The 88082-nt window shown below is 40.0% G+C and carries 69 protein-coding genes; 42 read left to right on the forward strand and 27 right to left on the reverse strand.

Annotated features, from left to right (window positions below; translation table 11 throughout):
- From WJR50_RS24060 to WJR50_RS24070, 3 genes are all read left to right on the forward strand, one after another.
- A partial coding sequence (locus WJR50_RS24060) for a hypothetical protein (RefSeq protein WP_341295854.1) occupies positions 1-433 on the forward strand: 433 nt, incomplete at its 5' end.
- Between the two features lie 108 nt (positions 434-541).
- Complete coding sequence (locus tag WJR50_RS24065) at positions 542-1183, forward strand: hypothetical protein (RefSeq protein ID WP_341295855.1); 642 nt, start codon at positions 542-544, stop codon at positions 1181-1183.
- A 114-nt stretch (positions 1184-1297) separates the two neighbouring features.
- On the forward strand, positions 1298-1441 hold the full coding sequence (locus tag WJR50_RS24070; RefSeq protein WP_341295856.1) for a hypothetical protein: 144 nt from the start codon (positions 1298-1300) through the stop codon (positions 1439-1441).
- Between the two features lie 91 nt (positions 1442-1532).
- Here the strand turns inward: WJR50_RS24070 and WJR50_RS24075 are convergent, their stop codons facing one another.
- Both WJR50_RS24075 and WJR50_RS24080 read right to left on the reverse strand, forming a co-directional pair.
- A complete protein-coding gene (locus WJR50_RS24075) occupies positions 1533-1724 on the reverse strand; it encodes a DUF1059 domain-containing protein (protein ID WP_341295857.1) in 192 nt (63 codons plus the stop codon).
- 61 nt (positions 1725-1785) lie between these two features.
- Positions 1786-4785, reverse strand: a complete 3000-nt coding sequence (locus WJR50_RS24080; RefSeq protein ID WP_341295858.1) for a S8 family peptidase — start codon at positions 4783-4785, stop codon at positions 1786-1788.
- Between the two features lie 663 nt (positions 4786-5448).
- Between WJR50_RS24080 and WJR50_RS24085 the strand changes: the two genes are divergently transcribed.
- The 10 genes from WJR50_RS24085 to WJR50_RS24130 all read left to right on the forward strand — a co-directional run bounded on the left by WJR50_RS24085 (position 5449) and on the right by WJR50_RS24130 (position 13073).
- Entirely contained in the window at positions 5449-6210 is a 762-nt protein-coding gene (locus WJR50_RS24085) for a hypothetical protein (RefSeq protein WP_341295859.1), read from the forward strand.
- Positions 6211-6325: 115 nt separating this feature from the next.
- On the forward strand, positions 6326-6751 hold the full coding sequence (locus WJR50_RS24090; protein ID WP_341295860.1) for a hypothetical protein: 426 nt from the start codon (positions 6326-6328) through the stop codon (positions 6749-6751).
- A gap of 351 nt (positions 6752-7102) precedes the next feature.
- Positions 7103-7999: a tetratricopeptide repeat protein gene (locus tag WJR50_RS24095; RefSeq protein ID WP_341295861.1), complete on the forward strand. Its 897-nt coding sequence runs from the start codon at positions 7103-7105 to the stop codon at positions 7997-7999.
- A gap of 34 nt (positions 8000-8033) precedes the next feature.
- The gene (locus WJR50_RS24100) at positions 8034-8537 is read left to right on the forward strand and encodes a hypothetical protein (RefSeq protein WP_341295862.1); all 504 of its coding nucleotides are present in this window, start codon (positions 8034-8036) and stop codon (positions 8535-8537) included.
- Positions 8538-8624: 87 nt separating this feature from the next.
- On the forward strand, positions 8625-8756 hold the full coding sequence (locus WJR50_RS24105; RefSeq protein WP_341295863.1) for a hypothetical protein: 132 nt from the start codon (positions 8625-8627) through the stop codon (positions 8754-8756).
- Positions 8757-8930: 174 nt separating this feature from the next.
- Positions 8931-9488 carry a sugar O-acetyltransferase gene (locus WJR50_RS24110; RefSeq protein ID WP_341295864.1) on the forward strand — a complete coding sequence of 186 codons (558 nt, stop codon included), beginning with the start codon at positions 8931-8933 and terminating at the stop codon, positions 9486-9488.
- An 86-nt stretch (positions 9489-9574) separates the two neighbouring features.
- Positions 9575-10822, forward strand: a complete 1248-nt coding sequence (locus tag WJR50_RS24115; protein ID WP_341295865.1) for an ADP-ribosylglycohydrolase family protein — start codon at positions 9575-9577, stop codon at positions 10820-10822.
- A gap of 193 nt (positions 10823-11015) precedes the next feature.
- Positions 11016-12221, forward strand: coding sequence for a porin family protein (locus tag WJR50_RS24120; RefSeq protein WP_341295866.1), 1206 nt, complete (start codon positions 11016-11018; stop codon positions 12219-12221).
- A gap of 287 nt (positions 12222-12508) precedes the next feature.
- The gene (locus WJR50_RS24125) at positions 12509-12736 is read left to right on the forward strand and encodes a DUF433 domain-containing protein (protein WP_341295867.1); all 228 of its coding nucleotides are present in this window, start codon (positions 12509-12511) and stop codon (positions 12734-12736) included.
- A 49-nt stretch (positions 12737-12785) separates the two neighbouring features.
- Positions 12786-13073, forward strand: coding sequence for a DUF5615 family PIN-like protein (locus WJR50_RS24130; RefSeq protein WP_341295868.1), 288 nt, complete (start codon positions 12786-12788; stop codon positions 13071-13073).
- 9 nt (positions 13074-13082) lie between these two features.
- On the opposite strand, the gene dnaG is transcribed toward WJR50_RS24130, so the two are convergent.
- Positions 13083-15032 carry a DNA primase gene (dnaG, locus tag WJR50_RS24135; RefSeq protein ID WP_341295869.1) on the reverse strand — a complete coding sequence of 650 codons (1950 nt, stop codon included), beginning with the start codon at positions 15030-15032 and terminating at the stop codon, positions 13083-13085.
- Positions 15033-15185: 153 nt separating this feature from the next.
- On the opposite strand from dnaG, the gene WJR50_RS24140 reads away from it, so the two are divergent.
- The 11 genes from WJR50_RS24140 to WJR50_RS24190 all read left to right on the forward strand — a co-directional run bounded on the left by WJR50_RS24140 (position 15186) and on the right by WJR50_RS24190 (position 30442).
- The gene (locus tag WJR50_RS24140; RefSeq protein WP_341295870.1) at positions 15186-16298 is read left to right on the forward strand and encodes an Mrp/NBP35 family ATP-binding protein; all 1113 of its coding nucleotides are present in this window, start codon (positions 15186-15188) and stop codon (positions 16296-16298) included.
- Positions 16299-16305: 7 nt separating this feature from the next.
- Positions 16306-16593: a NifU family protein gene (locus WJR50_RS24145; protein WP_341295871.1), complete on the forward strand. Its 288-nt coding sequence runs from the start codon at positions 16306-16308 to the stop codon at positions 16591-16593.
- 82 nt (positions 16594-16675) lie between these two features.
- A complete protein-coding gene (locus tag WJR50_RS24150; RefSeq protein WP_341295872.1) occupies positions 16676-19813 on the forward strand; it encodes a T9SS-dependent choice-of-anchor J family protein in 3138 nt (1045 codons plus the stop codon).
- Positions 19814-19996: 183 nt separating this feature from the next.
- Entirely contained in the window at positions 19997-21604 is a 1608-nt protein-coding gene (locus WJR50_RS24155) for a carboxyl transferase domain-containing protein (RefSeq protein WP_341295873.1), read from the forward strand.
- Between the two features lie 18 nt (positions 21605-21622).
- Positions 21623-22435, forward strand: coding sequence for an enoyl-CoA hydratase-related protein (locus tag WJR50_RS24160; protein WP_341295874.1), 813 nt, complete (start codon positions 21623-21625; stop codon positions 22433-22435).
- 33 nt (positions 22436-22468) lie between these two features.
- Positions 22469-24454 carry an ATP-binding protein gene (locus WJR50_RS24165; protein ID WP_341295875.1) on the forward strand — a complete coding sequence of 662 codons (1986 nt, stop codon included), beginning with the start codon at positions 22469-22471 and terminating at the stop codon, positions 24452-24454.
- Between the two features lie 43 nt (positions 24455-24497).
- Entirely contained in the window at positions 24498-25637 is a 1140-nt protein-coding gene (locus WJR50_RS24170) for an acyl-CoA dehydrogenase family protein (protein WP_341295876.1), read from the forward strand.
- Between the two features lie 11 nt (positions 25638-25648).
- Positions 25649-26512: a hydroxymethylglutaryl-CoA lyase gene (locus WJR50_RS24175; RefSeq protein ID WP_341295877.1), complete on the forward strand. Its 864-nt coding sequence runs from the start codon at positions 25649-25651 to the stop codon at positions 26510-26512.
- A gap of 117 nt (positions 26513-26629) precedes the next feature.
- The gene (locus tag WJR50_RS24180; protein ID WP_341295878.1) at positions 26630-27592 is read left to right on the forward strand and encodes a D-alanine--D-alanine ligase; all 963 of its coding nucleotides are present in this window, start codon (positions 26630-26632) and stop codon (positions 27590-27592) included.
- 38 nt (positions 27593-27630) lie between these two features.
- A complete protein-coding gene (locus tag WJR50_RS24185) occupies positions 27631-28494 on the forward strand; it encodes a PASTA domain-containing protein (RefSeq protein ID WP_341295879.1) in 864 nt (287 codons plus the stop codon).
- Between the two features lie 67 nt (positions 28495-28561).
- Positions 28562-30442 carry a T9SS type A sorting domain-containing protein gene (locus WJR50_RS24190; RefSeq protein ID WP_341295880.1) on the forward strand — a complete coding sequence of 627 codons (1881 nt, stop codon included), beginning with the start codon at positions 28562-28564 and terminating at the stop codon, positions 30440-30442.
- Between the two features lie 7 nt (positions 30443-30449).
- Here WJR50_RS24190 and WJR50_RS24195 read toward each other — a convergent pair whose 3' ends face one another.
- Positions 30450-32543 carry a ComEA family DNA-binding protein gene (locus WJR50_RS24195; protein ID WP_341295881.1) on the reverse strand — a complete coding sequence of 698 codons (2094 nt, stop codon included), beginning with the start codon at positions 32541-32543 and terminating at the stop codon, positions 30450-30452.
- Positions 32530-33285, reverse strand: coding sequence for a hypothetical protein (locus WJR50_RS24200; RefSeq protein ID WP_341295882.1), 756 nt, complete (start codon positions 33283-33285; stop codon positions 32530-32532). Before WJR50_RS24200 ends, WJR50_RS24195 begins: the two co-directional genes overlap by 14 nt.
- A gap of 183 nt (positions 33286-33468) precedes the next feature.
- Between WJR50_RS24200 and WJR50_RS24205 the strand changes: the two genes are divergently transcribed.
- Genes WJR50_RS24205 through WJR50_RS24215 form a run of 3 tightly spaced genes read left to right on the forward strand, consistent with a single transcriptional unit; the run spans position 33469 to position 39175 of the window.
- Entirely contained in the window at positions 33469-36816 is a 3348-nt protein-coding gene (locus WJR50_RS24205; RefSeq protein WP_341295883.1) for an Ig-like domain-containing protein, read from the forward strand.
- Between the two features lie 3 nt (positions 36817-36819).
- Complete coding sequence (locus WJR50_RS24210) at positions 36820-38493, forward strand: lamin tail domain-containing protein (protein ID WP_341295884.1); 1674 nt, start codon at positions 36820-36822, stop codon at positions 38491-38493.
- Positions 38494-38533: 40 nt separating this feature from the next.
- Positions 38534-39175: an AlbA family DNA-binding domain-containing protein gene (locus WJR50_RS24215; RefSeq protein WP_341295885.1), complete on the forward strand. Its 642-nt coding sequence runs from the start codon at positions 38534-38536 to the stop codon at positions 39173-39175.
- On the opposite strand, the gene WJR50_RS24220 is transcribed toward WJR50_RS24215, so the two are convergent.
- Complete coding sequence (locus tag WJR50_RS24220; RefSeq protein ID WP_341295886.1) at positions 39163-40014, reverse strand: sensor histidine kinase; 852 nt, start codon at positions 40012-40014, stop codon at positions 39163-39165. The genes WJR50_RS24215 and WJR50_RS24220 overlap by 13 nt on opposite strands.
- A gap of 208 nt (positions 40015-40222) precedes the next feature.
- On the opposite strand from WJR50_RS24220, the gene WJR50_RS24225 reads away from it, so the two are divergent.
- The gene (locus tag WJR50_RS24225) at positions 40223-41539 is read left to right on the forward strand and encodes a Gfo/Idh/MocA family protein (RefSeq protein WP_341295887.1); all 1317 of its coding nucleotides are present in this window, start codon (positions 40223-40225) and stop codon (positions 41537-41539) included.
- Between the two features lie 7 nt (positions 41540-41546).
- Positions 41547-42449, forward strand: coding sequence for a sugar phosphate isomerase/epimerase family protein (locus WJR50_RS24230; protein ID WP_341295888.1), 903 nt, complete (start codon positions 41547-41549; stop codon positions 42447-42449).
- A 50-nt stretch (positions 42450-42499) separates the two neighbouring features.
- Here WJR50_RS24230 and gldG read toward each other — a convergent pair whose 3' ends face one another.
- The 3 genes from gldG to gldA are packed head-to-tail and all read right to left on the reverse strand — an operon-like array spanning position 42500 to position 45916.
- Complete coding sequence (gene gldG, locus WJR50_RS24235; RefSeq protein WP_341295889.1) at positions 42500-44221, reverse strand: gliding motility-associated ABC transporter substrate-binding protein GldG; 1722 nt, start codon at positions 44219-44221, stop codon at positions 42500-42502.
- Between the two features lie 3 nt (positions 44222-44224).
- Positions 44225-44953 carry a gliding motility-associated ABC transporter permease subunit GldF gene (gene gldF, locus WJR50_RS24240; protein ID WP_341295890.1) on the reverse strand — a complete coding sequence of 243 codons (729 nt, stop codon included), beginning with the start codon at positions 44951-44953 and terminating at the stop codon, positions 44225-44227.
- Between the two features lie 9 nt (positions 44954-44962).
- Positions 44963-45916, reverse strand: coding sequence for a gliding motility-associated ABC transporter ATP-binding subunit GldA (gene gldA / locus WJR50_RS24245; protein WP_341295891.1), 954 nt, complete (start codon positions 45914-45916; stop codon positions 44963-44965).
- Positions 45917-46200: 284 nt separating this feature from the next.
- Here gldA and lhgD point away from each other — a divergent pair, with 284 nt between their 5' ends.
- Both lhgD and moeB read left to right on the forward strand, forming a co-directional pair.
- Entirely contained in the window at positions 46201-47403 is a 1203-nt protein-coding gene (gene lhgD, locus WJR50_RS24250) for an L-2-hydroxyglutarate dehydrogenase (protein WP_341295892.1), read from the forward strand.
- 22 nt (positions 47404-47425) lie between these two features.
- On the forward strand, positions 47426-48571 hold the full coding sequence (moeB, locus tag WJR50_RS24255; protein WP_341295893.1) for a molybdopterin-synthase adenylyltransferase MoeB: 1146 nt from the start codon (positions 47426-47428) through the stop codon (positions 48569-48571).
- 305 nt (positions 48572-48876) lie between these two features.
- On the opposite strand, the gene folK is transcribed toward moeB, so the two are convergent.
- Positions 48877-49380, reverse strand: a complete 504-nt coding sequence (gene folK / locus WJR50_RS24260; RefSeq protein ID WP_341295894.1) for a 2-amino-4-hydroxy-6-hydroxymethyldihydropteridine diphosphokinase — start codon at positions 49378-49380, stop codon at positions 48877-48879.
- Positions 49381-49458: 78 nt separating this feature from the next.
- Here folK and sppA point away from each other — a divergent pair, with 78 nt between their 5' ends.
- The gene (sppA, locus tag WJR50_RS24265; protein ID WP_341295895.1) at positions 49459-51237 is read left to right on the forward strand and encodes a signal peptide peptidase SppA; all 1779 of its coding nucleotides are present in this window, start codon (positions 49459-49461) and stop codon (positions 51235-51237) included.
- Positions 51238-51291: 54 nt separating this feature from the next.
- On the opposite strand, the gene WJR50_RS24270 is transcribed toward sppA, so the two are convergent.
- The 10 genes from WJR50_RS24270 to WJR50_RS24315 form a co-directional block, all read right to left on the reverse strand.
- Entirely contained in the window at positions 51292-52152 is an 861-nt protein-coding gene (locus tag WJR50_RS24270) for a nucleoside-diphosphate sugar epimerase/dehydratase (protein WP_341295896.1), read from the reverse strand.
- Between the two features lie 694 nt (positions 52153-52846).
- The gene (rseP, locus tag WJR50_RS24275) at positions 52847-54190 is read right to left on the reverse strand and encodes an RIP metalloprotease RseP (protein ID WP_341295897.1); all 1344 of its coding nucleotides are present in this window, start codon (positions 54188-54190) and stop codon (positions 52847-52849) included.
- Between the two features lie 6 nt (positions 54191-54196).
- Positions 54197-55366, reverse strand: a complete 1170-nt coding sequence (locus tag WJR50_RS24280) for a 1-deoxy-D-xylulose-5-phosphate reductoisomerase (RefSeq protein ID WP_341295898.1) — start codon at positions 55364-55366, stop codon at positions 54197-54199.
- Positions 55367-55375: 9 nt separating this feature from the next.
- Positions 55376-56875, reverse strand: coding sequence for a GH3 auxin-responsive promoter family protein (locus WJR50_RS24285; RefSeq protein WP_341295899.1), 1500 nt, complete (start codon positions 56873-56875; stop codon positions 55376-55378).
- 71 nt (positions 56876-56946) lie between these two features.
- The gene (gene rplT, locus WJR50_RS24290) at positions 56947-57291 is read right to left on the reverse strand and encodes a 50S ribosomal protein L20 (protein ID WP_341295900.1); all 345 of its coding nucleotides are present in this window, start codon (positions 57289-57291) and stop codon (positions 56947-56949) included.
- Between the two features lie 84 nt (positions 57292-57375).
- Complete coding sequence (gene rpmI, locus WJR50_RS24295) at positions 57376-57570, reverse strand: 50S ribosomal protein L35 (protein ID WP_341295901.1); 195 nt, start codon at positions 57568-57570, stop codon at positions 57376-57378.
- A 44-nt stretch (positions 57571-57614) separates the two neighbouring features.
- Complete coding sequence (gene infC, locus WJR50_RS24300; RefSeq protein WP_341295921.1) at positions 57615-58172, reverse strand: translation initiation factor IF-3; 558 nt, start codon at positions 58170-58172, stop codon at positions 57615-57617.
- A gap of 143 nt (positions 58173-58315) precedes the next feature.
- On the reverse strand, positions 58316-60253 hold the full coding sequence (thrS, locus tag WJR50_RS24305; RefSeq protein ID WP_341295902.1) for a threonine--tRNA ligase: 1938 nt from the start codon (positions 60251-60253) through the stop codon (positions 58316-58318).
- 13 nt (positions 60254-60266) lie between these two features.
- Positions 60267-61421 carry a tetratricopeptide repeat protein gene (locus WJR50_RS24310; protein ID WP_341295903.1) on the reverse strand — a complete coding sequence of 385 codons (1155 nt, stop codon included), beginning with the start codon at positions 61419-61421 and terminating at the stop codon, positions 60267-60269.
- 66 nt (positions 61422-61487) lie between these two features.
- Entirely contained in the window at positions 61488-62459 is a 972-nt protein-coding gene (locus WJR50_RS24315) for an isoaspartyl peptidase/L-asparaginase family protein (RefSeq protein ID WP_341295904.1), read from the reverse strand.
- Between the two features lie 141 nt (positions 62460-62600).
- On the opposite strand from WJR50_RS24315, the gene WJR50_RS24320 reads away from it, so the two are divergent.
- Together WJR50_RS24320 and WJR50_RS34240 are read left to right on the forward strand one after the other, a co-directional pair.
- A complete protein-coding gene (locus WJR50_RS24320) occupies positions 62601-64541 on the forward strand; it encodes an OmpA family protein (RefSeq protein ID WP_341295905.1) in 1941 nt (646 codons plus the stop codon).
- 268 nt (positions 64542-64809) lie between these two features.
- Complete coding sequence (locus WJR50_RS34240; protein WP_445223484.1) at positions 64810-65040, forward strand: Uma2 family endonuclease; 231 nt, start codon at positions 64810-64812, stop codon at positions 65038-65040.
- Positions 65041-65191: 151 nt separating this feature from the next.
- Here WJR50_RS34240 and WJR50_RS24325 read toward each other — a convergent pair whose 3' ends face one another.
- The 5 genes from WJR50_RS24325 to WJR50_RS24345 form a co-directional block, all read right to left on the reverse strand.
- A complete protein-coding gene (locus WJR50_RS24325) occupies positions 65192-66547 on the reverse strand; it encodes a sensor histidine kinase (protein WP_341295906.1) in 1356 nt (451 codons plus the stop codon).
- 141 nt (positions 66548-66688) lie between these two features.
- Complete coding sequence (locus tag WJR50_RS24330; protein WP_341295907.1) at positions 66689-67582, reverse strand: endonuclease/exonuclease/phosphatase family protein; 894 nt, start codon at positions 67580-67582, stop codon at positions 66689-66691.
- 222 nt (positions 67583-67804) lie between these two features.
- Positions 67805-68527: a copper homeostasis protein CutC gene (locus WJR50_RS24335; protein ID WP_341295908.1), complete on the reverse strand. Its 723-nt coding sequence runs from the start codon at positions 68525-68527 to the stop codon at positions 67805-67807.
- Positions 68528-68642: 115 nt separating this feature from the next.
- Positions 68643-70154, reverse strand: a complete 1512-nt coding sequence (locus WJR50_RS24340; RefSeq protein ID WP_341295909.1) for a SusD/RagB family nutrient-binding outer membrane lipoprotein — start codon at positions 70152-70154, stop codon at positions 68643-68645.
- A 36-nt stretch (positions 70155-70190) separates the two neighbouring features.
- On the reverse strand, positions 70191-73328 hold the full coding sequence (locus WJR50_RS24345) for a SusC/RagA family TonB-linked outer membrane protein (RefSeq protein WP_341295910.1): 3138 nt from the start codon (positions 73326-73328) through the stop codon (positions 70191-70193).
- Between the two features lie 756 nt (positions 73329-74084).
- Between WJR50_RS24345 and WJR50_RS24350 the strand changes: the two genes are divergently transcribed.
- Complete coding sequence (locus WJR50_RS24350) at positions 74085-75416, forward strand: Gfo/Idh/MocA family protein (protein ID WP_341295911.1); 1332 nt, start codon at positions 74085-74087, stop codon at positions 75414-75416.
- Positions 75417-75437: 21 nt separating this feature from the next.
- Positions 75438-76451 (forward strand): Gfo/Idh/MocA family protein, encoded by a 1014-nt coding sequence (locus WJR50_RS24355; protein WP_341295912.1) that lies wholly within the window; start codon positions 75438-75440, stop codon positions 76449-76451.
- 53 nt (positions 76452-76504) lie between these two features.
- On the opposite strand, the gene lpxB is transcribed toward WJR50_RS24355, so the two are convergent.
- Positions 76505-77650 carry a lipid-A-disaccharide synthase gene (gene lpxB / locus WJR50_RS24360; protein WP_341295913.1) on the reverse strand — a complete coding sequence of 382 codons (1146 nt, stop codon included), beginning with the start codon at positions 77648-77650 and terminating at the stop codon, positions 76505-76507.
- Positions 77650-78129: a 6-pyruvoyl trahydropterin synthase family protein gene (locus WJR50_RS24365; RefSeq protein WP_341295914.1), complete on the reverse strand. Its 480-nt coding sequence runs from the start codon at positions 78127-78129 to the stop codon at positions 77650-77652. The genes lpxB and WJR50_RS24365 overlap by 1 nt, the downstream gene beginning before the upstream one ends.
- A 119-nt stretch (positions 78130-78248) precedes the next feature.
- Here WJR50_RS24365 and rfaD point away from each other — a divergent pair, with 119 nt between their 5' ends.
- From rfaD to WJR50_RS24395, 6 genes are all read left to right on the forward strand, one after another.
- Positions 78249-79214 carry an ADP-glyceromanno-heptose 6-epimerase gene (gene rfaD, locus WJR50_RS24370; protein WP_341295915.1) on the forward strand — a complete coding sequence of 322 codons (966 nt, stop codon included), beginning with the start codon at positions 78249-78251 and terminating at the stop codon, positions 79212-79214.
- Between the two features lie 107 nt (positions 79215-79321).
- Entirely contained in the window at positions 79322-81361 is a 2040-nt protein-coding gene (locus WJR50_RS24375; protein WP_341295916.1) for a S9 family peptidase, read from the forward strand.
- Between the two features lie 77 nt (positions 81362-81438).
- Positions 81439-82344, forward strand: a complete 906-nt coding sequence (locus WJR50_RS24380; RefSeq protein WP_341295917.1) for a CHAD domain-containing protein — start codon at positions 81439-81441, stop codon at positions 82342-82344.
- Between the two features lie 98 nt (positions 82345-82442).
- Positions 82443-85352 carry a leucine--tRNA ligase gene (locus WJR50_RS24385; RefSeq protein ID WP_341295918.1) on the forward strand — a complete coding sequence of 970 codons (2910 nt, stop codon included), beginning with the start codon at positions 82443-82445 and terminating at the stop codon, positions 85350-85352.
- Positions 85353-85606: 254 nt separating this feature from the next.
- Positions 85607-86548: a hypothetical protein gene (locus WJR50_RS24390; protein WP_341295919.1), complete on the forward strand. Its 942-nt coding sequence runs from the start codon at positions 85607-85609 to the stop codon at positions 86546-86548.
- Between the two features lie 170 nt (positions 86549-86718).
- The gene (locus WJR50_RS24395) at positions 86719-88008 is read left to right on the forward strand and encodes a dihydrolipoamide acetyltransferase family protein (RefSeq protein WP_341295920.1); all 1290 of its coding nucleotides are present in this window, start codon (positions 86719-86721) and stop codon (positions 88006-88008) included.
- Positions 88009-88082: the final 74 nt, after the last annotated feature.

Genomic DNA, 88082 nt, shown 5'->3' on the forward strand with positions numbered 1-88082 from the left:
GGGTGCTCTGGCAGAATTGCCAAATTGTAATTCAAAGATTAGCTTGAAACAAAAGCAAATTTTTAAACATGCTCTAAAAATCATAAGTCTGAACAAGAGCCATATTACTGCTTTATTGATTCTCCTGCTCATGACCGCCTGTGCACCATCCATATATTATCTGGGAGACACCTACCCCCCTACTACTATTGTTGAAGTATTTTATGACGAAAAAGACATTGGCAGAGACTACGTCACCATAGGTAAACTGACACACGATAAAATTCTGGATTACTCCGCTGAAGAGATCAAGCAGGAGATGATCATTACTGCCAAACAGAGAGGTGCTGACGCGATTGTCTTTTCAGATTTTGTAACCACGCGGGAGAATGATCAGGATGGAGATCGTTTGACCGTCACTGCAAAGCTCATCCGTTACAATGCTACCAATTGAACTGGAAGCTGGCTAAAAACTTTGTGCAATAAGGATGAGTACAGCTATCGGAATTTATCATTCAACGCTACTCTTTTACAGAAGGAATGCATACTTTAGGTAGTATTTATGAGCGATTCTACGGAACATACTCTAAAACTAGCCAGTAAGACACTGCAAAAGACCGGATTCATCCTTATCCCTCTATCCATGCTCCCTCTTCTGGTGATGGACCCTCCCCTAGATGGCGTGAGTTTTCCTGAACATATCGTCCTGATAGCCAGAATATTGGCTGCCACCTCCCTGGCAGGTGTTATGTTGAGTGCGGTAGTTTACTTGTTTTACCGAAAGCGGAAGAAGGTCTACCTGAGTGAGCAGGGTATTCAATTTCCTAAGTATCCTTTCATTCCCTGGAAGCGCATTCAATGGTACAAAATCCATATCATTTCCAACTATGGGCTGAATGGAATGATGCTCAATACAGATTATGGCAAAGTAGTGATAACGGCTGAGGATGATGAAGCACTCTACCACTTTAAAGAAGATTTCAAAGAAAAGATAAAGCAATACAATCCTGCTGCCCAGGATTTTAGAGAGCTTAGGTCTTCAAAGGTAAAAGCAGTCATCATCTCGGTCATACTCATAGCGATTTACCTGACCGCCTGCATACTTATGGAATTTGAGAAGAGATTTGTATGGATATTTTTACCGGCCTTATTAATCAGTATCGGAGCCGTTTGGATTGAACATATCAAGATAAGCAAGAAGTAAATTTATTTCATGGTATTGTATATTCCTCATCCAGCTCTTACAATTCATAACATTGAAAATTTCCACTTACTATATGGCTCAGAAGAGATGCAGTAAAGGGTAGAAACTTGTAAGATGAAAGGTGCTGACGCAATTGTGTATTCAGATTTTGTAAGCACACGGGAGAATGATCAGGAGGGAGTGCGTTTGGCCGTCACGGCAAAGCTTATTCGGTATAATGCTACCGATTATAAAAAAGGAGCAAGCCAAAAGCTCTAGGCAATTGGTTTGCTCCCTGAGCAGATTTCTGCGTAGCCAGTTTGTTCAGATGATAACTACGCTGCCCACTGCATAAATAAAAACACTAAATTCAAGCCTCTTCCAAAGGCTCATCCCGCATCACGGATTTCACTTTGGCTACTACTTCGGGAGAAATCTCCTGTAAGCCATGTACCTGCTGTGCATGCTGGGCGGCCATAGTAAGGGCTTCTTCTTCGGTTTCTGCCTGTATCACACCTTCACAGTCAAAACCTACATCTTTACAACGAATTACTTTTGCCATAAAGTTAGTGTTAAGTTTACTTACTTAATTTACGCTTAATATTAATATCATAATCGTATTATCAATTTTTTAATATACGGAAGACCTCGGGTGATTTATCCGGAATTTCTACCCTCAGATAGTATAGGCCGGGTGACAAATTCAGGCTTTGTGTATTGATCTGATGGAAGCCCTGGGTACTGGAGTATTGAGTTTGTTCCTGGTACAGCTGATCACCGAATTGATTGAGCAGCTTAAAGGTGACCTCTCCGTCATTCACGCCGGTTTCTTTTGCCCTCACCTGGAGTCCCACATCACGATCATCTAAGGAATTAGGAAATACCGTCCAGGAGCTAATCTGTTGATCGGAAGCCTCTTCAACAGGAAGCATACCATCTTCACTTACTGCAAAGATCAGTGATAATGACCTACCCACTGTCCCCTGTAGGTTTTTTTCACTATAAGGTGTGGCCGTCAGGAGATAAAAGCCTTCTTCAAACGATCCATTACGATAATCACTATTTACATTACCGAAAAGAGCAAAGGGAGGTGTATTTTCAACTACTTCAAGTACCAATTCTGTGGGAACAATATTGATATCTGTCTCTACCAGAGTAAATTGCACACTGCCCACTGCCTGTTCATTACCAGAGTTGGCCCGGATATTCAGGTTGGAGCCCTCTAAACTCAGGTCTATGATTTCAAAATCAAATAGTGTTCTGATCTCCTCATCAGTAGTGGCATTGATCAGGCTGAATGATTGCAGTGGATCTTCCAGCAGAAAAAATGAGAGACTCAGTGTATTTAATATCTCCCCCTGAGCATTGGGTAAGGAATATGCGGTTGCTTCAACTGTATATTCCTCTCCTTCAAAAATACCGAAGTCAAAATTACGTCCTTTAAAGTCATTTCCCTGGTTTCCGAAAGATGCATACGGCTCATTATTTTCTATCACCTCCGACGTTAAGCCGCCGCTAATCTTTATCACAACACTCCCCACTTTCTCGGGCACTGTATTCACTTTAATGGCCAGATTTTTTGTATAGGTTTCGTAATAAGATATAACCGCACCATCGCTTAAAGTCTTTATCGGGTAGTCATATTCAGCATCATATAACTCCAGGCTGGCGATACCAGCACAACCTGTCAGCGCTGATAAGGCTTCAAAGGCCTGGACAAATCCATAACCCGTACCAAAATCAAAGCCTGTATCTTGCCCGGGGGTGAATGGATCATCCATATCAATCGCGGTATTTTGCAGAATTTCCTCAATTTCTGAGGGAGAAAGATCTGCGGAGGCCTGTTTCATCAGAGCAGCAATTCCAGCCACATGAGGTGCCGAGGCAGATGTACCAAAAAAATTAGGAAAACCATCACCTTCTTCATCACTTCCGGGAAAGAAAAAGGTAGTATTGGCACCGTCAGGACCACAAACCTCAGGCTTCTCCCTTACTTCGGGAGCCATGGGATCTCCACAGGGAGAGAGCAATATTGGCGTTCCGCCTGCGGAAGAAAAGAACTCGGGAAAGGGCTCTGGTGATCCGAAGGGAGGAGTATTGAAATAGGGTACCGCTCCCACTGCTATAGCCCCTGAAGCATTGGGGTGCCCAAATACGGTGCTGCTGTTGGTAGCATATTCTTCTTGTAGAGGACCTCCGAAGTACATGTATTTTATCCTCTCGGGATTAGGATTAGGACCTTCAGGCTCTATTCCATTCTCAGGAGTCCCTACCCATTTGCCAATGACGATATAGGCCTCTACATAGAAATCTGTTCCCACACTGAGAAATTCAAAGGGATCATTACCAATATTACCATCAAGGCTTCCAAATATAGCGCTACTGAAATCTCCCGCCTCTGTAAAAATAAAGATATCCATATCGCTCATCGCTCCGGTACTTGTCGGACAAATAGAGGCGTAAGGCTGTGACCATTGGAAAGAAAGGGTGGCTTGAGTGGGTATGATTATCCGCTGAAATACATCTATTTCGGCACCAGGATTAAAGTCGTGCAGTACATAATCTCCTATCGGAAAGCCGTCGCCTTCGGTCAGTTTATAGACTTCCGGTGCCGGACGAAATTCACTCTCATAAGACTGTCGTGCATCATTACCTGCAGAAGAAAAGTAAGTTACTCCTTTTTCTTCTACCATATCTACTGCCTGGGCTATGATACCATCCTGAAAAAAGGGATCATTTAAATATCCAATATCATCTACAATGACGTTGGCACCGGCATCATCAGCGAGACTCAGAATTCCATTGGCAAAACTAGGCTGCCCCAACCATGCGGTATGGAAAGCTAATCCTGCCCCGGGAGCTACATCATGTACAATCTCAGCCATTGCACGTCCTTCATCTATCCCCTGACCCGGAGGAAGGTCCAGGAGGATGTTCACGGGAGTAGTATATCCATTCGGATTTCCTGGTCCGGGCAGATCACCAGTTCCAATACCGTCTGCTTCACCTTGCAGAGCATTATAACTATCTGATAATATTCCTACTATTGTACCATCACCATTTATACCACAGGTATTCCTGGCCACGTCAGAAGTTTGCGCCACATCTCCCTGTGATGTAACAGAACCTATTCTCCTTTGGGGGCGATAGCTTGTGCGTACAAACCGAAGTCCGCTCACGTTCTCAAGTTGATCAATTCTGGAAATAGGAAAAAGTCCGGATACCATTCGCCCAAAAGCTGACGCTTGTTCCATTCCCAGTTTTTCTAATGTGGATTTCAGAAGTTCCCCATCCTGTTCTGCGGTAGCTTCAATTACAACCTTTTCTTCTACCAGGATGAGCGTCTGGTCAAATCCTTGCTGTTCGGTATACTCTTTCCAGGAACCTCCCCGGGAGACTTGCTGATGCGCTTGATGCAAGCCCCACAATACCTGTGATACTCTTGTGTCTTTAGGAGTTAAGCGGGAATTTCGGGCAGCAGGCCCCATAGTTTGTTTTTGTAATTGTGAAGGCATTGCCTGAGGCAAATGATTCTCAATTTTTGAAGGAGTCTGTGCTTTAATTTCTGATGAGAAAAGCATTAACACAACTCCCAAAATCAGATATTGTCTAAGTGACCTCATACTAATTTAGGTTTAGGGGTAAAGGTTAATATTTCTTGGGCATCAAAACTTACCTTCAGAAAAATTGCGCAAGTTCTTGGGTAAGTGTATTGATTCTGCTATATCTACTAATTAGATTTTGCTTTCAGTTAGATAATGATGTAAGCCTTTCAGCAGAGATATCGGGATATATTCTGGAGAGGCAATTAGATAGGAGCTTGATTTTGCTAACTTATATCTTTAGTCAAAAGGCTGTTAAAAAGTAACCTTATGAATGAATTTGCTGAATATGCTGTAACCGAATACTGAGTATAGGTAAATTCTGGCAAGCAGCGTGACCGTTAAATATTAATGAGTGAGCTACCTGCTCTTCCTATCAAGCAAGCATTAATAAAGTTAGCTTACTGCCCAAATACCTATAATAAAAAATTAATATGGACAGTCTTAAATAAGCTTCAACCCCGCACTCTGAGATCGTTTTTCTATCAAATTTGATTCACTAATCAATTTACTCAATCTTGGAAGTCGGTACAATACCCAGAAATAGGTATATACTATTTGATCATTTTTACTGCCCGGGGTATTGATATTTCAACTGTTATGAGAGAAACATCAGATGAGTTGTAAGTAATCAAAAGAAAATAATTATCATGTCTGACACATCCATGACTTAAACCTATTCCCATGAAGAACCTGCTCCCCCTTTGCTTATACTTTATTGTACTACAATCCGTAAATGCCCAAACAGAACAATACTACCGCCTGCTCAATGGCTCAGAAAACTCGCAGCAGAAGCGGATAGAACTGTACTCAGATACAGATACTGCCTGGAATAAGTGGGACCATAGAGGATATAGCTTTGGTTTTGACCCCAGCCTTACGCCCATGTATACCAATGTGCAGGGTATACTGAGTACACCCTATATGATACAGGTAAGAGGCAATGAAAACGAAAAGAATAAGAAACGCTGGGGCTATCATGTATTTGAAGGCTATGCCAGAGATGACAAATCCCGCATCACTCTGCTGGTCAACAAGCATGTAGAAGAAGAAAAGCCAGTAGCCGAAATGTATTACTACGGCACCGTCTACAATCATTCTGCTCCGGCATACAACTGGTTGCGCATTGGCTCCGATGTTCGCCAGCACTCATTTATGTTTAGCCGGGACGAAGCGATCTTTTATGGTTCGCTAAAACTAAGCAATGCCTTTACCCTGGGCAGTGTGGGTAAGGACAACATCCGCGAAACACCCCCTGAAGGAGACGATGAAAGCAACTATAAAGAAAGTGCCAGGCATGTCAACTTCAAAGCGCTCAGGGAAAGTGATGATGGCACTATCTTTTACGACAAGGACCGGCATATGGTGGTCATCAAGATCAATGGAGAGTGGATGCAACTCCATGTGACTCCCCTACCCGACAGTGTGCAGTATGAGTTTGAATAACAAGCACAAAGTTGAGAGCCCCAAGTTTATGAGTGGTAAGCAGAATTAATATATAAAAGTGTTAATTTCTAATGCATTTTTTATATTGAGTATCCACTTATTTTATATCATCATCATGCGTAGTATTACACACTTAGCTTTAGCTGTTATTCTTGGGCTTATTATCCATACATCAGGCTTAGCGCAGGACTTATGTTACTGCGACTTTGATAAACACACTGGTGAGGATAGTTATGCTACAGTCAGTATTTTTTCCACCAATCAGGACACCTATGGCCATATAGGTGACCTGCAATACAAGGTGGTGAATAGAGATGCCTCACAGGAGGACAATACCTATCAGATAGAAGTACGTATAGGCCGGAAAACTTATTCGTATCAGGTGGATCAGCTTCGTTTATACTACGATGGGCTTGATCTGGGCTATATGTCTAACCTCCGGATCGGTCTGATGAAAATAGTATCACAGCGGTTTCAGCAATGCCCTCAGGCAGCTCAGGCAAATTCGGCACAGCTTGAACTACTTTTTAACGCTGATTGATAAGGCAAAGAGGAAGCATTCTTCTCTTCCAAAATTCTTCTAAGTGGGTAGAGAATGATAATAATAGTATTTCCTATTGAAACACCGGGCGGCGCATATATTGGGCAAACATTTTTTAAAGGGTATTCACTTAATTTTTGTCATAAGCATTGAAAATACCTACTTTACATATTATCTTGTAAAGCAAATAAAGCAAGATGATAGAGTGTTAACGCTCAATTTTTATTATTAATGCTTCAGAAACTGATACAAACCTAATGAAAGCAGCGGAAAAGCATGAAATAAAAAGTGCTTGTGCCGGAAAAACAGCTAACGATTACTACAAAACATCAACCTTCAATACTAACCCCTATGCATAAAGCTTTACTATTGCTTACTCTGCTTATATATGCGTGTAACAGTGCAGAAAAGAATCCCCCAGCACAGGAGAAAGTAAGCGATCACCTGGAACTTAAGACCATGTATGAAGAGGATCAGGCTAACCGAATGAGCGGAAATATTGACTGGCAGGTGGTTTCCAGAAGAGACAGCTTAAGAGAAGCCCGAGTGTATACCTTACTGGATTCTAATCTGGTTCGCACCTCAGCAGATCATTATTATGCGACCATGATTTTTCAGCACGGCGGAGATACTGTTGCTTCGGGTATGGCCGTAAAAATGATGAGAAAAGCGGTAGCGCTAGACGCTGGCATCAACAAGTGGCTTCTGGCCGCAGCTATTGACCGAGATCTGATGCGTAAGGGACAACCTCAAATCTACGGTACCCAGTTCACAAAAAGCAGTATGGAAGCTCCCTGGGAATTGTACCAGTTGGATAGCACTCAGGTGAGTGATGAAGAGAGAAAAGAATATGGTGTGGAAACCCTGGCTGAGCAGAAAGAAAAGCTTAAGATGATGAATAAGAAAAAGCTTTCCGAACTACTAGCATCGGGACGAGATGTAGATGAGATTGTAGCCTTTACAAAGCAGGAAGATAAAGAGTATTCAGTCTATGACCTTTCAGAAGCTGGTATTAATCAATTTGGCTACCAACTCATGGTTCAGAATAAGCATGAAGAGGCTCTGAAGATCTTTTCCTTCAATACACAATTGTATCCGGAGGGTTTTAATACTTATGATAGCTATGGTGAGTGTTTACGTGTACTTGGCAAAACAGAGGAAGCTGTAGCAGCTTACAAAAGATCTCTGGCTTTAAATCCAGAAAATACCAATGCTGAGCGTGTACTGGCAGAAATGCAGGCTGAATAACATAAATCAGATTTTAGATTCTTTTTAAAATCAAATGAAAAGGCTTTTTTTTATTCTTTCAACACTTAGTCTGCTGTCCTGTCAGGAAAACGAAACCATAGAGAAACGAGTGGATCAAGAGACTGTTCATCCCGACTGGACCAAGCTTGAAATTCCTGGCGGGAGACAAGCCCTCGCAATAGCGGGTAGTATTGACGATACTTTGCTCGTCACTACCTGGACAAAAGCTTATTATACTACTGATCAGGGAGAAACCTGGCAGGAGTCTAAAAACTTTCATGGTCCTATTCCGGGATTGTATATCCATCAGGACACTATTTTGTCCCTGGAGGCTTATCTCTATGAAGATGCGGAATCACCACCCAAGGCAGCTTTGAATCAGTATTACACTATAGATTTCGGGAAAAGCTGGCATTATTATCCAGGGGACACCCATGCTTATAAGCAGTTGATAGGCGTAGTAGCATCCTCTTCAGGCACTACGTATCAAATAAAACATAGACGAACACCGATTTCCGAAGGAGCCAGTAATTTTTGAATTAATCCCTCTGATATTACTGTAGCTTATGGCTACGGAGAAGAATTGATTGACTTTCCTTTTCAAAGAGAACTAATCAATCTCTACATGGATTCCCAGGACAGATTATATGTAGCGGCTTCTGGTGGGGTGCATATTGAGGAAGACAACACTATCTTTTGCTGTACCAACGATACACCTGCTATTGTGTATATTTCTCGTTATCCATTACCACAATAGCAAATAATCATCTAATCAGCTTCAATTCATTCTATACCGCTATTTATACAATGGCACACCTCAATGAAGGATATGAATAGCTATGCAGTAGCTGTGAAATTGAAGACTTCTTCTTACCTTACATAAGTTCAATCATACTACTAATACAATCCATACTTAACCCTCAATCGCTGTATGAAAACAGAAAAAGAAAAAATGCTTGCCGGAGAACTATACGACCCTCTGGACCCACAGTTGGTGGAAGAAAGATTGCGCACCCGCTTACTGATCAAAGAACTTAATGACAGTAGGGAAGATGAAGTGGAAGAACGAAGCCGAATACTTAAAGCGCTTATTCCTCATGCCGGAGATGGTTTATGGCTTCAGCCACCCTTTTACTGCGACTATGGCAGCAATATGATTGTAGGGGAAAGGGTATTTTTTAATTTTAATTGTGTGGTGCTGGATGTGATGGAAGTAAAGATTGGTAGCAGAACACTTTTTGGCCCTAATGTGCAGGTATATTCGGCTACCCATCCTACTGACTATAAGGAAAGAAGCTCAGGAGTAGAGTTTGCTAAACCCATCAGCATAGGAGAAGATGTATGGGTGGGCGGCAGCGCTATCATCTGTCCCGGCGTAAGCATCGGAGATCGTTCCATAATTGGTGCGGGAAGTGTAGTCACCCGAGACATTCCCACAGACGTGTTTGCTGCCGGTAACCCCTGTAAAGTGATCAGGGAGCTATCATAGTATACACTGCAATTTGTAGCTCGTTTACCTTCACTGCCACCTTTGTTACCATGCTAGATAAACTGCTATACAAACAACCTAAATTCATGTCCAAAACTACGCTTTGCTTTCTATTCTTATTGTTGGGTATCACATCTCAAATCAGGTCACAACATATTCAGGAGATTTCTGAGGATGAGTTGAGAGACAAAATCAAAGGATACTGGATAGGGCAGCTTGTAGGAAACTATCTTGGCTTTCCTTTTGAAAACCTGTACACTGATGTACCCATTCCCATATTAGTGGACCGATATTATGATTTCCGTGCACTTGATACCATTGAGCTCAAGATGAACGCTGATGACCGCCGGGCATTTGTTCCCATTATGGCAGGTGCCATGGGAGGAGCCTGGTCCGACGATGATACTGATATAGAGTTCGTTACGCTACATGCGGTAGAGAAGTATGGGCTGGACCTGACTTATGAAGAGATTACCCTGATGTGGAAGAAACACATCAACCGCTTTATCTGGTCGGCCAACCGCAAGGCTCGCGACCTCATGGAAGAGGGAATGCTACCTCCCGCTACCGGAAGTAAGCAGTACAATCCTTATTGGTACAGAATTACTTCCCAATTAGTCAATGAAATATGGAGCGCCTTCTACCCTGGTATGACAAAGATAGCTGCACAACGTGCCGAATGGGGAGCACATATTATGTGCGATGATTGGGCTACGCATGCTACCCGGGCGTACGGAGTTATGTACAGCGCCGCTTTCTTTGAAAAGGATGTAAATGAGCTGGTAACATTAGCCATAAATGACCTTCCTGAAGACAGCCCTTATCGCAAAGGATTAGAAAATCTTGTTTTGTGGCATCAGGAAAATAAAGACTGGAGAGATACCCGCCAATTGATACATGCTCATTATTATCATACTGTGGATGGCTTTGACATTGAATTTCCAGTTGCAGGATCGGTGGTCAACGGTTTGAGTGGAGTAATGGCACTTATGTACGGAGAAGGAGATTTCACCAAGACTGTAGCTATCGCCACAAGCGCCGGATATGATTGCGACAATCAGGCAGCTACCCTTGGGGGTCTGGTGGGCGTTATGCAAGGAGCCTCATCTATCCCTGATTATTTCACCCTAAAGCTTAATCCTGAGTTGGGCTGGACAACACCTTTCAACAATCAGTATATCAACTACTCCCGGGATGGACTACCCAATTATAATACTATCGATGATATTATAGACCGAATCATGAAGATCAGCGAAGAGGCTATCTTGAGCCAGGGAGGTGAGGTGACAATACGAGAGGGTGAGAAGTATTACATGGTTCCTGTAGATTTTTAGACTACAAGTAAGAAAAAAATTATCTGTCAAAAATGCAATCCTCCTTTTGCTGAATGTTTTATTATAATCTTTTTTCTGGTAATTATATCACTTTTTCTATTTTTGCTGAAACACTATTATCATGCCTGACAAAAAGAAATAGTAATATACTAATTCAATTATTGTAGCCCGAATAAAACTTTAGACTATTTAAATGAAAAAACTTTTCAATCTTTTCATCATTACCCTAACTCTACTTACATTCCATAATGCATATTCCCAAACTGAAGCATCTGAAGCTTCAATCATTACCCAAGATGCAGACACTTTAAAAGGCTATGTATACTTTTCCCGCGAGAGTCAATTTATGTTTGCTGACAAGATGGATCAGGAGGGTAAAGCACTTTCTCCCGATCAAGTCAAGACTATCATTCTCAACCAGAACGAAGTATTTGAATCTAAAGAGATTGAAGTAAATGATGAAGTACATTCAAGATTTTTGCAGCTACTTGCCGAAGGAGATGTGAATCTTTATAAACTTCATGATAATAGAGAGTTCGCTTATTGGGCAGAAGACAGTGACGGAAACATATATGCCCTTTCTAATGTGAAGCTGGAATCAAAAAGAGATGGTAAAAGCTACATTCGTTATACCAATACTTACAAAGGTGTTTTAAAAAATATATTCAGTAATCAGCCAGCTCTGTATGCCAGCATTGACCGGCTCAAATACGCTGATGAAGCGCTTATTAATTTATTTCAGAAGTACCACCAGCAATCGGCTCTGCCTTTTGAGGTATACTATTCTAAAGAAAAAGACATAACATTTGAATTAGGCGTATTGGCAGGTATGCAATTTACTTCCATTGGTTTTTCTGGCACGGAAGTGATGACTGACCTACTATCACCTGATTTTACAAATAGTGGTAACTTTGGCTTTGGACTTTTTTCTGACATCAAACCTTCTTTTCTGGGTAAAAGATCATCATTCAGAATTGAGATGCGTTATCATCACTCATCCAACACCAATGGTGAAATGACGCTCAGTATGAACAACCTAAAAGTTCCGTTTGCATACCAGTATCAAATCCTTCCACATGCTAAGTTAATCCCTTACCTAAGCTTTGGCCCAGCCCTAAACTTTATGCTTTCACTCAATGATCAAAGTAATATTGATAGACTGGATAACAATTGGTTACGATCCGGTAATGTTCAATATGGCTTAGAAGCCTCTGCAGGTACGGCTTGGGCAATTAACGAAAACAGTCATCTTTTTTTGGAAGTCAAATTCGGTCTTTTCAATGGTAACCATTTGACCGTAACCGAAATCTACGAAGCAGGTGTTGGTTATGTACCCGCACAAGACTCTTATGTTTCTATATCTAAGTCTTTAGGCATATTTGCAGGCTTTAGATTTTAGGTAGTGCTAGAAAATCACAATCCCATACTTCTCAGGAATTTGACTGTTTGCTGTAGAAAAATAAGTATGATCGTAGTAAAAACTCTGAGATAGAAAGTGTTCAAATTGTATGTGATATCAGTATGCTTTTGGGGTGTCAGCTATACTAGGAGCATGCTTTTTTCTCTGAGAGTTATTTGGATTACTTAGTAGTTTGGTATATCCAATAAGTTTATCTTAGTAAGATAGGGTAATTCATAATTTACTGTTCTGAAGACTTTTATTCATCAAAAGTATCATTGATCGCCATGAAAGAATTCATTCAATATATCAGCATAAATCCAGACATCCGCTTTGGTAAACCTTATATTAAGGGAACAAGAATAGCGCTAGTAGATATCTTACAGTGGTTAGCATCAGGTATGACGCATGAAGAAATACTTGAAGATTTTCCTGATATCAAAAAAGAGCATATACAAGCTGCCCTAATGTATGCTGCGCATCGGGAAAAGATTATCAAAATGATTGCCGCTTAAATCATGAAGTTGTTATTGAATGCCAATCTCTCCTAGATTGTGTAAACTATTGGAAAATGAATTTACTGTAATACAGCACGTTGATAAAATTGGTTTGGAGCATCCTCCAAAAAATTCTGCGATTTGGAACTGGGCATTAAAAAATCACTTCATAATAGTCACAAATGATGAGAACTTTCTAAATTTGACGACTACTAAAGGATTTCCTCCCAAAATTATCCTGCTAAGAACTGGTAATATGAGTACCCAACAAGTAGCGCACCTCCTGATTAAGCATAAAGAAGATATACAAGAGCTAGAAAAAACAAAGGAGTACGGAGTTTTGCAATTGTATTAATAATCAGCATTAAGAAATCACAATCCCATACTTCTCAGCGATTTGTCTTTTCACAGCAATTAAGTGCTGTATTTCAGTCATAAGGATGATGAGATCGTTTTCATCTGATGTTTGCTTTAGCTCCTGCCGCTTTTGCTCAATCAGATCTTTGATGACATCAAACTTAAGCTGATCAATGCTACGGGTGATGACATTCTGTATTTTTTCATCTTTTTTAGGAACATAGACCTGACGTTCTTCCCAGTTCGGACTGGGCATGTAATGATCTACGATAAGGTCAATCACCTGCTTTGAAATTTGCTGATCAGTTTGCTCAATCATGAATTTCTCCATGAGGCTTTTCTGAGTCTCTATATGCTTAAAGTAGGTATCATAAATCTGCTGATGCGTTTCATTTTTTAGCTGTATGTCATCCAGTTCATCTTTGATGTAATGGCATACCATATAGTTTTCCTTTACCGGGTGATGACCATACATCACCAGCACCCGCATAAGTTCCTGCTCTTTTCTCAGAATCCCTTCTTCCAGACCCACAGTAGCGGGTTCTTCAAGTGATGGTTCGTCAGGATGCACAAAATCCACATCAGCCACTTGTTGTTCCTTCTCTTCAAAAAACTGCTGTCGGGAAGCTGAGCGCTGCTGTTTGAGGTAAATTTTGTTCAGCTCAGCAAACAGGGTACTCTCATCCATCTCTAATTTCACGCTGGTCTCCTTGATATACACCTGCCGTTGAATAGGATCGGGAATCTTAGAGATACTTTGCACAATCTCCCGTATCACTTCAGCCCTGCGGATCGGATCTCGCTCGGTCTCTCCCTGAAAGACTGCCGTTTTGAAAGAAATGAAATCCTGCTGCTTTTCCCCTAAAAACTCACGGAACTGACTACCCCCTAACTTACGCACATAGCTGTCAGGGTCTTCTCCTTCCGGCAATACCACTGCTTTTACGTTCAGACCACCTTCCAGAATCATGTCAATTCCACGGAAAGAAGCTTTGAGACCGGCAGGGTCACCATCAAAAAGTACTGTTACGTTTTTGGTATAGCGGGCAATCAGGCGAATCTGTTCCTGGGTTAGGGAGGTACCTGATGAAGCCACCACATTCTTTATCCCAGCCTGATAAAGTGAAATCACATCGGTATAGCCTTCTACCAGATAGCAGTTATCGTCCTGACGTATCTGCTGCTTGGCCTGGTAAATACCATATAGCACATCACTTTTATGGTAAATGGGCGTTTCTGGTGAATTGAGGTATTTAGGTTGCTCTACCTCAGGATTGATTTTCAGCAGGCGTGCTCCAAAAGCAATTACTCTTCCGCTAATGTTGTGGATAGGAAACATTACCCGGCCACGAAAACGATCGTAGTGTCTGGTTCCCTCTTTTCTTTCTTTGCTGATGATCAAGCCTGCTTTTTCCAGCATTTCCTGTTTGTGGCCTACTTTGGTTGCAGTCTTAAGCAGACCATCCCATTCATCCAGGCTGTAACCCAGATCAAAAGTCTTGATGGTTTCTTCGGAGAAGCCTCTTTCTTTAAAGTAGGTAAGCCCGATAGCTTTGCCTTCATCATTTTTCCACAGTTGCTCCTGAAAATATTCAGAAGCGTATTTCATGACAATGTAAAGACTGTCCTTTTCACTTTGGGCTTCCAGTTCTTCGTCTGTCAGGTTTTCTTCTTCTACCTCAATGCCGTAGCGTTTGCCCAGTTGCTTCAGCGCTTCCACATAGCTCATTCCCTCGGATTCCATCAAAAAAGAGATAGCATCCCCGGCTTTTCCCGAGCTAAAGTCTTTGTAAAAACCCTTGGATGGGACTACATAAAAGGAAGGAGTCTTTTCCTGATTAAATGGACTATAGCCACGAAAGTTACTTCCCTGCTTTTTGAGGTTTACATAATCCCCAATTACATCCAGGATATCTACCCTTGCCTTAATTTCATCTATGATTTCCTTCCTGATCATCTGTCAACTATGAATCCTTTTATTCGTAAACCTGAGTGAGTATGTTTGCAGTCATTAATGCAGAAAGCGCACTAACTAATGTCCAAATTTGTAGTTAGAATGTAAATGTCCGCATTATAATTAATTTTGCAAGAACTAGAATCATATAAACCTATGCCTGTCACCAAAGACGATATTATAAAAGCCCTGAGTACAGTAGATGACCCTGACCTCAAACAAGATCTGGTAAGCCTGAACATGATCAAAGATCTGGAAGTGGAAGGAAATCATGTACGCTTCACTGTAGAATTGACCACTCCGGCTTGTCCGCTCAAAGAAATGATCCGCAACGCCTGCCTTGATGCTATTTATGATAAAGTATCTTCCGAACTTCAGGTGCAGGTGGATATGAGCTCCAGTGTTACTTCTGCTCGGAAGAATGCCGTGATGCTGCCCGGTGTGAAAAATATCATAGCGGTGGCTTCCGGTAAAGGAGGCGTGGGAAAATCTACTATAGCTGCCAACTTAGCGGTTTCACTATCCAAAATAGGAGCTAAAGTAGGGCTGGTAGATGCTGATATCTTTGGTCCGTCTATTCCTACTATGTTCAACTGTGAGTTTGAGCAGCCTCAGGTCAAGAATATCAACGGAAAGAATGTCATTGAGCCACTTGTACAGTACGGAGTAAAGCTTATTTCCATAGGTTTCCTTATGTCACAGGATGATGCGGTAGTATGGCGTGGCCCGATGGCCAGCAAAGCACTGCAGCAGTTTTTAGGTGATTCTGACTGGGGAGAACTGGATTATCTGATCATAGATCTTCCTCCCGGAACCAGCGATATTCACCTTACATTAGTACAATCAGTGCCGGTGACTGGAGCAGTAATCGTTACAACTCCTCAGAAAGTTGCTCTTGCCGATGCCCGCAAAGGATTGTCCATGTTCAGACAAAAACAAATCAATGTGCCTATACTGGGTATTGTAGAGAATATGGCGTATTTTACCCCGGAAGAGCTACCTGATAACAAGTATTATATATTTGGAAAAGGTGGGGGCAGAGAGCTGGCCAATAAAATGCAAGTTCCCTTTTTAGGAGAAATCCCGCTGGTGCAAAGTATTCGTGAAAGTGGAGACCGTGGTTATCCGGCAGTTTTAAACACAGAAGGAGAAGAGCCTAAACCTGAACAACTGGCATTTGATAAGCTCGCCCAGGAATTTGCCCGCCAGGTAGCAATAAGAAATGCGAATGAAGCAAAAACAAAAAAAGTAGATATCAACGTACAATAAGCCCGAAATGGAGAATCAAGAAATTGTTACAAGAGTAGAAAAAGCCCTGAACGACATTAGACCTTATCTGGAAACCGACGGAGGAAATGTTAAAGTATTGGGCGTTGATGATAATATGGTGGTGAAGCTGGAACTTCTTGGCGCCTGCGGTTCCTGTCCTATGTCCGTAATGACCATGAAAGCTGGCATTGAAGAAACCATCAAACGACAGGTCCCTGAGGTAACCGATGTACAGGCGGTAAATATTACAAGTCCTGATGATCCTCGTGCCAAACTTCCCGGCAATATGGCCTGATCCTTGACGTTATCAGCCGTAAAACTAATTTTTACTTAAAGTTGAGTCAATCGTCTCTCAGCTGACAGGCTATTTCTTTGATATGAATCAAACCACATTTTCCGTACCTCTACCCCGTACGCTTTACTGTTTATGTGTATTTTTCTTTTATATCATACATGCTAATGCACAAATAGCTGATGAGAGGTGTGGTACCGTTCCCTTTAATGATCAGTTACAGTTAAAATCTGGCATACAGCCTGAAGAGAAAAAAAGCAGATTTGAGCGCTGGATTAATGCTCGCAAAGACGAAGGAATAAAAGAAGCGCTCAGAACGCTGGGAATGCAACAGGATGTGGAAGTTCTTCAGATCCCAGTGGTTGTGCATGTTATTCATCGTGGAGAAGCAGTGGGTGAGGGTACTAATATTCCATTTGAACAAATAGAAGACCAGATCAGGATACTCAACGAAGACTTCAGAAGGCAAAATGCGGACACTGTTGCCACACTTCCTATCTTTGAACCGGTAGCCGCCGACGTAATGATTGAATTTGTACTGGCACGTCAGTCGCCCGATGGATTTGTTACCGACGGGGTTACCCGTACTGAAGGAAATCAGATATCATATGGAATTAATAGTTCCGGTACATTAAGCGACTTAAGTTACTGGCCTGCGGAAGATTATTTCAATATCTGGGTAGTACCATTAAGAAATGGTTTTCTGGGTTATGCCCAATTTCCAATTTCTGATCTTGAGGGTTTGGAGGAGGCTTCTAATAACAGGGAAACTGATGGTATTGTAATAGATTATCGTTATTTCGGTAGCACAGGAAATGCTGTAAGTGGAAGTTTGGGGAGAACTACCACGCATGAGGTCGGGCATTTTCTCGGATTAAGACATATCTGGGGAGATGGAGATTGTAGTGCAGACGACTTTGTGGAAGACACTCCCTTACAATCATCTGAGTCTGATGGATGTCCGATTGACCCGGTAAGCTGCGGTAGTCCGGATATGTACCAGAATTACATGGATTATACCGATGATGTGTGTATGAATCTTTTCACACAGAATCAAAAAGAGCGCATGCGTATTGTATTACTCAACAGCCCACGTCGTGCTTCCTTGCTTACCTCGTATGCACTTACACCTCCGCAAATGGCAGATAATGATGCAGGTATTGATCAGATCATTTCTCCTCGTCAGAGTGTGTGCTCAGGGCAACTTACTCCTTCGCTTGAAGTTTTCAATGCCGGTACCAACACTATCAACAGTATAAACGTGTTGCTTTATTTGCAGGGTAATTTTGTAACTGAATTACAAGCAAATACTACTCTCAATACTGGCGAATCTACAATATTAGAATTTTCTCCTCTGGAACTTGGTCCGAGTGTAAATCCTTATGAAATCAGCTTCCAGATCTCCGGGGTAAATAATATGGAAGATGAAAACTCACTCAATGATATACGAAGTGTAAATTTTGTGGTGCCTCAATCCGCATCTCTACCATTGCATGAAGATTTTGAGGAAATTAACGAGAACTCTATCCTCAATACTGGAATAATAAGAAATGATGATGAACTGACTACCTGGTCTCTTACTGAAGCTCCCGGTTTTGACGGACCAAACAATCAGGCACTTTATTTAAATTATTATGATTATGACGCTGGAATTGGAGAAAGTGATTACCTGTATACTCCGGTCTATGACCTCAGTGGATTAAGAGAAGCCCAGCTTAGCTTTCGTTATGCCTATGCTCCCTATGAGGAAGATAATGAGGTCAAAGAAGATGGTCTGCTGGTCGGCATATCCATTGATTGCGGGGCTACAATAGAAGAGGTGCTGTTTGAAGCTAACGGACTTGAATTAGCCACAGTATCCTCAACCAGTTCTCCATTCATACCGGATAGCCGTGCTGAGTGGAGAAATCTAAGCTTTTCATTAGATGAATATCTGGGACAAAGTAATGTACAACTGGTATTTATCGGTACTAATGACTACGGAAATAACCTTTATCTGGATGATATTCATCTCACCATTGCTGAAGCCAATAGTTTAGACATTGCAATTTCAGAAATATCCTCCCCTGCTCTCTTGTCTTGCAATACTTCTCCCATTCCAACAATTGAAGTTCTTAATCAAGGTACATCTACCATAAACAGTTTTGAGGTAAGCTACCAGATTGATGAGCAGGCTCCCACCAGCTTCGTATATAATGCTTTCACCCTGAACCCCGGAGAAAGTGAACAGTTTACCTTTGAGCAACCGGGTCTTAATGTCGGATTGCATACGCTTTCTGTAAATATTTCTAATCCCAACCTTGCTAGTGATGAACAGCCATCCAATAACCAAATCAACTACGATTTTTATGTGGATGATAAAACAGATATTGTGCCCCTGGTGCAGGAATTTGATAACACCAACAGCTTGGCTGATGTCTTGGTTGGCGAATCTTCTAATGACGAGAATGCCTGGCAGGTAGTAAATCCAGATGGTGAGCGTAGCTGGAATCTGACAAACACAGAAGGCTTAGGCATCAATAATGTTTCTGCATTCATCAATCTGTATGAGTACCAAAATATAGGAACCCAGGATTTACTGGTAAGCCCTACACTTGATCTTTCATCAGTAAATGAGCTAAGTGTATTTTTTAAGATTTCATATGCTTTGCTGAGTGAATCATATGCTGATACACTCCGGCTGTTAGTATCTACTGATTGTGGGCAATCCTATCAAACCGTTTACGAGAGAGCTGGTGCTGACCTGGCGATTACTACCTCTACCGAAGCATGGGTTCCCCAACAGGAAGCTGACTGGCGACAGGAATTTGTTAACCTCTCTGATTTTGCAGGAATGACAGATGTGAGAGTAGCCTTTGAAGTAGTAAATGCCTACGGTAACAATCTTTATCTGGACGATATTGAGTTCTACATTTCTGATGACGACCAGCCGGTTGCCCGTAAGCTGAATGAAAATTCTTATCGGGTATTTCCCAACCCATACAATTCAGTCAGTAGTGTGGAGAATGATGGTTTATTGAAAGTAGCATTTAACCTCAGAGAGAGAGATGATGTAACGATACTTTTGATGGACAGTCAGGGCAAATTATTGAGTGACCGTCTTTTTCCCTTTACTTTGAATCAGACCTACGAATTTGACCTAAGCATGCTTCCCACCGGCATGTACATAGTTAAAGTTTTGAGTAACAGCATTAATACCACAAGTAAGGTACTTAAACTGTAAGCTTTAAGCATATTTACTTAGACTTTGACTGCAAATATTTTAGTATTTTTCGTAAAAATTTGTTAAAATATTACTGATAATTCAATTATTACATTTATTAGCTATTTCAGATTAACTAATTATCAATTTACACGTTCTCACTTGTGGAATATGTAAATGTAATTAACCACTAATTCTTAGGATTTGTACCGTTTAGAAAGTAAGATCAATACTTCGTCTGAGGAATTTAAAAATCATCAGGAATCTTATCGTGAACTAATATCTGAATATCGGACTATTCTCCGATCCACCAGTCAGGGAGGCAGTGAAAGTGCCAGAGCCAAACATAAAAAACGAGGCAAACTACTGGCACGTGAACGCATCAATCTGCTGCTTGACCCAAACACTCCTTTTCTGGAACTTTCTCCAATGGCTGCCTATGGTCTTTATGATAATGAATTTCCTTCAGCAGGTGTAGTAGCCGGTATAGGAATCATTCATGGTAGAGAAGCTATCATCTCAGCAAACGATGCTACTGTAAAGGGCGGCACCTACATTCAGGAATCTATCAAAAAACACATACGTGCGCAGGAGATCGCCATGGAAAACCATCTCCCCTGCGTATATCTGGTAGATTCCGGCGGAGTCTTCTTGCCTGATCAGGCCAATGTATTTCCCGACCGCTTTGATTTTGGCCGTTTCTTCTACAATCAGGCAAGACTCTCAGCAGCGGGATTACCGCAAATTGCTGTAGTAATGGGTTCCAGTACAGCCGGAGGTGCCTACGTGCCTGCTATGTGCGATGAAGTCATTATTGTCAGAAATCAGGGGCATATTTTTCTCGGAGGACCACCTTTGGTAAAAGCTGCTACTGGTGAAGAAGTAAGTCCTGAAGAACTGGGAGGTGCCGAGGTGCACACCAGCATGTCAGGAGTAGCTGATCATATGGCTGAAAATGATGTGCATGCGATACAAATCTGCCGGAACATTTTTGAGACACTGCCCAAAGGCTATCGCCAGATCATTGAGAAACTGCCAAGTGAAGATCCTTACTACGACCCTCAAGAGCTGTACGGCATTGCGCCACTAAATTTCAAAAAGCCGGTGGATGCCAGAGAAATTATCATGAGGATTGTTGATGGCAGTCGCTTTCATGAATTCAAAGCTAAATATGGCACTACCCTGGTTACAGGGTTTGCCCATGTACATGGTTATCCGGTGGGTATTATTGCCAATAATGGAATTTTATTCTCCGACAGTTCACTGAAGGGGGCTCATTTTGTAGAGCTATGCTGCCACCGCAATATTCCACTGGTCTTTTTGCAAAATATTACTGGTTTTATGGTGGGTAAAGAGTATGAAAGGAACGGCATTGCCCGAGATGGTGCTAAAATGGTACATGCTGTAGCCAATGCTAATGTACCCAAGTATACCATCGTGTTTGGTGGTTCGTTTGGTGCGGGAAATTATGCGATGGCCGGAAGAGCCTATGATCCCCGGCTTTTGATGATGTGGCCCAATGCACGTATTTCAGTGATGGGCGGTGAGCAGGCCGCCAATGTACTGGTTACGGTAAAAGAAGCGCAGTACAAGTCCAAAGGAAAAGAGTTTCCTGAAAAAGAATCCACTCAGCTCAGAGAAGAAATCATGGAGAAATATGAGCGTGAGGGTTCACCTTACTTCAGCACTGCCCGCCTTTGGGATGATGGAATTATTGACCCACTGGACACCAGAAAAGTGCTGGCGATGGGCATTGCTGCTTCGCTCAACAAAAAATATGAAGACACCAAGTTCGGCGTTTTCCGCATGTAGATAAATCAAATCATTAAAATGAATAAATACGATAACATAGAATTTGAAGTAAAAGATGGAATAGGAACTCTATGGCTCAATCGGCCGGAGGTGAGAAACGCATTTAACAATCACATGATTGCTGATATCATAGACTGTCTTGAATCAGTGGAACATGATCCTGAAATATTAGCCTTAGTGATCAGAGGTAGAGGTAAGGTATTTTGTGCAGGCGCAGATATTCACTGGATGAAAAGCTTCTCTAAACTTTCTTATGAGGAAGATTATCAGGAGAACATGCATCTGGCCCGCTGTTTTTATATGATTTATACTTTTAGCAAACCTACTATTGCCGTTGCCCACGGTGCTTCATTTGGTGGTGGCAATGGATTACTGGCAGCCTGTGATATTGCCTATTGTGCTGCCAATACTACTTTTTCTTTTAGCGAAGTTAAAATCGGGATCATTCCCGCAACTATTTCTCCTTATGTGATCAAACGAACCGGAGAATTTAACGCACGAGAGCTGATGCTGAGTGGAAAACGCTTTACCTGTCGGGAGGCTTTTGATAAAGGTCTGGTCAACCATATTTATCCCGAAGAAGACATAGAAGAAGCATTGCAAATACTATTCAATGAATTTAGAGCTAATTCCCCCCAGGCAATGGCCAGTACCAAAGAACTGATTTTTAACATTTGTAAGAGCAGTAACTTTAACGAAACCATAGACTACACTGCCAGAATGATTGCCGATGCTCGTGCTTCTGAAGAGGGGCAGGAAGGTATGGCTGCTTTTTTAGAAAAACGGAAACCTTCCTGGATCAGGAAAAGGGAGAATGTCATCAGCAAATAATTTTCAGTTTGACAAATAAATTACTGTAGCATAATGTTCAATAAAATTCTCATAGCCAATCGTGGGGAAATCGCGGTTCGTATTTGTCGCTCTGCCCATGCTTTGGGTATCCAGACCCTTGGAATCTATGCTGAAGATGACAAAGACTCTATGCATGCCAGACTGGCTACTGAAGCGGTTTCGTTGGGAGAGGGCAAGCTCAGCGATACCTACCTGAATATTGATAAAATTATTGACATTGCTCAGCAGTACACTTGTGATGCTATTCATCCCGGTTATGGCTTTCTGTCAGAAAATCCAGTTTTTGTAAAAGCCTGTGAAGATGCAGGTATCGTTTTTATTGGTCCTTCATCTGAAGCGATTAATCTGATGGGAAATAAAATTGCCGCCCGCAAATTTGCCAAAGATGCTAGTGTACCCATCACCGAGGGCTTTACAGGAAGTACTGACGAAATACTAGAGAAAGCCTCCTCCCTACCCTTTCCTCTGCTCATCAAAGCGGCAGCAGGTGGCGGAGGCAAAGGCATGCGCATAGTGCAGGAACCCTCTCTGTTGAAACAGGCAATTGAATCCACAAGTAGGGAAGCCAAGTCTTATTTTGGTGATGAATCAGTGTATGTAGAGCAATTCTTAGATGAACCTCGCCACATAGAAGTACAGATTCTGGGTGATCAGAAGGGCAATCTGGTGCATCTGTTTGAAAGAGAATGTTCACTACAGAGACGTTATCAAAAGATTATTGAAGAAGCCCCCTCTCCCAGTTTGGATGCACAAACTAGAAAAGCCATTTGTGAATCGGCTGTTCAGCTTGCCAAAGCCATACCTTACACCAATGCAGGAACTATTGAGTTTTTGCTGGACAAAAATCAGCAGTTTTACTTTCTGGAGATGAATACCCGCATACAGGTAGAGCATCCCATTACCGAGATGACTACCGGTGTAGATCTGGTGGCTGAACAAATCAGGATTGCTGCCGGACAAGCTTTGAGCTTTGCACAGGAAGATATTCAACAAAAAGGGCATGCCATAGAATGTAGAATTTACGCGGAAAGCCCGGAAAATAACTTTCTACCTTCCCCCGGTGATATTACTTACTTCTCTCCACCACATGCTGCTCAATATCGCCTGGACACTTTTCTGCAAGGTCCGGCCCGAATTCAGAGTAGCTATGACCCCATGATCGCTAAACTTGTAGTTTATGGCAAAGACCGTGAGCAGGCAAGAAAAGGCAGTATGTCGGCACTAAAGAATTTTGCCATTCACGGTATTGATACCAACATCCACTATTTGTTGCACCTTTTGCAATCAGAAGACTTTCAACAGAATCAGATTTCTACCAAGTATTGCGATCAGGAAACACCCATGCTACTGAATGAAATGCAGACTCAGAAAAAGGATTTTCCACTTTTGCCCGTCATCGCTGCCGGTTTAGCTTTTGACCTAAATGCTCAAAATGAAACTAATCTTAAAGCATATAGCCTCTGGCATGAAATAGGGTATTGGCGACATTTACCTGCAATTCATTTGACTATTGAAGATGAAGAAAAGGATGTAGAATTATGGAAAATCAGAGGTGGAGAATATGAGCTTTTGTATAATAATAAATCTGAAGCACTTCAAATTTTGCACAAAGAAGACGGAAAAATTGTTTATCAATTGAATGAAACTCAGCATACCGCCTATGTTTCTTTAAAAGAAGATCAAAGCTTACAGATTTCGCTGGAAGGTATGCTTTTCCATATGCGACGTTATGATAAATTAGCGAATAGCGAGTTGATTATTGAAGAAGGTGGAATAGACGGTGCTGCGGATAAGCTTTCTTCTCCTATGCCTGGAAAAGTCATTCAAATGAATGTCAAAACCGGTGACAAAGTAAAAAAAGGAGATGTGCTGCTAATCGTTGAAGCCATGAAGATGGAAAACAGCATCATAGCTCCTCACGATGCCACTGTGGAAGAAGTGTATGTAGACCTGGATGCTATGGTGGATCGCAATATGCCACTGCTAAAACTTTCTTAGCAGGATTAAGATTTTAATGAAGTAAAGCAAACAACATAAACCCATGTATATTACAGAGCAACACGAATTGGTGCGAAATTCCGTGAGGGATTTTGCAGAAACGGTGATTAAGCCTGTTGCCCGAGAACTGGATAAACAGGAAAAATTTTCATTAGAGCTTACAAAACAAATGGCCGATATGGGCCTTTGTGGCATGACTATTTCTGAGGAATTTGGTGGACAGGGAATGGATAACCTTTCTTATATCATTGCTGTGGAAGAACTGGCCCGTATTGATGGATCTCAGGCAGCAACTATTGCTGCTCATAATTCATTAGGCGTTGGACCTTTGGATAACTTTGGTACACAGCAGCAAAAAGAAAAGTACTTGCCTGCCCTTTGTAGCGGAGAAGCACTGTGGGCTTTTGGACTTACCGAGCCTGAGGCAGGTTCCGACTCACGAGGCAGTAAAACTACTGCCAAGCTACAGGATGGGAAATGGATCATCAATGGTTCCAAGATATTTATTACCAATGGAGCCACTGAAATCACTGCTGGAGCTACCGTTCAGGCGGTTTCCGGTGAAAAAGACGGAGAAAAAGAATTTTCAACCATTATTGTAGAAAGCGGCACGCCCGGCTTTGAAGCCAGTGAAATGCATGACAAATTTTGCTGGAGAGCTTCCAATACTTCCCAGCTCTTTTTTGACAACTGTGAAGTTCCTGAAGCTAACCTGCTGGGTGAAAGAGGACAAGGCTCTAAAATTATGCTCAAAACTTTGGACAGCGGACGCTTATCCATTGCTGCTATGGGATTAGGACTTGCTCAGGGCGCTTATGAGATGGCGCTGGCTTATGCCAAAGAACGCCAGCAGTTTGGGCAGCCTATCAGTAAATTTCAGGCTATTGCTTTCAAACTTGCTGATATGGCGACTAAAATAGAACTGGCCAGAAACCTGCTTTATAAAGCCTGCTGGCTCAAAGACAATGATAAACCTTTTGGCAAAGAAGCTGCCATGTCTAAACTTTACTGCTCAGAGATTGCCAAAGAAGTCGCGGATGATGCAGTTCAAATTCACGGAGGTTATGGCCTGATGCAAGAATATGACATTGAGCGTTTTTATCGCGATCAGCGTATTCTTCAGATTGGTGAAGGTACTTCGGAAATCCAGCGTATGGTCATTTCCCGGCATATTGGTTGTTAAAATTATTGCGTATGACTCTTCAAAAAGCTGTCAAAATCACAGAATGTCCTAGGGACGCGATGCAGGGCATCAAGACCTTTATACCTACTGAAGACAAAGTGAAGTACATGAATGCTTTGCTGAAAGTAGGTTTTGATACCCTGGATTTTGGCAGTTTTGTTTCTCCCAAGGCAGTACCTCAGATGAGAGACACAGAAGAAGTGTTAAATAAAATTGATCTCAGCACTACAAAAACCAAATTATTAGCCATCGTTGGAAATATGCGGGGAGCAAATGAAGCCTGCAAGCATGAGGCTATTCATTATGTGGGTTTTCCTTTTTCTTTCTCTCCTACCTTCCTGTCAAGAAATATCAATAGCACGGTAGAACAGTCTTTTACAATGACCAAGGAAATGCTGGAGGTTTGTAAGCAAAACAACAAACACTTAAGAGTTTACATTTCCATGGCTTTCGGCAACCCTTATGGAGATGAGTGGAATACTGAATTATTACTTCACTGGATTGATAAGCTGCACTGGTCAGGCATACGTCATTTAGCCCTCGCGGATACCACGGGTATGGGCAACGCTTCCACCATAGCGGATGTTTTTCAAACCATTATTCCCAATTATGCTGAAGTTAATTTTGGCTTACATCTGCACACCACATCTGTTGACTGGTACAAAAAAATAGATGCTGCGTACCAGAACGGATGCTTTTACTTTGACGGAGTGCTCAATGGGTTAGGTGGCTGCCCGATGGCCGGCCCTGAGTTGGTAGGAAATATCAAAACTGCTGACCTGCTTTCTTATTTTGAGGAGCAGCATGCCCAAACTGGGATTGATCATGATGCTTTTCAGCATGCACAGCAGATAGCTGATCAAATTATGTCCTAAAAGCAATCAATATTTTTTAGATTACCTTACATCTATACTCAGAAAAAACTTTGTATAAGAATATGGTAACTTTTTTGCTGTAATTCAAAAGGTGTAAATTGCCGCAAAAACCACAAGATGAAGAAGAATATAGCAATCACTTCCGGGGGTACCTCCCATGAGTACATTGTTTCCATGAAAAGTGCTGCCACCATCATGGAATGTATAGATAGAAGTAAATTTAATCCCTACCAGATTGTCATCAGCAAAGATGGATGGTTTGCCCATGCCAATGGTCAACAATATCCCATCAACAAGGATAACTTTTCCTTCAAACTAGACGGACAAGAAATCACTTTTGACTTCGTTTATAATATAATTCATGGTACACCGGGTGAGGATGGCAAAATTCAGGGCTATCTGGATTTATTAGGAATCCCTTATTCAGGTTGCGATGTGATTACGAGTTCAATTACTTTCAACAAAAATTTGTGTAAGCGCATTGTAGCCAGCTACGGAATCACGACTCCTCAGTCAGTAATGCTTAACCAGCAGATGATTTATGATGTGAAGCAACTGGCTGAAGAAATGAGTTTCCCTTGTTTTGTTAAACCTAACAATGGTGGCTCTAGCTTTGGCGCCAGTAAGGTAGATGAAGCAAGTCAATTAGAAGCCGCTATTAATCTGGCCTTTGAGCATGACAAAGAGGTATTGATTGAAGAATATATCAAAGGCACTGAAATGACTTGTGGGGTATATTTGAACGATGGGCAGGCTAAGGCACTACCGATCACTGAGATCGTCTCCAAAAATGCTTTTTTTGATTACAAAGCCAAGTACGAAGGTGATTCTGAGGAAATTACTCCTGCGAGAATTAGTGATGAACAAACAGCAGAATGTCAGCGTTTGACTGAGCAGATTTATACCCTGCTCAATTGTGGGGGCTTAGTCCGAATTGATTATTTAGTAAAAGAGGGCGTATTTTATTTTATTGAAGCAAATACAACGCCTGGCTTCTCCCGAGAAAGTATCATACCCCAGCAAATAAGAGCAGCTGGTTTAGATATTAATCAGATTGTAAATCAGCAAATAAGCATTTGATTTAGCCGTTATCAAAACTACAAAGTAAAAATCATATCATGAATTTGTTCAAAGTGAACTCATTAAAAGATGTATTGATACATCTTGCCATTGTGATCATATTGGGAGCTACCTTGTTGGTACTGTTTTTTTATGTGTACCTGCCCAATACAACCAATCATGGTGAAACTGTTACCGTACCTGATCTGGAAGGTATTCATCAGGACGACATAGATGAGTTTCTTACCAAAAGGAACCTGAGATATGAAGTCTTGGCAGATTCTGGCTTTACTGCCGAATATGAGCCATTTACTATTCTGAATCAGTATCCTGCACCGGGTTCAAAAGTAAAAGAAAACCGTAAAATTTTTCTTACTCTCAATGCAATCAACCCTCCAAAAGTAAAGATGCCTGATCTGGTGGATGGTTCTGTCAAAAACGCCCAACTGGTGTTGGAGAGCTATGGTTTGGAAAGAGGCAATATCAAATACGTACCTGACCTTGCTCAGAATGCTGTTTTAGAACAAAATTATGAAGGCTCTGCTATTGAGCCAGGAACGTTTATTCCCAAGGGTTCTAAAATAGATTTGGTAGTGGGTGATGGACTGGGCAATACCGTATTGGAAGTTCCTGACGTTAAAGGAATGGATTTGGAAGAAGCCGAATTTATCATTGTTGGCTCTGGTCTAAAAGTAGGTAGTGTTTTATTTCAAGACCCATCACTTTCTGGCCAGAATGCCCGTGAAGTTGTAGAAAATGCTCCTCCCGGCGAACGTTATGTAGTAGCCCGACAAAACCCTACTTCTGAGCAAAAAGTGAGGATAGGTGAAGAAATTGATATCTGGCTTAACCTACTGGGTGATCAGGAGGATAGTATCCTGGACGAAGAAGAAGAGACTACCGATCTAAGTGAAACTGAATAAATTTCAATTGCTGAATAAAAATTTTAGAAGCACCTATTTTTTGATTTCATTGATAGTCATCCTGTTGATGACTATTAGGTCCACTTATGCTCAGAAACAAGCTGATAAAGTCTGGAACTTCATTCCCTTAGGTCAGAAAGTATTTCAAAACGACATCAATGCTCGTTCTCAAATGCTGATGGCCGATACATTGACTCTGCCTTTTTGGGATGATTTTTCTTATGCTAATAGTAATTCTACCCGCATTGAGAGATATGTAGCGGATTCTACCCTCTGGGCAGAAGGAAGTCAGACTGTAAGGATTAACACAGGGCTGGATGTCAATGCGCCAACGGTGGGCATTGCTACCTTTGATGGAGTAGATCAAAATGGAAATCCCTACAGTCAGACACAGACTGAAGAAGGACTGGCTGATTCCTTGGTTTCCCTACCGATTTATCTTTCTTTAGTTCCTTCCAATGAAAGGCAATCTGTTTATTTCAGCTTTTTTTGGCAACAATACGGTAGAGGAGAATTTCCGGATGAGGTGGATTCTATTCGTTTACAATTCAAAAACGCGCAAAACGAATGGATTACCCAATGGTCAATGTCTGGTGGTGATACTCTGGTTACCGATTTTTTTGAGCAAGAAATCATCCAGATAATCAATCCAGGCTTTTTTCATGCAGGGTTTCAGTTCAGGTTTCAGTCCTACAATCGTTTGTCCGGAGCTTTTGACACCTGGAATATTGACTATGTATATCTAAATAGTGGAAGATCAGCAGCCAACACTGCTTATCTGGATCGTGCCTTGGCTAGTTTACCTTCTTCTCCATTCGGTGAACATACTGCTGTGCCGATGAAGCAATTTGTAGCGGAACCAGAAAGATACCTTGGCACTACCTCTGTTGAGTTTTATAATCTGAATGTACAGCTTCAGCCGGTACGTTTCACAGCTTTGCTCAGAGACCAGATGAGTGGAAATATCATTCAGGTGCTAAATGATGATAATGCCATAAGCCCAATCCCTGCCGGACTGGAAAGACGTACCATCACAGCAAATGCCTTGGATGCAAATGATATCCTTACGCTGAATCAGGATTCTTTGTACGTAGAAACTGAATTTCATATTACTTCGGGTGATAATTATCTGATAGAAGACATCGTTCCGGGAGATACCATTTTCAATACGCAGGTTGATTACCGGGTAAATGATACGGTGAGAACGACATATGTGCTGGACGAATACTTTGCTTATGATGATGGTGAGGCAGAATTTGGCGTAGAAATCAATCAAAATGGTGGAAAAGTAGCTTACCAGTTTGAGGCCCCAAAAAATGACCTGCTTACCCACATAGACATCTACTTTCCTCCTATCAGAAGAAATCAGGGTTCAGTACCTTTTAAATTGATGATATGGAAAACTTTAGAAGATAGCCTGGGAGAGGAAGTAGTTTTGAGAAACCAGCAATCACAAACAACCACAGATCAGTTAAATGAATTTATTTCATTTGAATTATCATCACCCGTAGTTGTGGAAGACACTTTTTATATTGGATATGAGCAGCAGGGAGAAACTTTTATTGCGATAGGATTTGATAAGAATACTGATGCCAGTGCAAAAACATTTTACAATGTGACGGGAGCTTGGACTCAGGATAGTACGCTGAACGGCAGCCTGATGATGCGCCCTCGTTTTGACAAGAACAGAGATGTGACTTCCGTTGATGATCCTGTATTGGAGCAGACTGAAGATGTTGTAGTTTTTCCTAACCCCTCTCAGGGAAGCATCAACATAAACAAAGCTTTTGATGAACTCTTCATTTACGATGCTAGCGGAAAATTAGTGGATCATTTTTTTCAGGCTGAAGCCAATGAGGAAATTTTAACGGGCTTACCTCCAGGGGTATACCTTCTAAAAATTATCATAAAAGATACCCAGCTTGGACGGAAACTGATCGTTCATTAGAAGTGGGTTAGAACTTTAAAATGATTTGAGTTCTGAGTTGTGTCCTATGGTTGGCTTGAATTTTTTTTAAAACACTGCCAATCACTTCACGGTCGTCATACACAGTTCTTCCTAAACGTACCCAGCTACTCAGATATCTATTCACTTTGTAGCGTAGCAGCAGATAAGACCTGATACCCCGCCCCGCGTAAGCAGGGACTGAAAAGGCATAGAGCAGATCATTTTCATATAAATACTGCCGATTGTTATAATCGTCGGTATTGATCAAAGCAAAACGGGCATCAGCTTTCCAGCGACCACGAGTATAGCTAATATCCTGGGCTACTACCCAGCCTTTGGTTAGTGAATCTGCTATCGCATAGCTGCTGGAATGAATTCTGGTTTTCAGTCCAATATTTTCATTAATGTCATGGTCCAACATAAAGATCAGGTTTCTTCTTAAACCTTCCTGTACAGATTTAAAAGCCAGAGAATCTACTCCTACATTGATCCCCTTATTTTCTTCTCTGTATTGCAGGTTCAGGAGGGTACTGTGATTTAATTGATATGAAGCTCTCATCAGATACTCATAGCCTCTGGAAGGAGCATCAACCCTATATCTAAGCCAGGGAAACTTGAACATGTCGTAATATGCTCCGAGGGTGAGTTTGGCAATAGGTTCTAATCTTAACCCCCAATACAAACCTTCTTCATTTGCATTACGCGTACTTTCTCCAAATGCATTTCCGTAAGGACTGTAAAATCCGGTGCTATAATTTCGGTACAGCCAGACACTTTCCACATACGAGTTGAGAACTCCGCTAATTCCTGCAATTATGCCATACTGATTGTTAGCTGAATACGCTATTTCGGCAAATGAATACCAGTGTTGATGCTGGTATGTGTAATATATGCTACCAAGCTGATGATGCGTACCTCTAAAGTCATGCGTTTTGTACAAAGATGTGGCTGGTTGTATAGGAATAGAATAGCTGCTATACAATACATTAACTCCAGCCTGGAGATTCTGATAACGGTTCATAAAATGCAGATTTGCTCCGGTACTTTTCGCCTGAACCGTTTTGCGATCCATAATTTCTTTGCTGTTTCTATGCAAGCCACTTAGATCAAAACTCCTGAAGTATACGGTTTGGCCTGAGGTATCATGGTGAAGCTTAGCATGCTGGTAATTTGAAGAATGCAATGCTGTTAGATAGAAGCTTTGTTTTGCTAAAGGTATTTTCCATGTTGCAGAGCTTCCTCTCATGAAGCAGCTTTCTGTACTGGAAGTATAAGGTTTCACACCAAATTGGCTTCTTCCTACCGAACGCACAGTCATCGCACCTTTTCCCAGGCCTAGCCCACCTCCAAAAACCAATTGTTGCCCTGACTGAAAATTGAAATCGCCTATGGTAAGTTGTTCAAAAGGGCCTGCTTTTTCTAACTGAAAATGTGCAGAAACAAAATCAGCCCCATATTTTCGTTTTTTATAATCCCATCTATACTCTTCTCCTGCATCTTTTTCCATCGTTAGGCCCAGGCTGATGCTTCCTGGTTGAGAAATACGTAGCCGGGTATACAATTGATGAGGACTTCCATCATAAAGACTTGGATCATCCACTTCAGAAACAGAATCAGCTTGCAAATACCCTTGTTTCCTTTCCAGTATAGTAGATTGACGGAGGATAAGATAACGATTATTTGCAGTCTGCAACCGTTTATGCAGTAATAGTCGCCGATCTTGCAATGGTCTAATCTGGATGAAAGGTAAGAGCGATGCTATACTCTTCTGATCCATAGCAGGAATTACCGCCAGCTCATATTCGCTCAATAAAGGGCCATAATATTCCCTGTAATGAATGATGTTACTGATTTGCCTCTCTGACAAGAAAAAAAACTTACGGAGGTCATTTGCAGAGGCACTATTTATATTGAGAGGTTCCTGATAAAACTGAATCAGATTTTCATATAACTGCTCTATATCAACTTCTTCATCATATTGGTTGGCAAAGATATTTTCTAGCAATTTTTCCAACTCTTCAGTTGCAGAGTCCTGGGCAAATAATGACTGTACACCTATACACAACAGAATTGTTATCCACCACTTCTTATTCTTTCTCATCTTTCCTGAGTTTGTAAACCACATTGAACTGTTGCGAAATGCCCAGATAAGTGTGCGTTTCCAGGGCATAATCAAAGTCAATCACATTATGCTTCAAGCCTAATCCCAAGAAAAACTTTCCCAGTCTTTCAGTATCTACACCGCTTCTTATGACAAATCTATTTACAGGTTGATAAGCCATTCCGAACTTTAGAAGTGGCCTATTTTCCAGTTCATAGCTTAATTCAATGAGTGTAGTGATCTTTTCATCGGGACGATAGCATAATCCGCTACTGAGCACAGTGGGTACCTTCTCCCCTGTTTCGCGAGATACAAAAGCCTGATTCAGATTGCTTATAGACATTCCGAAACCCATACTGGGTAAGAGCTGCATGATACCCCCTATGTCTACAACCGTAACATATCGGGTATTTGCGCCCTCCATCTGGTACTGATGTTCGTTAAGTCTAATCCCCATGCTAAAATGATCTATCTGATGAGCATAGTTGAGGCTAATGATATGCTGACTGAAGAACTCATTGCCAAATCTGGTAAAACTCAGCGCTGCAGTAGATCGGGAGAAGGGATGAAGATAGGCAGCACTTACTGTAGATAATCCTTCTACAAAGCCATATTTATTGTTATAGGCAGCCAAAATCTCTTTGTTTCTTACGGCTGTCAAACCTGCAGAATTGTCAAAAATCCCTACTCTGCCTTTGTAAGCAGTACTGGCATAAGCCATACCGGCAGATTCAGCACCCATAGGAATATGTTGTGCATTTAGCTGGATGCAGCTAAAAAGCAATAATCCAAAGAAAATCAAAGAAACGTTGATTAAGCCCCTCATATACTTACAAGTAAGTTTTACCTAGTGAAAGTACTCTAATAATTCGTAGGCTTCTTGTAATTTGTTCACAGATTCTGACAAGCGTGGTAAGTAATCAAAATGAAAAAACTATTTGCTTATATATTTTTGTGTATCTGCACTTATGGTAGTATACAAGCACAATTCACTGATGACTTTAGTGATGGTAATTTCAGCTCAAACCCAAGTTGGCAGGGTAATACTGATAAATTTGAAGTGGACGGTTTACAAAAATTACATCTCAATGCTCCGGCAGAAAGCAGTCAGGCTTATCTCAGTACTCGTTCAGAAGCCATAGGCGTGAGTGAATGGAGTTGGTATTGTGAAATCAGTGAGAACCCTTCTTCCACCAATTATCTTAAAGTTTACCTTGTCTCAGATCAACCCCAACTGGATGCTAGTCTGAATGGCTATTTTGTAAAAATAGGAGGCACAAACGATGAAGTAAGCCTCTTTAGGCAAGATGGCTTTAGTGAAACGATGCTGATCAATGGAGCTGATGGCCGGGTCAATACCAAACCTGTTCAGATTCATATCAAAGTAAACCGTGACCTGACTGGAAACTGGACGTTACAAGTGAAATCGCTTGGAGAAAGCTCGTTTATTGAGGAGGGAAGTTTTTTTGACAATACTTACACAACATCAGCGTACTTCGGTGTATACTGTCAGTATACTTCAACTCGCTCTACAGCCTTTTACTTTGATGACTTTTCCGTTAGTGGTTCTCCTATTCCTGATAATACAGCCCCAATTCTCTTGAGTCATGTGGTGAGTTCATCCAAAGAATTACAACTACGTTTTTCCGAGCCTTTGGATGTTTCTACCATCATGCAGAAAAACAATTATGCGCTCAATAGTGAGGAGCCGACAAACATAGTGTATGAAAACGATACTGTAAAGCTTACTTTCTCTGCTGACTTTCCAAATGCGGTCATGCAACAACTTATTATCAAAAGAATAGAAGATGAGCATCATAATATTCTGGCTGATACTTCAGTAGATATTTTTTACTTTGAAAAAATCAAAGCGGGCTGGGGTAGTTTGGTGCTCAATGAAATCTTCCCTGACCCTACTCCTTCTCTATTAAATTTGCCTAATGAAAGCGATGCTGAGTTCATGGAACTCTATAATCCTGGTCCTCATCCTTATAATCTGGAAAACTGGAATATCAATGGAAAATCACTCCCGGAATTTATTCTGCCAGCTAATGAATTTTTAATTTTGTGCAAGCCGGAATACCAGGCAAAATACGAAATATACGGTAATGTGCTGAGTTTGAGTAGCTGGCCCTCATTGTCTAATACCGGAGGAAACTTAATCCTTCAGGATGATGAAAGGAGTGTAATAGACAGTATTTCTTATACTTCTACTGATGTTTCAGAAGGAATTTCGCTGGAAAGAATTTTCATCGTCCAACCTTGTGGAGGGCAACCTAATTTTGCGAATTCAACCCATGAAAACGGAGCTTCACCTGGTGAAATCAATACTGCTTATTCAAATTTAGCTGATGAAAGCGGTCCGAAACTCCTACAAGTTATAGCAATCAGTGAAGACAGTTTGCTGTTAAGCTTTAATGAGAAAGTATATCTCTCAACACAAAATCAGATTACAGTAAATGAAAGCACCCTTCCTCAATCCATTGGCTACACTTCCACTGATTCTTCACAATTTCTGCTTGTATTTGAAAATGAACTTATCTCAAATTTTCACCATCAACTATTAATTGAAGGTGCTTATGATTGCAGTGGTAACAGTAGTAGCCAACTAAGTTCTTCTTTTTATTTAGACCTACAAGCCCCTAAAGTAGAACAGATCATCCTGATAGATACTGCGGAAATACTGTTAACATTTTCCGAAAGTTTATTAAAAGAAGATGCTGAAAAGGAAAGTAATTACTGGATATTGCCCTTGGCTCAATTCCCCAAAAAAGCAGTGTTGGAAAATGATAGTAGCAGCGTCCGTCTGACTTTTTCCTCCACCTTACATATCAATGATTTATTTACGCTCACTATTCAAAATATTGAAGACCTGTATGGAAATAAGATAAGTTCAGAGCTACCCGCATCATTTTCTTTCACCTATACTTCCGAAGTAGCCTATGTAAATATTGTCAATAGCTATCAGTTGGATGTAAAAATTAAGCAAACTCCTGATGAGTCTTCAGCACTTAACCTCCAGAATTATTTTGTTGACCGGGAGATAGGAAATCCCGCCAGAGTCATTATGGATAATGAAGTAGACGGGCTCATACATCTTCTTTTTTCAAGACCACTTAGCCCAAACAAAGCGCATACACTTAGTATAAGCAATCTTTATGCTGAGGATAGTGCCTTAATGCCTACCCCCAAATATTACTTTTTTTACGATACCAAGGGGCCAAAAATTAAAGATATTCAAATAGTTGAGGATAAAACCTTTGCAATATTTTTTGATGAGCCTATTGATAACACAAGTATTAAAGATATAAAAGTATGGATCAATGGAGATATAGTTGCTTATTCTTTAGCCGCATGGAATGATCATTCTATTCAACTTACGCTTGCGCAAGCACTTGGTCAGGAAACTTTTTACGAAATAGGACTTGAAGGTTTAGTTGATCTACAATCCAATTCATCTGATCCTAAGCAGACATTTGAATTTCTTTTAGACCTCTTGCCACCTCAACTGGATACAGCTTTTGTATATGCTCCTAATCAACTCATGCTCATATTTCATGAGGCTGTACTACCAGAAACCTACACTCCGGTAGAATATTTGGAAATGCTACAGCCAAATTACTTACCTCAACAGATCAAATTTCATCAGCTTAGTCCAGAGAAGGTATTATTTACTTTTGATGAAGAATTTAATGAACAGGAAATTGTATTCCGCATCAGCAATTTTGAGGATACAAATTTTAATCAGTTGATGGCGGGAACAGAGTATCAGTTCATTCACTTAACACCCAATATCGGACACCTGACAACTCTTTCCAATCAACACCTTCAGCTACATTTCTCATCTGATATTTCAGCATTAGGACTAACTAAAGATAACTTTTCTTTAAATGGAAATTTAGTCCCGGACTCAGTGGTTTTTGTTTCAGCGTATCAGATTAAGCTTTGGTTTGAGCAAACTTTCAATGAGTTCAGCCAGTACGAATTTAGCTTTAACTACGCAGACCAGCAGCAGAGTATTTCTTTTCTATATCAGGATTTTGTGGAAAGTGTCGCATATGATGGAAAATCCACTATTCAGATAGCTTTCAGTATCCCCTTAAATGCTACTTCTGCTGAAAATATCTATAACTATAGTATCACAACACTTTCCAAACCAGTAGCAGCGGTTTACCTGGAAGAAATAAAAAGTGTGCATTTGCTGTTTGATGAGGTCATTGATGACAAAAACCTGCAAACCCTTACGATAAAAAATCTCAAAGATGTTGATTAGGGCATGCTGCCCGTCTCCCATCACCTTTTTGGAAAAACTACACCAGCTGCTTTTCAGGAAATTCTGATCACCGAAATTATGGCGAAACCTTCAGCTTCTACTTCATTACCCGTGGCAGAATACATTGAGCTATATAATGCGAGTGATCATCCTATACAGCTTCAGGGATTGAAGCTTACAGATGCGCAAAAGAGCGTAGCATTGACAGAAAAATGGCTCGCATCTGGCGAATATCTAATATTGTGTAGTTCCAGTGATGTTGGCGCGCTTTCCACATTTGGTAATTACCTGGGAATCAGCGGGTTCCCAAATCTGAATGATGATACGGATACCTTAAGCATCCTCACTGCCGAAGGAAATATTATTTGCCAGGTAAGCTATCATAAGGATTGGTATAATGATGCTTTTAAAAAACAAGGTGGGTGGTCGCTGGAGATGATAGATACTGCCTGGCCCTGCCAGGAAAAAGAGAACTGGACAGCCTCAATTCATTCAGCAGGAGGAACCCCTGCAAAGGAGAACGCGGTGAAGCAAAGTAACCCAGATCTTCAATCTCCTGAGTTGGTCAGCGCTGTAGCGGAAGATAGTGTTACTATATTACTTTCTTTCAATGAAAAGCTAAGTACAACAGACTACAAGACTGATCATTTTTCTATTGAAGGACGTTCAATAACAAAGCTCAACTTGCTAAAAAACCAACATCAGATAAAAATTGGTTTTGATACTCCTCTGCAAGCTGCTACAGCTTATACCTGCACTATACATTATATTGCTGACTGTTCAGACAATGTCAGAGAAGAATTCTCCGTAGAAGTGGTACTTCCGGCAAAGCATGAGCGAAATGATATTTTAATCAGTGAAATACTCTTTCATCCCCGAAGTGGAGGAGTAGATTTTGTTGAGCTATACAATCGTTCAGAAAAAATCATCAGCCTCAAAAACTGGTCACTGGCTACTTTAGAAGACGGGCAAATCATAGATAAAAGTAAAATCAGCGAGGAGACCATGATGATACCAGCCGGTGATTTTCTGGCTGTGACTGAAGATAAGGAAGTATTACTATCAGATTATCCCAATGCTGAAAAAAGTAAGCTTTGCTCCAGCAAAAATTTTCCATCATTATTGGCTGATGGAGGTACGCTCTTGTTACTGGATGATAAAGACAGTATTATGCAACAAATTGATTTTTCCCCCGATATGCATCACACTTTGATTCAGGAAGTACGTGGGGTTTCGTTGGAAAGAATCAGCTGGAATGATGATGAAAATAATCCCGAATACTGGCAATCTGCAGCCTCAACAGCCGGCTTTGCTACTCCTGGTTTTCAAAATTCCCAATGGTATGAAACTTCTACCATCTCTCAAATTCTGGAAGTTGATCCTCCTATATTCTACCCGGATCAATCAGGCTATCTGGATTATACCACCATTAACTTTAAAGTTGGCTCACCGGGCAATATAGCGAATCTAAGAATATATGATATGCATGGCAGAATGGTGAAACAAATTGCTCAAAATTATAGCTTAGGAGAAAATGGTTTTTTTACATGGGATGGAACGGATGATCATAAAAAAAGAGTAAAAACCGGATACTATATCATCTGGATGGAAGTTTTTAACCCGAAGGGACAAAGCAATGTAATCAAATCAAAGGTAGCGGTCGGAAGCCAACATTAAACTTCTACACTGTATTATAGCTTAAGCACAAATTTCTCAAATGGATAAACTGGAAAGATTAATTTATAAAGGAGAGAATGAAAAAGTTGATTTCAAGCAGACGATTTCTGACCCTTATAAGATAGCCAAAACCATCAGCTCTTTTGCCAATACTAAAGGAGGTAAAATACTGGTTGGCGTTAGAGATGATAAGACCATCATGGGAATTGACCCTGAGGAAGAAAAATACATACTGGAAACTGCCGCTGATTTTTACTGCATCCCACCTATCAAACTTGAATATGAAGAGTTTGAAGATGAAGAGCAAGATAAAATTATTTTAATTGTCAATATTAAAGAAAGCAAGCAGAAACCACATCAGGTAAGAGATGACAACCACCAAAACCTGGTTTATATCAGGCAGAGAGATAAAAGTATTCCTGCCAGTAAGCAGATGATTGCTCTGATGCAGAAAGGTAATCTCCCGGCTTCAACTTCCCCTAAGAGTATTCTAAAAGGTGCTGGATTGAACGAAAAAAAACTTCTGGATTTTCTGCAACGGCATGAGAAAATCACAGAAAAACAATTCATGCAAATTGTGAATATTTCAAAAAGGCGTGCCCATCGGATTCTCACAGACCTTACTTTGAAAGGAGCAATAAGAATGCATGATCATGAGAAAGAAGTTTACTACACGCTCTGAGTTTCCTGGTTAGAAATACTTTGTTTCTCAATTTTCTGTAATGACTTGTGCTGTACAGAAAAAGGAATTTGGATCTCTATTTTTGTAAAACATCCTTCTTCGCTTTCAAGACTGATTGTACCATTAAGTTTTTGTAAAGCCTCGCGGACAATGTATAAGCCTAAACCGCCCCCTTCTGCCTTTGAGTTATCTTTATAAAACAAATTAAAAATTTTGTCAAAAGACTGTTTTCTGATACCTATACCGTTGTCTTCTATTGTAAATCTTAGCTTTCCGGCCTCCTTATGTATGCTTACTTCAACGTAAGATTGATTATTGGTTAAATTGCTATGTTTAATTGCATTCTCAATCAAATTTTCCAATACCAAATACATCAACCTAGGTTTTGAAGATATCCTGATATCGTTTTCGGCATAAATTCTCATGAAAATATTTCTGGAGATAATCTGCTCCTGCAAACTATTAAGAATTTTGTTCAAGATATCATCAATGTTACTTTCAGCCACAGCTTCATTACTGCTGATGACCTCATTGATAGCCTGTAGCTTACTTAGCATACCTTCCATCTGCAGTATTTCCTGATCTGCATTTTGTATTAACATTGCATCATTACCATTATCTTTCACAAGATTGAGTGAATATCGTAGTTGTGCCAATAGCTTTTTAGCTCCTTTTGCCCTGAGATTATGATTTTCAATTGGATTGAAAATATTGATTTTAGTGTTACTATCCTTTTGAATCTTCTTATTATCATTACTCTTTTTTCTTATTCCAGCTTTGAAATTCATCCAAAGCGAAAGCCAGCGAGTACCATGTAATAGCGTAAATCTATGCATCATTAATGTCAACGTTTAAAGACAAGTATAAACATTACTAATTTATACAATAATATTTGTTTATATAATACAATTTATCTCTAAATTCCTTGTTTGTAAGCTTTTTAGATGCATTGAACAATAGCTTAACTGCGAGAATAAGCATAGTTATTAAGGCTAATCCTCATAAATTCGTATATTCAGCACATCTAATAAGCATAACCATAATCTCATGAAAAAGAAGTATAACGACAATCTTCACAGCTCAAGAAGAAAGTTTATCAAATCTACCGGAGCTGCAGCTGTTGGTAGCGGGCTTGCACTCAATTTTATTAGCCCAATGCAAGCCAAAGCCAAAATAAATGCTGATACGCTTAAAATTGGTTTAGTAGGATGTGGTGGAAGAGGTACAGGAGCAGCCAATCAGGCGCTGAAAGCCGATGAAAATGTAATAATCACTGCAATGGCTGATGTCTTTCCCGACAGGATGCAGCAAAGTATGGAAAGTCTAAAGAAGGCGCATGGCAATAAAGTTCAGGTAGATGAAGAACATCAGTTTATTGGCTTTGATGCATACAAAAAACTCATCGCCTCAGATGTGGATGTTGTATTACTCGCGACCCCTCCCGGATTTCGCCCTGAGCATCTTACTGAAGCTGTTAATGCCAAGAAACATGTATTTTGTGAAAAGCCTATGGCAGTAGATGTACCGGGTATCAAAAAAATTATGGATGCCGCAAAAAAGGCAAAAGAACAAAACACTTCATTGATGGGAGGCTTCTGCTGGCGATATCATTATCCCAAAAGAGAGACGTTCAGCAGAATACTGGATGGTGGTGTAGGTGATATCCACACTGTTTATAACACTTATAATACCGGCACACTTTGGTCTAAAGAAAGACAGCCTGATTGGACTGAGATGGAGTATCAGATGCGTAACTGGCTATACTACAACTGGCTATCCGGTGATCATATCGCTGAGCAGGCAGTGCACAGTCTGGATATGATGGCCTGGGCACTGGGAGATGAGAAACCTGTTAGCTGTGTAGGAACTGGTGGAAGACAGGTAAGAACTGACCCAAAATTTGGTCATGTATACGATCACTTTGCCATTGTTTATGAATTTGAAGGCGGGAAAAAAGGGTATCACTTCAGCAGACAACAGTTCAATTGTGCAAATAGCTATGCGGTAGAGGTGATGGGTAACAAGGGTAAAGCCACTGTAGATTGTATCCGCAACGTTCATGAAATCAATGCCGATGAGCGTTGGCGTTACCGGGGCAATGCAAATGACATGTATCAGACTGAACATGATGAGCTTTTTGCTGCGATCAGAAAAAATGAGCCTGTGAATGATGGTAATTATATGGGTCAGAGTACCATGCTGGCTATCATGGGAAGAATGGCTGCTTACACTGGTCAAACCATTACCTGGGAGGATGCCATGAACTCAGGAGAAAAACTTGGTCCTGCATCGGATCAGTATAGCTGGAACCTAGAGTACCCTGTTCCTGAAGTAGCTATGCCAGGTATTACCGAATTTAGTTAATTTACTTATGAACAGAAGAGATTTTGTAAAATACAGTGGTGCTGCTGCTCTCGCCAGCAGCATTCCTTTTTATAGTAAAGTTGTACACGCTGATGCTGTTCCAAAGCTCAAGATTAAGAAAAGCCTTAAGTACAGCATGGTAGACGTGAAAATGCCTATCGTTGACCAGTTTAAAATGCTGCGTGATATTGGCTTTGATGGAGTAGAAATGGATTCTCCCAGTGACTTGAAAGTTGATGATGTTTTAGAAGCCAAACAGCAGTCAGGCCTTGAAATACCCGGCGTTATCAATTCTGTGCACTGGAAATCACCACTTTCAGATCCTGACCCAAAGGTAAGAGCTGAGTGTGTGAAAGCTACAGAAACTGCACTCAGAGACTGTAAAGCTTATGGAGGAACCACAGTATTATTGGTACCAGGGGTTGTAAATCAGCAGATCAGCTACCAAGATGCATACCAACGCTCCCAAGAGGAAATCAAAAAGGTGATTCCTGTGGCTGAAGAAACTGGGGTAAAAATAGCTTTTGAAAATGTTTGGAATAACTTTCTTCTTAGTCCATTAGAAGCAGCTCGCTATGTAGATGAATTTGACAGCGATATGATAGGCTGGTATTTTGATGTGGGAAATATTGTACGTTATGGCTGGCCTGAACACTGGATAGAAGCTTTGGGTGATCGCATTCTGAAGTTGGACATCAAAGAATATAGCCGAGCAAAACAACAGAATGAAGGAATCTGGAAAGGTTTTGATGTGGAACTAATGCAAGGCGATTGTAACTGGCCTGAAGTCAATAAAGCGCTGGAAAAAATTGGATATGAAGGTTGGGCATCTGCTGAAGTAAAAGGGGGAGGCAAGGATAGACTAGCAAGCATTTCCAAACATATGGATGCTATTTTTGGTCTCGCATAAGCTCAAATTTTGTGTATTTATATAAGGCGTTTCGTAATGAAATGCCTTTTTTATTTATAAGAACTATATTTCCTTTTTCTAAGGTAAGCCTTTCCTACACCAAATATGATAATCAGGATGATTGGCCCTATCAGATTCAGAATTTGGTAAAAAAGTGCACTCTCCTCAACTTTCACCTGATCCAATGGCCGTATCTGAATCTCTTTTCTACGGGCATTGATCAGTCCATCCTCATCCGTTAAGTAAGAAAGAGTATTTATCACAAAATCTTTATTCGCATAAGACCTATCCGTGATCGGATCATAGCCCAATGGTAAAGGATTTCCATTGCTGCGATTTATATCATTTCTTACCAGATCTCCATCAGCCACTACTACAAGTTTGGTGGGAGCACTCTCCTCCACAAAACTTCCTGGATCGGCGATATCCGGCAGTATACGATTTTTAAATAATGAAGTAAATGTCCCTTCCAATAGATAAGCCACTGCCTGTGAACCCGCTGTAAAATTTTCAGGCTGGGGTGCCTGCCTCAATTGATTCAAATCCACTATCATAGGAGTTTGCGATACCTTTGAGTACTGGGAGGTGTAAATTAAAGGTATTTTTTTTACTCCTGGCGTAGCTATGGTATCAATTTCACTGGTGAAACGGAGAAAAATAGCGTCCATGTTTTTAACCGTTGGATGATCTCCATATTTATTAACAATAGGAAAAAATGGCCAAGGTAATGATACAATCTGGGGCTGACCACCCATTTCTCCAACCACAAAAGGATATACTCCTGACTTAATATCCTGCACCAGTGTCTTGTTAATACGGAGGCCATAGCGGAATAACTGATCATCAAGATTGAGATCATAAGGAAAAGCGATAGAACCATTTTCGCCTATACTATCCATCTCAATACGTAAGGGATCAATAAAGAACATTACCTTGCCCCCATTCATGATGTACTGATCCAACTTGTACTGATCTTCTTTGCTGAAGTATTCAGAAGGTTTGTTGATCATGACCACATCTACCTCAGGGATAGCAGAAACTTGAGGTAAGTTAATCTCTGACACTTCGTAAAATTCTGTAAGAACATCAAGTAATCCGGCAATATCTATACCTTTTAGCTCACCATTTCCCATAAGCAAACCTACTTTTTTCTTTTCGGTGCTCATAAGCTTACGGATACCATTGGCCAGTTCATATTCCACATTTTCTATAGACTGGTTAAGTGCTTCCTGTGAGCCAGCGGCACGATCTCCTTTGAGCAGCATTACTCCAGTTTGCTGCCCATTATAATTGATGATTGCACCAGGAACAATTAACTTTTGTCTCCTTTGTCCATCTTCTTCATCGTAAACATAAGTGGGTTCAATTCCAAAATCCGCTAGTCTTGTAAAAAAAGCCTGCTGCTCTTCCTTGGCAACAGTGGTCAGGGGATCAACGTAACGAACGCGAAGTTCATCTCCTGCGTAAACTTTGAACTCCTCCAGAGTCTCATCAACACTTCTTTCCAAACGTTGAAAGCCAGCATTTACTTCTCCATCCAGATAAATGATTACTTCCACCTCATTTTCAAGGTCTCTCAGTAAATTTTTGGTTGCCGGGGTAATGCTATAACGTTTCTCCTCAGTAAGGTCAATGCGAAAAAAATATTGCTGCGCTATGGTATTAATGGCAACTAATACGACAAGTCCTATTCCCAGTTTGGATAGATCTTTCCATAAAGCTTTTCTGTCCGGTTCTTGTATCGGTTGCGCCTGTTCTTTAGTCTTATTCATTACTTACCACTTTCTACTTCCCAATAACAATTGCGTTAACAGTATCATCAAGACCATAACTGAAAAAAAATAGATCAGATTTCGTGAGTCTATCAGTCCGCGGCTCATAGCTTCATAATGATAGAGTATCCCTATCTGACTGATCATGTAATTTGTATTACCCCATATGTCCAAAGAAGCAAGAGAGCTGAGACCGCTGAACAAAAGAAAGCAGAAAAATACCGCAAGTATAAATGCGATAACCTGATTTTCTGTAATTGCCGAGGCAAAAATACCAATAGACGTAAAAACCCCTGCCAGCAAAATCAGCCCCACATAAGAGCCAGCAACTCCTGCAGAATCCACATTACCTACCGGACTGCCTAGCTGATAGACTGTAAAGTAATACACTAAGGTTGGAACTAAAGCAAAGATAATAATCAGCCATGAGGCAAATAGCTTCCCTAAAATAAGTTGCAAATCTGATATTGGCTGGGTCAATAACAGTTCCATGGTACCGGACTTCTTCTCTTCTGCGAAACTTCGCATCGTAATTGCCGGAATCAGAAACATAAAAACATAAGGACTGAGCGAAAACAAAGTGTACATATCAGCAAAGCCATACTGCAAAATACTTGTCTCGGGAAATACCCACATTAACAGTCCTATACCAGTAAGAAATACTGCAATGACAATATAAGCTATCAGCGAATTTAAATAAGTGTTGATTTCTTTAACAAACAATTGCCACATGGCCATCACTTAATTTAGCGTTAAATTGCGGAATATTTCTTCCAGCGAACTTCCATACTTACTTACTTCCTCCCGGCCTTCCTGTTTCATCTCCAAAAGAATAAACTTATGATCACAGGCAAATTGAAAAACATAGGGCCGTATATCTTCAAACCCAGGCTTTGCCATAAGCCTAAATTCATTAGTAGCGAGGATCTCTACAGAAGAAACACCTGGAATTTGTTCTAAAAGACTGGCTTCTATGGGTTCAGCAAACTCCAGCGCAACATTTTGTTGCTGAGTTCCTGCTATTTGTTTTCCCGTCTGCAAGTCCTTGATATGGCTATCAATTACAATATTACCCCTGTTAATAATGACCACCCTGTCACAAAGTGCCTGCACTTCCTGCATAATATGGGTAGAAAAAATCACAGTTTTTTGCGCACTGATATCTTTGATCAGCCGTCTGATTTCAGATAGTTGGTTGGGGTCAAGTCCGGTGGTAGGTTCATCCAAAATCAATACCTGCGGATCATGGATTAAAGCCTGAGCAAGGCCTACCCTTTGACGATAACCTTTTGATAGAGAACCAATTAGCTTATTCTGCTCCAATGCCAGGCCACAAAGCTCTATCATTTCTCCTACCCTCTGCCTCAGATTTTTTCCTGATAATTTGTACATGCTACCAATGAACTGAAGATACTCCCAGACGTACATATCAAGGTATAAAGGATTGTGTTCTGGAAGATAGCCTATATGCTTTCTTACAGCCAATGAAGACTCAACCACATCAAGACCACAAACTGATACACTACCACTGCTAGGAGGAAGATAGGCAGTAGCTATTTTCATAGTGGTGGATTTACCCGCACCATTGGGCCCTAAAAAACCAAGGATTTCCCCGGCTTTAGCTTCAAATGAGATAGCATTCACTGCGACCTGCTTACCAAATGTTTTTGTGAGTTGGTTTACCTGCAAAGACATAATCAAAATTAGTAATAAGCCGATCACTTAACGTATGATCAGCCTTAAATATTCCTTCATTTCGGCAGGAATGTATGTTATTGGGTAAAGTTTTATAATCATTAAACGGCTTTGCTTCTGATTCTTATTGCATATGCTAAGTTTGAATTAAAATGACTTGTCATTTACACATTACCATTTATATATCTTTTTAACTCAAGAATCATTGTATTTTCTTTTTTATAACAATATTAATTCAATGATATTAGATTCTTGATGAATGTAATACCTAAATTTCAATAAACTTGAAATACGATATCGTAGTCATAGGTGGGGGAATTGTAGGCTTAGCCACTGCTTTAAAGATCAAAGAACAAAAGCCTGCATTAAAACTTGCACTTATTGATAAAGAGCAAAAACTGGCTGCTCACCAGACAGGACATAATAGTGGTGTCATACATTCTGGCATTTACTACAAACCAGGAAGTTTAAAAGCACAAAACTGTATTCGTGGTTATCAAATGCTGCTTGATTTCTGTGACAAACATGAAATTACTTATGATCTGTGCGGGAAAGTGATAGTTGCCACCTGCCAGCAAGAAATTCCACAGCTGGATAAGATTTTTGAAAGAGGTACTCAAAATGGGCTTCAAAACCTGAAAAGAATTTCCAAATCAGAACTGAAAGAGTACGAACCTCATGTAAATGGTGTGGATGCTATTTTTGTTCCTCAGACTGGTATCATAGATTATAAGGTTGTCGCCAATACTTATGCAAAACTGATTGAAAAACTTGATGGCAGCATTTTTTCCGGACATAAAGTAACCGACATCGTAAGTAAAGGCAGTGAAACGCATGTCATTACTGACAAAAGGACTTTTGAAACTTCTTTAGTGGTTAACTGTGCCGGACTTTATTCTGACAAAATTGCCAGATTAACTTCTGAAAAGCTAAATTTGAAGATTATTCCTTTTAGAGGAGAGTACTATGAAATAAAACCTGAACGCCAGTATCTGGTAAATAATCTAATCTATCCGGTTCCTGATCCTAACTTTCCTTTCCTGGGTGTGCACTTCACTCGGATGATACATGGAGGAGTTGAGGCTGGGCCAAATGCAGTGCTTGCATTCCAGCGAGAGGGTTATACCAAATCTGATATTAATCTGAAAGAGTTAGCCGAAACTCTTAGCTGGCCAGGTTTTCAGAAAGTAGCAATGAAATACTGGAAAACTGGTTTTGGGGAAATGTACAGGTCTTTTTCAAAAAGTGCATTTACTAAAGCTTTACAAAAACTAATTCCCGAAATTAAAGAAGCCGATCTGGAAGTCGCAGAAGCAGGTGTACGTGCACAGGCCTGTGACCGGGAAGGAGGACTCATTGATGATTTTTTAATTTTGGAAGAAAAAGAAGCTATCAATGTTTGTAATGCCCCTTCTCCCGCTGCTACCTCTTCCCTTTCAATTGGTCAAACTGTATCAGAACTTGCTTTAAAAAGATTTAAGCATTGAAAATCTAAATCAATGAAAAGAAATGTTTTCTAAAGAAGAACTTGAACGCTACAGCAGACATTTAATCATTCCTGACTTTAATATTGAGGGACAAAAAAAACTCAAGAAAGCCAAGGTATTAGTAGTTGGATGTGGTGGTCTGGGTGCCCCCTTACTTTCTTACTTAGTTGCCGCAGGCGTAGGAACTATCGGAATAGTTGATGATGATGTTGTTGATCATACCAACCTTCAGCGACAGATCCTTTACTCAGTTAATGATATAGGTAAACCAAAGGTTGACATTGCTGCTCAAAAACTATCTGCACAAAATCCATTTGTAAATATCGTTAAATACCAGCAGCGGCTAACTTCTGAAAATGCTTTAGAAATCATAAATTCATATGATATAGTTGCTGATGGGACAGATAATTTTCCTACCCGTTATCTGGTTAACGATGCTTGTGTTTTATTGAATAAAGTTAATGTTTACGCTTCCATTTATCGTTTTGAAGGTCAGCTTTCAGTTTTCAACTACTCAAGTAAGGAAAGAAAAGTCGGTCCGAACTATCGCGATCTCTTCCCAAAACCGCCACCTCCTGAGGCGGTACCAAGTTGTGCAGAGGGGGGCGTTTTAGGCGTTTTGCCAGGTATTATGGGAAGCCTTCAGGCTAATGAAGTGATCAAGATCATAAGTGGATTAGGAGAACCTCTTTCTGGTAAACTATTTATTCTTGATACTCTGAGCTTTGAAAGTACGACCTTAAAATTTGGTAGAAACCCGGATAATCCACTTAATGGAGAACACCCAACACAAAAAGGACTGATTGATTATGAGGCATTTTGTGGGTCAAACAAAATTCAAACCCAGTATACTAAAGAAATAAGTGTTTTTGATCTACTGCAGATGAGGCAAAACAATGAAGATTTCCAGCTTATTGATGTGCGTGAACCTTATGAGTACGAGATTGCCAATATTGGTGGCAGATTAATTCCTTTAAATCAAATTGATGCAGAAAATCATTTGGTTGACAAAAATAAAAAAGTAATCGTTCATTGTCGTACAGGAAAAAGAAGCAAAGAGGCTATTCGTTTGCTAGAAAATAAGTACGGTTATACCAATCTGTACAATCTAAAGGAGGGAATACTGGCCTGGGCAAAAGAAATTGATGATTCTATGGCGAAATATTAGTTGAATCTAAATTACTATGCAACAGATTCGGATAATGCTGCAAAACTTTATAATAACGTTTTTTTTGAGCATGATACCTAAAATACCCCATGATTAAACCTCCAATACAAAATACCACTATTGTTGAGATAAGCGATGTCCATTCTAGCTGCGAAATTACAAATCTGATTTTAAAAAAGTAGGATAAAACAGATGTGAATACACCCCAAAACAATCCTTCCATAGCGATTATCTTCCACTTATTTCCGGATCTCCATTTTTTTAAGTACTTAATTTCCTTTTGAGATACAGGTCTCATATTGATTTTAAGTTAGTGAGATATTCAATGACCACACTTTAAGCTGATCAGGACAATTGACAAGTAGTTCTCTCTGTGGCTTTTGCAATACCGGATGTATAAAATCGAAATTAAGTTCGCACATGGGTACAAGTGTAAATTTCCTGTTCTGTATTTCAGGATGAGGTAAGGTCAATTCCTCATCATCTATAAGCTCCTGATTATAATAAAGAATGTCTACATCAATCAATCGCTCTCTCCATTTTCCAAGCTTAATCTTACCGATTTTATGCTCAATAAGCTGAAGCGATTTTAATAAGTTATGGGGCGACTGTTCTGTATTTATTTGTAAAACCTGGTTGTAAAACGAAGGCTGGTTACTGATACCCCAGGGTTCAGTTTCGTAAACATTTGACGCCTTTACAATTGATCCTACATTTTTTTCTATCTCCTTTTGCGTATCTGCCAGTACTTGCAATCTATCACCCAGATTACTACCTAATAATAAATATATACCTTTGCTTGAGTTCACGAGAGATTAGGGATAAATCTTATATATTTAAATCTTTAAGATTGGTCATAATCATTTGAAATACAAATTGTATCTAACATGAAATTTTTACGAATAGTTTTCGGTACTGTTGTTGGTCTGTTGCTCTTTTTTGGAATAGTTACATTAGTGATTATCGGTATTGCCAGTAGTGCTACTTCAGAGCAGGAAATTGAAATTGAAGAAAACTCTGTTTTAAAAATTGAACTCAACCAACCTATTGTAGAGAGAGAAACAGAAGACCCGTTCAATGCTTTGTTTTTCCCTGGTAATAATAATGGCAATATTGGTTTGATTGAACTTAATGAAGCGCTGAAAAAAGCAAAAGAGGATGACCGTATCAAAGGAATATACCTGGATGCCGGACTCACCTTGGCTGGATTTGCTTCACTCAGAGAGATCAGAAACTCACTCCTGGACTTTAAGGAATCAGGTAAATTTATCATAGCCTATAGCGAAATTTTGTCAGAAAAAGCATACTATCTCACTTCTGTAGCAGATTATATCTATCTGCATCCCCAGGGCAATATTGAATTTAATGGTTTTGTGGTAGAGGTGACTTTTATCAAAAATACACTTGATAAACTCGGCGTTGAACCACAAGTATTTCGTGTTGGCGACTTTAAAAGTGCTGTAGAGCCTTTGTTAAGAACCAGTATGAGTGATTCCAGCCGTTTGCAGTCTCAGGCTTACCTCAATAATCTTTATCATGTGTTTCTTGAAGAAATAGCCAGTGCAAGAAATATTTCCATACCTGAGTTGAGGCAAATTGCTGATTCAATGAAAGTAAGTTCTCCTATTGAAGCAAAAGAATACGAGTTAATCACTGACACAGCCTATTATGACATGGTTATACAAAAAATTGGTGAAAAACTAGGCATAGAGCCCGAGGAAGAGGATGAAGATTTTGATATCAATGACATTAATTTTATTTCTCTCAAAAGTTATGAAAAATCAATTGCCCAACAACCTGATGATTATTCCAGAAACCGAATTGCTGTTATTGTTGCTACCGGTACTATTGTCAATGGTGAGGGCGAAAACAATGTAATCGGCGGTGAAACTTTCGCGAAAGAAATCAGACAGGCTCGTCTAGATGATAATATCAAAGCCATAATTCTTAGAATTAATTCTGGTGGAGGAAGTGCACTGGCGTCTGATGTAATGTGGAGAGAAATTCAATTGGCCAAGCAGGTTAAACCTGTTATCGCTTCAATGTCTGATGTCGCTGCGTCTGGTGGATACTACATGGCTATGGGATGCGATACCATTGTTGCTCAACCTAATACAATCACTGGTTCTATTGGCATATTTGGAGTGATACCTAATGCCAAAGAGCTACTGAACAAAATTGGCGTTACAACTGACTATGTGCAAACCAGTGAGTTTGCTAATATTTTCAGTCTTACTCACCCCTTATCAGCTGCCGAAAAGCAAATTATTCAAAACCAGGTTGAAAATGGTTATGAAGACTTTACCAAAAAAGCTGCAATGGGTAGAGACATGTCTCTATCCCAACTAAAGTCTGTTGCTTCTGGTAGAGTATGGAGTGGCGTTGAAGCTATGGAAAAGGATCTTATAGATGTATTTGGTGGGCTGGATGAAGCGATCATGATCGCTAAAAACAAAGCTAACCTTGATCAAGATTATCAGGTAAAATACTATCCCAAGAAAAGAACTTTTTTAGAGTTATTAATGAGTGAATTTGATCAGGAAATTTCAACTTATAAGTTGAAAAGAGAACTGGGGATAACTTATCCGATAATTCAACAACTCAAGGAGATTCAAAATTTGCAGGGCACGCAGGCCAGACTACCTTTTGAAATTGAGATCAAATAAAAAAAGGAACGGTCTTCAGGGCCGTTCCTTCTTCTTACCTCAATCTACTACTAATCAGAGGTTTAAAGATCTTAGCACACTGATGGCTTTTAAATAGCCGGATTTTAAATTTTCTTTCCCTTCAGATTCTGTTTTTATTGACAAAACGGGCAAATTATTACCATAAATGTCGGAATGTAAAGATTTCACTTTTACACCTCCAATATCTTGAAGTATTCCAAAACGAATAAAATTCTCATCAGCAAAACCGGATATCTCCTGAATTAATTTATCATCATACGGAAGGGCATAAAATATCTCATTGATATTTTCACGAATACAGTAATTTTTCAATTGTGTTAATTTGCCTACTACCAGGGGACTACTAACGTTATTATCAAAAAAACCAGCAAAGTGATACCCTGAGGATTTACCTTCAGTAAAATACTTATGCAAATTAATACCAGCAGGTGTATAGCCAATTATTACAACTCTCTGTTTGTTCTTCTCCAAATTACATATATACCTGTATACTAATAGAGTAGCGCTTTTGATTCCGATTGAGAACGTGATAAAAAAGAGATATAAATCAGCAAGAAAAGTAAAGGATAACTGATTTAATCCCATGATAAAAGCAATAGTAGCTGAAAGAGGGAGATGGATAAGTGCCAGTTTAAAGGTATAAGCAAATATCTTTCTTATCCTCCTGTGGTTTTCTACAGTATAAGCATTTGCAAAAAGGCTAACAATGATCCATAGAAGTAACCATGCTAAAGTAAATGATTTATACTCAGGTTGGGAATAATCTAACACTTCTTGCCAAAACCAAAAGGTAAATTGATAAGAAAAAACAACAGCTAATATTTCTACTATAACCAGCAGTACTATAAGAGTCTTAGAATATTGATTTGGTCTTAGTTTACTGATCATGTTCATTGAAAAAAAGGGTTAATATTATTAGTTAAAAAAATATGCAATCATCAGTCAAAAAATATGTCAACTTTTTATTAAATAAATAATATATAAAAAGGCAGCATTATTTAATTTTTAATTCAACAATATTCATTAATGCATTCATTTAAGACAAAAATAAAAAAAAAGAAGAATATTACATCATGATTTGTAAAAAATTTTAAGAAAAATATTATAATTATACAATAAAGCACATCTTATCAGCTTTCTAGACATATTTTTAAAAACATCATTTATCATTATTATTGAATTGAACAGAACGCCTTAAAAAACAAATTTTATTGAAAAAAATTCAACCAAAAAGTAATTGTAGTATATTGAATTAAATAAAATCTTATTAAAACCATTTTATTTTTAAACTAACATCTCTTAAAACTTCCATCTAGTCACAGATTTGACTATTTCTGTTTGAAAGCTTAGTTTAAAGTGAAAAAGTCTACTCTCTAATTGCTATTTTTATTACCAAAAAAAATAAGAGTAATTCAAATCACTTATTACATATGTTAATTTGTACACATATCATGCAAAAGGTAACTTACTTTTATAAAATTTAATTTTTCTCATTCAACCCACTATTCATCCCTCCTTCTTTGATAAATAAAAAAGCCGGACAAGCCGGCTCTATTTGATATTATGTTGTTGTAAATTTAGTAATTGATTAGAAGATGACTTTAAAAATATCGTTAAAGATGGCAAAAGTCATTAGAGACAGTAAAAGTACCATTCCAACCTTTTGAGCTCCTTCTAGAAACTTATCAGAAGGTTTTCTTCCGGAAATAATTTCATAGGTAAGAAATGTAACGTGCCCTCCATCCAATGCTGGTATGGGCAGGAAGTTCATAAACGCAAGTACCATTGATAATAGGCCAGTAATACGCCAGAAACGGTACCAATCCCATGTACCTCCAAATATTTGGGCTATACCTATTGGGCCACTCAGCGATTTAGAAGCGGATACTTCTCCGCTGAAAATCTTCCCTAATGCCTTGATATTGATCCATACGACTTCAAATGCTTCCGTTGTACCTTTGGGAATTGCCTGGGCTAAGGTATAATCAGTTAAAGCCAAATCAACGAGACGCTCGGTATAAAAGCCTAAAGTACCATCTTCAGTTACCTCTGCATTCAATGTTACTGGATAATTGGCAGACTGTTCAGTATTTACATCGTCACCTCTTAAGACCTTTAAAGTTACTTCCTTACCGGCATTCTGAAGAAGTGCACTTTGCAATTCGTCAAAATAAGTAATTGCCTGATCGTTTACGCCTACAATCTGATCACCTGCCTGAAGACCTGCCTCATCTGCATTACTTCCTTTTTCAACTTTCGTTACCTTATAAGGAAACCTGTAGTCAATAAAATTGGAAGCAGACTCTTTATCCGACAATTTATCAATGAACCCACTTGGTATATGAACTTCAAGTATCTGTCCATTTCTTTCCACAGTATAGTAGCTACTATCCCCCAAAAATACATCTGCACCTACCAGATCCGGGAATCCTCTGTAATCTTGGCCATTCACTTTTACGATTTTATCTCCTGTTTCAAGACCAATTTCTTTACCCAAATCATAAGCTACGATGCCATGCTCTAAAATCTCTTCTTTAGGCACGTAAGACTCACCATATTGATAGGTTATTAAAATAAAGATGATAATACCAGTAATAACATTTACAATGATACCGCCCATCATTACGATAAGTCTCTGCCAGGCAGGTTTTGCCCTGAATTCCCACTCTTGTGGCTCTTCACTTAGTTTTTCAGTATCCAAAGACTCATCTACCATTCCTGAGATTTTTACAAAACCTCCAAGCGGAATCGCTCCTAAATTATATTCTGTCTCTCCGTACCTAAAACCAAAGATTTTAGGAGGGAAACCAATGTAGTATTGCTCCACACGCATACCAAAGACTTTGGCAGCTACCAAGTGGCCTAATTCATGCAATCCTACTAATATTGACAAGCCCAGTAAGAGTTGGGCGGCCATCACTAATGCTTCCATTAAATATTATTTGATTAATTCTTGAGCTCTAATTCTAGTTAATTTATCTGTCTCCACATAGTCGTTATATTCAGGTTGCGCAATATAAGGAACTTGCTCCATACAATGAGCAACTATGTCAGACATGTCTAGAAAACCAATATTATCTCTTAAAAATTCAGCCACCGCTATTTCATTAGCAGCGTTGAGAATACAGGGCATATTTCCTTTTTTTTCCAACGCTTCATATGCCAGGGCAAGATTACTAAAAGTATCGGTATCGGCCTTTTCAAAAGTTAAGGAAGGATAATCCATAAAATTGAATCGTGGAAAGTCAGCAAAAAGCCTCTCCGGATAGCTTAAAGCAAACTGAATAGGCACCCTCATATCAGGCAGTCCCATCTGTGCCTTTATGGACGAATCCTGGAACTGTACTAACGAATGAATAATTGATTGTGGGTGAACCACTACTTCTATCTGTTCTGTTCTCAATCCAAATAGCCATTTGGCTTCTATTACCTCTAGCCCTTTATTCATAAGAGAAGCAGAATCAATGGTTACTTTAGCGCCCATATCCCAGTTAGGGTGTTTCAGCGCTTCCTTTTTTGTTACTGTTTTAAGAAAATCTCTGCTTTTTCCACGGAATGGACCACCGGATGCGGTAAGGATAATTTTTTCTATAGGATTGTGAAACTCGCCTAATAAACATTGAAATATTGCAGAGTGCTCAGAATCAACCGGATAAATGTTTATACCTTTTTGTGCAGCAAGTTGTGTAATCAACTCTCCTGCTACTACCAGCGTCTCTTTATTGGCCAGGGCAATATTTTTACCTGCTTTTATCGCGTTGATAGTTGGCAACAAACCTGCATAGCCGACGGTAGCAGTAAGCACCAGATCAATACGCTGCATTTCAACAACCTGAGATAAGGCCTTCATACCAGCATATACTTTTATAGGCTGTGTACTTAATGCTTCACGAACATATGTATATAAAGACTCGTCTACTATGACTATGGCATTTGGCTGATATTGAATGCTTTGCTGTATTAGCAGATCAGCATTTGTATTAGCAGTGAGTACCTCAACAGAAAATTTTTCTGGATGAGCCTCTATTACTTCTAAAGCCTGAGTTCCTATAGATCCGGTTGACCCTAAAATAGCTACATGCCGCTTCTCCTCTTCATCTCTGATCATTTACAAGGCTTATTTTTTTGTAAAATCTATCAATAAATCAGCAATCTTTCGGTCGTTTGCCAAACGAGGCACCTTATTTTGACCACCCAATTTTCCCTGGCTTTTCATATATTCTCTAAATGCATTAGGCTGCAAAGGTATAATTTTCAAATTTCTTAAAATATTTCCTGATATTAGGTCATCGTAATAAGAATTCAACTTTTGCAGGTGTAAATTTAGTTCTTTTTCAAAGCCTTCCAAATCATGAGGGGGATGAGAAAACTCTACAAACCATTCATGTAAAGGTAATCCGCTTTCTGGATTGACTTGTGGAGCAACTGTAAATTCCACTATCTCTGTTTCAGTATACTTCTGACAAGCAAGATTCATAGCTTTTTCCACTTCTTCTCCTATAACATGCTCTCCGAAAGCAGATATAAAATGTTTGATTCTGCCGCTTACAACCAAACGGTGAGGATACTTGGAAACAAATTTAACAGTGTCCCCTATTGAATATCCCCATAGCCCAGCATTACTATTGATGACCAAAGCATAATTTACACCAATTTCAACTTCATGAATGCTGATTCTCTTTGGATTATCCTGATGAACCTGGTCTACAGGTATAAATTCATAAAATATTCCAGTATCAAGCAGTAAGAGTAAGCCTTCTTCCTGTTGAGAATCCTGATATGCAATAAAACCCTCTGAAGCGGGATAGGTCTCAATTGAATCTATTGGTCTACCTATTGATTCAAATATTTTTTTGCGATATGGAGCAAAATTTACTCCCCCGTACACAAAGACAGAAAAATTAGGGAACACCTCTCCTACTGGCTTACCGGTTCGCTCTATTATCCACTCAAAATACATTTGTACCCAGGGAGGAATACCCGAAATCAACGTCATGTCTTGAGTGATAGTCTCATCCACAATCTTGTCTAGCTTATCTTCCCAATCTTCTATGCAATTAGTGGCATAAGAGGGTAATTGATTGGTTCTTAAATATCCAGGTACATGATGATTGACTAATCCTGATAAGCGGCCAGTTGGTACTCCAGCCTTCTCATCAAGAGTCGGACTACCTGACAAAAAGATGAGTTTTCCGTCCAAAAAGTCAGATTTACCAGTTTTATGAACATAACTTAGCAATGCATTTCTTGCTGAGTTAATATGATTTGGAATGGATTCTTTAGTGATTGGAATATATTTAGTTCCCGAAGTAGTACCAGAAGTTTTAGCAAAGTAAGCAGGCTTTCCACTCCACAGCACATCCTTTTCACCTTTTAAAATCCTGTTTATATAAGGGGATAAAGCTTCATAATCTCTTACTGGCACAGCTTCCCTAAAATCCTCATATGTTCGGATATCTTTAAAATGATGATCTTTACCAAACTGAGTGTTTTTTCCTTTCTCTACTAAGTATCTCAGTATTTTTTCCTGTGACCTTTCAGGCTGCTGACTCCACTGTTTTTGTTGCTTTGCTATATACGCAGCAAAAGGCCTGCTTAAACTTGATCTAATTCCCATAAATAAAATAACACATAAAAAAAGCCCTAAACTAGCTAGGGCTTATTATAACTGAAAGTAAATATAATATGTTACTTCACTTTATCAACGATTGCCTTAAAAGCATCCGGATGATTCATGGCAAGATCTGCAAGAACTTTGCGATTTAAATCTATCCCCTGAGTTTTAAGTGCTCCCATAAACTGAGAATAAGATATCCCATACGCTCTTACTCCGGCATTAATTCTTTGAATCCAAAGCTGACGTATTTCTCTTTTCTTAGCTTTGCGATCACGGTAGGCATACTGCTGACCTTTCTCAACGGCATTTTTAGCTACTGTCCAAACATTACTTCTGCGTCCCCAATAGCCTTTGGCCTGTTTTAGGACTTTCTTTCTTCTCGCTCTTGAAGCGACATTATTGACTGATCTTGGCATTTCTTAGTTAAACGTTTTTGAGATATGGTGGCTTTTCAGCACTTATTACCAAACCTCTGGTGAACAAAAAAACCTGATGGTTCATTAAATGTTAAGCATATCTTTGATACGAGACTCATCTGACTTGTGCACGAGGGCAGCATGTGTTAAATTACGCTTCCGCTTGGTGGACTTCTTAGTCAAAATGTGACTCTTAAAAGCATGCTTACGCTTGATCTTTCCGGTCCCAGTCAGTTTAAATCGCTTTTTTGCGCCTGACTTGGTTTTCACTTTCGGCATCTTTACTTATTTATATGATTAATTATAATAAAAGACTAGAGATATTAACTTTTAGCTTTTTGAGGTTTGGGTGCCATCATTACCGTCATACGCTTTCCTACCAATTTTGGCATTTCTTCAACCTTACCCAAGTCTTCCAATTCCTGGGCGAACTTAAGTAATAACATTTCTCCCCTTTCTTTAAAGACGATAGTACGTCCTACAAAGTGAACATATGCTTTTACCTTCGCTCCATCTTTAAGGAAACCTTTGGCGTGATTAAGCTTGAACTGAAAGTCATGATCATCGGTATTAGGCCCAAAACGAATTTCTTTGACAACAGTTTTTTGAGATTTCTGCTTAATTTCCTTTTGCTTCTTCTTCTGCTCGTATTTGAACTTTGAATAGTCAATAATCTTGCAGACAGGTGGGTCTGCCTTGGGAGAAATCTCTACCAGATCCAGATTCTGATTCTGCGCCATTTTAACCGCAGTATCTATATCGTGAATCTCGTTGTCAGCATTATCGCCAACTACACGGACGAATTGTGCTCTGATTTTTTCGTTTATCTTGTAAGGCTCTTCAGTCCTTCTGACAAATCCTCTTTTCTTAAATTTGCTAATTTTCTACCTCCTTTGGTTTGTTAAAAATATATTTTGCAAATATCAAGTAATATTTACTATTATCAAAAAGCAATAACTATAAAATAATACAAAATAAGGCAAATAAAGTTTCACCATTACCTGATTTTAAAGATAATTAGAACCTAATTTTTTTGTGTTTGGCTCTGAAAGTAGCTTACAAACTCATCAAAACCAAAGCTTCCCACATCACCTTCGCCATGTTTACGTACAGACAATCCTTGCTCCTCCTGCTCTTTTTCGCCTACTATCAGCATGTAAGGAATTTTATTGACTTCTGCGTCTCTAATCTTTCTTCCAATCTTCTCATCCCTATGATCAATGATTCCTCTGATATCATGCTCGGCCATTTTCTGATGTATCTGTTCAGCATATTCAGCATATTTTTCAGAGATAGGCAATATTGTAACCTGCTCAGGTGCTAACCAAAGGGGAAGATTTCCACCCGTATGCTCCAACAAAATAGCAACAAAACGTTCCATTGAGCCAAATGGTGCACGGTGAATCATCACTGGACGATGTTTTTGGTTATCTGCTCCGGTGTAAGTCAGTTCAAACCTTTCAGGCAAGTTGTAGTCAACTTGGATAGTACCCAACTGCCACTGACGACCGAGGGCATCTTTGACCATAAAATCTAATTTTGGCCCATAAAAAGCAGCTTCACCATATTCTGTGACTGTATTTAAGTTCTTTTCTTCTGCCGCTTCTACAATTGCCTGTTCAGATATCTCCCAGTTTTGATCGCTTCCAATATACTTAGAATGATCCTCCTGATCCCGTAATGAAATCTGTGCAGTAAAGTTTTCAAAACCTAAGGAGTTAAACACATACATTACTAAGTCAATGACTTTCTTAAACTCATCTTTAACCTGATCCGGGCGGCAAAAAATATGCGCATCATCTTGTGTAAACCCTCTTACGCGAGTTAGACCATGTAATTCGCCGCTTTGCTCATAGCGGTAGACTGTACCAAACTCAGCAAAACGTATGGGTAATTCTTTATAGGAATGCGGCTTGCTCTTATAGATTTCACAGTGGTGTGGACAGTTCATGGGTTTGAGTAAAAACTCTTCATCCTCATTTGGAGTTTTAATTGGACGAAAAGAATCCTGCCCATACTTTTCATAATGGCCGGAAGTGACATAAAGCTGCTTCTGACCGATATGAGGAGAAATAACCTGCTCGTAGCCTGCCTTACGCTGAGCTTTTTTCAGGAAGTTTTCCAATCTTTCCCGCAGCAGTACTCCCTTAGGCAACCAGAGTGGTAACCCTGCACCTACTTTTTCAGAAAAAGTAAATAACTCCAGTTCCTTACCCAGTTTGCGGTGGTCACGCTTTTTGGCCTCTTCCAGCATTTCCAGATACTCTTTCAGTTCTTTCTGCTTTGGAAAAGTAATGCCGTAAATCCGAGTAAGCTGCTTGTTATTTTCGTCTCCACGCCAGTAAGCACCGGCTACATTCAGTAGTTTTACTGCCTTGATAAAGCCAGTATTAGGAATATGTGGTCCACGGCAAAGGTCAGTAAAATTCCCTTGTTTATAGAAAGTGATACTACCATCCTCTAATCTATCCAGCAGATCAAGCTTGTATTCGTCACCTTTTTCTTTATAATACTTAACAGCAGAAGCTTTGGTCATAGGAATGCGCTCATACTCATTCTTTTCTCTGGCAAGCTCCAGCATTTTTTGCTCAATCTTCTCAAGCTCATCGGAGCTGAATTCTCTGTCACCGAAGTCTACATCATAATAATAGCCGTTTTCAATAGGTGGTCCTATGCCCAATTTGATTCCGGGATACAGTGCTTCCAGTGCTTCAGCCATCAGGTGTGCTGAAGAATGCCAAAAGGTAGATTTTCCTTCGGTATCTTTCCAGGTCAATAACTGAACTTCTGAATCTTGCTCAATTGCACGGGTAGCATCCCAAACTTCACCATTTACTTTGGCAGCCAACACATTACGCGCCAGCCCTTCGCTAATACTTTGTGCTATTTCTAATCCACTAATTCCTTGGGGGTATTCTCTTTGTGATCCGTCAGGTAGTGTAATCTTGATTTCTTTACTCATATAAAATTTACTCTTACTGATTCTCAGGTTCGTCAGGCGTAATTGGCTGCAAGGGAGCCAATCCTTTTTTCATTTTTTCAAACTGTTCTTCCTGCTGCTTCTGCCACAAATATGCAACTTTTCTACGGAGATAGTCTAGTTCATCTACAGCTATTTTGTAAAGCTCCTGCTGTTGTAAGGAATCTTTTTCCAAAATCTCCTCATACTTTGTAATTGCCTGCTGATAATTTCTTCGGTTATCATAAATTCTGGCCTGAATAATAAGCGCTTCTTTGTCATTAGGACGAGAGCCGAGCATTTGATTGGCATAATAATCAGCTGAATCGTACCAGTTTTTTTGATAATACAACTGCATCAACTCTTTGTTGAGTAAAAACTGATCTATTTTTCCACTATCTTTTATTTTGTAGAAAATAGCGCTCGCACTATCTGTATTCCCTACCCTCTGTAAAATCTGAGCCTGCTGAAACAACAAACGATCACTTATATTCCCCTGCTGAGAGGCAAGGTTTTTATCCATATACATACGAGCCTTCTGATAACTCTGAGTATTCATATACATATCCACCAGTGCCTCATATACATCAGCTTTCGCTGCTCCAAATTCTAAGCTTTTGAGCAGCTGCGTCTCAGCCGATGCTGTATCTTTTCTGGAAGCTAATGCTTTACCCTTCATCAAATAGTTGTATGGATTTTTTGGCGCTAAAGCCAAGGCACTATCACTATATAAAAGTGCATCAGTATAATAATTACTGTTGAGGCTGGCCTGGGCTAATATTTCGTACAACTCTACTGAAGCGCCTCCAAAACGAAGTGCAGCCTTAGCATCATTGAAGGCCTCACGGTTTTGTCCTTTTTGCAAATGCACCTTAGCACTGGTCAGATGATACAGTGGGTCCTCGTCGTTCAGTTCTAAAGCCTTCCTTATACTCGCTAACGCATTGTTGGACTTATTCTGCTTCAGTAATAACTCAGCCCTGCGGTAATATGCTTCTGCATTATCCGGCTCTTCATCAATAATTTCGTTGACAACTGTTAATCCATAATCGTAATAAGAAGGATCAAAGTCAGGTAGCTCAGGAATTTGATGTTGCTCTGATTGAGCGCAGGAGCCTATCAGGCTACTGACTATAATGACCAATACGTATTTTGCGGGTAATTGCTTCAAGAAAAAATTCATTTGATAATTTGTTTCACACTTTATAACACAATTATCGTAGAAAACATTGGAAATTTAACGGTAAAAACTGCCTACATCTGTCATGGTATTCTTGTCTTCCGCATACATAGCATAATCAAAACCTTTGTGCAATGCATAAGATCCTACTTCCCCATTTTTACCGAGCGCCAGGAATCCGATCTGAATATCTTTGGCATTTTTCTGCTTGGAGATGCGCTTGATCGCTACCTCGCAGGCTTCTTGGGGGGAATAGCCCTGACGCATCAACTCTACAATAAGGTGAGCACCACATATTTTGATTATGGCTTCTCCCATACCGGTGGCAGTGGCTGCACCAATTTCATTATCAACGTACAACCCAGCTCCAATAATTGGAGAATCTCCTACCCTGCCATGCATTTTGTATGCCAATCCACTGGTAGTACAAGCTCCTGATAAATTTCCTGCTTCGTCCAGGGCAAGCATGCCTATCGTATCGTGATTTTCTATATTGATGATTGGTTTATATTCCGCTTCTTTCAGCCATTCCTTCCAGGCTTTTTCGGCCCTTTCGGTAAGCAAATTTTGTTTCTTAAAGCCCTGATCCAGCGCAAATTGTTGTGCGCCTTCACCCACCAACATCACATGAGGTGTTTTTTCCATTACCATTCTGGCCACCGACACTGGGTGTAAAATTTCTTCCAGGCAGGCCACTGCTCCACACTCGCCATTTTCATCCATGATACAGGCATCCAGGGTGACACGACCGTCACGATCGGGCAATCCGCCATAACCAACACTCAGATTGTCTTCTGCCTCTGTAACCCTTACACCAGCCTCCACGGCATCCAATGCACTGCCTCCCTGAGAAAGGATCTTCCACGCGCCTTCATTGGCCGCTAATCCATGACGCCAGGTAGAAACCACAACTGGTTTCCTGGCTTTATAAATTACTCTGTTACCAAATGTTGACCTGAAAGAGGTAAGTGGACCTATTCCAAAAGTAGCAGCAGAAATTTTCTTTAAAAACGATCTTCTTTGTGTCATGACAGGTTATAGCGTTAAATAAGTTGTGATTGTGTCTTTGTTAATCAAAGTTGCAGAAGCTTTAAAATTAGTGAATTCTCAGTGCTTTGGCACTGTTTGAACTTCAAAATCGTTGAATCCTCAAGCAATAAATGCCCAATTATGAAGAAAGGCCAAATTTTATTGATTCTTATTTTTATAGTTACGGCCCAGCTGTCATTTGCACAGAGGACTCAGGAATACACCACCAACTCTAAAAAAGCAATTAAATATTATGTTGAGTCAACAAACTATTTTATTCGCAGACAATACGGCCCCGCTCTTGAATTACTTAGTGCTGCAGTAAGAAAAGATGGCAACTTTGCTGAAGCACATCTGAGAATGAGCAAAATTTTTAAAGCCATGGGGGATGAAGCTAACATGCAGCATCATCTGCAGAAAGTAGTCAAATCGGAATACAACAACCCGAAATTTTCTGAAGCACATGTACTGCTGTCTGAAAAATACTTTGAGCAGGGTGATTATGATGAAGCCCGAAAACTCGCTGAACATATCGTCAATATGAAAGGGGCTCATAAATTGATGCAGGACGACGCACGATATCTATTGGCCAATATTGAGTTTACTGAAAAAAATATTGATCAACCGGTAGATTTTAAGCCTCAGGCAGTACAAGGTGGAGTCAATCAGTTGGGCTTACAATATTTTCCCGTGCTTACGGTAGATCAAGAAAGCATGATTTTTACCGGAAGAAGAGGTAGTTTGCCACAATACGACGAAGACATTTATATCAGTAAAAAACAGGCAGATGGATTGTGGTCTAAACCTGAAATTCTGTCCGAAAATATCAATACCAGGGCCAATGAAGGTACCTGCACCATTTCAGCGGACGGACGGACGCTTATATTTACTGCCTGCCAGGATAGAAGTGGCTTTGGAAGTTGTGACCTGTATATCAGTTACAAAATCGGAGATGAATGGACAGTACCCAAGAATCTTGGTAATAAGGTTAACGGCTCTTCCTGGGAGTCACAACCTTCTCTTTCGGCTGACGGCAATACATTATATTTTGTGTCCGACAGAAAAGGTGGGCATGGACGTAGAGATATCTACGTTACTTACCGTAATGATCAGGATGAATGGTGTGCTGCGGAGAATTTAGGTAAAGCTATTAATACTCCCAGAGATGAAGTATCTCCATTTATCCATGTCAATGGGCAAACGCTGTACTTTGCCTCCGATGGTTTACCCGGCTTTGGTAAATTTGACCTTTATGTTGCTGAGAAGCATGAAAGTAGCTGGACCAAACCTACAAATCTGGGCTACCCTATCAATACCAAGGATGACCAGGCATCTCTTTTTATCACAGCAGATGGCAAAGATGCTTATTACTCAAATGAAGAAAGGCAGGGTGACAGATACGTCAGCAGCATGATCTATACTTTTGTAATTCCTCAGGAGATCAGAGTTACCAATAGAAGCAGTTATGTGGAAGGTGTGGTGTATGACGCAGTGACCCAAAAGCCAATCGGAGCAACTGTTGAACTAATGGATCTGAATAAACAGATAAAGATTTCTGATGTAAATTCTGATCCCAAAAACGGTGAATATCTGATGGTATTGACTGAAGGGTCAGAATACGCACTGTATGTAGATAAAGAAGGCTATCTTTTTCAAAGTCTGGCTTTCAACTATGCTGAAAAAGGAGACATAAACATTCAGGAACCTAAGCATATTGATATCTACTTACAACCCATCACCAAGGGCAAAGAAACAGTGCTGAATAATATTTTCTTTGATGTAGACAAGTATAAGATCAAAGAAATCTCTAAACCCGAACTTAACAAAGTAGTCAACTTTCTTCAGGAAAATCCTGAGATAAGCATTACTATTAATGGGCATACCGATAATCAGGGAAGTGCTGAATATAACCTGGATCTTTCTTCTAAAAGGGCAAAAGCCGTATACGATTATATTGTTCAAGCCGGAATCTCTGAAGAAAGGCTACAATACAGAGGTTACGGTCAATCTAAACCAGTTACCACTAATGATACTGAAGAGGACAGGCAAAAAAACAGAAGAATTGCTTTTGAAATAATATAAGCTGATTTCTTTTTTTTGTTAGATTAAATAAAGAATAGAACTACTATGGAAACTATCATTGCCCATTCAGAAGAACTCATAACTGCCGAGCAATATCTAAAATAAGAAAGAGCCGGAATACGGGAAAAAGATGGTAAGTATGAGTTTCATCAGGCTAAAAAAATCTTTATGGGAGGTGCTACCAAAGAACATAATGCTATCTCTACCAATTTGACAGGTCTTATCTGGTCATTTAGCAGAAATAAAGATTATCAGTTGTACCATTCTGATATGCGCACCTTTACTCCTTAAAAACCAACAGTTACTTTTTCCTGATCTTGTTATGGTTAAAGGTGAGCCTCCGTTTCAGGAGGATACTTTTGACAATCTCCTTAATCCTTATCTGATCATTGAAATTCTGTTTAAGTCCACTTCCGGTTTTGATAAGGGTGATAAGTTTTCAGCTTACCGAAGTATTGATTCTTTGGAAACTACATCACGGTTTCCTCTACCTCTCTGATGATAGATCACTATCGTAAAGTAAAAGAGAATGAATGGAACATATTGATCTATTCTGTGAAAGATGAACAAATTACGCTGTTTGATAGGGGCCTATCTTTATCTTTGACTGATATTTATAGAAATGTCCGCTTTACTACTAAAAGCTGATATCAAAAACTTAAAGTAAAAACTGTTCCTTCTCCTTTCGCAGATTGCACACTAATATTCCCTTTGTGTAGCCGCATGATCTGTCTGGAAAGGCTTAGTCCTATTCCGGAACCGTTTTCTTTGGTAGTAAAGAACGGAATGAAGATCTGATCTATGAGTTCCTGCTCTATCCCTTTACCATTATCCATGACCTGAATCACTCTTTGGTTTTTATCATTTATAAAGGCATGGATACTGATATTCGGATCTTCTACCATTTGCAGTGCATCCATAGAATTGTTTACCAAGTTGATCAATATTTGCTCTATCAACTCAAAATCCGCTTTTATCTGAAGATTTTCAGGATCAACCCTTTCTTGCCAAACAATACCCTTTTCTTTCAATTTCGTTTTCAAAAGTGCATGCAATCTTTTGAAAAGCGCTTGTACGTCTACGGCTCGAAATTGTGGCTGAGCAATCTGCGTGAGGCTTTTATAGGCTTTCACAAAATTGATCAGCCCGTTTGTTCTTTCTTCAATCGTTATGAGACTTCCATATAGATCCTCTATTTCATCTTCATCAAGATCGTTCATCTTCAGTTTATCTCCTTCATCCGTCTGGATCAGCATCTGATTAACCATTCCTGTTAGGTTAGAAATAGGTATTACTGAGTTCATGATTTCATGGGTAAGTACCCTGATCAATTTCTGCCAGGAAGCCACTTCCTGCTCTTCAAGTTCGGTACGAAAATCCTGCATAGAAAGCAGCTTAAAGTCTTTCCCCTGCATTCTAAATTCTGTAGCCTGTACCGATAGTTGTAATAACTGATGGTGAACGATCACCTTTATCTGTGTTTTCTCTCCTGCATTAAGCTGCTTCAGTGCATGGTAAAATTCACGGTCAATGTCCTGCAAATCATCCAAGTTTCTAAGTTTAGGCTTTTGTAAAAGTTCTTTAGCTGCCTGGTTTACCAATTGAACTTTACCTTCCACATCCACACAAATCAGTGCTACTGAGACCTGCTCTACTATGTTCTGCAGATACTGATGATTGCTTTCTTTCTCCTGTCTCAACTTTTGAAACGTTCCGACAAGCTGGTTGAAAACTTCACTCAGCATATGGCCTTTCATGGCCGGGCGTTGGTAATAGGTATTGGAAAACTCCCCCTGACGTATGGCAATTACCAGGTTTTCCATTTCCAGATGGGTACGTTCAATATAACGTATCAACTCTACGAACAGTACAATGAGCAATAAGCCTAACCATAAGGATACCAGCCAGAAATTTGTTTCGGTCAGTATGTACAAGATACTAAAGCCAACAGCCACGATAAATATCAGGCGTATAAATATCTGCGTTCTGAAGATGGTATATCTCATGGAAGAGTTCTTAGGTTATGGTATTGTAGCCATCGCGGAGTGGTTTTATGGTGTAATAGGTTTGTATAAAATGGTTTCAAAGTTAAAAGATATAGCTGTAATAGCTTGTAATAAAGCACCATACCTCAATAAAGCATCATCCTACTTAAGATTTACTTTCGCAATTACGGGTAAATGGTCGGAAGGATAGGAATTATCGCGCGAATCCGTAAGTATTGCATGCTTCAGCACTTCAACATTGGGGCTTACGAATACATAATCAATCCGACGGTTTTCCTGCAGGGGTTCGTTGACCAAAAAACCACTGAAAGAGCTGCTGGGACCGTGATGCGGGAGTACTGTCAATTCATAAGCATCATCCATATCTTCTCCTTCGGTCATGGCAGCATAAGGGGCAGAATCAGGGGTTGCATTAAAATCACCGGTAACCACCACTGGTGCATCTCCGGCAATATCAGTAATCTTCTGCCTGATCAGACGGGCACTTTCTTCCCGTGCCTGCTCACCTCTGTGGTCAAAGTGTGTATTGAAATAGTAGACCGTATCTCCGCTAGATTTTTGTACTAGCTGCGTCCAGGTAGCGATGCGGGGTAAAGCGGCATCCCAGCCCACACTGATATCATCGGGTGTTTCTGACAACCAGAAGGTTCCCCAGTCTGTAAGTTCAAACTTGTCTCTATTGTAGAAAACCGGAGAGAATTCGCCCTGTGATTTACCATTGTCACGGCCTACTCCCACCCAATCCATTTCGGCAAGCGCACTATCCAGATACTTTACCTGGTGTTCAAGGGCTTCCTGCAAGCCTAATAGATCCGCTTCGTGAAATTTGATTGTACTGGCTACCATCTCTTTGCGATAAGGCCAGGCATGGGCACTATCTCCGGGATTGTCATAGCGAATATTGAATGACATCACATTAAAAGTTTCAGGTGACTGGGCTGACATATTTTCGGGATTAGATCCAGGCTGGGAAGACTCACAGGCAGTAGTGATGCCTACCGTTGCAACTAAAAAATAGAGAATTGTTCTAAGCATTGGGTAGTTGTTTAATGGGTTTATTCATCTGATATGCTCAACTAAAGGTAGCGTTAATTAATTTGAAATAAATGGCAGCATTTATGACAGTTTGCACTGAAAATAAATATTTGCCTGCCGCGAAAGTTCCGGTTTGTGTGCCACAAACCGGGGTGTAGGTTGAAACATATGGTTTGAAACACGTGCCAGGTACTGGTGCAATAGCGCCAGGATACTGCTTCTTTATTTTGTCATTTTATTAATTCGCTCACTATCCGCTACCAAAATTTCATATTCCGGCATATTCAGGCTACCACCCATAAACACCCGGTGATTCTGAAATTGCATGCCGCTGCTTTCAGCTTTGCGGGCAGAGATATGGCATTCTTCAACCCCACAGGCTTTCATTTGGTCAATGTTATACTCGTCTATACCTGCACCGGGCATGATGATGATACGTCCAGATGCCTTTTTGTGTAGTTCGGCAATCAGTTCTTTACCTTCAATTGCAGATTTTTGCTGACCAGAAGTAAGAATACGGTCGCAGCCCAGCTCAATGATATCTTCCAGTGCTTCGTAGGGATCAACCGTCATGTCAAAAGCCCGGTGAAAGGTAACATTCATGGGGTGGGCAACAGCTATCAGCTCTGCACAGCGTGCTTTATCTACTTTACCTTGGGGAGTCAGTATACCAATTACTACGCCATCGGCACCAAGCTCTTTGGCAGTCTGCACATCATGTTTCATGATCTCCATTTCAATATCAGAATAAAGAAAGTCTCCACCTCTGGGGCGAATGATGACCTGCAGACCAATACTGATATTTTTTCTTGCTAAAGCGATAGTACCTGCACTGGGAGTGGTGCCTCCTTCAAAGAGGTTATCACAGAGTTCTACGCGTATTGCCCCTCCCTTTTCGGAGTTGATCGCTGACTGTACCGAATCAATACAAACTTCTATTTTCAATGTTAGGTATGGATTTAGGGTTTTAGATTCTATTTGAATATACATCTTGCTACCCCAAAACTAAAAAAGTGGAGCATGAACTCCACTTTTTTTATATCATTTAATTATTAAGGACTTATTCTGCATCCCACCACATACGGGTAGTAAACTCGTCAGGTCCCTGTCTGCTGGTAGCATTCTGTAGTTGCTCACCATTATTACCGTACTCACCTTCAAAATATCTAAGTCGTCTGGGAATCTGACCATTGGTAATATTTCCAGGGTAAGTAACCGGATCAAGTACAGGGAAGCCTGTTCTTCTCCAGTTTGCCCAAGACTCATAATCATTCAGGTAGGTAGCGACCCAGTACTGTTCTCCAATCATTTCCAATCCTTCAGCAGCGTTGTAAGGATTTTCTGCCAGATATTGATCAATAGCATCTTCAGGAATCACCAACGACTCATCATAAACTGTAAAATGCTCCATATCAGCTCTAACACCATTCTCATAATGCGTTTCAGGATCTCCACTATGCCAACCGCGTATAGCTGCTTCAGCTAATAAATATTCAACTTCAGCATAGGTCTGGAAGAACATAGGAGCATCAAGCGTCACCAAGGCAGGATTAGTAGTTGAGTAAAGGTCATTGGGTACCGCTTCTTCTCCTGTGCCTTCGTATACTTTGATGGTATTCACATCATAACCATTGGGTAATCCATTGTAAATACCATCCTGATTGGTAGTAGCAATTACCTCCAAGCGAGGATCATTCCGCTCAGCCATAAAATCAATAAACGTTTTGCTCATTCTTTGAGTCTGATCAGCCAGGTACACCTGACCAATACCATTTTGATTAATTCCTACCGGACCATCAGTATGCTGTATGTAAGCATTATCAGCATTGCTTTCCATCACGCCACCGGCAATAGCTTTGGTTACATACTCTTCAGCCATGGCAGGATCAACCTTAGTAAGACGCATACCCAGACGTAGCATTAAGGAATTAGCAAATTTTTCCCACTTTTCAAGATCTCCCTGATACATAATATCCTGTACACCATTTGCACCAAGATCAGTCAAAGATGCATCAAATGTGCTGGGTGCTTCTTCTAATTGCATCAGCATATCCGCATAGATCTCTGACTGTGGATCATATTGAGGTGAATAAGTATTATCATAAAATCCACGTCCAGCTTCTGAATAAGGAATATCTCCGTACATATCAGTTAAGCGAGACATACCTAAAACCCAAAGGATTCTGGCAATCCCATACACATTACCCTGGCTTGGATCATCTTTAGTCTGCTCCATTACAGAAGCCAGAAGCTTTACATAGTTAGGATAAGCAGCTTCAAACAAAGCACCGGAATACTGAGCGTTGTATAAGTACTTATCTCCAGACCAGTAAGTTTGAAGATTAGCCATATGCTGAATCATGGTAGAAGAATAAATCATTACTCCTCTCCAGCTTTCATAGCGGTCGCCAGAAATTCTCAACATAGAATTGGCGAGCATATACGAAGGATTAATCTCAGATGCTGCATTTGGGTTTTCGTTCAGCTCTATCAAATCATCAGTATCGCATGAGGATACCATGAGAAGCCCGGCCAGCATCAGACCAAATATTTTATATGATATTGTTTTCATACTTTTCAATTATTTCTTTCCCTTCAAGAGAATTTTTTAGAACCTGATATTTACATTAAATCCGTATGAACGGTATTGAGGAACCCCTAACCACTCAAGCCCTTGACTATTGTTGGTGGTACTGTAGGTAGACTCAGGATCTATATTATCCACATTGCTCCATAACAACAGTAAATTACGACCTACAAATGAAACAGTAGCCGCTGAAAAGGGTGTAGCCTCAAGCAAAGAACTAGGAAGATTGTACCCCAGCTGTAACGAACGTAATTTTGCAAATGATGCATCATAGATAAACTCTTCAGTAATATCAGAAGCCAGTCTAGAGTAATAATCCTGAACGTTTTCAGCAGCTATCTCAAACGTAGCAGCTTCACCATTCTGGTCTACACCTGAGTAGGATAATCCACTCTCTCTACCCTCAAGAGTATTTTGATGTAGTCCTAACGAATAAGCATTCAGGTTAGTGCCTGAGAAAAGATCAGCCCCGGTTTTGATGTCAATCAAGGCACTGAAAGTAAAGTTCTTATAACGCAAGGAATTGGTGATACCTGCTGTCAAATCATGAACACCTGATCCTAATAACTCAATATCATCTGATCTAACTGGAAGACCATCAGCATCATAGACTTTCTGACCGTCAATGGTTTTGTGTCTGCGGCCCCATATTGAAGCATAAGGGTAACCAACTGCATGACGAACGAACACATTTTGTGAACGAGCCTGATCACCAGATAAGAAGTCAACACCTTCAGCTAGCTCAAGTACTTCGTTGTTGTTCTGAGCCATATTAAACATCACCTCCCAGGTAAAGTTATTAGTCACTACAGGTTGACCGGTAACCAATAGTTCAATACCTGAGTTACGCATTTCACCTACGTTTACTACCACGCCAGTATAGCCGGATGTCCTGGAAATACTTGCGCTAACAATATCATTTTCAGTTAGACGATCATAGTAAGCGAAATCAATGCCCAGGCGATCATTAAAGAAACGAACGTCAAATCCTACTTCAGTTTCCGTTACAGTAAGTGGTTGAAGAAAGGCGTTAGGAATATTTCCCTGAGAGATTGTAGCAAGTGCTGCTCCCTGATGGCCTTGACCGGTTAATTCGTATGTCAGATTAATGTTATAAGGATCAGTATCACCACCCACTTGTGCCCATGCTGCTCTTACTTTACCAAATGAAACCCAGTCAGGCATTGCAAACGCTTCAGAGAATACAAAGCTGGTACCTACAGATGGATAGAAGATTGAATTTCTATCGGGTGCAAGCGTAGAGAACCAGTCATTTCTACCTGTAACAGTCAGATACAAAAATTCATTGTAATTCACTTCAACAGACCCAAAGAGAGAGTTTATACCTTTTTCGCTATAACTGAGAGAAGGACTCTGGTTAGCAGCATTGCTTACTGCATGGAAAAAAGGAATATTGAAATTCTGTCCATTAATAGACATGTTCTCATCAAATCTTCTCATCTGGTTTCCTCCCACAAAAGCATTCAGACCAATCGTTCCAAACTGTTTATCAGCACCGAGTAAGAAATCTGCATTTACCTCTTGTACAGTCCTTTTGTTTTCGTTGATTCCACCTAATACTTTATAAGCAGTTCCGTAAGGCTCTAAATTAGTGCCACGCACAGTGTAATTGTCAATACCAACACGTCCCTGCAAATACAACCAGTCCGTAAATTCATAACGTACTAAAGCCGAACCGATGAGACGATTACGTTCATCACTATTGACAAACTGGTAAGCTCCCCAATAGGGATTGGTCAAAAATACATTGTTACTGAATGGTAATTCAACGCCAGCTTCATTAGCACCCAGTTTATCTGTATCACCTTTCAAGTCAGTCACATTAATGTTAGCTGGTAGTGTTGCAACAGCAAAGTTTGCATTACCAGGAGAGTCAGATAAGCGAGGGCGGTTGTCCGTATCTTCTATGCTGTATTGAGCTTTGGCCGAAAAAGAAAGCCTTTCAGCAAACTTACCATTCACATTCATGGTAAAGTTCTTACGGTTGTACCCTGCATTAGGCATTACTGCATCATTATCAAGGTTGGAAGCTGAAAAGCGATAATTAGCTGTTTCATTTCCACCGTATAATGATAATGTATTGGTAAAAGTAAGACCTGTATTGTAAAACGCATCGTACGGATCTCCAGTGTATGAATACGGACGGCTTACTCCATCAAATTGAACTACACTGCTGCCATCCAGGCGATCTCCCCAGGAAGCATTACCAAATGAGAGTGCTTCATCCTGACTTGTAGGTTTAGCACCTCTATTTCCCTGTCCATACTGACGCTGCCAGTCAAAATTGTTGATGATATTTTCAAACACAAGGTTTGAATTTATTTCAACGCCTATTCCTTTTCTGGCACTACCTTTTTTGGTAGTAATAAGTATTACCCCATTAGAAGCTCTTGAGCCATAAAGTGCAGCAGCAGTATTACCTTTGAGCACACTGATTTCTGCGATATCATCAGGGTTAAGGCTTGATAGACCATCTCCGGAGTCAGTACCACCCCACATACCAGCTGATCCCAGTTGAGAGTTGTCTATCGGCACCCCATCAATCACATAAAGAGGCTGGTTATTTCCTCCAAGAGAGCTATTACCACGGATTACAACACGAGATGATCCTGCAGGACCAGTGGCAGTGCTACTTACGTTAACTCCAGCTACTCTTCCTGATAATGCATTTCCAAGATTAATCTCGCGAGCTTGTACTAATGCCTCACCTTCCACTTCACTTACAGAATAACCAAGAGATTTCTTTTCTTTTTCTACACCGAGTGCAGTCACTACCACTTCACTCAGTTGGGTTAGATCAGGTAAAAGATTCACATCAATAGTGGATCTGTTTCCTACTTCCACAGAGGCTGACTCATAGCCTACAGAAGTAAATACAAGGGTAGGGTTTTCACTATTTACTGAGATTTTGTAGTTACCTTCAATATCCGTAACAGTACCTACAGTAGTGCCCTGAACTAATACGTTTACTCCAGGAAGCCCCTCATCATTTTCATCAGTTACTTTACCTGATACAGTTCGGCTTTGTGCCAACACAATACTGGAAGTAGTAAGCAGAATTACTACTATTCCAGCCACACGATACAATGTTAGTTTGGACTTATATCCAAGTAACATTCCGAGTAGAATTTTTCTCATAAAGATTTCGGAATAATGAATAAAAATTTGACATATGGCCAGTTTAGAATTACCGGCAAGTAGCAATATGATAAGAAAGGATATTCTAATCAAAATAGAAGCCTCATATATCATATTTAAAGCAGCTTTTTATATTAATAAATAAATTTATTATATATATATTTATATTTTTTAGCTACGATTTTGTAAGCATTCACATATTTGATACTCCGAATCTTGAATATTTAAAGTTTGATCAAAAGTCAACTTTTTAAAGTAATAAGTTGTATTTTTCTGAGAAAATGAATCAGCAATGATAAATAATTAGTAATTTTTTAATCAATAAATTTAAGAAATATTATTTGCATAGAGCTTTAATTAGCTACTATTAATATTGGATATACATCGTTTTTCAATATTTTTCAATACAACTGCTTTAATAAACTATTCTCCCTTTTTAAATTTTAGGTAGATTTACTTTTGTATGTCCTCAGCAGTATCTGTGCTAACGTTGTGTGTATATATAAGTACAGTTATTAAAAATTAAACTTTATACTTAAGTATTAATTGTTACGTCAAATTAAGATGGTTAAAATCTAAAATCTCTGCACTATACCTCTTCAAAATTCCATAATTCGTTCCGAAAAAATTTCATGCTGGTAAACTGATAACTTCTAACAGTTCCAGACTCCTCTGCCCACTTCTTTTTCTTCAGTTTGCAGATTTATATTTATATTGTCGCCAACCAAAAGTATTATCACAACCCGTAAACTACCCATGAAAAGCAGTCTGAACAGAAGAGACTTTCTCAAAAACACAAGTATCGGTGGAATAGGATTAAGCCTAGGCCCATCCCCCTTTACCTATCTGAAAACATCGGCAAATGAAGTGATAAATGTGGGCATTATGGGTACCAATAGCAGAGGTTCTGCATTAGCCCGAGGCTTTGCACAAAACCCGGATTGCAGAGTAGCCTATATATGTGATGTAGATGATAATGCTATCACCAAAGGCATCAACGCTACAAAAGAAGGAGGGCAGGAAGAAGCGCCGCAGGGCGTGAAAGACTTCAGAAAGGCATTAGAAGATAAGCAATTGGATGCGCTGGTGATTGCTGCTCCTGATCATTGGCATGCTCCGGCAGCTATGATGGCTCTTCAGGCAGGGAAAAATGTGTACGTAGAAAAACCTTGTAGCCATAATCTGGCGGAGGGAGAAATGCTTGTTTCCTGTGCCAAAAAACATGGCAAGGTGATCATGATGGGTAATCAACGCAGGTCATGGCCTAATATTATTGATGCTATGAATGAATTGCATAATGGTATAATAGGTAATGTGTACCTGGCTAAAGGTTGGTACGCCAATACCAGAGGTTCTATCGGACATGGCAAACAGGTGCCTGTACCCAGTAATCTGGACTTTGACCTGTGGCAAGGCCCTGCTCCCCGTCGTCCTTACCTGGATAACTTGGTGCATTATGAATGGCATTGGCGCTGGCATTGGGGAACTGGTGAACTCTTGAACAATGGGACCCACTTTATTGATCTCTGCCGATGGGGACTGGGAGTAGATTATCCCGAAAAAGTTGATTCCTGCGGCGGTCGCTACCATTTTCATGATGATTGGGAAACCCCTGACACCCAAAATGTGACGTATCAGTTTCCTTATGGTAAATCAATTTTCTGGGAAAGCCGAAGCAGCAATGGGCGTAGTATTAACGGTTCTAATGTTGGCGCTTCTTTTCATGGAGAAAACGGTACTTTGGAAATATATGGAGGGAATGGCTACAAAGTTTTTGACCATAAAAATAAACTGGTAACGGAAGTAAGTGAATCCACATCAGATGCACTGGATACTTCAGGGCCTGGCTTTGATTTAGATAAAGCACACATCATCAATTTTGTAGATGCCATACGGCATGGTATTCAACCCAGAACGCATATTGAAGACGCTAACAAAAGTGTACATATCTGCCACCTGGGTAATGTAGCGCAACGTGTCGGCAGGAGCTTAGTCATCAATTCGGCGAATGGCAATATTATCAATGATCCTGAAGCGATGAAATACTGGGGTCGTGAATACGAAGAGGGATGGACACCTACTGTTTAATCAAATAACCTAATACTATCAATGAACACCAGAAGAGATTTTATGAAAAAGGCCGGTGTAGCTGGACTCTCCATAAGTTTACCTAACTTTAATATTCACCAAAAATCCTCTGCTCCCGCTGGAAAAAGGATTGGCATTATTGGCCTGGATACTTCTCATAGCCCCGCTTTTACCAAAATGTTTAATGCAAAGGAGCAGGAGGCTAAGCTAAAAGGGTATCAGGTAGTGGCTGCATATCCGTATGGAAGTAAAGATATTCCCAGCAGCGTTGAGCGTATCCCTAAGTATACTGAAGAGGTGAAAGCCCTGGGGGTTGAAATTGTTGATTCTATAGACAAACTACTTGAAAAAGTTGATTTTGTGCTTCTGGAAACCAATGATGGCAGACCCCATTTGGAACAGGGTTTACAAGTACTCAAAGCCGGAAAAACCATGTTTGTGGATAAACCGGTTACTGCCTCTCTTCATGATGCGATTGCCTTATATGAAGCGGCCGAAGAATATAATACGCCTATTTTCTCATCTTCTTCCCTAAGATATCTGCAAAAAGCTCAGGATGTGCGCCATAAAAATATAGCGGGAGATGTTACAGGGGCGATGTCATTTAGTCCCGCGAGTTTGGAAGAGCATCATCCGGATTTGTTCTGGTACGGCATACACGGGGTAGAAATCTTATTTACCGTTATGGGTACGGGTTGCCGCAGAGTGCAGCGCATCGCTACTCCCGATACTGATATCGTAGTGGGTACATGGCAGGATGGACGTCTGGGAACTTTCAGAGGTAGCAGAACCGGTAAACATGATTATGGAGGAATTGCTTTCGGAACAAAAGAAAATATCAACCTGGGACCTTATGGTGGCTATCAAAATCTGGTTGCTAAAATTGCTGAGTTTTTTGAAAGCGGCAAGCCTCCAGTATCGCCACAGGAAACACTGGAAATTTATGCTTTTATGGAAGCGGCTGATGAAAGCAAACGACAGGATGGTTCGGAAGTAAGTCTGAATTATGTGATGAATAAAGCCAGAAATTCCTGAATAAAGTTAAAGTGCTTCATTTAACAAAGAACGGCTGCATGGGTCGTTCTTTTTTACTTAACAGCAGTAGCTTCTCTTTCTTTCAGGCTTTTCACCATGAGTCTGGCAGCTTTCTCAGAAGCTCTTTCATTACCCAATATTTTTTTGATTCTCTGATAAGCATTCAGCTGGGCCTTACGTTCAGGTGTATCAGCCACAATTTTCCTTAATTCTCTTTGCAAACGATTTGTGTTAAAATCAGACTGAATTAATTCCGGCACTATTTCTTCATCCGCGATAAGATTCACCAATCCTATATAGGGCACTTTGATCAGTGATTTAGCAATCTGGTAAGAAATTAAGCTGGTTTTGTAGCAAATTAGTTGAGGCACTTCAAAAAGTGCAGTCTCCAGAGTAGCTGTACCTGAGGTTACCACCGCCGCATGCGCCTGATGGAGAATATCATAGGTTTTTCCTTCAATAACCTGCACATTTTCCCGCTGCATTGCTACATCGTACATTGCGTCTGGAAGGTTATTGACCGCGGCCACAGCAAACTGATACGCAGGAAATAGCGGAGATAATGCTAACATAGTTTTGAGCATATTGCTCACTTCCTGTTTGCGACTGCCGGGAAGCACTGCGATCACTGGCCTCTCATCCAAACCATATTGCTGACGGAAATCTTTTTGCGGCTGGAAATCCCTGATAGCATCTAAAAGTGGATTTCCTACATATTCTACTTTATAATCAAACTTACGATAGAAGTCCTTCTCAAAAGGTAGAATGACAAACATCTTGTCTACATTGGCTTTTATTTTTTTTGCTCTACCCTGGTTCCAGGCCCAAAGTTTTGGTGAGATATAATAATAGGTAAGTATATTATGCTTCTTAGCGAAGCGTGCCATTCGCATATTGAAGCCTGCATAATCAATCAGAATAAGCACATCCGGTTGAAATTCCAGTATGTCTTTTTCGCACTGTTTGATGAATTTTCTGATCGTTGAAAGGTTGGTAAAAACCTCCCAAAAACCCATAAAAGCCATCTCGCGGTAATGTACCACCAGTTCGCCCCCAGCCTTTTGCATTTCGTCACCGCCCCAGCAGCGTACATTTATTTGAGTATCACCAGTAGTCTCTGCTTCCTTTTTTAATGCTTTGATTAAGTTAGCGCCATGAAGGTCACCCGAGCGTTCTCCTGCAATAATATAGTATTTCATTAAAGCGTGGCGTGCGCCATATTGGGTTCCTTATTCGCAAGATGATCCTGAGGCTCAATGCCTTCTCCAAAAAAGTCAACAAAATTGTTGGGCGTTTCATACAGGCGAATGGAATGCAAAACTCCCCGGTTGGTAATATCTTTAAGGGCCGGTGCCAGTATTTTCCAGATCTCTTCAATCAGAATTTCACAACTCGCCATTTTACCCTGCATAAAATCCACATCCAGATTCAGATTTTTATGATCAACTTTCTCAATTACTCTTTCTCGTATCAGCGTACTAAGCTTCTTCAGATCAACCACAAAACCTGTTTCCGGATCAGGCTTACCTTTTACAGTTACGATCATCTCAAAATTATGCCCATGCCAGTTGTCATTGGCGCAAGGACCAAACACTTCTTCATTTTTTTCTCTGGTCCAGTTTGGATTATATAGTTTGTGAGCAGCGTTAAAATGCTCTCTTCTGCTTACATAAATCATAGACTCTGCTTATTTTGCCGCAAATATAATTAATAGCACGCGAAAAATCAGTCTGATAACAAGAAGAGAAGATGAATCCTTCCTTAACTTAAGTAACTAAACTAAAAAAAGCCAAAAATATGATCATTGTCACAGGAGCCGCCGGCTTTATCGGTAGCTGTTTAATCGCCAGACTCAATGAAGAAAATTTTAACTACATCATCGCTGTAGACCAGTTTAAAGACGCAGAAAAACTGAAAAACCTTGAAGGAAAAAAAATCCAGGAAAAAGTAGAGCGAGATGAGTTTTTCTCCTGGTTGGACGAAAACTATGAGGAAGTTGAATTTATCTTTCACATCGGTGCCCGTACGGATACCACAGAGTTTGATACCGCCGTTTTTGATAAACTTAACCTCAATTATAGCAAAGAGATATGGAATCGCTGCGTAAGTTATCAGATTCCTTTAGTCTATGCTTCTTCAGCTGCCACTTACGGTGCAGGTGAGTTAGGCTATAAAGATGATGAAAGCCTCATTCCAAAATTAAAACCACTTAACCCATACGGTATTTCCAAAAATGAATTTGATAAATGGGCTTTAGCTCAGGAAAAAAAGCCTTTTTTCTGGGCCGGACTTAAGTTCTTCAACGTTTACGGCCCCAATGAGTATCACAAAGGAAGGATGGCATCTGTGATCTGGCATGCCTACGGTCAAATCATGCAGAAAGGTGAAATGAAGTTATTTCGTTCTCATAATCCAAATTACAAAGATGGGGAACAGATGCGTGATTTCGTGTATGTAAAAGATGTGGTAAATGTTTGTTACTTTCTGATGAGGCATAGAAAAGACTCGGGCATTTATAACCTGGGAAGTGGAAAAGCCCGCACCTTTCTGGGCCTCACCAAAGCTGTTTTTAAAGCGATAGATAAAGAACAAAATATCTCTTTCGTGGATACGCCCGCAGATATCCGTGAAAAATATCAGTATTTTACTGAAGCTGATATGCGCAAACTCAAATCTATTGGTTACAGTACACCTTTTCATAGTCTGGAAGAAGGAATCAATGAATATGTGCAGCAATATTTAGCTCCACACAGGTATTATTAGAATTCAATTATCTACTCAAGTTTGCCCTGGCTAAAAAAATAAGCAGATGTTATTCAAATAGGATGCATGCTAACGATTGTTTAATTTAGCTTCAAAGCCAATTTTTTATGAAGCAATTTCCCATTGCCCCTCAAAAGGCAAGTGTAAAAAAAATCCATGACATACCTCTCATTGATAATTATGCGTGGCTACAGGAAAAAGATAATCCTAAAGTAGTGGACTACCTCAATGCTGAAAATGCATATGCCAGGGAAGTCATGAAAGATCAGGAAGAAACAGAAAAACAGCTTTACAATGAAATGAAGTCGCGTATTGTTCCTGATGACCAAAGTGCTCCTGTTCTCATTGATGATTATTACTATTACTCCCGTACCGAAGCACATAAGGATTATCGTATTTACTGCCGAAAGTTTCGTTCGCTAAATGCCAGGGAAGAAATTTTATTAGACTGTAACCGTCTGGCTGAAGGTCATGATTATTTCCATCTGGGAATATTTGAGATAAGCCCTGACCATAAAACTTTAGCTTATGCAATAGACACTGATGGCTCTGAACAGTATCGCATGTTTTTTAAAAACCTGCATGATCATACCCTCATGGTTGATCAGCTCAATAATATTTCAGATTCTGCGGCCTGGGCCATGGATTTTCAAACGCTATTTTATGTAGTTTTAGATAGTACTATGCGTCCTTATCAGGTGAAGAGACATAGCTTAGGAACTCGCCCTGAAGATGATATTGTAGTTTTTGAAGAGCCCGACGAGCGATTTTTTGTATCCGTAAGTCTTTCAAAAAATCAAAAATATTTACTGATTGACGTTGGAAGCAAAATAACTTCTGAAGTCAGATTTCTTCCAGCACAGGAGCCTAAAGGCGAATTCAAAGTATTCAGTCCCAGAGAGCAACATCATGAATATGAAATTTACCCGCATGATGATTTCTTTTATATAAGAACAAACTGGCAAGCTACGAATTTTAGGTTGATGAAAACCTCCCTTGACACTCCCGAAAAAAGCCAGTGGGTAGAAGTAATCCCTCATGACCCAGAAGTAAAAATTGAGGGAGTAGATGAATTTGCCGATCATCTGGCAATCTACGAAAGAGTAGAAGGCTTAACTCAGATCAAAGTGCTTGACCTGGTTGATTCCCAAAATAACCACCTGATCTCTTATGATGAGCCTGCATTTTATGTTTTTGGAGGAAATAATCCCACTTATCAAACTAAGACGCTTCGTTTCCATTATACCTCATTGCTGAAACCTAATACAGTTTACGATTACGAAATGCAGCAACGTGAAAAAAAGGTGGTTAAGCAAAGCGAAGTGGCCGGAGGCTATGACGAACATCAATACACCTCGGAAAGAATATTTGCCCAATCTCAAGACGGGACAGCAATCCCGATCTCTCTGGTATATAAAAAAAATATCCATCCTAAAGCTGTCAACCCTTTACTTCTTTATGGCTACGGATCATATGGTATCAATTCAGAGCCTTACTTCAATGCCAACCGCATAAGCCTACTGGACAGAGGGTTTATCTTCGCTATTGCACATATCAGAGGAGGAGCAGATATGGGAGAGGAGTGGTATAAATCAGGCAAACTTTTACACAAGAAAAATAGCTTTGATGACTTTATCTCATGTGCTAAACATTTGATAAAAGAGGGGTACACAGACGATAAACACCTATGTGCTTTGGGGGGAAGTGCCGGCGGCTTGTTGATGGGTGCGGTGATTAACTCAAAGCCCGATCTTTTTAAGGCAATCGTAGCTAAGGTACCCTTTGTGGATGTTTTGAATACGATGCTTGACCCAAACCTTCCCTTAACGGTGACTGAGTATGAAGAATGGGGAAATCCTCAGGATAAAAAATATTTTGAATACATCCGCTCCTATTCTCCCTATGACAATGTCAGTCAGAAAGCATACCCTAATATGCTCATAACCGCAGGGCTGAATGACCCCAGAGTAAGTTATTGGGAACCAGCCAAATGGGCTGCAAAATTAAGAGCGCTGAAAACTGATGACAACTTACTGCTTCTTAAAACTAATATGGATGCAGGGCACGGTGGTTCCTCCGGGCGGTATGAATACCTTAAAGAGATAGCTTTTGAATATGCTTTTTTATTAAAAGTATTAAGACTTTAGCCTTACCAACTCAATTATTATTTTTCTGTTTATTATATTTCATTAGCCTATTTTCTATCTAAAATACACATCCTACTATGAGCTTAAGAATTGACCTTAAAGAGACAGTCCCTTCAAATGCAGAACGCATCCTCCAAAGTTTTCTTGATGAATGTAGAAGCGCTTTGCAGCAGGAAGATCCACACAAGGCAATTCACGAAGCGAGGAAAACCATGAAAAAAATGCGGGCTTTTAGCCGTTTATTCCGTGGTGAAATAGGAAAAAAAAGGTATAAGAAAACTAATATTTACTATCGTGACATAGCGCGTAAAATTTCAGATGAGAGAGATGTTACTGCCATGCTGGAGACAGTCAACCAACTGAACGAAGCAGTTGATCAGGCACTTTGCGGACAAACCCTACAGGATCTCAAAAACCACCTTACTTCACGCAAATCAGCCATCAGCAGGATTCAAATCAATCAGCAGAAACTGTTAGAAAATCTATTGGAAGACCTGAAAAAAGGTGAAACTATTCATGCGAAATGGAAAATTAAAAATGATGACTTTTCTGCGTTTTCCAAAGGTATATCTCTCACGTATGGCAAATGTCAGGAGGCTATGAAAAAAGCTTACAAAAAGCCATCCACAGCGAACTTTCATGAGTGGAGAAAGCGAAGTAAATATCTGCGTTATGAAGTTGATTTTCTAAGAGATATCTGGAAAAAGCCCCTGAAAGCGCTGGAGAAAGAACTACACCAGCTCACTGATTATCTGGGTGATGATCATGATTTGGCGGTACTGAAAACTTATGTTGAAGACATGAACTTAGAAAACACTGAGGCTCAGGCAGCACTTTTTTCTGTGATGGACGAGAAACGAAAAGAGCTTCAAACACTGGCTAAACCACTGGGCAAAAAAATTCTATCGGAAACTCCTGAACAGTTTGTAGCTCGGCTTTCGGATTACTGGAAACAAAAGCACAAAGAAAATGCTATTGATTAACATGAGTAAATTGTTTGTTTTTTTGAGTGAGGATGTACATTCTTTGCGAATTATTCTAATTTTGTCTGACTTATCATTTAAAGAAAATAACCATAGTAATGGCTGAATACGACTTTCGTGAGATTGAAAAAAAGTGGCAGAAATACTGGAAAGAAAAAGAAATTTATAAAGTTGATGTAGATACCAGCAAGCCTAAATTTTATATACTGGATATGTTCCCCTACCCTTCCGGTGCAGGTTTACACGTTGGTCATCCCCTCGGTTACATTGCTTCTGATATTGTCTCCCGATATAAGCGAATGAAAGGTTACAATGTGCTTCATCCCATGGGATTTGATGCTTTTGGCCTACCTGCCGAACAGTATGCCATCCAAACAGGTCAGCACCCTGCCATTACTACTGAAAATAATATCAAACGCTACAAAGAGCAGCTTGATAATATAGGCTTCTCCTTTGATTGGGATAAAGAAGTGCAAACCTGTGACCCTGATTATTATCAATGGACTCAGTGGATATTCCTCCAACTATTTCATAGCTGGTATAACCAGGAAACTGATAAGGCTGAACCCATTGAAAAGCTCATCGGCAGCTTTGAAAAGGACGGTAACCAGAAGATTAGCGCAGCCTGTGATGAAGATACCCCTGCTTTTTCTGCCGAAGAATGGCAGCAGATGGATGAGCAGCAACAGCAACTGATTTTGCTAAACTATCGCCTCACTTATGTCTCGGATACTGTAGTAAACTGGTGTCCGGAACTGGGTACAGTGTTAGCCAATGATGAGGTAAAAGACGGATTTTCAGAAAGAGGAGGTTATCCGGTGGAGCGTCGTAAGATGCGACAGTGGATGATGCGCATCACTGCCTATGCAGACCGCTTGCTTTCTGGTTTGGATACCATTGATTGGTCAGATTCGCTTAAAGAGATGCAACGCAACTGGATTGGTAAATCCTTTGGATGCGAACTGGACTTCAAAGTAAAAGATAGTGATATCGTCCTTACTGCTTTTACAACTCGCTCAGATACCATTTACGGCGTTACTTATGTTACGCTTGCTCCTGAGCATGAACTGATTGCCCAACTCACTACCCATGACCGGAAAGCTGAAGTAGAAGCCTATGTGGAAATTGCCAAAAACAGATCCGAAAGAGATCGTATGGCAGATGTCAAAACCGTATCCGGAGTATTTACCGGAAGTTACGTGATCAACCCCATCAATGGAGAAGAGATACCGCTTTGGGTTGCCGATTATGTATTAGCTGGCTATGGTACTGGAGTTGTTATGGCAGTACCCTCTTCTGATGATCGTGATTTTCGCTTCGCCAATCATTTTGACCTTCCTATTATTCCGGTCATTGAAGGTACTGAAGAGATGGGTGATCCGACCGAAAAGAAGCACGGAAAGATGATCAATTCTGATTTTCTGAATGGTATGGAATCAACAGAAGCGATCAAAGCGGTTAATGAAAAAGCTGAGAAAGAAGGAGTTGGAAAACCCAAGGTCAATTACAGAATGCGTGATGCCGTGTTTAGCCGCCAGCGCTATTGGGGAGAACCGGTACCCATGTATTTCAAAAATGGTGTCCCCCACCCTATGTCTAAGGATGAACTTCCTTTAACTCTCCCGTCAGTGGACGAATATAAACCTACCGCTACCGGAGAGCCTCCATTGGGAAGAGCAGTGGATTGGAAATATGATGATCAGTACGAATATGAACTGACGACCATGCCAGGCTGGGCAGGTTCCAGTTGGTACCATTTCCGGTATATGGATCCTCACAACAAAGAAGAAATGGTGAGCAAGACCAAGCAGAGTTACTGGGAAAATGTGGATTTATATATTGGGGGCACAGAACATGCCACCGGCCACCTGCTCTACTCTCGTTTCTGGACAAAATTCCTTTACGACCGAGGCTATGTCACTGTGGACGAACCCTACAAAAAGCTGGTGAATCAGGGGATGATACAGGGGGTAACTCAATACAGTTATAGATTAATCCCTGATATTTCCATGATAGAAGGAACCAGTTTCTCGCTAGCAGATATGCCTTATATTGAAATTTCCAAAAATAAAGCTAAAGCTTTAATGGATGGAAATAACAATATTAAAATAGAGTTAGGTTTGAAACTGAGTGAAAACAGTTTAAACCCATCGCAACTACACAAAATTGATTTTAAGAGTCGCTTACAAATGTGGCCGACCGATATTAGATTTGTTAAAGACGACGAACTTGATATAGAGAAATTTGTAAAAAGTGATCCACAAAAAAATAATTACATTTTTTTAAAAGAGGATAATAAATTTATATGTGAAAGTGTAGTTGAAAAGATGTCTAAACGTCTTTTGAATGTTGTCAATCCAGATGAGGTAGTTGAGCAGTACGGAGCAGATACTCTGAGAATGTATGAAATGTTCCTGGGGCCATTGGAGCAATCCAAACCCTGGAATACCAATGGTATAGACGGCGTATTTAAGTTTCTTCGTAAACTCTGGCGTTTATTTTATGATGATGCCAATAATCTATTAGTCAATGAAGAAAAGGCTACAGAAGCAGAACTAAAGATACTGCACAAAACCATTAAAAAGGTTCAGGATGATATAGAAGCCCTTTCTTTCAACACTTCAGTAAGTAGCTTCATGATCTGTGTGAACGAACTTACTAGCTTAAAGTGTCATAAAAGAGAAGTACTTGAAAAGTTAGTGCTGATCATTTCTCCTTTCGCACCTCACATCGCAGAGGAACTATGGAATAGCCTGGGTCATGAAACCAGCGTTATCAACGAAAGTTTTCCACAGTTTGAAGAAAAATATCTTATTGAGGCCTCTCATGAATATCCAATCTCAGTAAATGGTAAAGTCCGTGCGAAGATGCAGTTTGCTTTGGATATGCCAAAGGAAGATATAGAAAAAGAGGTACTTGCAGCAGAACAAATACAAAAATGGACACAAGGGAAGCCTCCCAAAAGGGTGATCATTGTGCCTAAAAAGATTGTAAATATTGTTGTGTAGGATCTAATCTTCTAAACAGCGGGAGAGTTAATATAATTATTTTTGGTCAGTCTAAATCCTAATTTAGATGTGAGCTGCTAATCATATAATTTCAAGAATGTAATTTTTTCACTTTGCTAATAAGGTAATATGCTTTGTAGAATAGGCAGTTCAGAATAAAAATGGATAACAGTCTTTCAAATAGTTGAACTTATTATTTTACTCTCCCATTTATTTAGTTAGTTTTAATATCAATTTTATTGATACTCAGTATTATGAAACCTTTAGTATTTTTAATATTCTTAGCGATTTCTTCAACGTTAATATTTTTTGCATTTACTCAAAAGGATGCCGTAGAGAATGAAGCCCAGATTCAGATAGTTAACTTAAGTAAAGGCGATACCAGTGGATTTGATGCTCTACGTTCCTCCTTTAAAAAAAGAAATCCTGGTTATGACCTTGATTTCTTCTTTCAACAAAAATCCCTTCCATCAAAAGATGCTTACCGCCTGGTTTTTATTCAAACTGGTGAAGGTGAAGTGAGTATCAAAGAAAAGTCTTCAGAATTCTCTGTTGGTGATATTATTTATCTGGATAAAGGTGAGTCTCTGGAAAGTGATAGTAAATTAGATGCTTTGGTATTTGATGTTCCTGACCCTCTACCTTCTGAGGTACCTCAATTTATCCGTCCTGACTGGGATCCAAACATTACTGATGTGCCGGGAGGTTGTGCTACAGAAAGAAACGCTTATCGCAGAATTTTACTTACCTGGAAAGACGAAGTGGGTGAATATCTTTATCATGCACTGAATGCTCATAGAGTGAGAATTATGGATTCATTTACACACTATCATCCTATTGATGGGGGATTTGATGAGTTTTATTTAGTTCAGATGGTTCTTCCTGGAGCTCGCCTGATTACGTCTACAAATGTTGATTTGATTGAACAACCCCATAAGCTTGAGCAAGCTGATGCTCATAATCTACTTCAGTCTACAGATCTTGAAGTAGGTGACTTAGTATATATTCCCAGAGGTATCGCGCATCGTGGACTTGGTGGCGTGCTAACCCAAGTTATCACCGTTCCCGGATTTATCCCAGGTTCAGAAATTGGAATTGACCATCATCTGAGAGCCATAAACGAAAGCCTTTCTCTTGAAGGTGAGGATGCCATACCCTATAATAAGGATGCTTCTGAACAGGCTGTTATTAAATAACACCTCCAAAATTAAGTATTTACAACTTCAAATTATCTCCACTTTCAAACATTTCAATAGAAACCTCTCTCTGAGTTTTCAACTTTTACTATGGAATAGTTTTTTATAGAGTACTTGAAAAGGAAAAGTAAAGAGCTAAATTTGAATCCGATAGCAAAGAGGTTAATACTATGGCAACATTTGAAATGGTTATGCCCCGTATGGGTGAAAGTATCATGGAGGGAACTATCCTGAAATGGTTAAAAGAAGAAGGAGACTTTATTGAGCAGGATGAATCAGTGCTTGAAGTAGCTACTGATAAAGTAGATACAGAAGTACCTGCCACACAAAGTGGTGTTCTCAAAAAAATACTGATACAAGAAGGAGAAATTGCCAAAGTTGGGAACCCTATTGCTATAATAGAGAATGATGCTACTAATAATGGTAGTGATACAAACCATGCAGAAGTCTCAGCTCCTGAAGTTGATTCACTAAAAAGTGATGCCCGTCGTCAGGACGAACCAATAAAACCACCAACGACAACATCTACAGCAGAAGTTGGCAAGAGAGGAGGCAGTCCATTTTATTCACCTTTGGTTAAAAATATTGCCAAAGAAGAAAACATTGGAGAAGAGGAACTTCAGCAAATTGATGGCACTGGAAAAGATGGTAGAGTTACCAAAAAAGATATTATTCAATACTTAGAAAACAGAAAGAATAAAGAGGTAAAGAATAACACTAAAACTCTTTCCGTAGCTGTAAAGGCCGGCCCGAATGATGAGATAATAGAAATGGATCGCATGCGAAAAATGATTGCAAATCGTATGTTAGAATCCAAAGACATATCTGCTCACGTTTCGTCTTTTGTTGAAACTGATGTCTCAAATATTGTTGCCTGGAGAAACAAATATAAAAATGTAGTTAAAGAAAGAGATGGTGAAGCATTAACTTTTACTCCTATATTCATTGAGGCTATCGCTCAGGCTATCAAAGACTACCCTATGATTAATGTTTCTGTTGATGGTGACAAAATTATCAAAAGAAAAGACATCAATATTGGAATGGCAGTAGCTTTAGAAAATGGTAATCTTATTGTACCTGTCATTAAAAATGCTGACCAACTTAGCTTACTTGGGCTTACAAAAAAGGTAAATGAACTTGCCCACAAAGCACGGAAGAATCAGTTAAGTGCTGATGACTTATCAGAAGGCACATATACTGTGTCTAATATCGGATCTTTTGGTAATTTGATGGGTACGCCAATTATCATGCAGCCTCAGGTAGCAATACTAGCTTTAGGTACAATAGTAAAAAAGCCCAGTGTGATTGAAACTCCAGCTGGTGATGCAATTGGCATCCGGCATAAAATGTTTCTTTCTCATTCTTATGATCACAGGGTAGTTGATGGAGCTTTGGGAGGGATGTTTGTAAAAAGGGTGGCTGATTTACTTGAAGGTTTTGACACAAACAGGATTATGTAATAACTGAAGTTACGCAACTAAGCTGATACCTAATCCTTGCTTTATATCATTCAAATAGGCAAAGGCAGTTTTAA

The organism is Catalinimonas locisalis (genome assembly GCF_038039535.1).
In the GTDB taxonomy this organism is placed as follows: Bacteria; Bacteroidota; Bacteroidia; order Cytophagales; family Cyclobacteriaceae; genus Catalinimonas.

What these genes read in the sequence shown, in the direction of transcription:
- WJR50_RS24115 (WP_341295865.1), top strand. Translation starts at nt 9,575, where the DNA reads ATGTCCAAAACTACGCTTTGCTTTCTATTCTTATTGTTGGGTATCACA.
- WJR50_RS24085 (WP_341295859.1), top strand. Translation starts at nt 5,449, where the DNA reads ATGAAGAACCTGCTCCCCCTTTGCTTATACTTTATTGTACTACAATCC.
- dnaG (WP_341295869.1), bottom strand. Translation starts at nt 15,032, where the DNA reads ATGATCAGGAAGGAAATCATAGATGAAATTAAGGCAAGGGTAGATATC.
- WJR50_RS24120 (WP_341295866.1), top strand. Translation starts at nt 11,016, where the DNA reads ATGAAAAAACTTTTCAATCTTTTCATCATTACCCTAACTCTACTTACA.
- WJR50_RS24180 (WP_341295878.1), top strand. Translation starts at nt 26,630, where the DNA reads ATGAAGAAGAATATAGCAATCACTTCCGGGGGTACCTCCCATGAGTAC.
- WJR50_RS24315 (WP_341295904.1), bottom strand. Translation starts at nt 62,459, where the DNA reads ATGACACAAAGAAGATCGTTTTTAAAGAAAATTTCTGCTGCTACTTTT.
- WJR50_RS24125 (WP_341295867.1), top strand. Translation starts at nt 12,509, where the DNA reads ATGAAAGAATTCATTCAATATATCAGCATAAATCCAGACATCCGCTTT.
- rseP (WP_341295897.1), bottom strand. Translation starts at nt 54,190, where the DNA reads ATGGAAGCATTAGTGATGGCCGCCCAACTCTTACTGGGCTTGTCAATA.
- lpxB (WP_341295913.1), bottom strand. Translation starts at nt 77,650, where the DNA reads ATGAAATACTATATTATTGCAGGAGAACGCTCGGGTGACCTTCATGGC.
- WJR50_RS24200 (WP_341295882.1), bottom strand. Translation starts at nt 33,285, where the DNA reads ATGGGTGCTGAATCTGCCGGTATGGCTTATGCCAGTACTGCTTACAAA.
- WJR50_RS24080 (WP_341295858.1), bottom strand. Translation starts at nt 4,785, where the DNA reads ATGAGGTCACTTAGACAATATCTGATTTTGGGAGTTGTGTTAATGCTT.
- WJR50_RS24355 (WP_341295912.1), top strand. Translation starts at nt 75,438, where the DNA reads ATGAACACCAGAAGAGATTTTATGAAAAAGGCCGGTGTAGCTGGACTC.
- WJR50_RS24330 (WP_341295907.1), bottom strand. Translation starts at nt 67,582, where the DNA reads ATGCTTAGAACAATTCTCTATTTTTTAGTTGCAACGGTAGGCATCACT.
- gldF (WP_341295890.1), bottom strand. Translation starts at nt 44,953, where the DNA reads ATGTGGCAATTGTTTGTTAAAGAAATCAACACTTATTTAAATTCGCTG.
- rplT (WP_341295900.1), bottom strand. Translation starts at nt 57,291, where the DNA reads ATGCCAAGATCAGTCAATAATGTCGCTTCAAGAGCGAGAAGAAAGAAA.
- WJR50_RS24100 (WP_341295862.1), top strand. Translation starts at nt 8,034, where the DNA reads ATGAAAAGGCTTTTTTTTATTCTTTCAACACTTAGTCTGCTGTCCTGT.
- WJR50_RS24365 (WP_341295914.1), bottom strand. Translation starts at nt 78,129, where the DNA reads ATGATTTATGTAAGCAGAAGAGAGCATTTTAACGCTGCTCACAAACTA.
- thrS (WP_341295902.1), bottom strand. Translation starts at nt 60,253, where the DNA reads ATGAGTAAAGAAATCAAGATTACACTACCTGACGGATCACAAAGAGAA.
- WJR50_RS24140 (WP_341295870.1), top strand. Translation starts at nt 15,186, where the DNA reads ATGCCTGTCACCAAAGACGATATTATAAAAGCCCTGAGTACAGTAGAT.
- WJR50_RS24340 (WP_341295909.1), bottom strand. Translation starts at nt 70,154, where the DNA reads ATGAAAACAATATCATATAAAATATTTGGTCTGATGCTGGCCGGGCTT.
- WJR50_RS24150 (WP_341295872.1), top strand. Translation starts at nt 16,676, where the DNA reads ATGAATCAAACCACATTTTCCGTACCTCTACCCCGTACGCTTTACTGT.
- WJR50_RS24110 (WP_341295864.1), top strand. Translation starts at nt 8,931, where the DNA reads ATGAAAACAGAAAAAGAAAAAATGCTTGCCGGAGAACTATACGACCCT.
- WJR50_RS24385 (WP_341295918.1), top strand. Translation starts at nt 82,443, where the DNA reads ATGGCTGAATACGACTTTCGTGAGATTGAAAAAAAGTGGCAGAAATAC.
- WJR50_RS24090 (WP_341295860.1), top strand. Translation starts at nt 6,326, where the DNA reads ATGCGTAGTATTACACACTTAGCTTTAGCTGTTATTCTTGGGCTTATT.
- gldG (WP_341295889.1), bottom strand. Translation starts at nt 44,221, where the DNA reads ATGAATAAGACTAAAGAACAGGCGCAACCGATACAAGAACCGGACAGA.
- WJR50_RS24230 (WP_341295888.1), top strand. Translation starts at nt 41,547, where the DNA reads ATGAACAGAAGAGATTTTGTAAAATACAGTGGTGCTGCTGCTCTCGCC.
- WJR50_RS24390 (WP_341295919.1), top strand. Translation starts at nt 85,607, where the DNA reads ATGAAACCTTTAGTATTTTTAATATTCTTAGCGATTTCTTCAACGTTA.
- WJR50_RS24320 (WP_341295905.1), top strand. Translation starts at nt 62,601, where the DNA reads ATGAAGAAAGGCCAAATTTTATTGATTCTTATTTTTATAGTTACGGCC.
- moeB (WP_341295893.1), top strand. Translation starts at nt 47,426, where the DNA reads ATGTTTTCTAAAGAAGAACTTGAACGCTACAGCAGACATTTAATCATT.
- WJR50_RS24345 (WP_341295910.1), bottom strand. Translation starts at nt 73,328, where the DNA reads ATGAGAAAAATTCTACTCGGAATGTTACTTGGATATAAGTCCAAACTA.
- WJR50_RS24160 (WP_341295874.1), top strand. Translation starts at nt 21,623, where the DNA reads ATGAATAAATACGATAACATAGAATTTGAAGTAAAAGATGGAATAGGA.
- WJR50_RS24185 (WP_341295879.1), top strand. Translation starts at nt 27,631, where the DNA reads ATGAATTTGTTCAAAGTGAACTCATTAAAAGATGTATTGATACATCTT.
- WJR50_RS24070 (WP_341295856.1), top strand. Translation starts at nt 1,298, where the DNA reads ATGAAAGGTGCTGACGCAATTGTGTATTCAGATTTTGTAAGCACACGG.
- WJR50_RS24350 (WP_341295911.1), top strand. Translation starts at nt 74,085, where the DNA reads ATGAAAAGCAGTCTGAACAGAAGAGACTTTCTCAAAAACACAAGTATC.
- WJR50_RS24065 (WP_341295855.1), top strand. Translation starts at nt 542, where the DNA reads ATGAGCGATTCTACGGAACATACTCTAAAACTAGCCAGTAAGACACTG.
- WJR50_RS24280 (WP_341295898.1), bottom strand. Translation starts at nt 55,366, where the DNA reads ATGATCAGAGATGAAGAGGAGAAGCGGCATGTAGCTATTTTAGGGTCA.
- WJR50_RS24210 (WP_341295884.1), top strand. Translation starts at nt 36,820, where the DNA reads ATGCTGCCCGTCTCCCATCACCTTTTTGGAAAAACTACACCAGCTGCT.
- WJR50_RS24225 (WP_341295887.1), top strand. Translation starts at nt 40,223, where the DNA reads ATGAAAAAGAAGTATAACGACAATCTTCACAGCTCAAGAAGAAAGTTT.
- WJR50_RS24165 (WP_341295875.1), top strand. Translation starts at nt 22,469, where the DNA reads ATGTTCAATAAAATTCTCATAGCCAATCGTGGGGAAATCGCGGTTCGT.
- WJR50_RS24075 (WP_341295857.1), bottom strand. Translation starts at nt 1,724, where the DNA reads ATGGCAAAAGTAATTCGTTGTAAAGATGTAGGTTTTGACTGTGAAGGT.
- WJR50_RS24190 (WP_341295880.1), top strand. Translation starts at nt 28,562, where the DNA reads ATGACTATTAGGTCCACTTATGCTCAGAAACAAGCTGATAAAGTCTGG.
- WJR50_RS24270 (WP_341295896.1), bottom strand. Translation starts at nt 52,152, where the DNA reads ATGAACATGATCAGTAAACTAAGACCAAATCAATATTCTAAGACTCTT.
- WJR50_RS24170 (WP_341295876.1), top strand. Translation starts at nt 24,498, where the DNA reads ATGTATATTACAGAGCAACACGAATTGGTGCGAAATTCCGTGAGGGAT.
- WJR50_RS24375 (WP_341295916.1), top strand. Translation starts at nt 79,322, where the DNA reads ATGAAGCAATTTCCCATTGCCCCTCAAAAGGCAAGTGTAAAAAAAATC.
- WJR50_RS24195 (WP_341295881.1), bottom strand. Translation starts at nt 32,543, where the DNA reads ATGAGAAAGAATAAGAAGTGGTGGATAACAATTCTGTTGTGTATAGGT.
- rfaD (WP_341295915.1), top strand. Translation starts at nt 78,249, where the DNA reads ATGATCATTGTCACAGGAGCCGCCGGCTTTATCGGTAGCTGTTTAATC.
- WJR50_RS24325 (WP_341295906.1), bottom strand. Translation starts at nt 66,547, where the DNA reads ATGAGATATACCATCTTCAGAACGCAGATATTTATACGCCTGATATTT.
- WJR50_RS24395 (WP_341295920.1), top strand. Translation starts at nt 86,719, where the DNA reads ATGGCAACATTTGAAATGGTTATGCCCCGTATGGGTGAAAGTATCATG.
- sppA (WP_341295895.1), top strand. Translation starts at nt 49,459, where the DNA reads ATGAAATTTTTACGAATAGTTTTCGGTACTGTTGTTGGTCTGTTGCTC.
- WJR50_RS24175 (WP_341295877.1), top strand. Translation starts at nt 25,649, where the DNA reads ATGACTCTTCAAAAAGCTGTCAAAATCACAGAATGTCCTAGGGACGCG.
- rpmI (WP_341295901.1), bottom strand. Translation starts at nt 57,570, where the DNA reads ATGCCGAAAGTGAAAACCAAGTCAGGCGCAAAAAAGCGATTTAAACTG.
- WJR50_RS24285 (WP_341295899.1), bottom strand. Translation starts at nt 56,875, where the DNA reads ATGGGAATTAGATCAAGTTTAAGCAGGCCTTTTGCTGCGTATATAGCA.
- WJR50_RS24220 (WP_341295886.1), bottom strand. Translation starts at nt 40,014, where the DNA reads ATGATGCATAGATTTACGCTATTACATGGTACTCGCTGGCTTTCGCTT.
- WJR50_RS24095 (WP_341295861.1), top strand. Translation starts at nt 7,103, where the DNA reads ATGCATAAAGCTTTACTATTGCTTACTCTGCTTATATATGCGTGTAAC.
- WJR50_RS24380 (WP_341295917.1), top strand. Translation starts at nt 81,439, where the DNA reads ATGAGCTTAAGAATTGACCTTAAAGAGACAGTCCCTTCAAATGCAGAA.
- WJR50_RS24145 (WP_341295871.1), top strand. Translation starts at nt 16,306, where the DNA reads ATGGAGAATCAAGAAATTGTTACAAGAGTAGAAAAAGCCCTGAACGAC.
- WJR50_RS24215 (WP_341295885.1), top strand. Translation starts at nt 38,534, where the DNA reads ATGGATAAACTGGAAAGATTAATTTATAAAGGAGAGAATGAAAAAGTT.
- WJR50_RS24205 (WP_341295883.1), top strand. Translation starts at nt 33,469, where the DNA reads ATGAAAAAACTATTTGCTTATATATTTTTGTGTATCTGCACTTATGGT.
- WJR50_RS24105 (WP_341295863.1), top strand. Translation starts at nt 8,625, where the DNA reads ATGGATTCCCAGGACAGATTATATGTAGCGGCTTCTGGTGGGGTGCAT.
- gldA (WP_341295891.1), bottom strand. Translation starts at nt 45,916, where the DNA reads ATGTCTTTGCAGGTAAACCAACTCACAAAAACATTTGGTAAGCAGGTC.